Consider the following 100,295-nt stretch of genomic DNA (forward strand, 5'->3'; position numbering starts at 1 on the left):
ACATTTTGTCTTTATTTTTTGGAGTGGTACAGAACTTGTTAAAATATAGGCATAACACAAAGTGATGGAAGTGTACAAAAATATTGAGATTATATCAGATTTTGGAATATGCTTAAATAGGCTTTATTCTTCATGTAGAAAAAGGTTTATGAATCCGACATCTGAAATTTTCAATTCTTCGCATACAACCAACAAAGTGTTCAAAATAGATTTTTCAAGTTGTAACAATAAAACAAGATAAAGCCATGACATTCGTAAAATTAAATCCATTTGTAAGACCATCAGTAGCAAACAGAGCATCATTCAACAACGAAATCAATAACCTTTTTAAACAATTTGATACCATGATACCTAAAGCACAATTCAACAACGCATTTTATAACAATATTCCAGCAGTAAATGTCAAAGAAACCGAAAACAGTTTTCAGATAGATGTGGCTGCTCCAGGTTTGAAAAAAGAAGATTTTAAAGTAAGTCTTCACGAAAACCGCTTGACGATTTCGGCCAATCAAACACAAAATACCGAAGAAAAAACAGAAAAATATACTCGTCAAGAGTTCAATTATGCGGGCTTCCAGCGCACCTTTACATTACCCAAAAATGTAGATGGTGAAAAAATCGAAGCTTCTTATATCGACGGTATCCTTCAAATTGGCTTACCCAAAAAAGAAGAGCTTAAACCAGCCGTGAAAGAGATAGCAGTATTGTAAGCTGGTTTGCGTGTATTTAGGGAATATAGCTCCGATTTTCAAAAAACTTGAAAATTGAGCTATATTCCCTAATTGCTTGAAAAAAGATATATCTAAAGTATTGGCATAGAAAGATTTGAAAGTATTTAATTCTTAAAATTTGTTAAAAAGCAGTAGGTTTATGCACCTCAAAAGTGGATTTTGCGTTAAATTAGCATAGTGAAAGAAAATTAATCACTAAACAAAAATTGTAAACAATCCATTAAAATTTAAGGGTACATTTATCAGGAATAGAAAGCTTGAAAAATGTAAAACCACTCCATTCACATTAAATATTTTTAACAATGGAAATGAAAAATAATTTAAAATCACTAGCAATCGTCGGAGCTTTGAGTAGTGCGACTACGCTCGGAGCATATAAGCTATTCTTAGAAAAGTCATCGTCCGATGCCGTTTTTTCAGATACCCCATCGGCCTTTACACGAATGGTGTCTGACCGCAGTGGTGCTCCTGCTGGTTCATTGAGTGAATTTACCTTTGCAGCTGAAAAAGCTACGCCAGCTGTAGTTCATATCAAAACCAAAATGACACGCCAAGTTAGTCGTCAGATGATAGACCCTTTTGAAGATTTCTTTGGAGGTTTTGGCGATTTTGGTGGCGGTGGTCGCCGTCGTCAGCCAGAAGCACAAGAAGCGTCGGGTTCGGGTGTAATTATTAGTGCCGATGGCTATATCGTAACCAACAACCACGTAGTACAAGATGCCGATGAGGTTTCGGTAATTTTGAACGACAAACGTGAATTGAAGGCAAAGGTTATCAGTACCGACCCTTCTACCGATATTGCTGTAATTCAGGTAAAAGCCAGTGGTTTACCATTTTTAACTTTTGGTGACTCCGATGCACTTCGTGTAGGCGAGTGGGTTTTGGCTGTAGGTAACCCATTCAACCTAGAATCAACAGTGACGGCTGGTATTGTTTCGGCAAAAGGTCGTCAAAATATTATTGACCGTGACAAAGAAGGCGTAAGCCCGCTCGAATCATTTATTCAAACAGATGCAGCCGTAAACCCAGGTAATTCGGGTGGTGCTTTGGTTAATCTCAAAGGTGAGTTGATTGGTATTAATACTGCTATTTATAGCCGTACAGGTCAATTTGCAGGGTATTCGTTTGCTGTACCAGTAAGTATTGTGAAAAAAGTATCGGCCGATTTGATTAAATATGGTAATGTACAAAGAGGGTATTTGGGTGTAAGCATCATTGATGTTTCGGCTAAGGTAGCAGAAGAAAAAGACTTAAAAGTAAATGAAGGTGTTTATGTAAGTGGTTTTGCAGGAAGTAGTTCGGCTCAAGCTGCGGGCTTAAAAGTAAACGACGTAATTGTTAAAGTAGATGGTGTCGAAACCAAATCTTCATCTAAATTGATGGAATTGGTAGGTCGTAAACGTCCAGGCGAAACAGTAGTTGTAACTGTGAACCGTGACGGAACATTGAAAGATTTCAATGTTGTTTTGAAAAATAAAGACGGAAATACCAATATCGTAAAAGGAGAAGCTACTGCTGCAGTAATCACAAGCGAATACCTAGGAGCTACAATTGCTAATTTAACAGAAGCCGAGAAGTCTAAATTAAAATTGACAGGTGGTGTAAAGCTAACAGAAGTAAATCCTGAAGGCCGTTTGGGTTATCAGGGTATCGAAAAAGGCTTAATTATCTCTAAAATAGATGATAAAGCTGTAAAAGATGCTAAAGAAGCCAACGATTTGCTCCAAAACCGCAAAGGACGTGTCAAAATTGAAGGCCTTGATTTAAGCGGTACTCGCTATTTCTATGTAGTAGTACTTTAATAGAATTAACTGATTGATTTATACAGCCCTACTTGCTTTTAGCGAGTAGGGCTTTTTTATTGAATGCTTGTTTTTTACAAAAAATATAAAAAAGTTTGAGTTGTTAATAATCATATAGTATATTTGTACTGTAATAAAAATAGTTACAGATTGAATAGTGCAAAATTTTCCATATCACTTCATATTCTTACCTTGTTAGCTAGTTCAGGGGGTGAATTATTAACTTCCGAGTTTTTGGCTAGTGGGATTAATATCAATCCTGTATTGGTAAGAAAAGAATTAGCCAATCTAAGAAAATTTGGCTTTATCGAAAGTAAGGAAGGTAAAAATGGAGGAAGTTATCTGGCCAAGCCTGCTACCCAAATTCAGCTTTCGGAAGTATATAAAGCGGTGCGTCAATCGTCGTTATTAGGTCAGCTCAATAATCAACCTAATCCTAATTGCCCTATTGGTAGACAAATCAATCAGCACCTCAATGATTTATTTGATGAAGCCGAATTGGCAATGCTAAGCAGATTGGGCGAAATTACACTGGCTGATTTCTTAAATAAGTTCAATTAATTTTTTTGTACCAATCTGTAATGTTTTTTGTTACAGATTTAAAATAAAAACCAAAAATATGAAAGTAGCAGTAATTGGAGCCTCAGGATTTGTTGGCTCGGCCGTATTAAAAGAGGCACTAAGCCGTGGTTATGAAGTATTGGCAATTGTTCGCCATCCAGAAAAAATTACTACCGAAGCCCCCAATTTAACCATTGTCAAAGGTGATGTCAATCACACAGAATCGTTTGTTGAACTAATTAAAGGTGTAGATGCTGTATTGTCGGCATATAACCCAGGCTGGGAAAACCCCAATATCTATGACGAATCGCTTAAAGGTTTTCAGGCAATTCAGGCAGGCGTAAAAGCCGCAGGAGTAAAGCGTTTGTTGGTAATTGGTGGAGCTGGTAGCTTAGAGGTTGCTCCGGGGGTACAATTGGTAGATACCCCAGAGTTTCCTGAAGCGTGGAAAGCTGGAGCATTAGGAGCACGTGATTATTTGACGATTATTCGCCAAGAAACAGAATTAGATTGGACATTTTTGAGTCCTGCTATTATGCTTGTTCCGGGTGAGCGTACAGGAACTTTTAGACTTGGCGGCGACCAATTATTCTTTAACGAAAAAGGAGAAAGTACTATTTCAGTTGAAGATTTGGCTGTGGCTTTTGTAGATGAATTAGAAAAAGGACAGTTTATCCGTCAACGTTTTACTGTAGCGTACTAATAGCTTATTAGCGAAAACATGGTCATTACCAATTATGGGATAATTTAAAATAGAGATCTCCTATTTGTGCTTGTCGGGATTCATCAGGTCGTTAAGAGAACATTGAAGAGGCTTACCAATTGCTCAAATGATAGAAATTTAGGGGCTATTCATGCCAAAGGCGTTCGAAAAACTAATTTCGAACGCCTTTGGCATATTTAATTTCAAAGCATTGTATCTCTACGAGTGAAAATCATATTCAAAAATAATCACTCATTCGCTCCATCACCATTCACTCAATTTGGGATGGCTCATGTTTAATGTCATATTAGTTAAGGTAAATCGTGTGTTACTGTACAGTCATAGGTTGGGCTTGTCGTGCATCCGACTGTGCAAATATTTGATAACCAATGATTTCAAGGTTTTCTTTGCCAGGAAAACTCGATAAGTCATATTGATTTAAGATCATATTGAAAGTTTGGTCGAAAGAATTAAGCGTAAAATAATTGAATGAGTAGGCTTGTTCGGCACTAAACAAAAGAATAATAGGCATTACCTTATTTTGGGCTTGAGCAGCCTTTCCTATCCATTTTAGGCGGTCTTTCATGTAGCTCAAAGAAGGAATTGTTTGGTAGGCATGTACCATAATTCTATCAGAGTTTTCTACCAAACCTGCCGCTTGTGTTGAGTCCTGATTGTTGGGATTTTTGAACCAGCCCATATATTCTTCTGTAGGAATACGTGGGTTTTGGCTATCGCCCCAGGCTTTTATGCCCTGTAATTGCTTGATATAATTTTTGAAAGTACTGGCTTTATTCCACCATTCAAGCTCAAGGTTGGAATAATTAAATTTTTCGATAGGGTCGGTTCTACTAGCGTTATAATTATTGACAAGTCCTGTAAAAGCTCCAGCCGAGGCCATACAAGCCGTAATAGTTTCGATACCGTATTGAGTGCGAGCTTTTCTGATAAAGGCTGCCATTTTAGAATACCCCGACGAATAGGCCAACAGTGTATAAAGGTCGTAGCAAGTGAGTGTTTTAAAATTATTGTATTGGCACCAAGCCAGCATATTATTTTCTAATTGTTCATTTCCAACAATATACTTTAAACTATCTAAATACACACCTCGATATAGATTGTCGGATGAAACTCTAAAGTTTTCAACATGCGACTTAGGAGTTACTGCTTCCATGAGTTTGTCTTCACTACATTGCATAAATAAGAAAGCAAAAGAAAACAAAAAAATAAAGTATAAGTTCGATTTCATATTTGAGATGTGTTTATTATATAATAGCCTGCTTACAAGAGAAACAGAAATGGAAAAGCCCCTTTTCGTTTTCTCTTATTCTAAAATAGTAGATAAAAACCAATAAAACAATACATTATTGAATAAAAAAAGGTATGATTGTTTAAAAAACGTTATGAATTTTTTGCACTTTTCTCATAACCCCATGAAAGTGAAATACATAGCTTTTCAGGCTAAAAGATGTAAATTGTGAAGAATGCACGAAAAATAATGATAAGCGAAGTTTATAGGTGAGATAAATAAAAGAGTGAAATATAAAAAAACAAAAAAAAAGCCCAACATTTTATTGTTGGGCTTTTTACGAAAAAAAAAGATTAGTTTTTGTAAAGTACGGCTTTTACAGCTTCAACTGTACGCTGTACACTTGGCAAAATAGCATCGATAAGGGTTGGAGCATAAGGTAATGGAAGGTCTTTCGAGTTAACACGAATAACCGGAGCATCCAAATAATCAAATGCCCAACGCTGAACATTGTAGGCAATTTCAGAAGAAAGTGCAGCAATTGGATTTGCTTCTTCTACTACCACACAACGGTTGGTTCTTTTTACTGAAGCTAATACTGTTTCGTAGTCGATAGGACGTACTGTTCTAAGGTCAATTACTTCGGCATTGATACCTAGTTTAGTTAATTCTGCTACTGCAGGCATTACTACACGAGAAAGCATTTTTCCAAAAGTAACAATCGTAACATCAGTTCCTTCTTTAACAATACTAGCTTTGCCAATAGGAGTAAGGTATTCGCCATCTGGCACAAGCCCTTTGTCTCCGTACATCAATTCAGATTCCATGAAGATAACTGGGTCATTATCACGGATAGAGGCTTTCAACAAACCTTTTGCATCGGCAGGGTTTGATGGAACTACTACTTTCAAACCTGGCGTGTTAGCAAACCAGTTTTCAAAGTTTGAAGAGTGTTGTGATGATAATTGACCAGCATTTCCTGTTGGGCCACGGAAAACGATTGGACAAGAATACTGACCACCAGACATTGACATCATTTTGGCAGCAGAGTTGATCACTTGGTCAATTGCTACTAATGAGAAGTTGAAAGTCATGAATTCTACGATAGGACGAAGGCCATTGGCTGCCGCACCTACTGCAATACCCGCAAATCCCAATTCGGCGATTGGTGTGTCAATTACACGGTCTGGACCAAATTCGTCCAACATACCTTGCGATACTTTGTAAGCACCATTGTATTCGGCTACTTCTTCACCCAATAAAAATACCGATTGGTCACGACGCATTTCTTCGTTCATGGCTTCACGAAGAGCCTCTCTGAATTGTATTTCTCTCATTTGTTTAAGATAATTCTAGGATATTTAGGACGCTATGCGTTAAAAGTTAGATATTTAATATCTCATTATAAATTGAGTGTAAAATTAGGCAAGAATATTTGAACTGACAACATAGTTTTTCAACTAAACCCACAACATTGATCAAGTTTGTGTAAATAGCCGAAATTTGCCTGTTTATTTTTCAAGGTTTGGCTTACTTTTTGTGATGTAGTACCTTTTTTTAGTTACAATAAGCTCTTTATGACTTTCTGCGACAATGAAGATAAACAAATTAAGTATTTTTGAAAAAAATATATGTTTATTATGCAAGACCTGTCTGTCACTCTAATTCAATCCGCATTATACTGGGAAAACCCTACGGCTAATTTGGCCATGTTCGAGGAAAAAATCGCTCAGATTACAACTCCTACCGATTTGATTGTTTTGCCCGAAATGTTTAGTACGGGATTTACGATGAATACACAAGTGGCCGAGCCTATGAATTTTACTACATTCAAATGGATGAAACAGCAGGCCAAACAAACAAAGGCTGTGGTGTTGGGAAGTGTTATGATTCATGAAAATGGTAAAAACTTCAACCGCCTTATTTGGATGCAACCCGATGGTAATTACCAGTATTACGACAAACGACACTTGTTTAGGATGGGGGAAGAGCATCTGTATTTTACAGAAGGAAATAGCCGATTGATTACTGAACTGAAAGGCTGGAAAATCTGTCCTTTGATTTGTTATGACTTGCGTTTTCCTGTGTGGGCTCGCAATGTTAACCAGGCTTACGATGTGTTGATATATGTAGCTAACTGGCCAGCGGCACGCTCGCACCCTTGGAACACCCTTTTGCTAGCACGTGCTATCGAAAATCAGAGTTATACAATAGGGGTAAATCGTGTAGGGACGGATGGCAAGGATTATGCGTTTTCGGGCGATTCGGCTGCGATTAATTATAAAGGAGAGTACCTGTATTACCAGAAAGACCAAGAGGAGGTGCATACTGTTGTTTTGTCGAAGCAAGATTTAGTGAATTTCAGAATACAATTTCCAGCCTATTTAGATGCCGATTCCTTTGTGATACAATAACGAAGAACCCTGCCAATGGCTAACATTGGCAGGGTTCAAAAAATATTATTATTACTTACTAAATAAAGCTACGTCTGCTTGCATCATATCGTCGACAAGGGCATTGAGGTCATATTTAGGTTTCCAGCCCAGTTTTGTTTGTGATTTGGTGGGGTCTCCAATCAACAATTCTACCTCGGTTGGACGGAAATAACGGGGGTCTACAGCCACTACTTCCTTACCTATTTCGATTTGGTAGGCAGGATTATTACAAGCCTTTACCACACCGATTTCGTCGACACCTTCGCCTTTAAATTCAATTTCAATTCCTACAAACGCAAAAGCCATTCTCACAAATTCTCTGACACGTGTAGTTACACCAGTAGCTATTACATAGTCTTCGGGTTTGTCTTGTTGCAAAATCAACCACATAGCTTCTACGTAATCTTTGGCATGCCCCCAGTCACGCTGAGCGTCGAGATTCCCCAAATAAAGCTTTTCTTGTTGTTGGAGGGCAATTTGAGCCACAGCTCTTGTTATTTTACGAGTTACGAAAGTTTCACCTCTTAAAGGCGACTCGTGGTTAAACAAGATACCATTTACGGCAAACATATTGTATGCTTCACGGTAATTAACGGTAATCCAGTAACCATACAATTTAGCGACAGCATACGGCGAGCGAGGGTAAAAAGGGGTTGTTTCCGATTGTGGAACTTCCTGTACCAAGCCATAAAGCTCGGATGTAGAAGCTTGGTATATTTTGGTTTTTTCGGTTAAACCAAGCAATCGAACAGCTTCTAAGATTCTTAGTGTACCGATACCATCAACCTGAGCCGTATATTCGGGTTCGTCGAAAGAAACCTTCACGTGCGACATCGCCCCGAGGTTATAAATTTCGTCGGGTTGTACTTCTTGAATAATACGAATGATATTGGTAGAATCACTTAAATCTCCATAGTGTAGAATAAACTTTACACCGCTTTCGTGTAAATCTTCGTAAAGATGGTCTATTCTTTGGGTATTGATTAATGAACTACGGCGTTTGATACCATGTACTTCGTAACCTTTTGATAGGAGTAGCTCCGCCAAATAGGCTCCATCTTGTCCTGTTATACCAGTTATAAGGGCTTTTTTCATTTATAAATTGTAAAATCGTAATATTAAAGGTCGTATTTGTCATTGATACATTTGACAAAATTAAGAAATCTCCAACCTAAACTCAAATATATCTATTGCTTCTATTGAATCATTTTACCAACATCCCCTTTTTGATTTCTACTTTGTCGGGCAGAATCATTGCTGCAGGATATACATCTTTGATACTCGTAAAATACCTTTCCGCATCCATTCTATTGAGAAAATCGCCTATTTTGACTTTGTACATAGGTTGCTGGTATATCAAGTAGGGGTATATTTCGGGAAACGATTGATAAGTGTACACTTTAGCATCGTCGGCGGCTTTTCGGTCATTGCCTACATAAATTTGTATCCTAAAACCATTGACAAATTTGATATTGCGGTTTCGCATAGCAATAGTATCCAAAATGGGATCGAGTTTTTTATTAATATGCAAAGGAATATCTCGGCTATCAAAATTAACCTTTTGATGGTTTTTAGTAGTTGTAGCAATTTCTTCGGTATCGTTAAATTTAGGTCGATAATGAGCTAATTTTTCGTCTAAGTAAGGCTCTACATGCTGGGTATTTTCATTTATTTTGTCTTTGGTACTGCTAGTTTTGGTGCTAGTATTACTGGTTAGCTGTGGCGAACAAGCCGACACCACCAGCATCAACAAAAAGATATATGAAGTTACGTGCAACTGTTTCATGATATTGTTCTAAAAAATTTCATGTCTTCAATATAAAGACAAGCACTCGCCAAAGATACAATTTTTACAAAATAATTGAAAAGCCCTTTACTCATTGTACCTTTGTTGACGGTTTAAATAGCATTTTTAGTACTATCAACTTTTCATCAGTCAAAGCTTTTCAATGGAGATTCAAGAAAACATTTCTTTACAACCTTATAATACTTTTGGTTTACAGGCTACTGCAAGGTATTTTGTTGAAGTGAATACACTCGAACAATTGGTTACAGTTCTCAAAGATAATACATTCCAAAATTTACCACGACTGTTTTTGGGTGGAGGAAGTAATATTTTATTGACCAAAGATTTTGAGGGAATTGTCATCAAAATCAATTTGCAAGGTATTGAAAAACAGCAAGAAAACGAGTTGCATGTATGGTTGAAAGCTGGTGCTGGAGTTGTTTGGCATAATTTTGTGCTACATTGTATTGCTCAAAATTGGGCTGGGGTCGAAAACCTCTCTTTGATTCCGGGTACAGTAGGGGCGGCTCCTATGCAAAATATCGGGGCGTATGGTGTCGAAATAAAAGATGTATTTGACGAGCTAGAAGCCTTGAATTTAAGTACTTTACAAATAGAAAAGTTTGCTCTCGATGATTGCCAATTTGGTTATCGTGAAAGTGTATTTAAGCATATCTATAAAAACCAATATGTTATTCTTTCGGTAACATTTCGCTTGAACAAAACGCCTAATTTTCATATTGAATATGGTGCTATCAAAGATACCATTGCCGAAATGGGAGTTCAGCAACTCAGTATCAAAGCTATTAGCGATGCGGTAATTCATATTCGCCAAAGTAAATTGCCGAATCCTGCCGAAATTGGTAATTCGGGAAGTTTCTTTAAAAATCCTGAAATACCTATTGCTCAGTTTCAAGCTCTCAAAGAACGTTTTCCTGCTATGGTATCGTTTCCTAGTATAACCCCCGCTCTTATCAAAGTACCAGCAGGCTGGCTGATAGAACAAGCTGGTTGGAAGGGCTTCAAAGATGGCCACATTGGGGTTCATGCCAAGCAGGCTTTAGTACTAGTAAACTATGGTGGAGGTAAGGGCAATGACATCAAGGCTCTTTCCGAAAAAATTCAAGCCTCGGTATTTGAAAAATTTGGTATTTTACTTCACCCCGAAGTGAATTTTATTTAGCCTTTTTGGATTGATAATATATAAGCAAAACATAAGACTCATTGATAATGAATATTCCCAAGTTAAAAAACTTAGACAAAAACAATTTCTTTTTAATGGCTGGTAGCTGTGCTATCGAAAACCGTGACTTAGCTTTTGAAATTGCAGAAAAAGTAAAAACTATTACCGACCAATTTGGTATTCCTTATATTTTCAAAGGTTCGTACCGTAAGGCCAATCGTACCAAACTCAATTCGTTTACTGGTATTGGCGATATTCCTGCTTTGGAAATATTGAAAGAAGTAGGCGAATATTATGATTTACCAACAGTAACGGACATCCACGAGTCGGACGAGGCCGCTATGGCTGCCAAATATGTAGATGTATTACAAATTCCTGCATTTTTATGCCGCCAAACCGATTTGTTAGCGGCAGCAGCCCAAACAGGAAAAGCCGTAAATATCAAAAAAGGACAGTTTATGTCGGGGCCGTCGATGGCTTTTGCTGTCGAGAAAATTCTTTTTGAAAACCCTGAAGCTACTGTATTTTTAACAGATAGAGGTAACTCTTTTGGGTATGGCGATTTGGTAGTGGATTACCGTAACATTCCAGAAATGCAAGCAATAGGCGTACCTGTGGTAATGGACTGTACGCATTCGCTGCAACAACCTAATCAAGGATCGGGTGTTACAGGTGGAAAGCCTCAGTTGATAGAAACGATTGCTAAAGCGGCAATTGCAGTAGGTGCAAATGGTCTGTTTATCGAAACTCACCCTAATCCATCTATTGCCAAGTCGGACGGAGCAAATATGCTTCCATTAGACAAACTGGAAGGTTTATTGGAAAAATTGGTTAAAATCAGACAAGCTATTGTTTAGTCATATTAGCAATGATGAAGCCTGTACGGATTGCTTAAAAACAGAATCCGAATAAATCTTTATGTTTTCCTATTAGCTAGGGAGGCAATTTGCCAGCTAATAGGAAAATATTTATGGGTAAAACTGATGTATATTCAACAGTTGTGGTTTTGGGTAGCGTTATATTTAATAAACCTAAGCCTCAATCGCTTCATAAGCACAATATTTTCTTTCCTAGAAAATAGTATTCCTAAAATTGTACCCTTAGCTGCACCTTTATTTCTGACCTGTGTGGGGCATTAATTTCGTCTAGGCCACTTCCAAATGACGTTGCATTGGTCAAATCTGTTCTAGCCCACCTTATCCAAGCCGTCAAATTCTTATTGATTTGGTATGAAATCAAAGCATAATGCCGCCAGCCAACACCATTATAGGCAGGTAGCGAAAAGGCATACATCATGTCTTGTTCGTACATATATTGGCGATTGTCATAGTCTTGGGTATTGAAATAGGCTATTCTCAGAGCCAAGGCCAATTTCCCAAAATCCCATTTGGCATCTTGGCTTAGTGCTATACCATGGGTTGAATTAAGCCCTTCAAACTGATATGTACTCATAGATATTCTTGATTGAAGTGACAAATGATAATTTATTTTATGGCTCAAATAGGTGCTGAATATTGCCCTAGTACGATGACGTACTTCTGTAATATTCTTGGTTTTTATTTTTCCTTTTTCTTCGTATTGCTGTTGAATATTTACATTTTCCTCTTTGTTTTCTAACCTCAATTGTGCTGTTATTTTTGTAGTTTTTTGGGGTTGATAAGCTGCTCGAATTAAATACTCAAACCCATTCGTTTGAGGTTTGTCAACCAAATATTTGTACCAAGGAAAATAAAAATAGTCGAAATAACTGCTCAGTTGCCATTGGCGGTTAAAGGTATATTTTAGGCCATAATAAAGCCCCGTTTCGTTGATACTGCGACTATTTTCGGCAAAAGAATTGCTATAAAAACTATGAAAATTTGGATCATATTTTCTGAAAAGCAACGACATATCTAACCTAGCGTTTAGGCTTGAGATAATCCCAGCTACCATACCAATGCCACCGCTCGAAGAACGGGCTATTTCACCAAAAAAATGATTGTTTTTGAATGCAAAAGCATAATTTAGGCTGAGTAAAAGGTTATCGTTGCCCGAAAACTCATATTGATTATATAACTTATCGGCTTTTAGCAAAGGCAATTGGTAGTGTGTATGTAGCCCAAATACTCCTATTTTAATTTTCTTTTCTGCCCAATAATAAGCCATACCGTAGCCAATATTCTGTTCGCCTTGGCTATGCTTATCGGCTATTTCAGAGGTGGTACGGTGTAGCCCCGAAGTTTGTAATGAGCTTACCCAAGACGAGGACTCGGAGGTAGAACTAACCACATTGGCATCACGTAGTGTCGATGAAAAAAAGCCAGTGGCTTGGAGTTTTCCCCACTGAAAAGACGATGCTATTCCTCTAAAAAAGTTCATTTCAAGGCTTGAGGTATGGGCTCTAATTCCTAAATCACTTCTTCTTGTAAATAGCACAGATTCGGAGCTTTTCCCCAAATAAAACCCTGCTCCCGATACAAGCCCTTGTCCAACTTGTAAAGTAAAATCGCCAAGGGTAAGATTTTTTAGAATACCTTTATTTTGAATTTGAATATGAAACGACTGAAAATCAGTGATATATTGCTCGCCTTCATCTTTTTCAAGGGTAAATCCTACTTGAAGGTTTTTGGTATGATACCATTTGTACCGTAGCAAAGTTCTGAAAGGAGTGCCCTCATAGCGTACTTTCGATCTGGTGTCGGGCGGGGTAAATCCCTTTTTTTGCTCTATATATTGCCCATAGCGAAGAATAAGCCAATGTTTGGCTTGCTGTATATCTTGCCCAAGCGATGAGGCTTTATTGGGCAAATATACAAAAGGTAGCAATCTGTAAATAGTAGGTAGATCAAAATCTGGAATAACTTGCAACTCGTAGATTGACTCAAAACTGCCAATAAGACTACGGTAGGAGAAAAAAGCATTAAGTTGTCGTTCAGATAAAATACCCAATAAGGTTAGTTGCTCAAAGGTAAGGGTATTTAAGTCGAGCGGATTTTGGTAATTCTGTAATAAACTTTCGTACATATCCTCGGATATGGCCTCGGTAGGTACTCCGAGAATATCTTCTAATGAGCCAATTTGTGCATTACTCGACTCAATAGCGATTAATAGTAAAATAGTTGTAGCTAGATTTTTCATTCTTTTTAGTGTAGTAATTACTGCTAATATACTTACATAGAATGATTTATGACAAAAAAAGCGGAAGATTTTTCTTCCGCTTCTCATGTAATATGATTTTTTGACTAAACGTGGTGCTGAAATTTGCGTCCTACGATTTCCAGAAAGTCGTTGGCTTCTTCGGCGGCCGAAATCCAATTGAATTTAGGAGCTAAAACCTTATTCATCAGGTTTTTGGCATCGGCATAGCTTTTACATGAATCTATTTCATCCAAAGCTCTGTTGTAGGCATTGATATCACCTTCAAATAATTTGCCAATAAAAATAAATTTTTGGTTGAGACTAATAGCATCAGCAACACTTTTGATTTGACGATTAAATGCCATATCAGACAACGCTGCACCTTGTCCGATTACCTCTTTTTTCAATAAGTCATTTACCGTTGGTAGTTCATCGGTAAAGGTATCTTTTAATTTTCCTATGGTAGAAGTAGGCAACTTAATGTCTGCTGGCGTTCCCTCTTTGTCTATTTTAGCCTGAATTGCTGCTACAGTAGGCAGTGGTTCATCTTCTTCTACTTCTGGTTCTTCATCGGCTTCGGGGTCGGTATCAAAAAATGATTGTGATAAGCGAGGGCCTTGTCCTGTAGTGGTATCAATCGGTATTGTTGCTTTGGTTCTCTTGATAAAACTATCTTTTTCAAAAGCTACAGTAGCTCTGAGCATTTCGAGGTATTTATCGGGATTTTCAAAATCGGTATTTATGGCAATGTCGTTGAGCCACCCCAAAGCGGTAGTCACAAATACTTTTTGTTCGTCTCCTAGTTTTTCTCTTAAACCTTTAGCAAAAACGCTATTGATTTTTGTGTATTTGGCCAGCTTATCGATACGTTCGCGAGTTAAGGTAAAGTCGGGAGAATCTCTGACAAAATCATCGAAATACTTACTAGGGTCGAGCAATAGGCAAATCGTATTTTTGACAGATTGTTCTAGGATTGGTTCAAAATGGGTGCGGTCAACCGAAATATGGTGAGAAACCGTATTCATATATGACTGAAGAGCCTGTTTTACCTCTTCGTTCTCAAAGTTGAAATAAGGGCTTTTGAACGATTCGGTGGTTGATTTCCAACTTTCATATAAGTCGCTGATTACAAAAGTATTAACCTGAGCAACATTGCTCAATTTCATAATCTGTTGACCGGAAATAGTAGTATTTCTATTAAAAAAATCATCACAAACTTTGGCAGCATACTGTTTTGCGTAGCGTTCGATTGCCTGAAAGTCTAACTTCATGCTATAATGGTTTGGTTTGATACTAGCCGATTAGCCCCAATACGGGGTAAAATATAATAGAGAAAAATATTGTAAATTTATCAATTAGAACGCAAATATTGCACCAAAGATTATGAAGACTTTGGAATAATACGAATTAATTATCGAAAGCCCCCCAAAGCCCTGTAATCTATGAGATAAACCGCCGAGATGGCTATCAAAAAAAAGACCCAAGCAGGATTGTCGAGCTTAGGTCTTTTTTTTGATAGATAAATCTATTAACTAATATCAAGTTTTTCGCAGGCTTTCATTGCGGCAGTTTGCTCGGCTTTCTTTTTTGAATACCCTTGTCCAACAGCAAAAGAGTCGTCATCAACATAAATAGTAGCAGTAAATTCTTTATTATGCTTAGCACCTTCTTCGGCAATATCGAATCTAATCTGTTTACCTTCACGTTGAGCCCATTCAATCACCAATGATTTGAAGTTAGGATTGTTTGAAACCACCAAATCAATATCAAAGTGTTGGGTTAGAATCGACTTAATGATAAACTTACGGGTAAATCTAAAACCTTTGTCGAGATAAATAGCTCCAATCAGAGCTTCAAGGGCATCGCCATACATAGATGTTCTAGCCAAAACGGTACGTCGATTGCCATCGTATTCAACGAGTTTATCGATACCAATTTTGCGAGCTACCACATTGAGCGATTCACGGCTTACCATTCTGGAGCGGATTTCTGTTAAAAAGCCCTCATCTTTAAATGGAAATTTTTTGAATAAATATTCCGCTGTTATCATTCCCAAAACCGAGTCTCCCAAAAATTCAAGGCGTTCATTTGATTCTTTGTATCCTTTTGCAACCGTTTCTTTTGAAACAGAAGAGTGCATAAAAGCCAGTCTGTAAAGCATCAGATTAGAAGGTTTTTGGCCTATAATATGTTCTACAGCTTTTTTAAGCTTTTTATCTTTGGGGTCGCTAGAAAAGAAATCTAAAATGGGTGATAACATATATTAGAAATAAGAGCAATCTGAAAAAAACACTATTAGGCAAACGAACATCAGTAAAGCCGAATCAATTATACCAGCGATATAGCAAGGACTATTATAATGAATAATAGTCCTTGAGTCATTTACTCAATAAGTATGATTCACAGACCAGTCTTGATAATTATATTTTTCTAAAAATAACTGTGGCATTGTGTCCACCAAAACCAAATCCATTACTTAATACAACATCAATTTTACGTTCCTGAGCCACGTTCAAAGTCAAGTTCAGACGATTATCAACGGCAGGGTCTTCGGTAAAATGGTTAATCGTTGGAGGTACAATTTGGTGTTGCATTGCCAAGATAGAAGCCACCGCTTCTACAGCACCAGCACCACCCAAAAGGTGTCCTGTCATTGATTTTGTTGAACTAATATTAAGTTTGTAAGCATGCTCACCAAACAATTCTACGATTGCTTTGAGCTCTTGAGGGTCGCCAAGTGGCGTTGATGTACCATGAGTATTGATATAATCAATTTCTTCAGGCTTGATATTGGCATCATCCAACGCATCTTGCATAGAAAGCAACGCACCTAATCCTTCTGGGTGCGGAGCTGTAATATGGTAAGCATCAGAAGAGAAACCTCCACCAATCATCTCTGCATAGATTTTTGCTCCTCTGGCTACAGCGTGTTCATATTCTTCAAGGATCAAAGCCCCCGAGCCTTCACCTACCACAAAGCCATCACGGTCTTTGTCATAAGGGCGAGAAGCCGTTTTAGGGTCATCGTTGCGTTCAGACATAGCACGCAAAGCCGTAAAGCCACCCACACTAGCAATAGTTACGGGAGCTTCCGAGCCACCAGTTACACAAGCCTTCAAGCGTCCTAAACGGATATAATTGAAAGCATCGATAATGGCATTGTTGGCCGAAGAACACGCCGAAACCGTAACGTAGTTGACACCACGGAATCCATGACGAATTGAAATTACCCCCGATGCCGAGTCAGCAATCATTTTGGGAATGAAGAAAGGATTAAATTTAGGTGTACCATCACCTTTCGCAAAGTTGAAGCACTCATCTTCAAATGTACGAAGCCCTCCGATACCAGAGCCCCAAATTACGCCAATCTTGTTTTTATCGACTTTTTCCAAGTCTAAACCCGAATCTTTGATAGCTTCGTCCGATGCAATAATAGCATATTGGGCGAAAGCATCCATTTTACGAGCCTCCTGACGAGGGATAAAGTTGTTTACATCAAAATTTTTTATCTCGCAAGCAAAGCGAGTACGAAACTTTTCCGCATCAAATTTAGTGATATAATCACTACCACTCACACCATTTTTGAGACCTTCCCAGTACTCAGGTGCTGTATTTCCGATAGGAGTCAATGCTCCTATACCAGTAACTACTACTCGTTTAAAGCTCATGTGGCGAAGTTGAGTTTCAAGTTCTATTCCAAAGTGGAGACAACAAGGGATGGACATTGAAGTTATGGACTTCCCATAAACGTAAAGATTCGCTTGTTAATAATCTTTTACTTCCACCATTACCCACTTGAATTTCAAATATAGATGATTTTGTAAATCTAATGAAGAAATATATTAATTAAGTGATAAAAAATCTATATTCAAGGTATATTTTCGAGAACATAGCGTAAGTATCCTTAATTGAAAACATCAAAAAAATGTGCTAACCCGAACAATGATTTTAAGCCTAAAAGGCTACTACCATGCTCAAATTAGCACACTACGAAAATTCAATTACTTGACATTTTCTTCGAGATATGAGATAGCCTGACCAACAGTTTGAATGTTCTCAGCTTGGTCGTCTGGAATAGATACATTGAATTCTTTTTCGAATTCCATAATCAATTCAACTGTGTCCAATGAGTCTGCACCCAAATCGTTTGTGAATGAAGCCTCTGGAGTTACTTCTGCTGCGTCAACGCCCAATTTCTCGACGATAATGCTTTTTACTTTTTCTGCAATTTCTGCCATTTTTAGAACGATTTTTGGTTAGAAAAACGGTGCAAAGATGATGATTTAAAATTAGATTATCAAACTATTTTTCAGTTCACCAATGCTATATTTAGTTTTTTTAGACTTTTCAAAGAAACTTCTAAACTATTCTAATTTATACTTCCAATTTTTCTTTCCGATTAATTATTAAATTAGAGTTTATGCCTAAAATTTACCTTTTAAGGGCATTTATAAGGCGAATTTATGTAATAAAAGTCAAATTAGAAACATAAAGATGCTGCTCCTAACAAACCAGCGTCATTACCCAAGGTTGCACGCTTGATTGTTAGCCCATTTACATGGTACTTGGTAAGCCATTGATTAAGCTTGCGTTTCATGGCTGGCAAGATATAGTCGAATGAAGCTGAAAGCCCTCCGCCAATCAATACCAAGTTGATGTCTAGGATAGCAATTAAGTGGCAAAGGTTTTCGCCTAATAATTCGCCAACTCTGTCAAATACAAGTAATGCTAGTTTGTCGTTATCTGCGGCGGCGGCTACCAATCCTGTTGTAGTGATAGTACCGTCGTCGGGAAGTTGTGTTTCGCCTTCGTATTCTTTACGCATTGTATTGGCCAAATCCAACAATTCATTTTTGCCAATATTACGTTCTAGTACTTTACCATTGGCCGATGGGGTATGGCCTGGCTCCATAGCATTGCCACGGCCTCCTGTAAATACCTTTTTGTTGATAATAGCAGCACCGCCTACTCCTGTACCTAAAGTAATGAATATATAACTTTCGTCGATTCTTTCTTCACCAAAATAAAACTCGCCCAATGCCGCAGCATTAGCATCGTTTTCAAGGTAGAAATTAACGCCTGGAAATCTTTTTTCTAATACTTCAACCAATGGCACCCAGTCCAATTCTGGAATAGCTGTGATTTCGACTGGCGTTCTGCGGGTCGAGTCTATCATGCCGGGCAAACCAATACCTACTCTTTTGATATGCTTGTGGTCGTGAAGTTGGAGTGCAATAGCCTCAGCCAAACGGTCTTCAAAATGACCTGATTTACGCCAGCTTACGCTATCATGACTGTAAAAATTTGAAATGTGACCAGTTTCGGAGTTCACGATGCCCATTTTTACATTCGTTCCACCGATGTCAATACCTAAATACTCAACTGCAGCCATTTATTAAGTTTGTGAGTTTGAAAGTTAAATTTATGATTAGTTAATTGGGATGCTTTTGTAAAATTGTGCCCAAAAATACATCAAAAGTTTGGAGTTTGGAACGCTAACGGCTCGTATCTGATCGATAACTGTCCAATTTATCTATTTTTTCAAGAAAAAAACTTATAATCAGTAAAATAATACAGGTTGGTTCTTTTTTTAACCTATTATTTTGGTCTTTTTTAATCGTTCTACTATTTCAAAAACGGCTGGACATACTTTTGTATTAGCCAGTGTTAGCTTCATAATACCTGCCATATTCTTGCGGTCGGTGTGTGGGTACTCACGGCAGGCTTTGGGGCGAATTTCATAAATAGAACAATAGTTGTCGGCTCCCAAAAAAGTACATGGCGAAGAATTAAGAACATAATCTTTGTCTTCGTCTAAATGTAAGTACTTTTCAATAAGTTGTACAGGACGCATTTTCAAGTGTTTGGCAATACGCTCTATATCGGTATCTGTAAATACTGGACTTGTGGTTTTACAGCAATTGGCACAGGCTAGGCAGTCTACTTCCTCAAACACTTCATCGTGTAATTGATGAAATGGGTCGTCTAAATTTTTGACTTTTTTAGCTTTTATTTTATCAAAAAACTTTTTGTTCTCTGGATACTTATTCAGTGTTGCTTCCCTGAACTCGTTGATGTTGTCTTGCGTATATGGCATGAAAATGAATATTGAATAGCAAATTTACAAATATTCTAATAATTCATGGCATTCTTGTTATTTATGTAGTCCTGAAGCATTTCCAAATTATTGGACAATCGCTATTTTGCTTACTAGGGTTTCGTTGCCTTGGGTATTGCTACTAAAAACCAAATAGATACCTGTGCTTGCTCGACTGCCCGAAAGTGTTTTGGCATTCCAAACGGCCGTTCCGCCATTGGCTCTGGTTTCATAAATGAGTCTGCCAGCGGCATCTGTAATTTTTACAAAGGCATTTTCTACGAGTCCTTCTATACTTACCAAACCCTCAAAGTCGGGCTTAACAGGGTTGGGAAATACCTTTACGTTGTTTCTTTGGGTAGTTTCGGCATCGGTGGCTGTGCCTCTGTACGATACCATTCCTTTGTTGGTACGAATAAAAACTTCTCCCGACTGCCCACTGACGGTAATATATTGAATCTGATTGCTAGGCAATGGCGAATTTTTTTCTGTAAAATTATTCACTAAACTCGTGCCATCGTCCGAAAACAAGAATAAGCCGTTGTTGGTACCAATCCATTTTCTATTGCCTCCGTCTACGGCTATTGCGGTAACGGTTTCGTTGCTGAGGAGTCGTCTTTTTTCAAAAATGGGTGTATAAGCGTCAAAATTTCTGCCTGAAAAAACAGCAGAAGGGTTGTCAAAAACAGCAACTCCAGCCGTTGTACCAGCCCATATTTGCCCGATTTTATCTGTAGCCATACTTACTACTGTACTACTTGGCAGATTCCCCAAGCCTTGCCCCGAATAAATATATATTTGTTGTTTTTGGGCGTTTTCGACCAAAATGCCTCTAAATGCTCCTAATCGCGTCCAGCGATTTCCTTCTGTATCGATAATAATAGAATCTTTACGGGTTCGATACAGGGTATCTAAGCTTGTAGGGCTGTACGACTTGAATACACCAGTATAATTACTAATAAGGCCGTTGGTATTATCGGCAATCCAGTATTTTTTTTGTGCATCTAAAACGGCATTTTGAGGCGATTGAATCAGTTTTTCGCTGAGTGTTCGTACCGAATTGTCACTTAAATCAAACTGTCGGATAATTTTATTGGCCAAAATAAGAAAAGACTGTTCGCCAAGAGGAATCAGCTTGTCGATAGCTGAAGTTAGCTTCAATAGTGTAGTAAATTGTCCGTTGTTGTATGTGAGTATATCGCCATTATTAGTGCCAAACAATAGTTTGTTACCTATAAAAGAGCTCACTCCTTGAAGTGGTGTAAGTGTACGCCAATTACCAAAGTATTGTAAATTAATGTCCGAACGCAGCGATGCCGCTCTGATACCTTGGCTTGTATTAACAAAAATGCTGTCGTTGAGAACGGCAGTTTGTAATACCCCCAACGGAGTACCACCTTCGCCCAAATACAGATAGGTTTCTTGAATATCTTTTTTGACTAAGTCGAGTACCACTAAGCCAAAGCTATAGGCCAGATAGGCTCTTGTGTTATTAAAAACAATATCGGTTACTTTTTTGGAACTCTGAATGGTATTGTTTTCTTTAATAAAGTCGATGGTAGTGATACTTGATGGCTCGTGCTGGGTATTGAGGCTCACCAAGTCGATACCGCCCGACTGGTAGCCAATTACTAACAATTGTAAAGTGGCTTGGTATTCTATGACAGCAATTTGATTTTCTGATAAACCATCGATTTTTGTTAGTTTGGTAGCTTCTTCGGCCGATTGGTCGTAGTAGAAAAGACCTTCTTGAGTGGCACAGTAAACAATATTGGAAGCAATAGCTACATCGACAGCCCGAGTGTAATTAAAATGGGTTTGCCATGTACCAACAGGAATAGGGTTTTGTGCGTTGATAAAAAAGCTAAGTCCTATTTGGGCAATAGCAGATAAACCCAGTTTTCTGGAAAAAACTTGATGAAAAAGTTTTTCCAGAAAACATAGAAGAGGATATATTTTTAAAGATGAAAGCATTTTCGACATCTGGCTTCGTAGCTATCTGTTTCGCCCAAAACAACTTGGTCTTGAACAGCAATTTTACGGTAAGAATAATTGGCGACATCGCCACATACTACACATACAGCATGAACCTTGGTAATGTATTCGGCCACAGCCATAAGGTTGGGCATTGGGCCAAAAGGATTTCCTAGAAAATCCATATCCAGCCCAGCAATAATAACTCTTTTGCCAGATTCGGCCAATTTGTTGGCTATATCAACGACGGTATTATCAAAAAACTGAGCCTCGTCGATACCTACAACATCGCAGTTGCCTACAAGTGCTAGCATGTCGCTTGGGTGCTGAATTGGGACAGAACCTACCGACGAGGCATTGTGCGACACAATGTCTTCGGCATGATAGCGGGTGTCAACAGTGGGTTTAAATATCTTTACTTCTTGTTTGGCAATACGAGCCCTGTTTAATCGTCGGATAAGTTCTTCTGTTTTGCCCGAAAACATAGAGCCACAGATTACTTCAATCCAGCCTGTACGCTTTTCTTTTTGTTGATGTTGATTATGATATGGTTCGATGAACACGATAAAAAAAGGATAAGTGATATAATTACTTGAGAAAACCTAGATTTAGGCCATAATAGCTTTATGGATTTCATAAAAGCTAATAGATGAATTTACGAAGATACAAGATTTTGTGTTTTGTATCCAGAAATAGCCTTGCACTTATCGTTTTTACTTTTTTTTTGCTATATTCGTAGTACAAGGAACTATTAGCCTTATTCATCATCAACAAACAATACCCCTAAATCCTAAAAATTGACAGAGGAAATGACGCTTTGGTCGTTTCGTCGTTAGGTTGTTGACAGTATTTAAGTTAATATTTTCCAGCATTTCTAGTACATATCTTTCTCAAAAACAATCATCTCAACGCTGAATTGCAACGCACACTGGCAATATTATTGCTCAGGATGTGGTACTTGGCGAGCAAATTTTTATAACTATTTTGATAAGTACTATTACTTATTGGATAAAAATGTAATTTTGTATTTCCAAACCATAAAATCACTAACAAAATATGAAAACAATTTACCAGTGGCTGTCAGAGTACGGAGAAAGTCATCAGAATACAACCAACAAAACTGTACACTGGATATGTGTACCACTTATTTTTTTTAGTATTGTAGGCTTCTTTTTTAGTATCAAGCTTTCCTTTTTTAGTATTTTGGGTTTAGAAGGAAACGTAGCATTATTGTTACTGGCACTCACAACGATTTATTATTTTGTACTTTCAAAAGCCTTATCAATAGGCATGTTTATATTTTCGTTTACTTGTATATTATTATGTACTATTATCGAATCGTCGGGGATAGCTCCTTTGTGGCAATTTTGTCTGACGATTTTTATTTTGGCATGGATTGGACAATTTTGGGGGCATAAAATCGAGGGGAAGAAACCTTCCTTTTTCAAAGACCTTCAATATTTAATGATTGGCCCGGCATGGCTATTGAGTTTTATTTATCAGCGGTTAGGTATTCAGTATTAAGACTTAAATAAGCCTGTAACAGCTAGCCTATTCAGGTTGCCTTTTGTCATAAATAAGTATAACGCAGCACCAAATCTTGTTATTTGGTGCTGTTTTTATTTATGGACAAACCATCATTAAATTTAACCTTAACCAATTAAAGCCATGTTTTTGATTATCATTGGATTGCTATTACTAGTGGTAGGTTTTGTTATTAATAATCCTGCCCTTATGATTGCTCGTTATGCCCGTCCAACCCAACTGCTTGGAGGAGTAGTGTTATTAATAGGTTTGGTTACGGCTTCGGTTCGGCAAATAGACACTGGCGAGGTAGGTGTGCCATCGTTGTTTGGAAAAGTAAAAGACGAAACCTTGAACAGCGGACTAAATTTTATTAATCCGTTGTCGGAAGTAACGATGTTTGACATTAAGACACAAAACTACACGATGTCGGCATTGCATGATGAAGGCGATAAAGAAGGCGACGACGCTATTAGGGTGTTGACTGCCGATGGGCTAGAAGTGATTATAGACCTGACTATTCTTTACAAAATTGTGCCAAGCGAATCTCCCAAAATTCTAAAGGAAATAGGAGGTAATTATAAAGATAAGATTATTAGACCCGTAACTCGCACCAAAATCCGTGATAATGCAGTGTATTACGATGCGGTGTCGTTGTATTCTATCAAAAGGGATGAGTTTCAAAACAGGATTTTTAATGATATTGAAAAAAACTTGAAGATTAGAGGTATTATGCTTGAACAATTGTTGATTAGAAATATCAATTTACCAACGTCTGTCAAAAAAACAATTGAGTCAAAAATCAATGCTGAACAAGAGGCTCAGAAAATGCAGTTTGTTTTGCAAAAAGAAAAACAAGAAGCCGAACGCAAACGTGTTGAAGCTCAGGGAATTGCCGATTACCAGAAAATCCTATCGACAGGGCTAAGCGATAAACAGCTTCAATACGAGGCTATTATTGCCCAAAAAGCCTTGGCTCTTTCACCCAATGCCAAGGTTATTGTGATGGGTGTAAAAGGTAATACGCCTATTATTTTGGGGGATAAATAATGACATAATTTAATAGTACAGGTTTGGGATTATTATGAATCTATGGTTTATTTCTGTAAGGAATAAGCCTGTAGAGAATTGTAATATTCAATAATCTGCCCCATGTCGTAAGGGGCGGCAATATTCAAAGATTTATGAGCGATAAAGGCCGCTATTTGTTCGTGATAGGAGGGTAGTAGCTCAAATAAGCTTTTTTTAGTGCCTTTATATTTTCGGATTTCGTCGTTGGCATTTTTTATAAAAAGCTCATAATCCAAAAAGAAAAGCGTTTTGGTGTTTAACAAGCCCTGATTGTTATGGTAGGTTTTATAATAAAGCGATATATTTTCAGTATTGTCGACAATCACCCCAAAAAAGCTAGCAACCCAATAGTCATTTTTAATACGAGCAGGAATGGTACTAAAAAGACGTTTTACCTTATAAAAGGTATCGTAGTAAGAAAAATGTTTGACCTGCTGTGCCGAAAAAGTTTTAATTCTATTATCATCTGTTCTGAGTTTTAGGATACTGTGTTGTAATTCTACTTGCATGGTTCCGTAAAGAGTATCACCTTCTTGCAAAATAATTCTGCCATAATACCACTCATCTGAGGGGTTTTGAGAGAACAAGCTACTAGATAGCATTAGTGAAATATGAAGTACAAACATGATATTTCTCATAGTAGTGCAAGGTTAAAGTAGTGAAAAAGACAAGCACTACTCAAATAAGAGGACATAAAAAAAGGAGAAATGAAAATATCATTTCTCCTTTTAAAATTATAACTTTTTTTATCCTTTCAAAATATTATGACCCATTTTATCTCGTTTGGTCTGTAAATATTTTTCGTTGTGTTGGTTAGGTTCTATTTCGATAGGTACTGTTTCGACAATTTCGAGACCGTAACCAAACAATGCTGCTCTCTTTTTAGGATTATTAGAAATCAATTTAATTTTGCTAAGCCCCAAGTCACGCAAAATTTGAGCTCCAACACCATAATCTCGTTCGTCCATTTTGAAGCCCAGCTCAAGGTTAGCTTCTACGGTATCACGTCCCATTTCTTGAAGTTTGTAGGCTTTAAGTTTGTTGATTAACCCAATACCCCTACCTTCTTGGAACATATATAGAACCACTCCTTTTCCAGCTTTTTCAACCATCTCCATAGCACGGTGAAGCTGTCCACCACAGTCGCAACGACAAGACCCAAAAATATCGCCCGTAACACAAGAGCTGTGCACACGTACCAACACGGGTTCATCTTTGCTCCAAGTTCCTTTTGACAAAGCCAAATGAGTTTCACCAGTTTGTTTTTGACGGAATGCCGTAAGCTCAAAATGTCCCCATTCTGTAGGCATATCAACTGCAATTTCACGTTCGATCAAAGATTCTTTTTTCAGGCGATATTCTACCAAGTCTTTGATGGTCACCAATTTGAGGTTAAACTTATCGGCAATTCTGCGTAAATCGGGCAAGCGAGCCATAGTACCGTCCTCGTTAAGCACCTCAATTAATACGCCCGAAGGTTTGAAGCCTGCCAATTTGGCAAAATCCATCGCAGCTTCGGTATGTCCAGTTCTTCTGAGAACACCCTCTTTTCGAGCCTTTAGCGGGAAAATATGGCCAGGTTTACCTAAATCTTCGGGTTTGGTATTTTCATCAACCAACGCCTGAATAGTTTTGGCACGGTCTTGAGCCGAAATCCCTGTAGTACAGCCATGTCCAAGCAAATCTACCGATACCGTAAATGGTGTTTCGTGGGTTGCGGTATTGTGCCCTACCATCATTTCCAAGCCTAATTCGGCACAACGTTCTTCTGTCAAAGAAACACACATCAATCCACGCCCCTCACGAATCATAAAATTAGACATCTCGGCAGTCATGGCCTCCGATGCACAAATCATATCTCCTTCATTCTCACGGTCTTCATCGTCGGCAACAATGATTATTTCTCCATTTCTTATTGCCTCGATGGCCTCTTCTATACTATCAAGTTTTATAGCTGACATTGTTGGTATCTGTTGGGTCTATTTAGCTTTAGGCAAAAGCATTTTTAGCTCCAAAAATTGGGTTGTGTGAATGAGATTGCTTAAAGGAAAAAAAGACTAAATCTGTTTTTATTTATAAAACTCCAAAGGTACAGCTTTTTGTTCCTTGTATTCAATACAAGGTGCTATAAAGGCATATTTTTTGTATATTTATCCATTAATATCATAAAAATCTTTTCCTTTCGTTATACACTCAAAGAAATAGACACTTACGTCGCAACCTCCACTTGTCTCCCTATAAGGTTTTTTTATGATAAAATACTAGCATAGTTATTGCTAGTGGTATAGGACAAGAGCATATCCCTAAGTTGATTTTTTGACATTTAATCATTATGAATAATTTGTTACGACCGCGTACTTACTTCCTTTTTTTTGCTATATTTTGTACATTATTCTCTTTACCAACAAGGCTGATAGGGCAAAAATGCCCTGATAGGCCTTCATTTGATAATGGTGATTTTGTTATCAATGGGGGTACTGTTATTACAGGCGATGGTGATGGAGACCCTGCTAGGCAAAATAACATGCCTATAATAGTGTGTCCGGGCCAACCCATCGACTTACAAGTTCAGAATAATGCTCCTCAAAGTTCTCGATTTATTGTAGTACCCAAAAGTGAAACAAATCACCTTCGGATTACTTCGGGGTTATCGGGTACTGCTACCAATACCGATGCTTCGGGGTATCTTCAGCTAGCTGTTCCTACTACTCCTGATTATTATTATTTAGTGAGTGTGGGGAGTTCAAATGGTACAGGCTATTATGCGTGTCAGGTTATTCAAGTAGTGAATCTTCAAACACCCGATATTGCGGTTCAGGTTTGTAGTGGTAATGAAGTAAATATAACTTGGCTTAATACTCCCAACAATGAAAATTATGAGAATTATATCATAGATGCCACTGGCATAGGTACTCAGTTTAGGCCAATAGCCTCAGCTGTAGCAACATATCCAACTGCTAGAAAAATTGATTTGGTAAACTCTGGAAGTCATGATGTGGTTATAACAGGCGATACCAAAATAAAGGGGTGTCCAAGTGTGTATAGAACAACCGTTGTAACGTCGGGTACTACTTTGTTTACACCTACGGTTAAAAATTTAGAATATAATACCACAGCCAGCGGATACGAACTGATAGTATCGGGGCAGCCCAATACTAAACGGAATATTTATATTCGTGAACCTAACGTACCTTTTAATTATTCGCTACCGCCTTATCAGGTGTTTACTTCTGTGAGTACGAGTACCTCCGAAAAAATTCCAATTACGTTGCCCAATCCGAGTAAACAATACTGCTTTAGGGTAGTGGTAGAAGATGCCTGTAGTGTTCCTAATACTGTACCTAATGCGGCTCTTATTTCAAACCAAGAAATCTGTTCGACACCTTTTAGTGTAGTGCCAAACAATGGAAAAAATACACTGATTTGGGGACAAGCTCAGACTGGTCTTTCGGGGAATAATGTTTTTAATGATTACGAAATAACCCGTACCGACCAATTCGGCAATGTCGACGTAATACCTATTACTAATATTAATACTACTCAAATCGACGACAATAATAACTTAGTTTGTGGCGTAAAATATACCTACAGTATCAGAACACGCTATAATTATAGTGCCTTTGCTGCTCCAATCGAAGTTACGGCGATGTCTAATGTAAAGCCTCCAAGTGTCGATAATATCTTTACATCGGTGCTTACCAATAATGGCGTAAGTAAAATCAGGGTGACTAGTTCTTTTAATACCATTCAACCTGTTGGTATTTCGGGGTACAACTTTTATCGTGCCGATTCATTTACGGGTACCTATAGCAAGATTACTCAGCAAAATACCGACTATTACGACGACCCAACTGCCAACCCCAGCGATGCTCAATATTGTTATTATATCACTTGGCAAGGTACTTGTGGCGAGTCTGAGCCTTCTAATAAAGTTTGTACTGTATTTACACAGGTACGTAATGCTCAACTTTACTGGACAAAAGAAATGCCTTTTTCGGGTGCAATTAACTCCTATTCTGTATATCGAATAGACCCTACAACGGGTTCGCCGATTGTAACGGCAGGGTCGGGGTTGCCATTCACTACTAGCAATACTAATTTGGATTTACAAAGCTTGAATATTCCAGAGGCCGACGGACAAGATATTTATTTGGTCATTGAAGCTTTCCCAACAACGAGTACATTGCCAAGTAGTTTGTCCAACTATGTGCTATACCAGCGGCCGTCGTTGGTGGTGTCGGCACAGGCTTTTTCACCCAATGGCGATGGTATCAATGATACTTTTTATATACAAGGTAGATTTATTAAAGAAATAAAAATGAAGATTTATGACCGTTGGGGTAATATTGTTTTTTATACCGAAACCAACGATTATCAGAGTAACCCCAAGATTGGTTGGGATGGAACCAAAGAAAACGGCCAAAAAGTAGGAGTGGGGGCTTATCCTTATCAAATAGAAGTAGAAGATATTTCGGGGAATAAAATTCATAAAGAAGGAACAATTACTGTAATTTACTAAAACTAAACATTGACAGAAGCACCCTCATTATTTTGTGTAAAGGGGCTATCTGTTGTAAATTGCAGAAAATATTTTAGTAAAAAACACAGCCATATATCAACCTTGTAGATAGGGGTTGGATAGACTGCTAAAAATCAATATAATAACTATGTTTGACATGATGGGAATGCTTGGCAAGGTCAAAGACCTTCAAGCAAAAATGAAAGAAGCACAAGAAACGCTCGGAACGATTATTGAAACAGGCGAATCGGGCGGAGGCATGGTCAAGGTAACTATCAATGGCAAAAAACAATTGCTAAAAGTTGAAATAGACGAAGATTTATTGAAGCCATCCGACCAAGAAGTGGTACAAGATTTGGTTGTGGCGGCTACCAATATTGCGATGAACAATATTGAAGGAAAAATCAAAGAACACCTTCAAAAAGCTACCAACGGCTTATTGCCAAATATCCCAGGTTTAGATTTGGGAGGAATGTTTTCCTAAACTGTATCTTGCTGATGTCTCTCAAAATTCAAAATCTCACAAAAGTATATGGCCAACAAAAGGCGGTAAATGATATATCTTTTGACGTACAAAAAGGCGAAATTGTTGGTTTTCTGGGCCCCAATGGTGCAGGTAAGTCTACAACTATGAAAATTGCAACCTGTTATATTCCTGCTACTTCGGGTAGTGTAGAGGTTTGTGGCTTTGATGTCCGGCAATCACCTAACGATGTACGTCGTAATATTGGTTATTTGCCCGAACATAATCCACTTTATTTGGATATGTATGTCAAAGAGTTTCTTGAATTTGTGGGTGGTATCTATAAAATCAAGGGAAATACCTTAAAGCAGCGTATTGAAGAAGTAATTGAATTGGTAGGCTTACAGGTTGAGCAGAAAAAGAAAATAGGGCAACTCTCAAAAGGCTATCGCCAAAGGGTAGGGCTAGCACAAGCTCTAATTCATGACCCTCAGGTATTGATTTTGGACGAACCTACTACTGGCCTCGACCCCAACCAGTTGGTCGAAATTAGAAGTGTGATTAAGCAAATTGGTCGAGAAAAAACCGTTATTTTTTCCACTCATATTATGCAAGAAGTAGAGGCCATTTGCGACCGTGTCGTTATTATTAATAAAGGGCAAGTTATGGAAAATCAACCGCTCGACAAACTTGTGCAGTCAGGCAAAAACCTAGAACAGATATTCAGAGATTTGACGACAAGGTAATAAAATAACCAAGCATAAAAAACATGAGCTAGCCCTAATTTAGTGATTATTTTTGAAGATGCTTTTCATCAGTAGTGATTTAATGCTTTGCGGCTAAAAATGTATCATGCTGACATTTAACATTCAAAAGGTGTTCGAAACTAGTTTTTCGAACGCCTTTTGAATGAATAGCCCCAGATTTGCTATCGTTTGAGCAATTGATAATTCCCTTCAAAATTCACTTGATGACCTACCTTATGAATCCCAACAAACACAAATAGGAGATTTCTTTAAATATTACTTAAAATTCGGGATGACTCATGTTTATGCTTTTTATTTTCTTAAATCTTGCAAAAGCTTACTCGAAAACAAAAATTCATTGAGTTCGGGTACCGTATTTTGTAGAATATTGGTATTGTCGCCTTCCCAAAGCTTCTGACCTTTGTACAAAAACATAATACGCTCGCCAATACCCATCACCGAACTCATATCGTGTGTAATAACGATAGTTGTGATATTGAACTCGTCGGTAATTTCTTTGATTAAATCATCAATTTTGACAGATGTGAGTGGGTCGAGGCCAGAGTTGGGTTCGTCACAAAAAAGGTATTTAGGGTTCATTACGATTGCTCGTGCAATACCTACCCTTTTTTTCATACCGCCCGATATTTCGGAAGGTGTTCGTTGACCAGCATTTTCCAATCCTACCCTTTGCAAGCAAAATTCGGCACGGTCAATCTTTTCCTTTTCCGACATATTGGTAAGCATATCCAACGGGAATTTTACATTTTCGAGTACCGTTTTTGAGTCGAATAAAGCTCCTCCCTGAAACAAAACGCCCATTTCTCTGCGAATTTCTTTTTGTACTTCCTCTTCAGAATTATGGAAATCTCGGCCATCGTACAAAATATGTCCTGTTTCAGGCTTAATAATACCAATCATACATTTGAGTAGTACACTTTTACCAGTGCCACTTCCCCCAATAATCAAAGAGGTGTCGCCAGGCTTAAATTGCCCGCTAATGCCAAGTAATATATCTCGACCGTTAAAGGATTTACAAACGTTGTTAATTTCTATCATTTGTTCTCATTAGAGGAGTGGAATTTTTACCCGAGAGCCACACCCAATATTTATATTATAGTCCAACAAATTTAACGAAACTTATAGACATTCAGTATTTTTGGTTTAGAATTCCATTGGTTTCAGTATTTACACCTGCCAAGATATGCTTGTTGCTATTGTATAAAAATAGCAAAATACTACCTTAGTACAGATACGCCCACTTATTGGCCAAATATCAGACACTTTTCTTATAGTGTTTCTATATTTTCTAAGTAAAAATCGGCTTGTTTGAGTAGCTCTTGTTTCGTGCTATCAGACATTTTATGGAGGCTCATATACGCCATACCAATACGTGGATTTTTTTCTAGTAAAGCTCTATTTCGGTCAAAAAAGTGCCAATAAAAGCTATTAAAAGGACAGGCTTTATCGCCAGTTTTTTTGTTTTTATCATAAAAACATGTGCCGCAATAATGGCTCATTTTATCAATATAGTTGGCCGAAGCAACGTATGGTTTTGAACCTACAATTCCTCCGTCGGCATACTGGCTCATACCCCTAGTATTCGTGATTTCGACCCACTGAATAGCATCAATATAAATCCCCAAATACCAAGTATCTACTTCGTCGGGATGAATGCCTGTGAGTAGCATAAAATTGCCTGTCAACATTAGCCTTTGAATATGATGTGCGTAAGCATACTCCAAACTTTGCCCAATACTGTGGCGAAGGCAAGCCATTTTGGTTTGGCCAGTCCAAAACCACGAAGGAAGCTTTCTGTTGTGTCCAAAGAAATTCATGCTAGCAAACTCAGGCATTTTTGCCCAATAAATACCACGCATATATTCTCGCCAGCCTAATATTTGTCTAATAAATCCTTCAATTTGAGCAATCGAAATAGTGTTCTGGTTTTGCTCCCAATAGTGAACACTTTTCTGAATGACTTCTAGTGGATGTAACAATTTGAGATTAAGTGAAAACGATAGCCTAGAATGATAAATAGACCAATAGGCGGGGTGCATCGCGTCTTCATAAGTACCAAAATAAGCAAGGCAGTGTTGAATAAAATAGTCTAACAAAGCCAAGCTTTCGGTACGGCTCACAGGCCAACTAAAGTGATTGACTTGGATGTTACCTATTGTTGGGATAGCAAACCGATGAATTAACCCAACGATATGCTCTACATTCTTTTCAAAAACTAAAGGTTGAATAGGCTGATGTTCTTTGGGAAGCTTTTTACGATTATCGGCATCGTAGTTCCATTGGCCAGAAATAGGCTGACCTTCGTCCATCAGTATATTATATTTTTTACGCATCATTCTATAAAAGCTTTCCATCAGGTACGTTTTTTTACCCTTAAAAAATGATGCTAAGTCATCTCTTTTGCTCAAAAAATGTTCAGAATCGACAGCTTTCGATGGAATATGGATAGATTGACAAAAAAGTTGTAATTGATGGTCGAGGCGATATTCATCGGGGAGCTGATATTCAAATAACTGTATGTCTAGTTCTTGAATAAGCCAAAGCAGATTATTGGTTAACGACTGTGTATTTATTTCATCATCTAGCATAATGTAATTTATGCGATGCCCTTGCTCGTGCAATTCTTGGGAAAACTGCCTCATAGCCATAAAAAAACCAACTACTTTTTGGATATGGTGAGTTACATAGTCTGTTTCTTGACGTATTTCCATCATCACATACAAAATAGAGTTGTCAACGCTATCAAACCACGAATGTTTGTGATTGAGTTGGTCGCCCAAAATAAGGCGTAAAGTTGTAATTTTCATGAAGAGAAAACCACATTATACAGCTAATTGTTTGGGTAACAAAAAGCCTCTTACTGAAATAAGTTCAATAAGAGGCTTTTGTAATAGAAAGAAGTACGAAAGTACTATTTAGAAGACAATACAGCACTAAAGTACTCACGGTTCATACGAGCGATATTTTCCAAAGAAATTTCTTTTGGACATTCAGCTTCGCAAGCACCTGTGTTGGTACAAGCACCAAAGCCCTCTGCATCCATTTGTGCAACCATTTTTTCGGCACGCATAGTACGCTCAGCTTGTCCTTGTGGCAACAACGACAATTGAGATATTTTAGCAGAAGTAAATAACATAGCCGAAGCATTTTTGCAGGCAGCTACACAAGCACCACAACCAATACAAGCTGCTGCTGCGAAGGCCTCATCAGCATTTTCTTTTGGAATAGGTAAAGCGTTGGCATCTTGAGCATTACCAGTATTAACAGACACGAAACCACCTGCCGAAATAATACGGTCGAAAGCAGAACGGTTTACGGCTAAGTCTTTAATTACAGGGAATGCTGCAGCTCTCCAAGGCTCAACGGTAATTGTTTCACCTGATTGGAAAGAACGCATGTGCAACTGGCAAGTAGTAACGCCGCGGTTAGGGCCATGAGGGCTACCATTGATATACATCGAACACATACCGCAAATACCTTCACGGCAGTCGTGGTCGAAAGCGATTGGCTCTTGGCCTTCGTTGATTAATCTTTCATTAAGAACGTCAAACATTTCGAGGAATGACATATCCTCAGAAATACCAGTAACGTCGTAAGTCTCGAATCTACCCTCCGAGTTGGCATTTTTTTGACGCCAGATTTTGAGCGTCAAGTTCATATTTCCTTCCATTTTGTTGGCTGTTTGAAGATTTGAAAATTTGAAGATTTGAAAATGAAGGAAATAAAATGCTATTATTTCAGCTTCATTTTAGAACTGTGATTATTCAGGAGTGTCTCCTAATAATTACAGTTAATTCTTCAAGGATTATGTTTTCTGCTTTTGGGTAAAGCTCGGTCAAAGCCAATACTTAGTGTTATTGGGTTGAGCCTCCCATAATTTACATCAATAGTAGTATTGCCTTACTATTGATTTCTAATACTACATAATTTGATGATTTGTAGAGAAAATGAAAGTATTTGATTGGTTTTGGGAATATTTCTCTTAAAAGGCTATTTTAACTAGAAACCTACCACAAGTTTTATCATTCTACTTTCATTTTCAAATCAGCAAATTTTCAAATTATTTATAGCTACGTTGAGCAATTTTAATATTTTCGTACACCAATTCTTCTTTGTGTAGTTCGTATTGAGAATCACCTTTGTATTCCCATGCTGCAACGTAAGCATAATTTTCGTCGTCACGTTTTGCTTCACCTTCTTCTGTTTGGTATTCTTCACGGAAGTGGCCACCACAAGACTCGTTACGATTCAAAGCATCGATACACATCAATTCGCCCAATTCTAAGAAGTCAGCCACACGAGTAGCTTTTTCTAATTCAGGGTTAAATTCATCAGCATCGCCAGGAATACGAACCTCTGACCAGAATTCTTTACGAAGAGCTTTGATTTCTTCGATAGCTTCTTTCAAGCCAGCTTCGTTACGAGCCATACCACACTTATCCCACATGATTTTACCTAATTTTTTGTGGAAATAATCAACAGATTTAGAGCCTTTGATAGTCATCAATTTGTTGATAGTATCTTGTACAGCTTTTTCGGCTGCCACAAACTCAGGGGCATCGGTAGGAATAGCTTTTGTACGGATATCGCCAGAAAGATATGAACCAATTGTATATGGAATTACGAAATAACCATCGGCCAAACCTTGCATCAAAGCTGACGCTCCTAAACGGTTGGCACCGTGGTCAGAGAAGTTAGCTTCGCCCAAAGCATAAAGCCCCGGTACTGTAGTCATCAAGTTGTAATCAACCCAAAGGCCACCCATTGTATAGTGTACCGCTGGATAAATACGCATAGGAACTTCGTAAGGGTTTTCGCCAGTAATTTGTTTGTACATATCAAACAAGTTACCATATTTTTCTTTCACAACTTCTTTACCCATGGCTTTCAATTCTTCTTCCGAAGCATTATGAATACCTCTTTTGTTGGCTTCGCCACGGCCATAACGCAAGATTGCCGCAGCGTAGTCAAGGTAAACAGCCATTTTAGAAGCACCAACACCATAGCCAGCATCGCAACGCTCTTTGGCAGCACGAGAGGCAATATCACGAGGTACAAGGTTACCAAAAGCAGGGTAACGACGCTCCAAGTAATAATCACGTTCGTCTTCAGGAATTTGGTTGGCAGGGCGAGTATCATTAGGTTTTTTAGGAACCCAAATACGACCATCGTTACGCAACGATTCAGACATCAATGTCAATTTTGATTGATGGTCGCCAGATACAGGAATACAAGTAGGGTGAATTTGAGTATAACAAGGGTTACCAAAGAATGCCCCTTTTTTGTGAGCTTTCCATGCCGCTGTAACGTTAGAACCCATTGCATTGGTAGACAAATAGAACACGTTGCCATACCCCCCCGAGCACAACAATACAGCATGTCCGAAGTGGCGTTCTAATTTACCTGAAATAAGGTCACGAGCAATAATACCACGGGCTTTGCCTTCAACCATTACAACATCCATCATTTCGTGGCGAGTAAATAATTCTACATTACCCAAACCAACCTGACGTTGTAAAGCCGAATATGCCCCCAATAGTAACTGTTGACCTGTTTGGCCAGCAGCATAAAAAGTACGTTGTACTTGTGTACCACCAAAAGAACGGTTAGATAATAATCCACCATATTCACGAGCAAAAGGTACACCTTGAGCTACGCATTGGTCGATAATACTACCCGATACCTCTGCCAAACGGTGAACGTTAGCTTCTCTGGCACGGTAGTCACCACCTTTGATAGTATCATAGAAAAGACGATAAACAGAGTCACCATCGTTTTGGTAGTTTTTGGCAGCATTAACACCCCCTTGAGCTGCAATTGAGTGAGCACGGCGAGGAGAGTCTTGGAAGCAAAAAGCCTTAACTTTATACCCCATTTCAGCCAAAGAAGCTGCCGCAGATGCACCAGCCAAGCCAGTACCTACTACGATAATTTCAATATTCCGCTTGTTTGCGGGGTTTACCAATGGCACGGTCGAACGGTACTTTGTCCATTTTTCCGACAGTTGTCCATCAGGAATTTTAGCATCTAATCGAGTTGACATAATTATTAATTACAAATTTTAATTATGAAATGAATGAAAATTCAGTGCTTGCGTAAAGGTTTAACTCAAACGCTCAACACTTATTTAATAATACCTAAATACATAGCAACTGGCATAGCTGCAAACACTAATGGTACTATAATGGCAAATGCAACACCAACCGACTTCACAAACGGTGTGTATTTTGGATGATTCCAGCCCAATGATTGGAAGGCACTCTGAAAACCATGCAACAAGTGATACGCCAATGAAATACAACCAGCTACATACACCAATACTACTGGTAATAATTCAAACGTTTCTTTCATTTCTTGGAACAATGTTTCTTCTCCGCTCGTAATGTGATCTGTAAAACGACTTACAACCCAGAAATGCTTTAAGTGCAAGACCAAAAAGATTAATAACAAGGTGCCTAATAATCCCATAGAACGAGAGTACCAAGTACTGTTATCCTTTGAAGTAACGGCATACTTAACTGGACGCTTCTTGCTATTTGCCGACCACAACATAAGGCCGTCTACAATGTGTGCAATCAGACCCACAAATAGACCAATTTCAGCGGTACGGATAAAAAAGTTACTACCCATAAATTCTGCCGCAGCATTGAAGGTTTCGCCACCGTCATTCAAAAAAATGCAAGCATTAATACCACAATGGACGAGAAGGAAGGCTACCAATGATAGGCCTGTTATCGCCATGATGAGCTTTCTGCCCAGTGAACTTGATAAATTTTTTGTTACCCAAGACATTTTTTTATAAGTTATTGGTTATTAATTAGTTAACAATTAATAGTGCAAAATTAAGGACAATAAAGAGCTAACCCCCTATTGATTAATTGCTATTAACTATTAATTAGTTGAAAAATTGAACTCAAAACTACAATCGAAACGTCTGCCAATCAAATAATCTATAAGATTTTAGCAATTATTTATAATATTTCTACGTTTTTTTACTGTATTCTGGCATTTAGTGAAATATTATTCCGAATAACTTACTGCCAACAATTACTAGAATTAAGCGTTGTATCGTTGTAGCAATGATGCGGTACCTTCATCATTCAAGCTCAATTCTGAATAACCAACTTCGTGTTTGATTTTTTTGTTTTGTTAGTTCAGAAAAAATTTATTCTCTAACTTGTAGCTGTAAAGTGTGTAGGAAAGGAAATGAAAGTCACCAACGGGCTTTCTTGAGCCGTTTATCCTCAAAACTTTTTATTAATCTTACTTATGAGACCAAACTTTATCTACATTCTCATTTTGGGCTTTTTCATGAGCCTTTTTACATTTCATTCCGCCAAGGCTACCCACATGAAAGGGGGCGAAATTACCGTAAGACGTATTTCTAATACTGCCTTGACCTATGAATTTACGCTGACCATTTATTGCGAATATAACCCTGCTTGGCAACAACAACGTGAGGTATTATTTTGCTTTGGCGATGGCCTTGGCTCAAAGGTTTCGCCTCGTTCTAATGGCGGAGGCTTGGGTGAGGACATCGGAAATGGTACTTGGAAAGGGATCTATAAAGCGACCTATACTTATGCCGCCCCCAGTAATTACAAAGTAAATATTGGTATCCAAAACAGGAATGCGAACGTAAGAAATATACCGAACTCTGACCAAATCAGCTTTTATGTTGAAACTATTTTTAAAATAGACCCAGGATTGGGACTCAACTCAACCCCCTTGCTACTTAACCCTGCGGTGGATTTAACTGCTATTGTTGGCCAAAAGTTTATTCATAACCCCAATGCTGTTGACCCAGAGGGCGATAGCTTGGCGTATCGTTTGATTGATTGCCGATTGGGCGAGCAACAAACTTGCGTTGGCCGTGGGGCTGCTATTCCGGGTTTTCGTCAGCCCAACTTAGTAGCAGCTTCTCCTTCTAGCTTTACAATTAATGCTAGAACTGGTGATTTGATCTGGAATACTCCCCAAGAAGTAGGTTTATATAACTGTGCTTTTGTGATTGAAGAATGGCGAAATGGAGTGAAAATCTCGGAGACTGTCCGAGATATGCAGATTGAAGTAAAGGATGCCGACAATAAAGCTCCTGTCATAAAAGTACCAGACGATATATGCGTCGAGGCTGGAACACTGATTCAAGAAACCATTTCTGCCGATGACACGCCTGCCAGTGCAGGGCGAAAAGACCCCCTCAATTTATTCTCGACAGGCTCTGTATATCGTTCTACCGACCCTAATGTGGTTTTTGCTCAGCCTTATGCCACTTTTACGGCTGCCGCTCGCCAAAATCCAATTGCAACAGGTGTGTTTAGATGGCAGACAAGTTGTGCTCATATCAAGGAACAACCTTATGATGTACTATTTAAGGTAGAAGATTTACCACCAGGCTACGATCGTAACCCTCCTTTGATTCCGAAACTGGTTGATAGCAAAATTTGGAGAATTAAGGTGGTTGCTCCGCGTGTCAAAAACCTCAAGGCTGTTCCTGACGCGGGTAATCGTAGTATTACTTTAACATGGGATTCGTATACTTGCCAAAATGCTGGAGCTGAGTTGATTATCTACCGAAAAGTAGGTTGCGATAATTTTGTGCCAGATAAGTGTCAAACGGGTATTCCTGCTGGTTTAGGATACGTAGAAGTAGCTAGAGTACCTATTTCTGCTACAACTTATATCGACAAAAATTTGAAAAGAAATACAGATTATAGTTATCGATTAGTGGCTTCGTTTGCAGCTCCGTTAGGTGGAAAAAGTGTAGCTTCCGACCAAATTTGTGCTCGTTTAGAATCGCAAATGCCTGTTATTACCAATGTCACAGTCGATAAAACATCTACAACCGATGGTGAAATTACGGTGAAATGGACTCGTCCAATCGACTTTAATCCTGCTCTGTTCAAAGGGCCATATCAATACCGTTTGTTTAAGGCTACAGGGGTCAATAGCAATACATTTACGCAGGTTTCGGGAAATGTTGATGCCGATTTGTCGGGTACAAAAGCCGATACAGTTTTTGTAGATACCAAACTCAACACTCAAGACAATGTGTATCGCTATCGCCTTTTGTTTTATTATACCAGTGATACTGGCCTAACGTTGCTCGACAGTACCGAAGCTTCAAATAGTGTTCGCCTCACAACAACAGCCGATGTACGTAAAGTAACTTTGTCTTGGCAGGCTAATGTGGCATGGTCAAACGAAAATCAGACACACAGAATCTATAGAGAAACTCGCCCAGGTTCAGGCGTATTTACTCGTATTGCCGACGTAGCTGTACAAGGGGCCTCAACTTTTACTTTTTCCGATGATGGACAAGACCGAATTGCTTCGGATGGTACATTCAATGTAAAAATGTCGCCAGACTCATCGTACTGTTATAAGGTCGAAACTGTTGGCTCGTATAATGCTCCAAAGGTAAAACCTAATTTGTTGTATAATTTCTCGCAGATTAGTTGTGCAACACCCAAAAGCGACATCGTACCGTGTCCGCCAGTCCTGAATATCGATTTACTCGATTGTGATGCCTATACAAAAGATGATGCTAATTGTGAGGTGTCTACCTTCAAAAATATACTGACTTGGACTTCGCCAGACAAGCAAGCCAATGGTAGCGACTGTGATAAAGACATTGTGAAATATACATTGTATTATGCCTCAAGTGCTGATGGAACATTCACAAAACTAGCCGATATTACAAGCCCAACGCCACCAGCTACAACTTATACACATCTGAAAAACGATTCGTTTATTGGTTGTTATTATGTAACTTCTACCAATAAATATGGAACAGAAAGTGCCAAAAGCAATACGGTTTGCAAAGACAACTGTCCGAGTTTCTCATTGCCAAATGTATTTACGCCAAATGGCGATGGTAAAAACGATACTTTCCAAGCCTTAAAATGCCCTCGATTTGTACAAACACTAACATTTGTGGTATATAATCGTAATGGTCAAAAAGTATATGAATATACAGGGCCAAAATTGGAATGGGATGGTAAAGACAGCTCAGGAAAAGATGCCCCAGCAGGTACGTATTTCTATAATTGCAATGTGTCGTTCCAAACCCTAGAACCAAGCAAGGCTTCGTTGTCGTTGAAAGGATATATTGAATTGTTGAGATAAGTAAGGATTACTTCTGTCAAAGAACAGAAAGCTCATCTTTTATCAACCAATTAGATAAGCCTTAAATTTTGTAAGCCTATTTTACAAAATTTAAGGCTTATTGCTTAAAAAATATATTATGATGAAAACACAAGAAATAGCTTCTGACGGAATTATCCTTTTTGATGGAGTTTGTAATTTTTGTAATGCTTCTATTAATTTTGTCATAGACCACGACCCTCATCAGCATTTCAAATTTGCCTCGCTTCAATCAGCTTTTGGACAAGCTGTTTTAGCAAAGTATCAAAGAAGTACGGCTGATTTTGATTCTGTTATATTGTTGAAAAACAATAAGTTGTATCAAAAGTCATCAGCGGCTATCGAAATAGTCAAAAGCCTCTCAGGAGGCTGGCAATACCTTGCTATATTTAGGGTATTACCAGAATTTATCAGAGATTTTGTCTATGATTTAGTGGCTCAAAACAGATATAAGATTTTTGGTCGAACAGAAGCTTGCCGTATGCCAAGTCCAGCCTTAAAAGAAAGGTTTTTATCATAGAATTATGATGAATGAATACCGAATATGTATTTTTGTAGACTAGAATTCAAGCATATAGGGTTTCTATGGGCTAATTCATTCATTTAACCAATTCATTCTTCAAAGCATGAAAGCATACGTTTTCCCTGGTCAAGGCTCACAATTTATAGGAATGGGCAAAGACCTTTATGACAAATCAGAAACAGCTAAGGCATTATTTGAGAAAGCCAATGAAATATTGGGTTTCCGTATTACAGATATTATGTTTAACGGAACCGACGAAGAGTTAAAACAAACAAAAGTAACACAACCAGCTATTTTCTTGCACTCAGTAATTTTAGCAAAAGAAACCCCCGACTTTAAGCCAGAAATGGTAGCAGGCCACTCTTTAGGTGAGTTTTCGGCTTTGGTTGCAGCAGGAGCATTGAGTTTTGAAGACGGTTTGGTATTGGTATCGAAAAGAGCTTTAGCCATGCAAAAAGCCTGCGAAGCCAATCCATCAACAATGGCCGCAGTATTAAATCTGGCCGACAATGTGATTGAAGATATTTGTGCTTCTATCGACGACGTTGTGGTTGCTGCTAATTACAACTGCCCAGGTCAGGTCGTAATTTCGGGAACAAACGAAGGTGTAGCTTTGGCAGGCGAAAAGCTTAAAGACGCAGGAGCAAAACGAGTTTTACTATTGCCAGTAGGAGGGGCGTTTCACTCGCCACTTATGGAATCAGCCAGAGAAGAACTAGCTGCAGCTATTGAAGCTACGGCGTTGAATGCACCCGTGTGTCCAATTTACCAAAATGTAAATGCACAGGCTTCTACCGATGTAGCTACTATCAAAGCTAATTTGATTTCGCAATTAACAGGTGCTGTACGCTGGACACAGTCGGTACAAAATATGGTTGCCGATGGTGCTACCTCGTTTGTAGAGTGTGGCCCAGGAAAGGTATTACAAGGTTTGGTAAAGAAAATCGCTCCAACCGTCGAAACAAACGGTATAGTACTTTCTTAGGCTGTTCTAAATAAAAAAATATTGATTTTTTTTACTGCGGTAAACTTCAAATAGTCAATAACTTAGATAGGGCGATGATTTTTTTAGGAGATTTTTTTTTAAAATGACTTGACAAAGCAAATTAATCGCCCTAATTTTGCACCACAATTCAGTTGTACTGACCGATGGTGTAACGGTAACACTACGGTTTTTGGTACCGTCATTCATGGTTCGAATCCATGTCGGTTAACAAAACCTCTCTTTTCTTCCCGATTGGGGAGGTTTTATTTTCAAGTGTCAGCAACAACAACGAATTAGATTGACCGATGGTGTAACGGTAACACTACGGTTTTTGGTACCGTCATTCATGGTTCGAATCCATGTCGGTTAACCATAAAATTAGGGAATCTACTATTAGATTCAGCGTTCAGCTAAAAGCTAACAGGTATTAATTTTAAAGTGTGTAAATGACCCATGGTGTAAGGGTAGCACATCAGATTTTGGTTCTGCTAGTCTAGGTTCGAATCCTAGTGGGTTAACAAAGAAGCCTCTCAAGTCTTTAGATTTGAGAGGCTTCTTTTATTTAGAAAAAGATTGTGCTTATAGATTCAATAGAGAATTATTCAATAAAAAGCATTACCTTAGAATAATCGCGATACAAGTTTTATTAGTACTGAAGGTTTATTACGTTTGAACATAAAAATCTTCATTTCATCACCCAAAATGGCCTAGTTGTTGATAAAATACTTAATTTTGTAACTTATATTAATAGACCATTAAACCTCCCGAAGCTAACGTGACATTAATCAAATCTATATCAGGAATTAGAGGAACTATTGGAGGAAAGGCAGGTGAGGCTCTCACTCCTTTAGACGTAGTTAAATTTACCGCCGCTTATGGCACATGGTTGAAACGCAAAAGTATAGGTAACCACAAAATTGTGGTAGGACGAGACGCTCGTTTATCTGGCGACATGGTGTCTAAGCTGGTTGTGGCAACTTTACAAGGTTTAGGTTTTGATGTAGTAGACCTCGGACTCTCAACAACGCCTACAGTAGAAGTGGCTGTGCCATTTGAAAAAGCTGCTGGAGGGATTATCCTTACGGCAAGTCACAATCCGATTCAGTGGAATGCCCTCAAATTACTCAACGAAGCAGGTGAATTTATTTCGGGTGCCGATGGTGAAGAATTATTGGCCATTGCCGATTCAGAGGGTTTTGATTTTGTCGAAGTAAAAAAATTAGGCTCTTACACCCAAGATGACACTTGGTTACAAAAGCATATCGACATGATTTTGGCTTTGCCATTGGTCGATAAAGAGGCTATTGCCGCTAAAAATTTTAAAGTAATTATTGATGCTGTTAATTCAACAGGTGGTATTGCTGTACCAATGTTGCTTGAAGCATTAGGTGTTACTCAAATTACCAAATTACATTGCGAGCCAACGGGTAATTTTGCACACAACCCCGAACCGCTTCCCGAAAACCTTACCGATATAATCAAGGCTATCGAGAAAACTAAATACGATTTAGGTATTGTGGTTGACCCAGACGTAGACCGTCTGTGTTTTATTAACGAAGATGCTGCCCCTTTTGGTGAAGAGTACACATTAGTAGCAGTGGCCGATTATATTTTGCAAAATCAGAAAGGAAATACCGTTTCTAATTTGTCTTCTACTCGTGCTTTACGTGATGTAACCGAAAAAAATGGAGGGAAATATTATGCTTCGGCTGTAGGTGAGGTCAATGTGGTAACGCTCATGAAATCGGCAAAAGCTGTAATTGGTGGCGAAGGTAATGGAGGTATCATTTATCCTGAATTACATTATGGCCGTGATGCCTTGGTGGGAATTGCTTTGTTTTTAACTCACTTGGCAAAGTCGGGCAAGAAAATGTCGGTACTAAGAAAAAGCTATCCAGAATATTATATTTCTAAAAATAAAATTGAACTAACACCCGACATCAATGTAGATGATGTGTTGGAAGCAGTAAAAAAGAAATATGCCAAAAATCCAATCAATGCTATTGATGGAGTAAAAATCGACTTTGAACGTGAATGGGTTCACCTTCGCAAATCAAATACCGAACCTATTATTCGGATTTACTCAGAGTCAGATTCAATGACCAAGGCCGAAAACTTAGCCAAAAAATTAATTAGCGATATAAAGGAAGTCGTTACAGCGAATATCTAAAAATCATATCTATTACGTTAATTTTTTTGTGAAAATTTTTGTTATCAAAATGTCAGAAGCTACCCTTCTGGCATTTTGTGTTTAGGGGATTGTCAAGTTAACATACAGAAGTACTAGAGTTAATATATTTTGTCATAAATAGGGTTGAATTACCAATAATACAGCCCCAACCAAATTAATTAATATCATGCAACAACGAGTTTATTTGGACAACGCTGCCACCACACCACTCGACAGAGCGGTGATTGAAGCAATGTTGCCGATGATGGAAAAGAATTTCGGTAATCCATCATCTATTCATGCACACGGAAGAGAAGTTCGTAATGCTATTGAACGTGCTAGAAAAACGGTAGCAGGCTTGCTAAATACTTCTCCAGCAGAGATATTTTTTACTTCAGGTGGTACCGAAGCCGATAATACTGCTATTGCTTGTTCGATTGAAGAATATGGTATCAAACACGCTATTACATCGGCGGTAGAGCACCATGCCGTTTTACATACCCTTGAGCATCTTGCCAAAACAGGAAAAATCAAATTAAGCCTTGTCCAGTTAGATGCCAAAGGACACGTTGATTTGAATAATTTAGAGGAATTACTGAAAAACAATCCCAACTCGTTGGTATCGTTGATGCACGGCAATAACGAAATTGGTAATTTGTTGAATTTGGAAAAAGTAGGAGAGATGTGTAAAGAGTACGGGGCAACTTTTCATTCAGATACCGTACAAACGATGGGTCACTACAAACACGATTTACAAAAAATCAATATCGACTTTATTGTAGGGGCTGGACACAAATTTCATGGCCCCAAAGGTGCTGGATTTTTGTATATCAATGCCGATAAAAAAATACATCCGTTTATTCATGGAGGTTCGCAAGAACGTAATATGCGTGGAGGTACCGAAAATGTGTATGGTATTATTGGGCTTGCTAAGGCTTTAGAAATAGCCTATACTGGTATGGACGACCACCGCAAGCATATTGAAGCGGTAAAGAGCTACATGATTGAAAAACTGAAAAGTAACTTTGATGGTATTTCATTTAATGGCGATTCTGATAATCTCGAAAGAAGTTTGTATACAGTACTCAACGTCAATTTCCCTCCATCCGACGAATCGGATATGTTTTTGTTTAATTTAGACATTAACAAAATTTCGGCTTCGGGGGGTAGTGCTTGTACAAGTGGTTCAAATATTGGCTCGCACGTGTTAACAGCCATTGGTGGCGACCCTAACAGACCATCGGTGCGATTCTCGTTCTCAAAAAATAATACTATTGAAGAGATAGACTACGTGGTAGAAAAATTAGGGCAAATTTTGAAAGTAGAGGCTTAATTTATTAAAAGTATGTTTTAAGTTTAATAGTTTAAAGTTAAATTTGGGTAAAACCCTATAAAATAGGTTTCATTTTAAAGGTGTTTTTGTAAAATTTGTTTTTTGAAATATTCCCAATAGTATTCTATTTTGTTTCAAAAAAGTAGCAGATACCCCAAACTATAAACTATTAAACTTAATCATAATGTTAGAACCGTCTGAAGGGTCACGTCGTCCCGAACTAAAAAGGGTTATCAATACAGTTCAGCTTTGGAGTATTGCAGTTGGGTTAGTGATTTCTGGAGAATATTTTGGCTGGAATTATGGTTGGCAAACTTCAGGAACAATAGGTTTTTTGTTTTCTACGCTATTGGTTACGGCAATGTACGTAACATTTATCTTTTCATACACCGAACTTACCGCTTCGATTCCACATGCTGGTGGTGCATTTGCGTATGCACGTCGGGCTTTAGGCGTTACTGGAGCCTATATTGCAGGTTTTGCCACACTTGTTGATTTTTTGTTAGCTCCGCCTGCTATTGCCTATGCTTTGGGTAGTTATGCCCATTTTCTCAACAATGCCATTCCTGTAGTACCTGCTGCTATGAGTATGTATTTTATCTTTATTGGTATCAATATCTTTGGTATCAAAGAATCTGCTCGTTTTTCGTTGGTTGTTACCATATTATCAGTTCTTGAATTGGTGGTTTTTTTAGGGGTTATTACTCCTTATTTTAAAACTGGAAACTTTGTAGCTCATAATCCAGAACATGTGTCGGTAAGTGGCATTTTTGCAGGAATTCCTTTTGCTATTTGGTTTTTTGTGGCTATCGAGGGAGTAGCAATGGTGGCCGAAGAAGTTAAAAATCCACAGGCTACTATTCCTAAAGGGTATATATCAAGTATTATAACATTGGTGGTGTTGGCTTTAGGAGTGATGATTTTGAGTGCGGGTGTTGGCGACTGGCGAAAACTCATGAGTCTCGACCACCCAATTCCAGAGGTTTTGGCAATGGCCTTGGGCGAAAACAGCCAGCTATCCAAGATTTTTGCTAGCTTGGGTTTATTTGGGCTTATCGCTTCTTTTCACTGCAATACCATTAGTTATTCTCGGCAGATATACGCTTTGGCACGTGAAGGATATTTGCCTAAATTTTTATCAGCTCTCAACCAACGTTATCAAACACCACACTGGGCTTTGATTGCTGGCGGTTTGGTGGGTTTTTTGGCCATATTTTCAGGCACAACCGACAAGATTATCATTATGTCGGGCTTGGGGGCTGTAGTCATGTATGCTATGAGTATGTTAAGTTTGCTGGTATTGCGGGTAAAAGAGCCCGCCCTCGACCGTCCTTTCAAAGCTCCTCTTTACCCTTGGTTTCCTATAATAGCTTTGGTGTTATCGCTGGTATGTATGGTTGCTATTATGTACTATAACCAGCTATTGAGTGTTATATTTTTTGCTTCGTTATTTGTGTCATGGGCTTTTTTTATTGTTACACAAAAAAAAGGGAAGTGACAGAGGCATTGTGAATGGGTAATTTGTGAAAAGTGCTAATAAACCTAAACTCAAATATCCGATAGCACAGCTTTTCAATCCTTTGTATGCTCTATTCGCTTATTGATAACGCTAGCCCTATGTGTATCTAAATTCACCACTCTTCAAGTTTTTATTGGTAGAATAATGTTTTTTTCCCAAATTCGGTATTAAGTATTCATTAAGCCAGGGGATAGATATGTCAATATTAGACAACATAAAAAGAATATTTCGCTTTAAAGCTACCCAAAATCAAGACGAAGGGTTGGTTCATGACACTGTTGTACAGGAAGTTGAATCGGTAGAAGCTGTGCAAGTACCCAGTGTTCGTTTGGTAGAAGAACCTACAACTATCTTGAAAAATCAGCCAGATTGGTTAATCAATGAAGATATATTAAGAGACGAAGGAGTAATATTTGGTCTTTCGGGGTCGAATCCTGAAGAAAAAATCTCTATTATTCGTAATTATTTTACCCAACAAACTGCCGATACAGAAAAGTTGATAGAATATCGTGAAGAAAAGATAGGTGAACTTAATTATTGGATTAACGAAAAAGAGGATTTGGTAAAAGATGCAGAGCGGAAAATTGTAGAATTGAAGAATAAGGAATTTGACGAACAACATCATTTACCCAGAACAATTATCGGTATTACGCTAGCAATAGGTATTGCAGTTGGGAATTATTTTCTTATTGAAGAGTCGTTAAGAGGTCATTTTGAACAAAATAAATTGATTGCCTTGGGGGTTTTTGGGGCGGGTATGTTCAATTTATTTGGTCGTATTTCTTTTTTACACGACGATGCTCGCCAAAGTACTTGGCGTAAAGTGCTAGAAGAAATAGGAATGCCTTTGGCTGCTGCTTTTTTTGTATTTGCTCAGATTTATCAAACCCAACCACCTCTCAATGCTTGGGCTTTGTTGGTATTTATCTTCTTCTTATTTATGTTTTCTGGAAAACTCCTTCTGGGGAATCTCACCATTTTGAAAGATGATTTAAGTATTTTTCAAAAAAGAAATCAGTTGGAAAAAGATAAAATCAAAAAAGTGGCCGAGTGGGAAACCGAAATCGCTAATCATAAAAGCGAAACTGAAAAATTCCGTTCAGAAAAACAGGCTGTTTTGCTTGAACTAAGTAAATATATTGCCGAACGAACTCGCTTTCATGCACAAAGAGATATGCTTATCAAGGTTTTTGAAAGTGAATATCATTTGGCACTAAACTACAGAAGTAAAGCTTCGGCCAAAGATATTAGTCGTATTTTGGGCGAAGAGCCTTCTTCTCAATTATAATTCTTTTCTGTGTTATCATCTCAACTTTCTTTGATTTTTCATTATGGAAGAAAATAAATCCCATACCGAGAATTACGATTTTCAACATGGATATAGCAGTGGCTTAGAGTCGGTTGATAAAAATACCTACGAAGGTTATTTGTCGAGTCAGGTGAATTTTGAATGGCTCAACCGTCAATTACACGAAAAAAAACAAGAGTTGTTGGCTATTGACCAAGCTATTGAACAGGCCAAAATACGTTTTAAGACAGCTTTTGATGCTTTACAAGAGCGGATTTTGAAAGTAAGCCTAGCTGGCAAAAACAAAGAAAGGCTAGAAACAGAGCTTTTCGAGATAGAAGAATCGCAACATGCTTTACAAAAAAGAAGGCTTGGCTCTGCTCATAAATACTCATTATTGGCGGGTATTGTTTATTTGGTGGCGGGTATTTCGTTTGTGGCAGGCGATTTGATTATTTCGCATGAAATTGTGGCTTATGCTCTCAATATCCATAATACCTTCGAGGCATGGGCTTTTGCGGTAGGGCTAGCAATGGTTTCTATCTTGCTAAAACCAGCCTATGAACGCTTGATTGAATCGCCATACGCCGAGGAAAAAGACAATAAAGCCAAAGTGATATATACTTGGTTTAAGGGTATTACTGTAGTATTTTCAGTAGCAACTTTGTTTGTGTTGGGTTGGTTTAGGTACGAGGCTTACAAAACCGATAAAATGAAGGAGGGAATCAATAAGGCTATCAAAAACCTCAATAACCAAGTATTTGACCCTTTGAACCCTACAGCACCACCACCGCCCGAGGTGCGTCAGCAAATAGAACAGAAAATGCAAAGTTTTGATTTACTCAATCAAAATTTGGTGAATAGTGGCTGGGCATTGGCCTCTTTTGTGCTATCGGGTGTACTTTTTGCCTTGGCAGGGGCTATTTGTTTGGGTATTGCCTTTCCTGTATTACAATGTTATTGGTATCGTTGGGTACAAATCGACCCGCAATTGAAGCGTTTGACCAAAGCCCGAAAAGCGATTATTCCACAGATTCAGCAGTTTGATAATGAGTTGGCTGAGCATATAATTCAAAAGAATATTCTGGAAAATGACTTGACGTTGGTAGATAGCACCGAAAAACTGGAAGCAGCAAGAACAGAAATGATAGCAGAAATTAAATATATCCAAGAGCAAATTCGTTTATCAGAAACAGATGCCCGAATCGCTTCGTATAATGATGGATTTGGTAAAGGCTCGATGGTGCGTGAGGCTATTAATGAAGATGAACTTCATCAGTTTGTTCGGGAAAGTTATTTTACAACCGCCAATTTAGCGTCAAAAGCCAAGTCGTCGTCTCCTGAAAAAGCCCTATTTAGTAAACGACCAACCCTTCGGCCTCATCAACAGCTAAGAAAGCTAATTTCGGAAGATTTTGACGGAACCGCTGAAAGCTAATGAGATAGGCCTAGTTTTCAAAGAAATAATATATTTAAACCTTCTAATAAATATCAACAATGGGATTATTTGATGCTATAATGGGTAATGCTTCTGAAGTTTCGTCAGACAAAGTTGCTGTTGAGTTTGCCCCAATTTTAGTAGATGGCGAAGCCGTAGTGAAGTCATTTAAACTAATTCGAGATATGTTTGTTTTTACCAATAAACGCTTGATTTTAGTAGATAAACAGGGTTTGACGGGTTCAAAGGTAGATTTCCATACAATACCATACAAAAGTATTAATCACTTTACCAAGCGTAGCAATGGCTTGTTGGACCTCGATGCCGAATTATTGATTTGGGTAAAAGGAAATGAACACCCAATTGTAAAGGAGTTTAGAAAAGGGGAGAATATCAACGATGTGTATCGGGTACTGAGTACTTATGTGCTATAGATAGTTGTTAGTAAGTTATCTGTTAGGGTTTACAGGATTAGCCAAAATAATGAAATGGAAAATCCTGTAAAGCCTTCAATACTATAATGCCTGATACTCAACAGTAAGATAATAAGCAATCCTGTACCTCTTTAATCCTCTAACTCTTACTTACTAGCTATTTTGTAAATTCTTCTATACGAACCTACCGCTTCACTAAAGAATAACACTACTTAATGAATAATGCTTGGTATAGCAAAACGAGGAGCTATAAAAGTAATATCCCATACGATTGGTGGTATAACGTCGCCAAACGTGTACAAGCGGGCTACCAACTGGTATTTGTAAAAATTGGGCTTCTTGTGCTGTTGCCAAAGTAGCTGATATTTCTTGTTCAACCCCTGAGGCTTCTACATGATACGAAATTCGTAACGACTCCATGATTGATTCTTTGACAAAAGGAGTCATAATAAAACCTGGTAAGTTGATATTAGGCAAATAATAATATTCCAACATAAGGGGCGAAGTATCAATGCTGTGGAGGTTTATGGCCATAATACAGCCTGCTTGTTTTTCTTGTTCTGAGATAGGAAAAAAAAAGGGAGTATCCCATGATTGAATAGAAGGTTTTCCCAGTATTTTGGACTGAAGCAATAATTCATTGCCTACTAAACCCGTTTGAGGGTCTCTAAAAGCCAACATTCCTACCGTTTTGCGACGTAAATTGACAAAACTCCCTTTTCCTTTTTGCTTTCTGATATAACCATCTTTCACCAGCTCGTTCAAGGCTTGTCTTACAGTCATACGGGTAATTTGGTGCAAGTCGGCCAGTTGATTTTCGGAAGGTAATAAATCATCTTGTTGATAAATGCCTGCAATAATTTGGTGACGAAGGCTCTCGTATAGTTGTCGGTATTGTGGTATTTGCATAGTGCTTGTGATATAATCAGCAAGTTAATAATGGATAGATTTATTGCCCAATGTATTGGATTGTGCTATCAAATAATTTTGTAATCAGTAAGATTAAAATTCCAGAATTACCTCCCCAAGTAAAGCTTATTGCCGTATTAAAGAAAGTTAAGAATATATTTGCCAAAATAATACTAACCTACTCACTGTCAGTATTTTGTATTGCTTGAGTAGTGCTTGTGGTTTTGTAATTTTATTTAATAAGGGTAAAATTACAAGAATATCGGTATTTGGATAGAGTTATGAGGTATAAAAACTATAGAACCCTATAAGTAGCAATCGGCTTGTTTGTACTTTTAACAAGTAGAAGGTAATATAAAATACCTGATAGGTTATTTGTTCAAAAACTTAAATATGAATGTACTAAACTATTTAAACATGAAAAAAATACTTATAACTACACTTTGTTTGGTAGGTAGCCTGACTGTTTTGGCTCAAAGAAAGCCGCAAACTGCCGATTGGAAATCACTTTTCAACGGCAAAGATTTAAGTGGTTGGGATATTAAAATTGCTGGTCAGCCACTCAATGACAATTATAAAAATACCTTTGTCGTAGAAAATGGTATACTCAGAATCAAGTATGACGAATACCAAAATTTTGATGGCAAATTTGGACACCTTTATTATAAAAAACCTTATTCTTATTACAAACTTCGTTTTCAGTACCGTTTTGTAGGTAAGCAGACACCAGGCGGAGCTGTCTGGAACGAACGAAACAGCGGGGTAATGTTACACTCGCAATCGGCTCAAAGCCTATCTTTTGGGCAGGACTTCCCTGTCTCGTTAGAATTACAGCTACTAGGGGGGCTCAATAAAGGTGAAAGGCATACAGGCAATTTGTGTACTCCAGGCACACAAGTATATCAAAAAGGGGGCTTGCTGCTCGACCACTGCAACGATTCTAATTCAAAAACCTATCATGGCGATCAGTGGGTTCAGGCCGAAGCCATTGTATTAGGCGATTCTATTATTCATCATGTAATTGAAGGCGATACTGTACTTACTTATGAGCATCCAGAAATAGGAGGAGGTTTTGTAAGTAAAGACTATGATTTTAAGGCGGCTCATATTGATAACGGCGATGAATGGCTGAAAAAAGATAAAACACCGCTAAAATCGGGATATATTGCATTACAAGCCGAAAGTCATCCAATCGACTTTAGGAATATTGAAATCTTGGATTTGGAAGGTTGTATGAATCCGAAAGCACTAAACTATCGCCCTTATTTTATCAAAAACAATCCTGAGAAATGTATTTTCAAAAAAGTGAAAAAAGCAACTAACTAAATAGCGTGTAGGCAAAGGGTATACAGTGGCGTTCCTACCTGCTCAATGGTTTTTTCTATAATATCCCAAAATGTTGTTTTTGCCATTAATAATGTGTGGGTTGTGTAGTTGCTTGATATTTAATGAAGCGTATGTTGTAACAAACTTGCTAGACTTGCTACAACATACGTTTTGATTTATCTTATTGTTGTTTTTTACTGGTCAAGGCCATTACCAGAAACAGCAGGTATGCTACCGAACAAATCCATAAGCCACAAGCTTCACGAGCCAACTCTTGGTTGATGGTTTTCATACTAATACCCTCACCGTCGGTAAAGAAACCTTCCCAAGCCGACATTTGAAGCCAAGTGTTGAGTCCCGCACAAATCGAGACCAGCAACAGAATAACCAATAATTCAATATTATTTTGTTTGAAAAATGCCTTTAGGGCTGTATAAGCAGGTACTAAATAAATAGGAATCCAAAGCACAGGGTCGGGGTCATTGTACTGCCAGCCTGCAAAAAGTAAAAAAATAGGAACGAATAAAAGAGCGATATATCTCATAGAAATAGTGGATTTGGTGAGTAAATAATAAAACTATAGTTCAGTAAAGAGATAAGAAAGCATACTATATATTGGTATTAGTTATGAGAAGATTTTACTCATAGCAAGTCTAAATATTTGCGATGAGTAAAATATCATCGTACAAACCAAGCTATTATTTACAATAAGCTTCAATGGCTGTTTTGGCATCGGCATATCCCAAGCGATTAGCCATTTTAAGATTCATACAACTTTCGTCAGCTTTGCCTAGTTTTTGTTGGGCTATTCCCATTCCATAAAAAGCCTTAGCAAATTGTGGGTCGATACGCACAGCGGCCGCAAAGTCGGCAATAGCTTCTTCCAACTCGGCACTTTGGTATTTGATATTGCCACGATTGTATAAGGCGTTTGTTTCGTTAGGGTCTAGTGCAATAGCCTTGTCAAAGTCGCTAAGAGCCTCTTCGGGTTTTTGTAGAGCCGCCAAGATAATACCACGTTTTACATACAACTCAGCGGTATCGGGCTGAATCGCAATAGCCTTACTACAGTCTTCAAAAGCCCCTTGCCAGTTGGATTGCTCCATTTTGATAGAAGCCCGATTAAAGAAGGGTTTATAATTGTTGGGGTCAAGCTTAATAGCCTGTTCATAGTCGAGCAAAGCATTGGTATAATCTTTTAATTCAAAATAGGCAGCACCACGCATATTGAAGGCAGCTGCACTTTTGGCATCTTTACCAATCGCCTGATTAAGGTATTCGATAGCCTCTTTGGGTTTATTTTTTTGTAAAGCGGTTTTAGCTTTTTCTAAAAATGCGTCTGCCGAACCCGTACAAGCTGCTACAAAACCTACCAAAACAGGGAAAAACATCGACAAAGCGATTTTTTTAAGAATTTTTTTTTTCATGATAATGCTCTTGTTAATAAACTGTAAATCAAATATTAATGGCAACTTTAGCTATAATTTTATAAAATGTGTCGAGAAATATTTATCAAATTTGGCACTAAGGTTTTGAAAAAACAACAAAACATGCCATCTTTGCACTGGCAAATTACCAGCTCCCTCCGAATCCCCCAGGTCTTGATCGAAGCAAGGGTAGGTTGGTTGAGCGGTGAATTTGCCATTTTTTTTTGACCATACTCCACTAAAATGGCTCAATCTAGCCAACTGTTCTATACTGTTATAGAACTTTTAAATAAATCGTTTGTTTCTCGATAGTATTTTATAATTTTGTATTCAGAATATTTCTGTCCCCCAAATACCTTAGGTAACTGTGCAATATCAGATTTGAGTTTTATGGAATAACCTCAAAACGGCATTTTTACTTACATTGGGTATTATAATAAATCATAATCAAAAAACAGCTATGAAGTTTTTTATTGACACAGCCAATCTCAAAGAAATCCAAGAAGCTCAAGATTTGGGCGTTTTAGATGGCGTAACTACAAACCCTTCGTTAATGGCAAAAGAAGGCATCAGTGGTAAAAACAATGTATTGAAGCATTACAAAGCAATTTGCGAAATTGTAGAAGGCGATGTTTCTGCAGAAGTAATTGCAACTGACTTTGAAGGAATGATTCGTGAAGGGGAAGAATTAGCTGAGCTTGATGACAAAATTGTGGTGAAAATCCCGATGATTAAAGATGGCGTAAAGGCTCTTCGTTATTTCTCTGAAAAAGGTATCAAAACCAACTGTACGTTGATTTTTTCGGCAGGTCAGGCTTTGTTGGCAGCTAAGGCAGGAGCATCGTATGTATCGCCTTTTATTGGTCGTTTAGATGATATTTCATTTGATGGAATCGACCTAATCGAGCAAATTCGTACAATTTATGACAACTACGGTTTCGATACAGAAATCCTTGCGGCTTCGGTTCGTCACCCTATTCATATTATCAAGTGTGCCGAAATCGGTGCTGATGTAATGACGGGCCCATTGTCGGCAATCACAGCATTGTTGAAACACCCATTAACAGACAGTGGACTAGAGAAGTTTTTGGCTGACCATGCTAAAGCTAATTCATAATAGCTAGCATATTCGTAATATTGATAGGTAGGGCAGGAGGTTTTCCTGCCCTATTTGTTTTTTATAGCCCTTGTACTTTGTGTACAATGAGCCTTTTTGTATATTTGAGCCAAAACCTGTAACGCAAATTATCTTAGAATGTTCAACGCTGAGCCCGTAGTATCCTTACAAGAAGCCTTCATTTTCCAAAATGAGCGGATTGTTTTGAATGACGTTAACTTTACCATTAACAAAGGTGAGTTCGTTTTCCTGATTGGTCGTACAGGAAGTGGTAAAAGTTCCTTGCTGAAAACATTGTATGCCGACCTCTGGCTACAACAGGGTACGGCAAAGGTAGCTGGGTATCATATTGAAAAAATGAAGCTCTCAGAACGCCCATTCCTGAGGCGGAAGATTGGGGTGGTTTTTCAAGATTTTCAGCTATTTATGGACAGAAATGTTAACGAAAATTTGATGTGGGTACTCGAAGCTACAGGCTGGACAGACCGTGCCAAAATGAAAACTCGTATTGCTGAGGTATTGATGTTGGTAGGATTGGCTTCGTCGATTGATAAAATGCCACACCAATTATCGGGTGGCGAGCAGCAGCGGGTTGTGATTGCTAGGGCTTTGCTCAATGAACCCCAAATCTTGTTTGCCGATGAACCTACAGGCAACCTCGACCCCGAAGTGTCGGCTCAAATCCTCAAATTGTTTTTGGATATTAACAAAGCTGGAACGGCTATTTTGATGGCTACTCACGATTTTGATATGATTCGCCAGTTTCCTGCTCGTATCCTGAAATGTGAAAATGGATATGTTACCGAACAAAAATCGTCATAAATATGATTTTATCAGAAACAGGAGGCTTCTCTAATATTTAGAACAAACAAGGCGGTCGAAATTAGTTGTTCGACCGCCTTGTTTGATTAATAGGCAATAAATGATTTGTGTGCTTTATATTAAATATCAGAATAACACATCTTTAGCTGCAAAGTATATTCAAAAATAATCATCATTCTCTAAGCTTGGGATAACTCATGTTTTTGTTATTTGTTTTGCAAATGTCTGGTAATCAAAAGGTATTTTGATTTAAAGCCTATTTTATAGGCCATGCAGTTTTTCTATTTTGCCGTTAAATACACAAATGGAATGATACATTCCTCCAATGAAACACCTCCGTGCTGGAAGGTATTTCTGTAATGGCCTACATAATGGTTGTAGTTGTTGGGATAAGCAAAGAAATAATCTTCCATCGTAAATACGTATGTAGTCGATACATTGATTTTGGGTAGAAAGAAACGCTCAGGTTTACGACAAATCAATACGTGGTCGTCGGAATCCCAATTGAGGTTTTTACCTTGTTTGTATCTTAAATTGGTATTTACCGAACGGTCGCCAACAATTTTTACAGGATTTTGTACCCGAATCATACCGTGGTCGGTTGTAATAATCAAACGGCCTTTTTTTTCAGAAATCTTCTTGACTAAATCAAATAAAGGCGAGTGAGTAAACCAGCTTGCCGTAATACTGCGGTAGCCAGATTCGTCAGGGGCTAGTTCCTTAATCATGGCCATATCGGTACGGGCATGAGAAAGCATATCTACAAAGTTGTAAACAATAACATTAAGCTGATTTTGTAAAAGCTTGTTGAAATTATCTACTAAAGATTTCCCTTGGTTGTTATGAATAATCTTATTGTAAGAAACCTTGAAACTTAGGCGACTTTTACGGATTTGTTCCTGTAAAAAGTATTCTTCATTTTGGTTAAATCCTTCTTCATCTTCACTATCGCCAATATCCTGAACCCAATGTTTAGGGTATTGCTTTTCGATTTCGGAAGGCATCATCCCTGCAAAAATAGCATTACGAGCATAAGCCGTGGTGGTTGGCAAAATAGAATAATACGACGATTCTTCTTCAACCGTAAAGTAGTCTTGGATAAGTCCTTCCAAAATTTTCCACTGGTCATAACGGAGGTTGTCAATCAATAAGAAGAAAAGAGGCGAACTTTCGTTTACCAAAGGGAATACCTTTTTACGCATTAATTGGTGTGACATCAGTGGTTTGTCGGCACGAGGGTCGTTGAGCCAATCTTCGTAGTTTTCTTCAATGAATCTCGAAAAGTTAGAATTTGCTTCTGATTTTTGCATATTCAACACTTCGGCCATCGACTTATTTTCGGTACGGTCAATTTCTAATTCCCAGAAAAGAAGTTTTTTATAAATTTCAGCCCATTCTTCATGATTAATACGGTCTTGGTACTGCATGGCTAGCTGACGAAACTCTTGCTGATAAGAGATATTGGTTTTCTCTTCTTCAAGGCGTTTTTTATCTAGTATTTTTTTGACTGAAAGCAGTATCTGGTTGGGATTCAGTGGTTTGATAAGGTAATCGGCAATTTTAGAGCCAATAGCCTCTTCCATGATATGTTCTTCTTCCGACTTCGTAATCATAATTACGGGAAGATTCGGTTTCATTTGTTTAATCTGAGGTAATACTTCTAAACCCGTCATGCCAGGCATATTTTCATCTAAAAATACTACATCAAATTTGCCTTTTTCAACTTCTTCAAGGGCATCAGCCCCTGAATTAACGGGTGTAACATCATAGCCCTTTGCTTCTAAAAACATGATGTAGGGCTTTAATAAGTCTATTTCATCATCGGCCCAAAGTATTTGGTATTGCATATTCTTGTGTTTCTATAGTTTCGTATAAAGATAGTAACGGCAAGTAAAAGAATTTTGTTGCAAGGCCATAAATGTTGAGGGCATAATTAACTTTTTTTAACGTAATTCTAATATCTGTATGCAGAATTGCTTCATTATGACAACTTTACATACAGATATATCCCCAAAGTTAGTAGTTGTACTTATTTACTTTTGAGGGTATCCCACCATCGGTTGTTGGGCAAAGGCTGATTTAATACCACTTTTTGGCCGATTTGTGGGGTTGTATAAATAATGCCAAGCTTTTGAGCGGCCGTAGTAACACGGTCGATAGGTTCGTACCAAGGGTGTAATGCCAACGAAAACTTGCTCCAATGCACAGGCATCAACACTTTGGCGTTGAGTTCTTGGGCTGCCAAAGCTACCTCTTCGGGCATCATGTGTATGTATTTCCAAAAATAATTATATTGACCACATTCCAACAAAACGAAGTCAAAACTGCCAAATTTAGCTCCTATTTCTTTAAAATGGCTATCATAGCCCGAGTCGCCTCCTATGTAAATTTGTTCGCTGGCTGTTTTTAGTACAAAAGACGACCAAAATGCTTGATTGCGTTTAAATCCTCTTCCCGAAAAATGTCGGGCTGGTGTTGCTGTAATCGAAATACTGTCTAGTAGAGTTGTTTGCTCCCACCATTCTAGTTCTGTGATTTGATTGGCAGCGTATCCCCAATATTCTAAGTGCTCGCCAACGCCCAGCGACGTAACTACTTTATGAACCTTTGGCAATAGCTTTTTGATAGTGGGGTAGTCTAAATGGTCATAATGATCGTGGGTAATAATAAGAATATCAATATTGGGTAAATCGTCTACTGAATACTGATTTGAGCCTTCATAGTTTTTGCCAAAAAACGAAACTGGAGAAGCATTACCACTAAATACAGGGTCTACTAAAATATTTTTACCAGCAGTATGTAATAAGTATGATGAATGCCCAAACCAAACAATACTCGTAGAGTCGTTGGGAAGTGATTTGAGGTCGGTTTTAACGAATGGAATAGCTTGATTGGGTTCTTTATCGACTACCTTAGGGAAATACGCCTTTATTAAGTCCCAGTAAGTAATACCTTCGGCCAAATCAGGTGTAAATGATTGGTTGTGAAAAGCACCGTTTTGGTAATGCGACGACTTTTGGATACGTTCTAGTCGCTTGCCAGTTGGGAGTTTTCCAAATTGGGCTTGTTGCATAAACAGATAAACCCCTAGTGCCAAAACTAGGATAATACTAACTAAATAAATCATAACAAGTTTGATTTTATGTATCATGTAAAAGAAAAATAGTTGAAGATAGAATCACTAATATATCTGGGTATTCTGTCGATTTTGGTACTATATTTTGATTGACAAAAATCAACTTTAATCAGTTCCTATAAAATGAAAATATTTTCATTTTAGCGATAGGTGGTTGGTATTATGGATGAACGGATAAAAATAAACATAATTCATCCCGAATTTTATGAATGGTGATTTAGTAAATGAGTGATTATTTTTGAATATGCTTTTCTCCAGTAAAGACGCAATGCATTGCGGCTAAATATGTGCAATGATATTTAACATGCAAAAGGCGTTCGAAATTAGTTTTTCGAACGCCTTTTGCATGAATAGCCCCTACTTTTCTAGCATTTGAGCAACTGATAAGTCTCTTCAATGTTCACTTGACGACCTTATGAATCCCAACAAATACAAATAGGTGGTTTCTTTTAATATTACCCAAAATTCGGGATAACTTATGTTTAAAAATGTACTAAAAGGCCAATACGTGTATGTATCTGCTATTAGCTTTTTATTTTATGCGTCGTAATTGAGGGCAGGAGCGAGCCATCTTTCGGCATCTTCCAACGACATCCCTTTTCTTTGAGCATAATCAACAACTTGGTCTTTGGCAATTTTGCCCAAGCCAAAGTATTTAGCCTGTGGATGAGAAAAATACCATCCCGACACCGAACTTGCAGGGTACATAGCAAAACTTTCGGTAAGCTCTATACCAATTCTTTCGGCTTGTAATAAATCGAACAAAGCTCGTTTTTCGGTATGGTCGGGGCAAGCTGGATACCCTGGAGCAGGACGAATACCTTGATATTCTTCCGAAATCAACTGCTCGTTGGTTAGGGTTTCGTCGTTGGCATATCCCCAATATTCCTTTCTAACTTTTTCGTGCATAAGTTCGGCAAATGCCTCGGCCAAACGGTCGGCAATAGCCTTGAGCATGATAGAGTTATAATCGTCGTGGTCTTTTTCGTATTCTTCCAGTAGTGTTTCGATTCCCAAACCTGCAGTTACGGCAAAAGCTCCAATATAATCTTCTTTACCACTAGCCTCTGGAGCAATAAAGTCGGAAAGACAGATATTGGGCAAATTAGAAGCCTTTTGTCCTTGCTGACGCAAATGGTGTAATACCGTTGGCTTATGATTAATATTGACTAACTCGCCGTTGTCGGCTACGGCAGTATTACCTATTACTCTATAACCTTTTCCTTTCAAAGCACCTTGCCCTGCGGCATTGTATTCATATTCTTCAAAATTGTGAAGAATAATATCATCTTCCTGAGAATTGGCAGGGTAAAAGCCTATTACAGCACGAGCTTTCAAGCTTTTTTCGTTGATAACCTTGGTAAGCATAGCTTGTGCGTCGTTGAATAGCTTACGAGCTTCAGCACCAACTACCTCGTTATCAAATATTTTAGGATATTTCCCTGAAAGTTGCCAAGTAGAAAAGAACGGAGTCCAGTCGATATACTTGGCAATTTCGGCAATATCATAATCTTCAAATACTTTAGTGCCTAAGAATTTAGGCTTTGTAGCATGAAAATCGGCCCAGTCGATTTTACTTTTATTGTCACGAGCTTTTTCGATTGGCACATAGTTTTTATCTCTTTGTCGGCCAGCATGTTCTACTCGTAAGCGAGCATATTCAGTTTTTATTTCTTGAAAAACCTCTTCATGTGTTTGGTCATTTTGCATCAAGCGACCCGCCACAGGTACAGAGCGAGAGGCATCGAGTACGTGAATTACAGGCCCTTTATAGTGCGGGTCAATTTTTACGGCCGTATGAATCCGTGAAGTAGTGGCTCCACCAATGAGCAAAGGCACAGAAAAGCCTTGTCGTTCCATTTCTTTGGCAACACCCACCATTTCGTCGAGCGAAGGCGTAATCAATCCCGAAAGGCCAATAATATCAACATTATGTTCTTTGGCAGCTGCCAAAATTTTATCAGTTGGTACCATTACCCCAAGGTCGATAATTTCGTAGTTATTACAACCCAAAACAACCCCTACAATATTTTTACCAATATCATGAACGTCCCCTTTTACTGTAGCTAACAAAATTTTACCTGCACTAGAGCTTTCACCACCTTCTTTTTCGGCTTCAATATAAGGTAATAAATAAGCAACGGCTTTTTTCATGACACGAGCAGATTTTACTACCTGTGGCAAGAACATTTTACCTTCGCCAAACAAATCACCAACTACATTCATACCGTCCATAAGTGGGCCTTCGATAACATGAAGGGGTTTGGCCGCTTGTTGACGAGCCTCCTCAACATCTTGGTCGATAAATTCAGTAAGTCCTTTAATAAGAGCATGTTCCAGACGCTTATTCACGGGGAGTTCTCGCCAAGCATTATCAATAACTTGTTCTTTACCTTTAGATTTTACGGTTTCGGCAAAAGTTACCAAACGCTCAGTAGCATCTGGGCGACGATTGAGCAATACATCTTCGCAAAGCTCTAGCATGTCTTTTGGAATATCGTCATAAACGCCCAATTGGCTAGCATTTACGATACCCATATCCATACCAGCTTTGATAGCATAGTACAAAAATACCGTGTGCATGGCCTCACGAACAGGTTCGTTGCCACGGAAAGAGAACGAAATATTAGATACCCCACCCGATACCTTGGCATACGGCAGGTTTTCTTTAATCCAACGAGTTGCATTAATAAAATCAACGGCATAATTATTATGCTCTTCAATTCCTGTGGCAACTGTTAAGATATTGGGGTCAAAAATGATGTCTTGTGGAGGGAAGTTAACTTCATTGACCAAAATATTGTAAGCACGCTGGCAAATTTCGATTCTTCTTTCATACGAATCGGCCTGTCCTTGTTCGTCAAATGCCATTACTACGGCTGCTGCACCGTAGCGTTTTACTTTCTCGGCCGATTCTTTAAATTTGGCTTCACCCTCTTTCAAAGAAATAGAGTTAACAATAGATTTACCCTGAACACACTTGAGTCCTGCTTCGATAACCTCCCATTTGGACGAGTCGATCATGATAGGCAAACGGGCAATATCAGGCTCGGCCATCAGTAGGTTCAAGAAGGTTGTCATAGCCTGAACGCCATCAATCATACCTTCGTCCATATTTACATCTATTACTTGAGCCCCTCCGTCTACTTGTTCACGGGCTACAGCAATGGCTGCGTCATAATCGCCTTCACGTACCAAGCGGGCAAATTTCTTTGAGCCTGTTACGTTACAGCGTTCACCTACGTTGACAAAGTTGGTTTCTTTGGTAATTTTAAGAGGCTCTAATCCCGAAAGTTTTTGAATAGGCTCAAGGGTAGGAATAACCCTAGGCTTGTATTTAGCGGCCACTTCGGCAATAGCCTTGATATGGGCAGGAGTGGTACCACAACACCCACCAATAATATTCATAAAACCATTGGTAAGAAAATCCTCGACAATAACGGCCATTTCTTCGGGCGACTGGTCATATTCTCCCATTTCGTTTGGCAAACCAGCATTGGGGTGAGCCGACACAAGGAATGGAGCCTCTTGAGCCAAGGTTTGTACATAAGGACGCATCAAATCGGCACCCAAAGCACAGTTTAGGCCAATTGACAACAATGGCATGTGCGACATTGATGTTAGGAATGCCTCGGTGGTTTGTCCAGAAAGCGTACGGCCCGAAGCATCGGTAATTGTACCCGACACCATCACAGGTAGATATTCTTTTTCAGGATGATTTTTGAAAAACAAATCAATAGCAAATAAGGCTGCTTTGGCATTGAGGGTATCAAAAATAGTTTCTACCAAAAGAGCATCTGCTCCGCCATCAACCAATCCTCTGATTTGTTCGGTATAAGCTTCTACCAGTTCGTCGAAAGTTACAGCACGATACCCAGGATCGTTTACGTCGGGCGAAAGTGATAGTGTTCTGTTGGTAGGGCCAATAGAACCCGTTACATAACGAGGTTTATCTGGATTTTTAGCGGTAAATTCGTCGGCAACTTCCCGAGCAATTTTGGCCGAATAATAATTCAAATCATAAACATATTCTTCCATGTGATAATCGGCCATAGCAATAGACGTTGCCGAGAAGGTATTCGTTTCGGCAATGTCGGCTCCAGCTTCAAAATACTTGGCATGGATTTCTTTAATTACATCGGGACGAGTCAACGATAGCATATCATTGTTTCCCTTTACTTCATAAGGAAAATCTTTGAACTGTTCGCCACGGTAATCTGCATCAGTCAGTTTATATTGCTGTATCAAAGAACCCATTGCACCATCTAGTACAAGGATTCTGCTCTTCAAAATTTCACGGATGTTTGGACGCATCAGTTATTTGGTTATTATGTTTTTCTTGGTATTACCCTTCAATAAAATACAAAAATACATCCATTTTTCAGGATAGGCATACAAATTTACATCCAAAAGATAATATATATATGCTATGCTTAGTAAAATAGATGTATTATCTTGAATATACAATAGAATAGATTATTTATCTAATAATTATTACCTTTGGCTATTAAAACCGAAAAATTAGCTGATATGAAATTAGATACAATTGATAAATCTATTTTACGCAATCTTCAAGAAGACGCTCATTTAACTACCAAAGAACTTTCTAACCGCCTTAATTTGTCGCCAACTCCTGTTTATGAGCGAGTAAGAAGGCTTGAAAAAGAAGGAGTTATTAAGGGCTATGTAGCCTTGGTTGACCGTGAGAAAATCGAAAAAGACCTTATGGTTTTTTGTAATATTCGTTTGAAAGAACACGCCCAAGAAGCAGGGGCAAAGTTTGTAAGAGATATTGTAAAATTAGAGGAGGTAATGGAGTGTTATAATATTTCGGGCGAGTATGATTTTATGCTCAAAATTGTTGTAAAAGATATGCGTGAATACCAGAGTTTTTTGATGAATAAATTGGCATCGCTAGAAAATATCGGGAGTACCCATAGTACGTTTGTGATGAGCGAAATTAAATCTAAAACCGCTTTAGAGATTTGAGTGCTATAGGATAGTGCCGCCTTACCCATATCTAGGATTTTTACAGCCTTTCGTACTGCTCAACTTATCAATGCGAAGTGTTGGGGTGTAAAAGAAAGACACAAAGTGAATAAAGCTTTTGGGCCTCTTCACTTTGTGTCTACTAGGGTATTCTAACGTTTTTTTAGTCGTTTTACCTCTTTTTGTAGTTTCTCGATTTTGTTTTGTTGCTCAATCATATAAAGCGTTAGCTCTTCTATTTTTCTTAACAGAGTAGCCTGATTTTCGGCAATATCTATCCCATTTTTATTGATTTCATCTGCCGATGGAACATCGGGCAAATGGCTATTTTGTTTGATATAGCTATTTACCTCTTTGAGTGAACGAAGTTTGTAATCGGGCGAAAATACATAATCAGCCCAGTTATTGCCACTTTTAGCTGCTACTCTTACTTTTTCGCAAAGAATACCATCGGCTACATATAGTTTGTATCCTGTTGGGGTATTTAATGCTCCTGGCGACGACCCTACGACAATTCCCGATGGAAAAAATACAGGTGAATTATTTTGAGCCTGAGATACAGTGTGAATACTCAATATGAAAAGCAATGCTAATAATAAATTTTTCATGATCATTTGAATAGTTATAGATTGTAAAAAATGTTATGGAAAAATATGTCTATTTGTCGGAATTCTGAACATTTGCTGTTGGGCATCCTCCGATTTGTGCTTTAAAGTCTTGAACACTAGAAAACCCATCCCGAAGTTCAATATATTGGCTACCAGTAAATTGAATGTCGGTGTTTACAGTTGAAATACCTTTGTTTGAAACAACATTATTTCCTCTAAAAGTTTGCTTTTGGTTGTTTGGTAAAGCGGTAGTAAGCGAAACATTGGTATTATTCATCAAAATATTTTGAACACTCGAAACCGTTGAAGAACAGCCATCGGCTGATTCTCGGCAAATTGCCGTAAACGATAAAGCTTGTTGAGCTGTAACAATTCGGCCAGCACCTGCAAGGCCATCCGACCACGTCACTAAGCCTGAAGCACAATTGGTAGCTAACAACAAGATGCTCTCGCCAGGACAAACCGTAATAGGATTTACTAATGGAGGGCGATCAGATATATAGATTTCGGTTGTATTATTGCTGATAAAATATTTTCCTTCTTTAATAATTAACCCAACTCTAATATCTTTCTTTTGTTCGTTTTCAATAGAAGTAGCCTGAGTAAGCGATACTGGAAATGCCACCAAAGTAGGGGCTGGAATATTACTAGTACCAATCGTAAATGACACTGGTATACGTGGGCTACTACAAGCACCCATTACGGTAGCAGTAACATAGTATTTGTAAACACCCGAAGCCGAAACGGTAGGAATATACTCTCGTCCTTGTGCCAAAACTGTAGTAGTAGTTGAATCGGCAAACCAAGTAATAGTAGGTAGCTGACGAATACCCGTTTTGATGGTAATCGAAAAGCCCGAAACACAGAGAGGGTCTGCCCCCACAATATCAGCGGGAAGCAATGTCCAAGTACCTTGTGCATTTTGACCATTGAAAGTACTTAACAACTGTTCGGGTTTGAACGAACCACTTCGAGGTTGATCGCCATTCCGAATGGCAGAGCTATCATCATCAAAAACGGTTGTTATCACGCCAGCATAGCCACCGCCATATCGCCCAGAAGGTACAAGTGTAATAACAGTACCATTTGGAGAACGAAGCTTAAATTGAGCTTCGCTATTGAAAGGCGTGCCGCCACCGTGCGAAAGTCCACACGTATTTTGGTTTCCTTGGTCTTTCTTTTCCCAAGTAACAGATATGGTAATTTTACTAATAACAGTTCCATCAGTTACATTTACAGAAGGGTCATTTCCTGATTTTGCATTATCATCATAACCTATGGTAGGCCCATTGTAAGTAAATGTTCGGAGTAAATCTCCAACGGCAGAATCGCCTTCAGCAATTAATCCTTGTCCGGGGGCAATAGTTTGTCCAAAACAAATTCTTCTTGATGTTACACGTGGGGCTGGGGTACTGTAAGCTACAACATCTACATATATGTTATTTGAGCTAACACTACAATTGCCTTTTGTACCAATAACCTTATAGCTGCCCGAGGTTCTAGTAACATACCTTGCCGAAGAGTTTACGATAGACGATGCCCCTTTGAACCACTGATAGCTCACACCTGTTGTAGATGATGTTACATTCAAAATCACTGAATCACCCGAACAAATGGTAGTTTGCGGCGAAATGGCAGCTAGAGTAACCGTAAAACTAGAAACATTGATCGACAAAGCAGCCGAGGTAATACTACCACACGAGCTTGTAGCCGTAAGTGTATAGCTACCAGTTTCTTTGGCTACCAATCTACTAGCGTTTATCCCGATATTTTGTCCATTCTTTTTCCATTGATAGGTAACTCCCACAATATTAGGAACACTCAAAACCGTAGAATCGCCATTACAAAAGCTTATTCCATTGCTTGATGTAATACTAATAGTACTAGGAAAAACATCAATAACTGTATAATTGGCCGCAAAAGAACAAGTACCTTTAGTACCTAATACTGAATAATTACCTTTAGACGTAGGATTGTAGGTAGCTTGTGTTGCTCCTGGAATATTAACATCATTTTTTTGCCATTGATAATTTACGCCTGTTGTTGTGGCACTAGCAGCTAGTTGTAAGCTTTGCCCAGAGCATATTATTTGGTTGCCAGTAGGTGAAATACTTACGGTAAAATTACCTTCGGGGCATTCAATAGCTCTTTTGGCATTGATTCTACCTGCACCGAGCTTCCCTATTTTACTTGGGTTTTGAGCATCAATATTATCGGCCGAACTTTTCAAGCGAGCTTCTACTTGTGCAGGTGTTAGCAAGGGGTTGTTAGACCAAATGTAAGCTACCAAACTCGCTGTAAGAGGCGATGCCATAGATGTACCACTATAATACTCATAAGTATCGAAAGGAATTGTACTATAAATACTACTTCCCGGTGCCGAAATATCTACCCATGAACCATAGTTTGAAAAGTAGCTTAGTTCTTCGGTACTGGTAGTACTGGCTACTGCAATAACATTATCATAAGCCGACGGGTAGTGTAGGCTTTCTACAGAGTCATTACCTGCCGCTGCTACAAGAATACAACCTCGGGCTGCGGCTTCGTTGATAACCTGCTGTTCGGTCAACGAATAGCCACCACCACCCCAAGACATATTGATAACTTTGGCACCATTGGCAGCAGCCCATGCAATACCCTCATAACCGTAATAAATACCGTTATAGAATTGGTTATCGCCTGTCACTTTTACAGGCATTATCTTGATATGGTTAACTCCCAACGACGCAATTCCTTTGCTGTTGTTGGTGACAGCCCCCACAATCCCCGCAACGTGTGTACCATGACTAAAATTGGTATTAATAGGATTGGTGTTATCATCATTGTCGGCGATGTCTCGGCCTTGTACCATATTGTCAGCTAGGTCGATATGGTTGGTCTGAATAGCATTGTCTACTACAGCTACAACAATATCTACACCACCTCTCGACAAATCCCATGCCTCATAAGCCTTAATAGTATTTAAGTGCCACTGAGAGCTATTAAGAGGGTCGTTGGGAGTATAAATTATTTGATTGTAGGAAACTTTTTCGCAATATTCTACATCCGATGATTTAGCAATTTCTTGCATATAGCTATTGAGCTGAGTAGGATCACCGATTTTTATTCGATATACATTCTGTAAGCTTGATGTCCTATTGTAGTAAAAAGGCCTTATTGCTTCGATATTGACATTATTTGTAACAATCTTACTAAGAAAAGGTAGTTCAGAGGCAACATTTACCGCAGAACTGGTGGCATTTTGAACAAATTTGGCACTGGTGGATTTAATTTTGACATAGACCTCTCCGTCAAGATACTTAGGATTCACTTTCTGGCCGATAGATGTTTGTAACTGTAAAAAAAACATTAGTACAAAACAGAAAGAAATTCTAGGATGTAAAAGTTTAGACATGCTGGAAGTATGATTATTTTAGATGAGGATATAAAGCTAAAATTTATGTTGTTGTAAAACAAATTGTCTGGATAATTTCCAGACAATTTATTCTTCTAAAAAGTCTAAATCTTTTCCATGAGTTTCAGGAATAGTAAGGATTGAGTAGAATGCCAAGATAAAGCAAATAAAACCAACTACCGAGGCTGCATTAAACACATCGAGCGAAGGCTTGAGGCTAGTGTACAATGAAGTCATCCCTATTACCGTACCACGTACCATATTAGGAATAGTGGTTGCCGCTGTAGCACGCAAATTCGTACCAAATTGCTCTGCCCCAATAGTGACAAACATAGCCCAATAACCCACCGAAAAGCCCGATAAAATACAAACGGTATATAGGCCCGAAGCAGTTTGGATACCAGCATACAAAAATACAAGACTACAAATAAGGGTTAGTACCAACAAAATAGTAACGGCTTTTTTCCTAGAATGTAGCCATTGTGAAATAAATCCACTCGAAAGGTCGCCAACCGCCAAACCAATATAACAAAACATAATAGCTTTGCCAGGTTTAATTTCTTCAGGAATACCTAATTTTTCACCAAATTCGTTGGCAAATGTGGCCAAAATACCAATCACAAACCATGTTGGCATACCAATGGCAATACATTTCAAATACCTAGAAAGTCGTTCAGCATTGGTAAATAGGGCAAAAAAGTTACCTTTTTCAACACCTGTTTTGTGCTTGATATTCTCAAACATACCCGACTCAAATACGCTGATTCTTAATAATAAAAGCACAAAGCCTAACCCCCCACCTACAAAGTAGGCATATCGCCAGCTTCCAAAAAGCTCGACAGTAAAATAAGCAACTACTGCTCCAAAAAGACCAATACCTGCAACCAACGACGAACCTACAGCACGGAGTTCTTTAGGCAATACCTCCGACACAAGCGTAATACCAGCACCCAATTCGCCAGCCAAACCAACGCCAGCAATAAAGCGTAAAATAGCATAAGTGGTAGTGTCTTGTACAAATCCACAACCAATATTGGCAATCGAATAGGTTAATATAGAGCCAAATAAAACAGATAAACGTCCTTTTTTGTCACCTAAAACACCCCAAAGAATACCTCCAAGCAGTAGGCCTCCCATTTGCCAGTTCAGAATGTCTTTGCCAATGACACCAATCTGTTCTTTTGAAAGCCCTAAATCTTGTAAACTGGGTACTCGAACAATACCAAATAATAATAAATCATAAATATCAACAAAGTACCCCAATGCCGCTACAATGACAGGAATACTAAAAAGATGTTGGAGGGTGGTTTTAGAAGAAAGATCTTTGTTCATAGTGAGGTATTGTTAAGGGTTACATAAATTGGTTACGAGCTTCATTTTTAATCAATAACAAGGCTGTTTCGGTAGCATTAATTTGAGATTGAATGAGTATTTCAAAAACTTTTTTGGAAAGCTCAATCGACGAAGCTTGCCCATCAAGCTCACGAGCAGCAAGGTTGATTAATGAAATGGTTTCGTTAATAGCATTTTTTACAGTAAGCCATGCTTCGTCGCTCATGTACACTTGTTGTGAAAAGTTATGAGCAAATTCGGCTCGAATTTCGCTAATAAGTAATTGTTGAAAACTAACCACATTCAGGCTGGTGTCGGAAAGGCGTACCAATAAATGGCTAGGATTGACACGCTCAAGCAGCAAACAAATACGCTCGTATGCTTCAAGGCGTATTGGTATTACAGTTTTGTCTAATTGTAGTTTGGTATCGAGGGCTTTTTGGTCAAAATCTTTTTTGATAAAAGAGCTAATAGTGAGATACATAGCCCCAAGAACAAGGCTGGCAGGTATTAATACTTTTACTAAATCGGCAACTATTTCCATAAAGTTGGGGTTTAATTAAATAATTCTCTCCAATCAGAACGATATTGCGAAAATATCAGGCACAAAATATACGCTTACCATGTAATTTGTATTCATTTGTGGAAAATCTTTCAAAAATAGCTATTTTCGCCCTGAACTGTATAAGTTTATGAATAGTACAAAAATAATTCCAATTACTATTACCCAAAACGCCAAGCAAGAAATTCAAAAAGCGTTAGAAATCAAAGGGATTCCTGCAGACTATTTTTTAAGGGTTGGCCTTCGTGGAAGTGCTTGTAGTGCTACCTACATTATTGGGTTCGATAAAAAAGAAGAACACGACGAACTTTATGAAATAGATGGAATTTCGCTCATTATCAATAAGCACCACCTGATGTACCTGATAGGTGTACAGTTAGATTTTGAAGAAGAGGGTAATGGATTCACTTTTATTAAATAAGCCAGATTGTGGAACAACATACACAGTCGAAATAATGAACACATGAAAATTGCTGCCATTGACATCGGCTCTAATGCCGCCAGAATGCAAATATCGAGGGTTCTCGAAAATGATGGTAAAATAAGTTTTAAAAAGGTAGAATACGTACGGTTTGCATTAAGACTTGGTCATGACGTTTTTAATGACGGAGAAATTAGCCCAGAATCGGAAGTAAGAATCTTTAAATTACTCAATGCCTATAAACTATTGATGGATTTGCACGAAGTAAAAGATTATTTGATCTGTGCAACTTCTGCCATGCGCGAGGCAGGCAATGCCAATGCTATAGTAACACGTATCCAAAATATTTTGGATATGAAAATTCATATTATCGACGGCTCAAAGGAAGCCGAGCTTATCAACGATGTGGTGGTGCAGGCTCTCGATGATAGCAATTATTTGCATATCGACGTAGGGGGAGGCTCTACCGAGCTTAATATTTATTCGGGGCGTAAAAAAGTGGCTTCTCGTTCGTTCAAAATCGGTTCTGTACGTTTGTTGGAACACAAAGAAAGAGAAGGCGACTGGGAGAAAATGAAGAAATGGATAGAAATGCATATCGATCCCGAAAAATCAGAAATTACAGCCGTAGGTACTGGTGGAAACATCAATAAGCTGTTTAACTTATCGGTTAATCATGAAAAAGATACTTCTATCTCTATCAAAGAACTTACTCGTCTGAAAGATTATGTAGCAGGGTTTACTTACGAAGAACGTATCAATAAACTACGCCTCAATGCCGACCGTGCCGACGTAATTGTGCCTGCGGCCGAAATCTACCTGAATGCCATGAAATGGGCTGGTGCCAAGTATATCTTAGTACCCGACCTTGGGCTTAAAGATGGGATTATCAAGATGGTGTACGAAAAAATTCAAAATCGTAAAAAAGGGGCTTAAATACCCCTTTTTTTATGATAAATAAACCCCACATCGAACCGAATAAGTATTTTGAGGAGCTATAACACGTAAGTTTTCAGTAGAGTTTAGGGCGTTGGTTGGGGCAGTCATAGGCTCAATAGCAATACTGTTGCCTGTATCGGGCGTATACACAACTGTATAATTAAACTGCTGTTGGGCTGCCTCTTGCCAAACATGAATATTTAACGCTTGTTTTTTAGAAGAAAGAACCGCTTCTACAATTGGGTGTTGCTCTACTGCAAATACGGCATCAATCGTTTGTCCATCTAAATCAAAGCCATTTTTATAGCTTTTTTCTAGTCTATCTACAGGACACATCTGAGCATCGAGGAGGTACTCATGCGTAGAGAGAAATTTTACCTGCCAGTCATTTTTAGTTTCACCCTCAATACTAAAATAAGGATGCCAGCCCAAGCTAATCGGCAAATTGCTATCGCCAATATTGGTAATCTGATAATGGAGTTCTAAGCCTTTCGACGAAAGAGTATGTTGGATATTGAGCTGAAAAGGAAAAGGATACCCAACATAGCCTCCTTTGTACACATACTGAATGGTTAAGCTTGCTTTTTGGGCATCGGTATTTGTTTCTATTACTTGAAAAGCAGAAAAATACACAAAGCCATGAAGAGCATTTTGTAATAATACTTCATTCAGTGGTAATTGATATTCTTTTCCTTCAAACGAATATTTGCCACTTTTTACCCGATTAGCCCAAGGAAAAAGATGGGTAGATGGGTACGACAGTAGGCTTGCCAAAAGTTCTTCTTGGGTATTTCCACAATTAATCACCTTATGAACACCAGTGGTATTGTGAAGGCTTAATTGATGAATGATACCTCCTAACTCGGGTAGGATTTGTACTTTTTCGTTAGTCAAAGGGTTTTCGAGAACATACTCTTTAAAACGGCCGAAGGTTTGTTGCGTAATTTTCATGATAGTTTTATATAGTAATTGAGTATTTTCTGCCGAATCACTTACATTTCTTTTTCAACACCTAGGCCAAACAACGCAAAATCGTATTTTACAGGATCTGTTGGGTCTAGTGATTTTAGGTTTTCGGTCAATTCCAGAGCTGTAAGCCAATCGGTTTTTGGGCGTTGAATCAAGCCAAGCTTACGAGCTACTCGGTCGACATGTACGTCGCAAGGACAAACCAACTGGGAAGGTTTGATTTGTTGCCAAATACCAAAGTCTACGCCCATGGTATCCTGGCGAACCATCCATCTCAAAAACATATTAATGCGTTTACATGACGATTTTCGTGCAGGCGTTGCAATATGCTTTTGGGTGCGTTGGGGGTAGTCGTCCAAGCTAAAAAAAAGCTGATGAAAGCCCAAAAGAGCTTTTTCGATATTAGTATCGTTAGGTTGCAAAAATCTACTAAAAGCCGATTCTAGCGAATCGTTACTTAGGTAAAAGTTTTTGAACCATTCTATAAAATAGAGGGTATCAGTAGCGTTGAAAGTACGATGCTTAAAAGCCAAGAAACGTTTTAAATCGGAAGATTGGTGTTGAGTAATAAACTGATAAGGAGCTCCATCCATCAATAATACCAATTCATTGCATTTATTGATAATGGTTTTGCGTTGTCCCCATGCCAGAATTGAAGCCCAAAAGCCCATTATTTCAATATCTTGTTTAAGGGAAAACCTGTGAGGAATACAGATAGGGTCGTTTGGAATAAAGTTGGGTCTATTAAACTCATGGAACTTTTCGTCCAGAAGTTGGGCAACGTAAGAATTCATCGGGTGTGGTTTCACTTGAAAAATACACAAACTAGGCAACAGCCCATGGTATCATTTCTTAATTTTAGAAGCAAAAAAAGCAATTACTTTGGAAGGGATAGAAAATATCCAAACCAAAACGGTATAAAGAAATGCAAATGTTGCAATAGCAGGAAAAGCTAAAGTATAAAGGATATTAAAGATTATCCCACCAGTAGTCAAAGGACGTTTTTCTTTTGGCATAATTTGGGGTAATACAAGGGGATATAGGGTAATATCCCCTTGTACTTTATGGAGTCATGTAATTAATTTCTGTTTTAATTCTTTTATCGACAGGGTTGAGTTTTTCAAAAGCCCTTGGCGACAACTTGATTACTACTTTGTCAGAGCCAATGTCGGGAAGTCTTCCAATCACCTTCACCCAAATACTCTGTCCATTAGCAACATTTTTTACATTTACTAAAGTTCCCACAGGAGCCGAGCGGTGAAGTGCCAAATACTTACCCGATTTGTCTTCTACGTCAATCAACTCTGCTAGGCCAGTCTCGATTGTCTTTTTATAACCAGATAACGAGCGACTTGTTTCGATAGTGGGTTTACTATCTATTTCCGAAGGCGTTGTTGAGGCCAAAGGAGGTGCCATAGTAGCCTGTGTGCTTGTAGGAGTTGGGTAACTTGGTGGGTCTACTCGCAATATATCGTTACGCCCAACGGTACTAGTAGTATTGGCTCTTTTGGCATATTCAGCCGCATCTATAATCAATACTTGGCCTACCTCAAGGTTGTCCGACGACAAACTGTTCCATCTACGAATATCACCAATCGAAATTCTATATTTGGCTGCAATACCGTATAACCCTTGTCCAGGTTCCACAACGTGAGTTACTGTTTTGGGTAAACTAGCAGATGCTGGAGAGCTGGTTGTTGACGAAGGCATAGGAACTCGCTGAGCAACTACAGCGGCATCTTGCCGAGGAGGATACGCATTGCTTGGAGGCGTACTAGCCACCAACCCTTTATATGGAATACGGATTAATTGCCCAATTTTTACAGTTTCAGAAGCTCCAGGGTTGGCGTTTTTGAACTCAGAAATAGAGCTACCGTATTTTTTTACGATAGAATACAAAGTTTGTTTAGGTTGTACTTTATATATGACAAAAGTTTTGCCACCCTCTTTGCTTAAACCAACCGAATCTTTTACAATTCCTTCAGCTAAAGAGGTAAGAGACGTTCCTGCAACAACCATACAGGTTAGTAAAAGTTCATAAGCGGATTTTTGATTATAGCTCATAACCGTGCAATTGGCATTTGTTTTTAACATATAACAGAATTTCGGGTTTTATAGTAAAGGTGCTTATACCCAAACCTTCGGACTCAGCAATTAGCTCATGAAGCAGAATTTCACGTTTTCGATTTACGACAAGTAGGTAATTACAGAGTTTATTTTCACAGTAAAGATAATAAGAAATAATAATCTTGTCCTTATATTCGAGATAATCTACACCTTTTTGGATGTCAATACTTAGTAAACGATACAAAAATTTGAATATTGCTGGAAAAAACTCATTATCGTCTGTATAATGCAAAGGATGTAAAGCCAAAACGGTGTTTTTTCCCTCAAAACCCAAAATTTTACTACTTTGTTCTACACGATTGCCCGATTGGAGTTCAATGTAGTAATTATCAATTACTTCGGGCTTAGAATCGGCCGAAAACTCAACAATATTGGCATACCCTTGCTGTACTTCTACCAAACTTTGCCACCATGTTTTGTTGGGGCTAGGCTGTTGCCATAATAATTCGCCTGAGTGTAAATCTATTGTTGCAAAATACACCTTTCGGGTAATATCATCTCTTAATTCTGTCACAAGAAACTGGTCATCAAACTTGATATTCCATATTTTTGCGGGAAAAGAATGTTCAAATAATTGTCTCACGCTATTACCTGCTGTTAGTTAGTCATAATTTTGCTGAAAACACAAAAATACTAGAATACTTTTAAAGAATTTTACTAATCAATATAGTCTGGCTATATTTAAGACCTATATTCATCATAAATTTAACCAACTCTTTATTGAGTATGATGTTACCTTTTGTTGATGGTTGCTTCATTTATTATTTCATAAATATCCATTACTGTGATTAAAATTTTAGGAATTATCCCGGCTCGATACGCCTCTACTCGTTTTCCTGCCAAGCCCTTGGTAGATATTGCTGGCAAATCCATGATTCAACGGGTGTATGAGCAAGCCCAACAAGCCCAAGTTTTGTCGAAGGTAGTTGTTGCTACCGACGATAAGCGAATTTATGACCATGTTTTGTCTTTTGGTGGAAATGTTGTGATGACCTCTACCGAGCACCCTAGTGGCACTGATAGATGCTTTGAAGCTTATACTCGTGTTTGGGAAGAAGAACAGTTGGCTGCAAAAGATACCTTAGTGCCTTACAACTATGTTATCAATATTCAGGGCGATGAGCCTTTTATTCAGCCTGAACAAATTAGTATTTTGGCCGATAGCTTAGATGGCACAACCGAATTGGCTACTTTAATCAAACAGATTGAAGATGAAACAACGCTTTTTAACCCCAACACCCCCAAGGTTATTTTCGACAATCATTATCAGGCTATTTACTTTAGCCGTCAGACTATCCCGTATTTGCGGGGTGTCGAAAAAGGGCAATGGCTGGGTTTGTATAAGTATTATAAACATATTGGTATCTATGCGTATCGTACCGATATTTTGGCTCAAATAACCCAACTTCCTATGGCATTGCTCGAACAGGCTGAGTCGCTGGAGCAACTCCGTTGGTTGGCCAATGGGTTCAAAATTAAGGTAGCGATTACTCCATACGATAGCTTTGGAATAGATGCCCCCGACGACCTGCAAGAGGCTTTGAGGCGACTGTCGTAATACTATAAAGCAAGCTAAAACAATCTCTATATAGCATGAAAAACCAGAAAAAAATAGTACTTATCCTATTGATGCTATGCAGTGGCATATTGTGTATGGATGCACAATCACTTACGCAGCAGGTTTTTAGGGGAACAATCAATGGTAAGATTGGCGTAAGTTTACAGCTTGTAGTCCAGAATGATGTAGTATATGGAACGGCCTCGTACACCCAAAAGGGTATTCCTATTGATGTGATAGGTTCGCTGAATCAAGGCCAAATAGTTGTACATGAGCTAATGCCCGATGGGAGTGTTACGGGTATTTATGCTGGGATTTTGAAAAATGGTGCTATCAATGGAATATGGGTTGCTGGCAATAAACGAACCGCTAAAGACCTAAAGTTATCTCTGAAAAAAGTAAGCGAAAGTACCACAACTGTTACTCCTAACAAAGATGTAACGGGTACTTATAGATATTCGTTTGGCGAAGAATTAGGTACAGGGGCGTTATTGGTGCAGCAAATAAGCCCAACCAAAATAGCTGTAGCATTTAATTGTTTTACGGCAGGGCCAGCGTTTAATATGGCTATATTGGACAAAACCGTATTATCTCTCAAAAACGGAGAAGCTATTTATAGTAGTAACGAGTGTGGAAAATGTAAGTTCAAAATATCGTTTCTTCCCAAAGGGGCTCAGGTAAGTTATATGGACGATGCCTACGATTGTGGCTTTGGCAATGCTGCTTCTACAGCAGGAAGCTACATAAAAACTAATTCGTCCAAACCAACATTTGCCAAGCTAGATGAATAAACGAAGGCTTGTAGAAATTTCAGTTGTTGGGTATTTGCTTTCTTAACAATTAAGGTTATTCTACTTTGTCAAGAGAAGAATATGCTTTTTTATCTAAAATTATCCAATAGTATCAACACTAATATTGAAGGGTCTTATTTACGTCTGTGCAGAATATCTATTTTAACCACTTACTCAATTAGCCTATTTAGTTGTATTAATTTGATGTACTTTTATCGTTTGAGTCATAGAGTTATATATTACTTTGTATAATATTTTAGTAAACAAATTCCATAGAAGTATGAAAATTAAACTATTATTTTCCGCCATTTTGTTTGTTGGGTTATTTAGCTTTGTGCACCAGTCGCAGGCACAATTGTACAAGTCGGCATTGGGGTTGAGGTTGGGTGCTGCCAATGGTATTACTTACAAAACATTTGTTAGTAACAATGCTGCATTTGAGGCAATTGGTACATTCAGATACAAAGGCTTTGGCCTTACGGGGTTGTATGAAGTACATGGGCGGGCTTTTGACTCAAGAGATTTCAATTGGTTTATTGGTGGTGGTGGTCACGTTTATTTCTGGGGCGACAATCACCCAGGTTTTATCAACAACGATAACCGAACAGTGGCCGGTTTGGACGGTATTTTGGGTTTGGAAGGTAAAGTAAGAACAATTCCTTTGGCCATCAGTTTAGACTGGAAACCAACGATCAATATTATTAATTATTCTAGTTTTTGGGGCGATGAGTTTGCTTTGTCATTTAGATATACTTTCTAAAATGTCGACAAATCATTGAATGATAAGGATTCTTGATTTTTGTATAGAATAACATACTAAAAAAACGTAGGTCTCAAATTTTACAACTGTTATGTAGAATTTGAGACCTACGTTTTTGTGGAAAAGCAAAAGGCTTTTTAACACATTATAGTGTCATGAAGCTGAGGTAATAATTGTATCGTAAATTAAAACGACTTCAATTATTGAATTACAGATGTAGCATATTGCTTGTTTATTTGAGCAGGTATCGTCCGTTGTTGTCAATTTGAATATTGGGGAGTTTTTGACTATTTTCAAAATAGCTAAAGCCAGCCTGTAAGCCTGTCCAGAAGTTAATCAAATCGTCTTTTCCTTGATTAGCTTGTTGAAGAGCTTGCAAATTAGTGTCGGTAAGCTTGGTAGGAAAAATATGAACAGGAATTTGTTGTCCATTTGATTTGGCACGTATAGCCAATATATAGAGTTCTTTTATCATTTCGTCGCCAACAGGAATACAGCCAATTGTCAGGCATGAGCCATGAATAAAGATATTGTCGCCAGGATTGACAGGGTCGGCAAATTTGAGGTCGGAGGCATTAGGGTAGCTTACCCGAAACGAAAGATAATATTCGCTTTGTGGGTTAAAGGCATCTATATGATAAAAACCTTCAGGCATTTGGCGGTCGCCAGAGCGGCGTTTGGGGCCTAAATTGCCAGTTGTAGCACAAAAACTATAGGTTTTTAATAGAGTGAATTTTTCAGAGCTTTTGTTTTTTGCCCAAACCTCAATGATTTGTTCTTTTTTGAAAGCCCTAAAGAACACCTCAAAATTTGTTGTACTTATCCCTTTGGTACTTAATAAATCATCAATAACTTTACCTTTGGTTCTGACGGCCTCACGTACTTTTGGAAAGCTCATTTGGCTTTGATAAAATGATTTTGGAGGGTCAACAAAGCTCGATAATGATATAGTAATAGATACTAACAGTAAGATGTTCTTCATAATCGTAATTATTTATGGGTTAAATCAATAACTGTAAAGTTATTATGTTTATCTCTATTTTTTTTAAAAAACTCCTGCATTTTTACCGCCTAAGTATTCATAAAACAAAGTATGTCTTGTAGCGTATTTGTCTTAATAGAGGGATAGGTGCGGTTAAGCAAATTCGTCCTAACTTTATGTGTATATCAAAAAAACATTATTCATTATGATTACTCTCGAAAACTTCAAAATCACTCTTTCCGATGCTGAACCGCCCTTACACTGGAATGTATTATTACAAGCTTTGTGGTACGATGCCAAGGGCGATTGGGATGCCGCACACGATATTGCTCAGTCGCAAGAAGGCACACAATTATATGATAGATTACACGCCTATCTGCATCGTAAAGAAGGCGATAACTGGAATGCCAATTACTGGTATACCCGTGCCAAAGCAAAGATGCCCTCGGTATCGCTAGAAAAAGAATGGGAAAGTTTGGTGATAGCTTTTCAAAACAACTGAGCAGATGAAAAATATTCAAACCATAGATGACGTTTTGCATGCTTTAGATGCCATAATTGTACAATGTCATAAAGACCGCTCGGCAATAGGATATTTTGCGTGCCTGTATCGAAAAATGACACTGGCTGTCAAGAAAGGAATAGACGATGGTATATTTGCCGATGCCACTCGGATGACTCGCCTAGATGTGATATTTGCCAAAAGGTACTTGAAGGCTCATGAGTTATATATACAAAAAAAACAGCCTACTCGCTCATGGAAAGTTGCTTTTGATGCCTGCCAAAAAAATGAAATTACCGTAATTCAACATCTTCTTTTGGGCATAAATGCTCATATTAATCTGGATTTGGGAATTGCTGCGGCACAAACAAGCCTCGACAAGAGTATTGATACCTTGGAAGGCGACTTTAACAAAATCAACGATATAATTTCGTCGCTGGTAGGTGAGGTACAAAACGAACTGACCGAAATTTGGTTTCCAATGCGTTTTTTAGATAAAATTTCAGAAAATTGGAATGCCGCTGTAATAAATTTTAGTATAGGTATTGCCCGACAAAAAGCATGGGACGTAGCCACCAGCTTGGCTCATTTGCCAAGTGTTCAGCACGATGTATTCATTGAGCATCTGGACTTAAAAATAGAAGCATTAGCCCTAAAAATTCGTAACCCAAGTATATTGAAGCGTATGTATCTGACAATGCTAAAATGGACAGAATTAAGCGACGTGAGGCAAATTATTGATATACTCAAATAAGCAACCTGATTTTTGGTGTATCTTTGAACTCCTAATTCCGCACTCCAACTTATTACCACAAAATGACAAAAATTACACAGTACATTGAGGAGGCCAAAGGTAAAACCCTCTTTTCGATCGAAATTATTCCGCCTGTAAAAGGAGAAAGTATTCAAACCTTGATGGGTAATATTGAGCCTCTGATGGAGTTCAAACCTCCTTTTATTGAAGTAACCTACCACCGTGAAGAGTTTATTGAAAAGATTATCAATGGCCGAATAGAGCGTATTCCAACCCGAAAACGCCCCGGTACAGTGGGTATTTGTGCTTCTATTATTAATCGTTTCAAAGTAGATGCAGTGCCACACGTAATTTGCGGAGGTTTTACCAAAGAAGAAACCGAAGATTTTTTATTTGATTTACATTATTTGGGTATCGACAACGTGCTGGTACTACGTGGCGACCCCGTAAAAGGCAACGCCGCTTTTGTGCCTGAAAAGGGTGGACATGCTTATGCAAGCGATTTGCTTCAGCAGGTTGTAAAAATGAATCAAGGGGTATTGCTACACGAAGAAACCGAAATCAGTCCTACTAATTTTTGTATTGGTGTGGCGGGTTATCCCGAAAAGCACTTTGAAGCACCCAATATTGATGTCGATTTTGAATACCTTCGCCAAAAAGTGGCTTTGGGGGCTGACTATGTTGTGACACAAATGTTTTTTGATAATAAAAAATATTTTGACTTTGTCCAAAAATGCCGTTCTGAGGGTATCAATGTACCTATTATTCCAGGATTAAAACCATTAGCTACCAAAAAACAATTAACGGTTTTGCCAAGAATTTTCCACCTCGATATACCTCAAGATTTGGTAAAAGCGGTTAATGAATGCAAATCTGATAAAGACGTAAAGCAAGTAGGAATTGATTGGTGTATACAGCAATGTAAAGAACTTATTGATTTTGGAGCTCCAATTTTACATTTTTATACCATGAGCAAATCTGAAAGTACCAAAAAGATTGCTGAAGCTATTTTTTAGGTCATTATTCAGGTTTTGGGGCGAGTAATATTCAGGATATATAGCACTAAAGTATAATAAGTACTGCATTTTTGAAGCAGAAAATGCAGTACAAAGCCCTCCTAAAATTGTAGATGTGGGTTGAGTAAAACTCTTTTGAGGTATATTTTGTAAAACACCCAACTACTTGGTATTGGGGTGAACTATACCTCAAACAAGAGTCATTCTGTCTTTTTTGATTAATAGTCGAGAAATACCTATTATTTGTGTGCTTTTTTTCCAATAGGGCGAGACCTAAGCCGCACACTATTGGGAAAAAAAGGACGATGGTCTACCTCATAAATCCCAACCAACACCCATAGGAGGTTTCTTTTAATATTACCTAAAATTCGAGATGACTCATGTTTGAAACTACATTTTATTGAATATGAGAATATTATATTACTTTTGAGAAATATTACAGGAAACTATACAATACCGTAATCTGTACGGAAATAGGCTTGGAAAACTGTAAAAAACAGATATTTTGCCTTTAAATAATACAATCTGCCAGTTAATAATCCTTATGACATCAACTTATCAATCCTTTCTTCGGCTTATTTTTAGTAAAAGTAAAGTATTTCTTATACTTGCTATACTAACATTTAGTTTAGCATTTTTTATGTATTTTTTTACGGAAAAAGGCCCAATCAGTGCTACCGAAGACAAGTATCTTTACGACGTACAAATCAAAGCTCAGGAGGAAGTAAAAGTTTGTAGCGAAGATGCTAAACGTATCTATGCAGTTATTCAGCAATTACCTGCCAATCCGCAGTTTTCGCATTTTAGCCTAACTACACAGCACCCTTATTTTGTTTTTAAGAACCAACAATTGGTGTATTGGTCAGACGATAGGTTTGTGCCAGATTATGCCATGATTCGAGGAAACTATGCTATCAAATCGTTGGATTTGAGTGGGAGTAAGTTTTTGATAAACCATTTTATCGAACGAGGTTTTGAGGTTTTTTCGCTGATAGAACTTTATCATTTATACGAGTCAGAAACCAACCATTTAAAATCCAATTATAATCCTGCCATTTTTTCGATTGACCCCCAACGGCTTGATATTTCACGAGCACCCGCTACGCATTTGAATGTTTTTTCGGAAGAACAAGCCTTTTTGTTTTCGGTAGTACCTCCCAAAGTTGATAACCTCAAAAACCAGTCGATTCCTGTCAATGTTATTCTTTTAGGTATTTTGGGTTTATTTTTTCTGACAGTATTTATCTTGGCGTGTATCTGGAATTACAATCACAAGCACAAATTTGAGAAAGCATTTATCCTTTTAGCAGTTTATTTGCTGACTATACGAGGTGTTATGTTATTTTACTCGTTGCCATTTATTTTTTACGAATCCCATCTATTTAACCCCAAATATTATGCTTCATCGGCCATTATTCCATCGTTGGGCGATTTAATACTCAACTCGATCGCCTTTTTTATCCTGTTGCTTTATCTGGTCAATTATTATTACAAGATGAAGTTTTATTTTTGGATGATGCACCTTTCCGAAACCTCCAAAAAGGTATTGGCAGGGGTTTTGATTGTATGGAGTTTTTATGTGTTCAATATTTTGTACCATGTATTGGTCAATATTTATACTCATTCGCAATATCGCCTCGACTTGTCGCTTAGTATTGATTTTTGGGAAAGGCCACTCAAAGTGTCTTGTATCGAAGTATTTATATTAGTCAGTATCATTTACTTTTTATCTATTCATCTGTTAAGTAATCTGTTTATTAAATTACTTCGTCGTGCCAAGCTTTTATTTGTGGTGGGTTTGATTGTGGTTGTTGGCTTGGCAGTAATGGCTTTTTATGTATTTACAGAGCAAATGAGTGTGTTTGTACTGAGCTTACATTGGGTGTATTTTTTGTTGGTATATTTGCTTCGTTTTCCCAAATACCTTTATACTTTTCGTTATCAAACTTCCATTTACTTTTTCACGGTATCGATTATATGTGCGGCTTTGGCTACGTTTGTAATATATAATCAGGCTATTAGACGAGACACCGTACAGAAGCAACAGTTTGGCAAAAAATACCTTGCCGAGAATGACGAAATAGGCGAGTTTTTACTGAGCAAAATTAATACCCAAGTACGAACAGATTCAACCTTACAAAGTTTGACTCGCTCGGCGGTATTACCTCGTGAACAAATTCAGAATTATATCAAAAAATACCTTTTAGATAGTTATTTTGACTATTATGATGTCGAGATTTCGGTGTTTGATTTACAGGGTAATTCGCTTGATAATTCGTCGGGAGCATTAAATTATAATGATTATATAGCTCGTTATGGCAGTCCCAAATACCGAACAAACTATACTGGTTTGTATTTTGTCAATGAACCCCATAATGGCTTTTTGAAGCAATATGTCGAGTTTATTCCAGTAGCAACAACTAGCGAGAGTCAGGTTGGTTTTGTGATATTAGATTTACGAGAAAGAGACGGTATTACCCGTGATGGCGTTGCCGAATTTGCATTGAGTGGCGAATCTCAGCCCGAAGTAAGCAATTTTAGCTATGCTGTTTATGAAAATAACCGTATTGTTAATATTGGAGGCAAAGACTACAATTACGAGCGAAAAATGCCCAAAGATATTTTGGAAAACCCCGCTCTTTATACCGAAGGCGTAACTTACAGTGGCTATAAGCATTTGGCCATAAATGGTAAAAACCATCGTAAAATTATCGTTTCGTCGGAAGTACTCAGTCCATCTACGATTTATTCTAACTTTTCTTTTTTGTTTTTGATATTGGTTGTAACCATTATTTGTGTGATGCTGATGTACAGTACACGATATGGGTTTATGAAAATGAATGTAAATTTGGCTACCAAAATTCAGATTTATTTGAATATAGCCTTTTTGCTTCCATTGATATTGGTTGTCGGTATTACGCTCAGTATTATTGGTACAAAGCTTGGCGAAAGTCAGGCACAAGCGTATTTGAGTCAAACCGAAAATGCCAGTATTAGTATTTGGCCTGCCGTCGAAAAATATGTACAAGGTAAAATGAGTAAACCCTTTTTGTCAGATACGCTCATCAAAATTGCAGCCAATAGCAAAAAATACGTAAGCGTTTTTGATACAACAGGGCGTTTGTTGGCTACCAACAAACAATTACCTTACGAAACGGGCATGGTGTCGCCTTTTCTGAATCCCAAGGCTTATATCAAACTTATTGAAGAAAAAGAACGAAAAGTGAGCTTAACCGACCAGCTAGGCAATTTGTCGTTTATGAGTGCTTTTGTAGGAATTCGCTCAAACGATGGGCGTTTGTTGGGCGTTGTGAGTGTACCCTTCTATGACTCGAAAGTACTGTACGAAAAAGAAGTAATAGCCGTAATAGGCTCGTTGCTCAATACTTTTACTACCATATTTTTGGTATTACTATTGCTATCTTATTTTGCCTCGAATGCCCTTACTGTGCCTTTGAGAATGATTACCAATAAGCTGAAAAAAATAGATTTGAACAAGCCCAACGAACCCTTATCATGGCGTTCGGACGACGAAATAGGCGTTTTAATCAAAGCCTATAACGAAATGTTGGTAAAGCTAGAGGAATCTAAAATGGCCTTGGCCGACTCCAACAAACAATCGGCATGGCAGCAAATGGCCAAGCAGGTAGCTCATGAAATTAAAAACCCATTAACTCCCATGAAGCTTTCTTTGCAGCTTTTACAACACAAGTTGTCTCGTGGGGCAGTTATTGACACTGTACAAATCAAAGACCAAATAGAGTCGCTGACAGGGCAAATAGATAACTTATCGTATATTGCTAATTCATTTTCTGACTTTGCTCGAATGCCTATTCCTAAAAAAGAAGTATTTGATTTTGTGTCGGAAGCAACCAAAGTTATCAATCTATTTTTGGAAGATAAAAAGATCAAACTCATCAAAGATATTCCCAATTCGTCTATTTATGTAGTCGGCGATAGGCATTTGACAGGCAATATTATCAAAAACCTGATTGTTAATGCTATTCAGTCGGTACCGCCTTATCGTCATCCTACCATTTTGATAAAGCTAACAGTAGGTATCGAAGCAATAACCTTTAGTGTAACCGACAATGGCATTGGTATTCCTGAAGACGACAGAAGCAAGATATTTATGCTAGATTTTAGTACCAAAGAAGAAGGCTCAGGCGTGGGGTTGGCTTTGGCCAAATGGGTAGTTGACAATGCCAAAGGAAGTATCTGGTTTGAAACCAGTAATAATGGAGGCTCAACGTTCTATTTTACGCTACCACTAGGCTAAAATCCTACAAAAGCAAGGTAGTGAGAATAAACAAATGATTCTTGCATATTACCCAAAAAAAGCTAGCTGATAGAAGAGGCATGAAACCACCTCTATCAGCTAGCTTTTTACTTTTCGTCATCCAATTTTACATGGCCCCAGTTTTCGCCAGAACGAATTCGATTGAGTTGGGTGTGTGTAATGCCAAACTGTTTGGCAATCATTTTCAGACGGTTTTTGTCAGAACGCAACATCTTTTTAATCATCAAGACTTTACTTTCTGTTAGTTTGTAATTTTTGGTTCTTCTCGGAATAACCTTATCTCTAACAGCGGGATTGTCGCGGTTATGGATGGTCATTTCATCACGAGTTACCCATTTGAGATTTTCCCAGTGATTATTGAGCTTGTCGTGGTCGAGATGAATAACAAATTTCTTTTCCTCAGAGTCTTTTTTGAGGAAAAATTCAGCTACCAGTTTATGTACGTACCGGTTGAGTGACTTGTTGCCTTTAGCTCTGATATTGAGGGATTTGTATCCTTGTATTTTAGAGCCAGCAATAACATCGCCATTTACTGGGTCATTTTGAAAACTTTTCAAACGGCCATAATTTGATACCTGATAACGTGGTGGGACTTCGACTTCAGTGAACGGAATATCCACCCATTTCTCGTTCCAGAAACTACTGATTTTGTTGATTTTCAACGCCGATTTCTTTTCAGGCATGGGTGTAATGTTTAAAAATTAAAATGGAATTGATTATATTGATTAAACTGATTATTTTGTGCGTTTGTTTACAATAAATTCAACATTTTAGTACATACTCTTGGTAGTATCATTGATACAGTATTTACTTTTAATGGCAACAAATCATACCTGAATTTGTTTTGGTTCAGGGTTATTGGCACAATATTTATCTAATAAGTAAACCTATAACGGATGTCTGGCTAATTCATGAGCATACTAAAAAAAGATAATATCATTGCATTTCCTCAATAGGTCTGCATAAATATAATGGTGAAAATAAGCACTTTAAGGTGTTTCTATACTACTTAGTATTGGAAGAGAAACATTCGTTCTGCTATGTCTGAAGTAGCTAATGCTTATTTATGTGGCGGTTTTGTCAAGGTAAATTAAATAAAAAATATGACTATTCCGCAGCTTTAAGCTTAAAAATCTTACATTCTCCTGCCAGTAGCTTATCCAGAACAAAGATGTTGCTTTGTTGGGTTAGATCAATTAATGGCTCTTGTATTGTTGAAAAAATGTTAGACAAAACCCGAGATTGCTCTATACCTCCAAGGTTTACCTCTTGAACATCGTGTTCAATATCGGTATTTACGATAAAAACATACTTAGGGTTTGTTGCTTGAGTCCAAGCTATCACTTTTTTTATGCCTAATGTATCTGGAGCGATAAGCCACTGTATGGGAGAGGTGGCCAATGTAGGCAAGATAGTGTCTGCAATCTGTCTTAAAAACGTTAAATTCCTAAAAAGTGTTGCATTCTTTCCCCAAATATAAGGCCCATTCGTGGCTTTTTCACCTTCTGAAAGATGGAATACATATAATTTTGTATAATGTTCGTTAGGGGCAGGGCTTGTATGAGGGTCTCGTTGTTCATAACCGAGTGCCATATAGGATGGCATATCTGTTAGAAACAAAGCCATAAAAAGTCGAAGCTCGTTGCCTTTTACATAAAATTCGTCAAAACGTGGGTCGTCTTTGTCGGCAGTCATGATGGTAAAATTTGGAGCAAAACGCCGAGTTTGAGCCAATTGATGATACCTAGCAAATTCTGCTACAAATCGAGGACTACCCACTACCATCGACTGTAAATCGCCAAGGGTAGAGTCTGTATCGGAGCCTTCCAAATGAGCTTCTTCTACTCCGTAAGCCATAAGGTTGGGTGGTGCCAAAAAACTTTCGGCAAAATACCCAAAAGAAGGTTTTGTTTGGCGGATATAATTTTTGATGTATTTGTGTATATCATAATATAGGCTTGGCTCGTCTGGAGTACCATTGGGCATCATTTGTACATGCGACATATCGCCGCGCATAAAGTCGAAGTTATATTGGTGTGAAAAGTACTCATATTTTTGTGCCACATATTGCCAAACTTCACTACGAGGGGCATCGAAATTGATTTCCCATTGTGCATTATTGTCGATGGGCTCGTACAACTTAAACCTACTCAATGGCCCAAATACCCTCGACATGGCCTGTGGTTTTGTAATAATGTAATCTCGCCAAATACGGCCATCTTCATCAACTGTTTTGGCTTCTTCTCGGTGGTCTACTGCCAAGCCCCGATACGGTGGAGCCATGGTGGCAGGAACAGTTTCATAGCCTTCAGCAAACAAATAACTGATCAGTTCATTGCGGCGTTTGTTTCTAGCCCCAAGGTCTTTTTTTATACCAAATAATACTTCAATGCGTTCTGCTTCTGTAAATAGTTGATTATTGAAAAAATCCAGAGCGTTATTGGGATACACTTTGTTTGTGGCACTTCCTTCGACTTGTAAAAAAGCAAAAATTCTTTCTTGAACTTTTTCGTGCAAATTGGCTTCGTGATTGATAATATCAAACTCTTTTCTTTGAAGCCACTCATAATAACAAGGATTGGCAAGTGCAATTTCTGAATAACGGTCTGTATGAGGAATTACATCCATGCCAACTGTTTTGCCCAAAGCATGTAAAATATTGACAACTACTTTCAGTTGTTTTTCTACGGTATCGAGGTGTGGATAGGTACGGGCTAGCTCTTGGTCAAAAAATTCGGGGTTAATATTCCAGCTAGCCATGCCATAAAGACTTGCCACTACGCCACATTCCCAGATAGGCAATAAATGAACCGACGATTGGGAGGCGGGTAGGGTAAGGGCGTATTTTACTACATTCCAGAAGCTTTGAATAGTACGTACATTGATACCAACCATATTGACGGTTTTGAGCCACTGTCCGTCTTGTTGCGAAGCAACAGGGCTTTCAATCGTATTTTGTGGGTTGATGGCCTGATAAAAGCTATGTTGTCCTAGTTTTTTTTCCAGAATATAAGCTACTTGCTGGGTTGGCATTTGTACGGCCAATTCTGGCAGAAGATTAGGAATAAAATGATATTGGCCATTAATAAAAGACATAATGGCTTGTTGTTGATTATTTGTCCAAAACCGACAAAAATCATCATGAGAGTTTGGGATGTTCATATATTAATATAAAAATGGTAATGGACTTTAACAATATTTTGGGATTGTACCGAAACTAATACTTTAATAAAAATTGTTTAAAAGTAAACAAAATCTTGAAATTTACATATTATTCAACTGGCTCAAACCTGAAGAAGAGCCGCTGTTTATGCCGAAACTCTAACAAAGGTAATAGCCAAAAGTGATAATAACTGATAGATGAAATAGTAAGTAGATAAACAAAATGAAAACATCTCAAACGGGTATTGTACTTTATTGGCTAATAACAAGTTGTGGTGTTTTGGGTAGTTCAATAATTAGCTCAATAACGGACATTGTCTGGCTATTACAGCGTATGCTTTAGATTTTAATTAAAATGATAATGAACAAAAAAACATTAGTATTAGGAGCAACCACTAACAGTAATAGGTATGCCTATTTGGCAAGCAATATGCTGGTACAACATGGTCACGAAATAGAATTGTTAGGTATCAAAACAGGCGAGGTGGCAGGAGCTACCATACAAAAAGGCTTTCCTGAATTAGAAAATATTGATACAGTGACGATGTATATTGGGCCTCAACATCAAGATACGTATTTTGATTATTTGATGAAACTCAAGCCCAGACGAATTGTATTTAATCCCGGAACCGAAAATCCTGTATTAGAACAATTGGCTCATAACAACGGTATTGAGGTTGAAGAAGCCTGTACGTTGGTGTTACTTTCTACAGGGCAGTATTAGTTATTGTACAAGCTCATCAATATAGTGTTGGTGAGCTTGTACACCTACACTACCAGCGAATAAGAGCCGACCCCCACGTAAATCCACTGCCAAAGGCTGCTAAACAAATCAAGTTGCCATCTTTTACCCTACCCGATTCCCATGCTTCGCTTAAAGCAATAGGTATTGAAGCTGCTGTAGTATTACCATATTTCTGGATATTGTTCATTACCTTTTCTTCTGGAAGCCCCATTTGTTGACGAACATATTCCGAAATTCTTAGATTAGCTTGGTGTGGCACCAGCAAGTCAATGTCTTGGGGTGTTAATTGGTTGGCTGTCAGAGCCTCTTTTATCACCTCAGGAAAACGTACTATAGCGTGTTTAAATACCATATTACCATTCATAATAACCTCGCCTGTACTTTTGTCGGCAATCAAATCATCAAAGAATCTTTTTTCACGGGTACTTCCTGGGTCTTTTACGTACAAATCTTCAGCAAAATTTCCATCGGCATGTAAGTGAGTCGACAAGATACGATGGTTTTTGTCGGTGGTAGCTTGCAAAACTGCCGCTCCAGCTCCATCGCCAAAAATAACAGCCACACCTCGGCCTTCGGTCGAATGGTTCAAAAAGGTAGATTGCACTTCAGCCCCAATCACCAGTATATTTTTGTACATACCCGAACGGATAAACTGGTCGGCTGTAGCGATAGCATATACAAAGCCCGAACATTGGTCACGAATATCTAATACACCAACATTTTGGATACCAAGGTTGCGTTGAAGTACAAAACCAGGCCCAGGAAAATAATAATCGGGTGTTATAGTAGCATACACAATAAAATCTATATCCTGCGGAGTAATACCTGCCCTCTCAATCGCTATTTGGGCTGCCTCTGTGGCCATTGAAGCATTGGTGTCTTTGCCATAGGTAAAGTATCGTCGTTCTTTAATCCCTGTACGTTCGGTAATCCAAGCGTCGGTAGTATCCATAATACTTTCGAGATACTGGTTGGTAATAATATTGTCAGGAACATAATGCCCAACACCTATAATTTTAGAATAAATCATATACAAAGTGAATACTGGTTTGTGAAGACAAAGTTGAATTTATGGATAAATATAGGATAATATATATAAATAGTAGTATAAAAATAATGAAAAGATTGGGTTTATTACCTATCAAAGGTATAGGCAATCCTGTCATGTATTCACCTCTTGAAATAAAAGAATCCCCCCAATATTTTCCTTGAGGGGATTATGATATGCTCGAAATATATAAAAAAATACCTTTCAGTAGCAGTGTTTAATTACAAATGCGGAGTTTTGAGATTAAATACTTGATAATCAACTTTTAAGATTCAAAACATTAAGCTAAAACTATACGGAAACACCAGAAGACGTATTAGCTTTGTTGTTTTTATATAAATTAACGCTACCCTAAATAATGCCTAAGCTTTCGTATATTTCTAACACCTAACTCAGTCCTCTTACTTATGCTTCGCTTGGTTGTTTTTTAATAAAATTATCAATGATTGAAATCAAGATATAAATAAAGATAATAAGAGGCACAGCCACAAATTTGAGTAAGAACAATAAGATAGCCGATAAAATCAAAAAGATATATTTTACCTGATTGGTTTTCCAATCAAAACTCTTGAATTTCAGAGCAAAAAGGGGTAACTCGGCCACCAACAAATACGACATTACTACCGAATATACAATAAGTGTATTGTAGTTGAGTACATAGTCACGAAATTCGGGGTTATACACCAAAATAAGAGGCAACGATGCCACCACCATACCATTGGCAGGTGTTGGTACACCAATAAACGAATGACTTTGGCGGGTATCTACATTAAATTTGGCTAGCCGAAGTGCCGAAAATATAGCCAAAGCAAAAGCAATATAAGGCTTATAAAAACCAAAAAGCCCAACCGTACAAGTACCCGAAGTACAACTACCTTCAATGAGTTTGAGCATAATAAAAGCAGGTAGTACCCCAAAGGTAACCATATCGGCTAGTGAGTCAAGTTCTTTACCAATAGGCGAAGAAACATGTAACATACGAGCTATAAATCCATCAAGCCAATCACAAACTAATGCCAAGCCTATCAATAACGAAGGTAAAAGCATTGCCTCTGGTTGATTAACGAAATCTTCGGTTGTGAAAAGAACATTTAAACCTAATATACCACAGAGTAGATTTCCACAGGTAAGTGCATTAGGAATGTGTGATTTTATGGTCATAATGGAATAAGAAGTTTGTCAAAGACAATTATAATTTTACAAAAGGGTTATTTTTTTTCTCAAAACCGATAGTAGTACTAGGCCCATGACCCGGATATACCGTAGTGGTGTCGGGCAAAGTATATAATTTTGTTTTGATACTTTTTTCTAAATCTGCAAAGCTACACAAAGGCAAATCTGTACGCCCAACGCTTCCCCTAAAAAGTACATCGCCTCCAATCACAAGCTGCTGACCTTTATGATAAAAAACCACATGGCCTGGTGCATGCCCTGGCGTAAATAATACCTCAAGCGTTGTATTTCCGAAAGTAATATCTGTCCCTTCTTCCAAAAAAGTATCTACCTCTGTATGCTCATAAGCAGGAAACCCCCAATAAGCTGCACGACTTGGGGCCGATTCCAGCACAGGAATATCCTTTGCGTGTAAATGTAAGCCAATCGAATAGGTTCGTTTGATAAAAGCATTTCCCAGAATGTGATCGATATGAGCGTGGGTATTGAGTAATTTGACAGGTTTAAGCTGTTTGCTGGTAATAAAATCGGTCAAAATCTTTCGTTCTTCATAAACATGGCACCCTGGGTCGATAATAACGCATTCCAAGGTTTTATCCCATAGTACGTATGTATTTTCTTGGAAAGGATTAAATGTAAAAATTTCGAGTTGTATCATTTTTGTATTTTGCTATGCTATACCCCAGATACCAAAAATTGGGGTAAGCTATTATCTGCTAAGACAAAGATAATGGCTTATATCAACGAAACAAAAGGGTGTTTCAAATTGGAGAATACATCATTGGGTATTGCCCTATGCCTAAATACTTAACAAAAACATGGTAGGTTTTTTGTGTAAATCAGGTTTTTGTTTTTGCCATTGAGCGATACTCTTTGTTTGAATAAATTCGTCAGACCCACTAACATTACAAGCAATACACAATTGCATAGTAGGGTTACAGATTTGGAGAATATCTTCCAGAAAAGTATTATTTCTGAAAGGAGTTTCCATAAAAATCTGGGTTTGTTGTTTTTGGGCATCTTTTTCCAAAGCTCGTAATGCTTTGTGCCGTTCTACTTTTTCAATGGGTAAATAGCCATGAAAAACAAAAGATTGTCCTGAAAAGCCTGAAGCCATTAATCCCAATAAAATAGACGAAGGCCCCACCAAAGGCCGTACCTGAATCCCCAACTGATGAGCCACCTTTACAGCCACTGCTCCGGGGTCGGCAATACCTGGACACCCCGCTTCTGACATTACACCGATAGCTTCGCCTTTCGGAACGGTTTTGAAATATGCCCGAACTTGTTCGATAGACGTATCCTTGGTTAGCTCGTAGAAATGCAATTCGTCAATTACCTTTCCTAATTTTAGTTCGCTAATAAAGCGGCGAGCCGTACGGATATTTTCCACAAAAAAATGGTTGGTGACACCAATCACCTCTTTGATTTGTGGTGCAAGTACCTGATTGGCCGTATCCGGGGCAAGCGTAGTAGGTATTAAAAAAAGAGACATATTTGGAAAAAATTACTGGTTGACAAACTGATTCACGGTTTCAATAAATGCTTGAGGTTGATCAGCTTGTACCCAGTGGCCAGCACCTACAATGCTTACTAATTCATAATTGGGGAATAATTCCCAGATTTTACGCTCATCTTCGGGCTGAATATAGTGCGAGTTTTCGCCACGGATAAACAAAACGGGTTGTTGAATGGCCTTTTCATTGGCAAGCTCGTGCCCAACCACATCAATATTTTTAGCAATGACAGGTACATTGATTCGCCAATCAAACTGATTTCCTTTTTCGGGATTACGCCAAAGGTTTTTGAGGAGAAACTGTCGAACACCCTCCTGTTCTTCAAATCTTTTCAGAATTTCGTTGGCTTCGGTACGGCTTGCCAAATTGGGTAGGTCGATAGCCGCTAATCCTTGTAAAATCATGCTATGGTGTACAGGGTAATATTTAGGAGCAATATCTACTACAATCATTTTAGCAAAAGCATCGGGGTAGTTCATAGCAAATTGCATCACGGTTTTGCCACCCATCGAATGTCCAACAATAATAGGGTTTTTGAGCTGATGTTCGTCGATAAACTCTTTAAGGTCGTCAGCCATTACTTCGTAATTGAACACATCGCTTCGTGGCGACTGCCCATGATTACGTTGGTCAACCATATATATACGATTTTTTTCACCCAAAACTTTGCCAATGGTAAGCCAGTTGTCTGAAGAGCCAAATATACCATGTAAAATAATGATAGGCTGACCACTTTCACCTACTTGTCTAAAATATAATTTCATGATGTTGTTAGTTTTTCTTTTTTGCAAAGATACGATTTACCTCAACAGGGTAATCAGTAATTATATGTAGTTTCATTTCATTTTTTTATTTTGATATGCTAAGTATGCAACAAAATATCTGAGATATTATAGATAAAAAAAAATATATTATACCTTATCACGGTTTGATACAGTAGAAAATTAAATCGTAAATTAATGATTTTGAATCATGGGATAATTCTCATTTTAAGCAGAGAGTCACATATTAAAGTTGCAAATTGATTTGTAAAATATCGATACACAATAAACCGTGATAATGTCTATTAGACTTTATCACGGTTTGTAACAAGTAGGTTTAATTAATGATAATGCTTACAGACAACTCAGTCTATTTTTGATAAGTAAAAACCGTAAATTAGCGAAATTTAAGGCATTTATATATCCTTAGAAAATCAATGCAGATTATGCTCTTATCCTATAATAAATAAACCGTGATAAAGTCTATTAAATTTTATAAAATTATATGTATAATACTTTGTATTGTATATATTTATGTTGAAATCAAGTCCTTGTAACTTAAATTCTTCACTAAAATGAAAAAGATGTTCTATGTTTTAATGTTATTATTCACCGTTACGCTGAGTGGATATAAACAAAGTTTAGTTTTTTCTTCAAAACAAGCTCCTATTACTCATATAAGTTCTCTTTCAGATGAGCAACTGGCTGTTCTTAATGGAAAAGGTTGCTCTTTTGGTCAATGGTTAGCTACGATTGGAGCCTGGGTAGGTTGTGCTTCAGTTTCAGGTGGGGTAGTTCCAGTGCTTGCTGCTTGTTTGGGTGCAGTTGGTGGAACAATTGATTGTATTGATATAAGTGGAAATGTGTCAAATGCCCCTCCTTGTACAGATCCTTGTCCAAATGGTGGATATGAAGAGGAGTATTCTACTTGTCAACAAATAGGAGGACAGATTCTTGGTCAATCGCAGTGTAGTTCTAATCCAAATAGAATTTGCTGTCAAGATTAGATTATAAATTGGAGGCTATCTTATCAATAGTATGTTGAATCATTCTTTTTTAGTTACTATTTCATTTTATAAAACTCTTTGCATTTGTTTTATTTAGGGATTTGATTTTGAAAGCAATGAGTTTTTGTAATAGTAAGCAGTTGTTAAGATAGCTTCCTAATTGATATTAAGGTAATGAGATATATTTAAAAATTTAAATGGTATTAAGAAATGATAAAATACTCATTTTTACAAACCAATATCTTGATGATATTCTTTCTAGTAAATAGTATATGGCCTGATCTATTTAGGAATTTAGCTTATCAAACAGTATTTTCTGTTTTTGTTGTAATTGCTACCTTACTACTTTACTTTTTTAGCTTGGGATTTCAATTAACATATAAACAATTACTGCTTAAAGGAGCTCAAATTGGTTTGATAACGGGCTTTTTTTTAGGGTTATTTTTTTATCTATATACTACTTATATAGATAAGCTTTATTTTGAACATTTAGCAGAAAAAATGGTGTCAGAATACTCATCGAAGGGATATGATGATTTTACTATTAGAAAAATGATTGTCTATCTAGGTACAACAAGAAAATATCATATAAATGAGATAAGCACTTTTATCTCAAGTATATTTAAAAACATCTCTATAGCACTTATAATAGCACCGTTTTTTACAAGAAAAGAAAATGTAACTATTGGATAATCAAATGAAAACTTTAAATAAAACAGCACAGATAATAGGTGGTGCAGTAGGGCTTTTTATTCTTGTTGCTACACTTTACTTTAGCAGAATAGATATTCAGGCCATTCCCCCTGCAAATAATATAGACAAACTGGTTATTGGGCAATCTATTTCAAGCTCGAATTGGTTGTTACTAAACCCATCTAGCAAGCTTCAAGCTGATAGTTTGGAAAGAATCTATGTTGTTGTTTCTCCTTCATGTCCTCATTGTAGACATATTTTATCTATATTGAATTCAGATAAATCCTATCTGAATAAGAAAATACCTATTTTCCCTGTTTTTAGAAAAAAGGCTAATATGACAGAGATAAATAAATTGATAGAGCTTGATAAAATTAATTACCCCATTTTTAAGATTAGAGAAAAATCTGTTTTGGATTCGATCAAATTAGTACCTTCATTTATTTATACCAAAAATGGTAATGTACAGAATATTGTAATAGGTGGTGTTGCTGATAAAGAAGAGTTTAATTTACTCGTTAATTCAATTGTGAAAACCAAATGGAAACCAAACATAAAATCGCAGCAGGAGTCAGCTTGCTTACACTAATATGTGCATCCTATATACCTTTTCTTCCTAAGAAGCAATTTTCTTTTAAAAATGTATTTGTACAGACAGATAGTTATTCTTGTGGGTATTGTTGTTTAAGGATGATTTTTGAGTATTATGATATTAAAAAAATAGATTACACTAAAATGCGGAGTCAATTAGCCAGTAATAGGAAAGGGACTTCAATGCTGAATTTAAAGAGATATTCAAATACTGCAGGGCTAAAAGCTAAGGGATTAAATGTTCCCAATTTAGAGCAGTTAGATTCTTATACTCCTTGTATTATAAGAATTAATAGCAATCATTTTGTTGTAGTAGATAGTATGAAGAATGGGTTTATTTATGTTCGAGATCCTTTGGAAGGTAATGTTATGTTTAAAAAACATGAATTGCCATCAAAATGGGATAATGTTGTATTAGTATTCCAAAAATAGATACACAGATAAAAAATATTGCTATAATTTGTCATAGTATTTATTGTTGTTTAAAGTTTATAACAATCTTTTTCGCAGTTTATAAGGAAATAATTTAAGTAATTATGATATTTAGATGATAAGAGCAGTTCATCGTAATAAAGGATTGCTCTTCCTTTTCGACATTGTTTTCAGAAGCAGTAGTGTATGGTTGTGTAGGGTTGCCTTCTCATTATGTCTGAGGTATTTATATCTGTAGTTAATACTTTCAAGCAATTCTTTTTGATGTTTTTGTTGAATGACGGACTTGATTTTTACTTAAATCAAGAATAGGCTTTCTTCCTTGGCTTAGTTGTCTAAAACAAGTTGCACCATAATCAGACTCATCGTGTTTTTTCTAGCCATTAATCTTATGTTGTCTTTTGATAACAACTAATATATTCTGTTGGTATAACAGATAATTTCAAAAACATCATTTGGCAACATAGACGGAATGGTCTTTATTTATTATGTACCTATATTCTAATATTAAATATACTTTGCTATTTAAAATATTTTCAATGTACTGAATTTTAAAATTAATCATATCTATTTATTTATCGCCTCATACTTATTTAGATAATAAATTGTATTATTCTAATGGTTTGTTTTTGTATAATCTGAATTACTGTATGTTACATTTAATACTTTTACATTATGTTAATTTTTGTTTTTTGGGGATACTAAAATTTTGTTGTTATTTTGCGTGTAAATTCATCCATTCAGTTTCTAACTAAATTCCAAATTCACTATCATGAAAAAAATCTTTACCACTAAAGTAGTCATGAGTTTGCTTTTTTTACTTACGGCGACGATTTCAAGTGTACGGGTTTTTGCACAGGTAACCACTTCTTCAATTTCAGGTATAGTAACCGATACTAAGGGAGAAGCATTACCAGGTGCAAGTGTGATTGCTATTCACACACCATCAGGTACACGTTATGGTATTTCTACGAATGCATCTGGGCGTTATGCCTTATCAGGTGTTCGTGTAGGTGGCCCTTTTACTATTAAAGTAACATTTGTTGGTTTCAGAGAACAGGTAAAAGAAAGTGTTTACACTACCCTTGCTTCTACTACTGTTCTTGATTTCAAATTAAGTGACGAAGGTACAGTACTAAACGAAGTGAAAGTTACATCTACTATAAGTAATGTAATGAGTGAAAACAGGCTAGGTGCTATCACTAATATCGGTAGAGAACAAATCTCATCTCTCCCTTCAATCAGTCGAAATATTAACGATTTGACACGCCTTACTCCACAAGCTAATGGTACATCAATTGGAGGTGGTAACTATCGTCAAAATAATATTACGGTAGATGGTGCAGACTTTAACAATAACTTTGGTATTGGAGGAAATTTACCTGGAGGTAATGCTTCCCCCATTTCATTAGATGCACTTGAGCAAATCTCAGTAAACGTTACTCCGTATGATGTTCGTCAATCAGGTTTTATTGGTAGTGCTATTAATGCTGTAACGCGTTCAGGTACAAATCAGGTTTCTGGTTCTGCTTACACATATTTCAGAAATGAAGGCATGCAAGGGAATAAAATTGGAGATCAAACATTCATAAAACAAGATCTTCAGTACAAGCAATATGGTTTTAGATTAGGAGGACCACTGATTAAAAATAAATTGTTTTACTTTGTAAACGGAGAATTTGAAAGACAGACAACTCCAGGGCCTTCTCAAATTGCTGCTACTGCTGCACTTCCATTCTCGCAAGCGAATCCACAAGTATCTCGTCCAACTGTTGATGAAATGAATACTATTAGTCAGTACCTTGCAGACAAGTATGGATATGTAACGGGACCATATCAGGGATATTCATCTAAAAGTTTTAGTAATAAGTTTTTAGCTAGATTAGACTGGAATATTTCTCAGAAACACAAATTAAATGTTCGTTACAGTTTTTTAGAAAGTGAGTCTTCAAGAATTCAACCTAGTACATCAACATCTCCATTTGTTAACCTTTACCCTCAAAATCGTCAAAGTACTCAAGCCCTACAATATGAGAACTCAGGATATTTCCAGGCTGCCAATTTTTACTCATTTGCAGCTGAATTAAACTCATTCTTAGGTAAAGCATCTAATACTTTGCGTGTAACTTATACACGTCAAAACGACCCACGAACAACTAAAGGAGGGCAATTCCCTTTTGTTGATATTTTAAAAGATGGAAACCCTTTGACTTCGTTTGGGACAGAGTTGTTCTCTTATGGAAACCTAAGAGATGTTAAAACTTGGTCTATTGTTGATAATGTTGAAATGACAATTGGTAAAAATAATTTAACATTTGGGGTTCAGGCTGATTTTAATGAAACTAAAAACGGATTCCAACGTTTTGGTACAGGCTATTATGTATTTAATACTTGGGATGATTTTGTCACAGGAAAACTTCCTACTGCTTATGGTTTAACATACTCATTGGCTCCAGGTTTTGCTCAAGTATTTCCATCATTTAAGTTTGCTCAGTATTCTGCTTATGCTCAAGATGAAATTAACGTAAATAGAAAATTGAAATTGACTGGTGGTATTCGTTTGGACTATGCAACATTCCCTAATAGTCAACAAGACCATCCACTTATATCTCAATTGACATTTGAAAGTGGACAAAAAGTAAACACAGGGCAGTTCCCTGATTCTCGATTGATGTTTTCTCCAAGATTTGGATTTAATTATGATGTAAAAGGTGACCGTTCTATTCAAGTAAGAGGTGGGTCTGGTATTTTTACTGGTCGAGTTCCTTTTGTATGGATCGTTTCTCAAGTGGGTGATGCGGGTATGTTACAGGTTACGCAAACTTGGCAAGGCTCAAATGTTCCTGGCCCATTCCGTATAGAACCGTATTACCCAACTACAGTTCCTCAAGCTGGTGTAAGTATTCCTACAGGTGGTACTACTACTATTTCACCTAATTTCAAAATGCCACAAACTTGGAAAAGTAGTTTAGCTGTAGATGTTCAACTACCACTAGGCATTGTAGGTTCAGTAGAAGCAATTTATAACAAAGATATCAATACCGCTTATTTCAGAAATATTAACTTGAACGCTCCTCAAGCGTTGAATGTGAGTGGTTATCCTGATAGTCGTTTAATTTATGGAGCAACTAATACTGCTAAATATATAAATCCTCTTACCTCTGCTGGTCAGTATAGTGCAACAGGAACTACAGCATATAACGTTACACAGTTAGGTAATTCAAATCAAGGATATTATTTCTCTTTCAATGCTAAATTAGAGAAACAATTTTCAAATGGATTATCTGCTATGCTTTCTTATGTAAAAAATGATTCAAAGAATTTATTTGATGGCAGTGGCGACCAACCAGCATCTGCATGGCAAGGTACTGCAACTGTGAATGGATCTAATAGCCCCGTATTAAGCTATGCTAATTATGTAGTTCCTACTCGTATTATTGGGGCTGTAACCTATAGAAAAGAGTATTTGAAGCATTTAGCAACAAGTGTTTCGTTAGTCTATGAAGGTTCTTCGATTGGTCGTTTTTCTTATACTTATAGTGCTGATATTAACAGAGATGGTGCTAACGCAGATTTGATTTATATTCCTAAAGACCCGAGTGAAATTACTTTTGTTTCTCAGACTATCGGTTCTGGTGCTAGTGCTGTAACTTATACTGCTCAACAGCAGAGTGATGCCTTTTTTAAATATATTGAGCAAGATGATTATCTACGTTCTAGAAAAGGACAATATGCTGAAAGAAATGGTGTTGTAATGCCTTGGAGAAGCCAATTTGATGTTAAAATTTTACAAGACTTATTTACAAAAATTGATGGTAAGCGTAATACACTACAGTTAAGTATTGATATCTTCAATGTTGGTAATTTACTTAACAATCAATGGGGAGTACAAAAAATTGTTAATAACTCTAATATTCTTGTACCAACAAACCAAGCAAGTTTGGTTGCAGGAGGAACTACCAAGCCAACATTCAGACTTGCTCAGGATAGAGGAGCTCTTATTCAAGATACATACAGAACAAATATTGGATTTAGCTCAACATATTATTTCCAAGTAGGTCTACGTTACATCTTCAACTAGTTTTAGGTGTTAACCATATAAAAATCCCCGTTCAGCACTGCCTGAACGGGGATTTTGTTTTATAAACCCAATCGAATGACTTTTATGCCAAATGAAAAGGGCTGATACATATTATGTGTATCAGCCCTTTTTAACTTTTCTTTTTCAATTATTTTTTTTCAAAATCTCTATGATTTGCCATTTTGAATAGCTCTTCCTTGGGTAATGATTTAAAATACTCGTAAGTAATCTTTAAACCTTCGGCTCTGCTTACTTTTGGTTCCCATCCCAAAATCTCTCTTGCTTTGGTAATATCTGGACGACGTTGTTTGGGGTCGTCGGTTGGCAAAGGTAACGAAATCAGTTTTTGGTTTGTACCTGTCAGTTTGATGATTTCTTCGCCAAATTCTTGATGGTGATTTCATCTGGATTACCAATGTTGACTGGATAGGCGTAGTCGCTCAACAACAAACGATAAATCCCTTCTACCTAGTCGTCTACCTATCAGAATGAACGTGTCTGCGAACCATCGCCAAACATCGTTAGG

The 100,295-nt window shown here is 37.8% G+C and carries 83 protein-coding genes, 3 tRNA genes and 1 pseudogene; 43 read left to right on the forward strand and 44 right to left on the reverse strand.

Annotated elements, in window-relative coordinates; genetic code table 11:
• Nucleotides 1–245 precede the first annotated feature (245 nt).
• From FLEMA_RS74795 to FLEMA_RS74805, 4 genes are all read left to right on the forward strand, one after another.
• Nucleotides 246–710 (forward strand): Hsp20/alpha crystallin family protein, encoded by a 465-nt coding sequence (locus FLEMA_RS74795; protein ID WP_081681395.1) that lies wholly within the window; start codon nucleotides 246–248, stop codon nucleotides 708–710.
• 329 nt (nucleotides 711–1,039) lie between these two features.
• Nucleotides 1,040–2,533: a Do family serine endopeptidase gene (locus tag FLEMA_RS74800; RefSeq protein ID WP_044175279.1), complete on the forward strand. Its 1,494-nt coding sequence runs from the start codon at nucleotides 1,040–1,042 to the stop codon at nucleotides 2,531–2,533.
• A gap of 150 nt (nucleotides 2,534–2,683) precedes the next feature.
• Nucleotides 2,684–3,094, forward strand: coding sequence for an Rrf2 family transcriptional regulator (locus FLEMA_RS0158795; protein WP_026997418.1), 411 nt, complete (start codon nucleotides 2,684–2,686; stop codon nucleotides 3,092–3,094).
• A gap of 58 nt (nucleotides 3,095–3,152) precedes the next feature.
• Nucleotides 3,153–3,797, forward strand: a complete 645-nt coding sequence (locus FLEMA_RS74805; protein WP_044173832.1) for an NAD(P)-dependent oxidoreductase — start codon at nucleotides 3,153–3,155, stop codon at nucleotides 3,795–3,797.
• Between the two features lie 328 nt (nucleotides 3,798–4,125).
• Here the strand turns inward: FLEMA_RS74805 and FLEMA_RS0158830 are convergent, their stop codons facing one another.
• Nucleotides 4,126–5,046 (reverse strand): hypothetical protein, encoded by a 921-nt coding sequence (locus FLEMA_RS0158830; RefSeq protein WP_026997419.1) that lies wholly within the window; start codon nucleotides 5,044–5,046, stop codon nucleotides 4,126–4,128.
• A 353-nt stretch (nucleotides 5,047–5,399) separates the two neighbouring features.
• Nucleotides 5,400–6,383 carry a pyruvate dehydrogenase complex E1 component subunit beta gene (locus tag FLEMA_RS0158845; RefSeq protein ID WP_026998004.1) on the reverse strand — a complete coding sequence of 328 codons (984 nt, stop codon included), beginning with the start codon at nucleotides 6,381–6,383 and terminating at the stop codon, nucleotides 5,400–5,402.
• A gap of 303 nt (nucleotides 6,384–6,686) precedes the next feature.
• On the opposite strand from FLEMA_RS0158845, the gene FLEMA_RS74810 reads away from it, so the two are divergent.
• Nucleotides 6,687–7,460: an amidohydrolase gene (locus FLEMA_RS74810; RefSeq protein ID WP_044175282.1), complete on the forward strand. Its 774-nt coding sequence runs from the start codon at nucleotides 6,687–6,689 to the stop codon at nucleotides 7,458–7,460.
• A gap of 51 nt (nucleotides 7,461–7,511) precedes the next feature.
• Here FLEMA_RS74810 and gmd read toward each other — a convergent pair whose 3' ends face one another.
• Both gmd and FLEMA_RS74815 read right to left on the reverse strand, forming a co-directional pair.
• Entirely contained in the window at nucleotides 7,512–8,576 is a 1,065-nt protein-coding gene (gene gmd / locus FLEMA_RS0158875) for a GDP-mannose 4,6-dehydratase (RefSeq protein WP_026998005.1), read from the reverse strand.
• 109 nt (nucleotides 8,577–8,685) lie between these two features.
• Nucleotides 8,686–9,267, reverse strand: a complete 582-nt coding sequence (locus FLEMA_RS74815; RefSeq protein WP_052354313.1) for an SPOR domain-containing protein — start codon at nucleotides 9,265–9,267, stop codon at nucleotides 8,686–8,688.
• A gap of 163 nt (nucleotides 9,268–9,430) precedes the next feature.
• Here FLEMA_RS74815 and murB point away from each other — a divergent pair, with 163 nt between their 5' ends.
• Nucleotides 9,431–10,450, forward strand: coding sequence for a UDP-N-acetylmuramate dehydrogenase (gene murB, locus FLEMA_RS74820; RefSeq protein ID WP_044173834.1), 1,020 nt, complete (start codon nucleotides 9,431–9,433; stop codon nucleotides 10,448–10,450).
• A 47-nt stretch (nucleotides 10,451–10,497) separates the two neighbouring features.
• Nucleotides 10,498–11,307 carry a 3-deoxy-8-phosphooctulonate synthase gene (gene kdsA / locus FLEMA_RS74825; protein ID WP_044173836.1) on the forward strand — a complete coding sequence of 270 codons (810 nt, stop codon included), beginning with the start codon at nucleotides 10,498–10,500 and terminating at the stop codon, nucleotides 11,305–11,307.
• A gap of 229 nt (nucleotides 11,308–11,536) precedes the next feature.
• Here the strand turns inward: kdsA and FLEMA_RS74830 are convergent, their stop codons facing one another.
• From FLEMA_RS74830 to FLEMA_RS0159045, 9 genes are all read right to left on the reverse strand, one after another.
• Nucleotides 11,537–13,567, reverse strand: a complete 2,031-nt coding sequence (locus FLEMA_RS74830) for a ComEA family DNA-binding protein (RefSeq protein WP_044173838.1) — start codon at nucleotides 13,565–13,567, stop codon at nucleotides 11,537–11,539.
• Nucleotides 13,568–13,671: 104 nt separating this feature from the next.
• Complete coding sequence (locus FLEMA_RS0158950) at nucleotides 13,672–14,838, reverse strand: DUF8457 domain-containing protein (protein WP_026997423.1); 1,167 nt, start codon at nucleotides 14,836–14,838, stop codon at nucleotides 13,672–13,674.
• A 257-nt stretch (nucleotides 14,839–15,095) separates the two neighbouring features.
• Nucleotides 15,096–15,827 (reverse strand): ribonuclease III, encoded by a 732-nt coding sequence (gene rnc, locus FLEMA_RS0158960; RefSeq protein ID WP_026998006.1) that lies wholly within the window; start codon nucleotides 15,825–15,827, stop codon nucleotides 15,096–15,098.
• Nucleotides 15,828–15,987: 160 nt separating this feature from the next.
• Nucleotides 15,988–17,235 (reverse strand): beta-ketoacyl-ACP synthase II, encoded by a 1,248-nt coding sequence (fabF, locus tag FLEMA_RS0158975; RefSeq protein WP_026998007.1) that lies wholly within the window; start codon nucleotides 17,233–17,235, stop codon nucleotides 15,988–15,990.
• A gap of 333 nt (nucleotides 17,236–17,568) precedes the next feature.
• Nucleotides 17,569–17,805 (reverse strand): acyl carrier protein, encoded by a 237-nt coding sequence (locus tag FLEMA_RS0158995; protein ID WP_026998008.1) that lies wholly within the window; start codon nucleotides 17,803–17,805, stop codon nucleotides 17,569–17,571.
• A gap of 242 nt (nucleotides 17,806–18,047) precedes the next feature.
• Complete coding sequence (locus FLEMA_RS0159010; protein WP_026998009.1) at nucleotides 18,048–18,959, reverse strand: ROK family protein; 912 nt, start codon at nucleotides 18,957–18,959, stop codon at nucleotides 18,048–18,050.
• Nucleotides 18,960–19,157: 198 nt separating this feature from the next.
• Nucleotides 19,158–19,664: a YkgJ family cysteine cluster protein gene (locus tag FLEMA_RS0159025; RefSeq protein ID WP_044173840.1), complete on the reverse strand. Its 507-nt coding sequence runs from the start codon at nucleotides 19,662–19,664 to the stop codon at nucleotides 19,158–19,160.
• 87 nt (nucleotides 19,665–19,751) lie between these two features.
• Entirely contained in the window at nucleotides 19,752–21,647 is a 1,896-nt protein-coding gene (gene porZ, locus FLEMA_RS76380) for a type IX secretion system anionic LPS delivery protein PorZ (RefSeq protein WP_052354314.1), read from the reverse strand.
• A complete protein-coding gene (locus FLEMA_RS0159045; protein ID WP_026998011.1) occupies nucleotides 21,623–22,201 on the reverse strand; it encodes a thymidine kinase in 579 nt (192 codons plus the stop codon). Before FLEMA_RS0159045 ends, porZ begins: the two co-directional genes overlap by 25 nt.
• A gap of 493 nt (nucleotides 22,202–22,694) precedes the next feature.
• Between FLEMA_RS0159045 and FLEMA_RS74840 the strand changes: the two genes are divergently transcribed.
• Together FLEMA_RS74840 and FLEMA_RS74845 are read left to right on the forward strand one after the other, a co-directional pair.
• Nucleotides 22,695–23,162: an Mpo1 family 2-hydroxy fatty acid dioxygenase gene (locus FLEMA_RS74840; RefSeq protein ID WP_044173842.1), complete on the forward strand. Its 468-nt coding sequence runs from the start codon at nucleotides 22,695–22,697 to the stop codon at nucleotides 23,160–23,162.
• Nucleotides 23,163–23,306: 144 nt separating this feature from the next.
• The gene (locus tag FLEMA_RS74845) at nucleotides 23,307–24,212 is read left to right on the forward strand and encodes a prohibitin family protein (protein ID WP_044173844.1); all 906 of its coding nucleotides are present in this window, start codon (nucleotides 23,307–23,309) and stop codon (nucleotides 24,210–24,212) included.
• Nucleotides 24,213–24,259: 47 nt separating this feature from the next.
• Here the strand turns inward: FLEMA_RS74845 and FLEMA_RS0159110 are convergent, their stop codons facing one another.
• The gene (locus FLEMA_RS0159110) at nucleotides 24,260–24,871 is read right to left on the reverse strand and encodes a hypothetical protein (RefSeq protein ID WP_026997426.1); all 612 of its coding nucleotides are present in this window, start codon (nucleotides 24,869–24,871) and stop codon (nucleotides 24,260–24,262) included.
• Between the two features lie 108 nt (nucleotides 24,872–24,979).
• Complete coding sequence (locus FLEMA_RS0159120) at nucleotides 24,980–26,194, reverse strand: bifunctional 3,4-dihydroxy-2-butanone-4-phosphate synthase/GTP cyclohydrolase II (protein WP_044173847.1); 1,215 nt, start codon at nucleotides 26,192–26,194, stop codon at nucleotides 24,980–24,982.
• Between the two features lie 371 nt (nucleotides 26,195–26,565).
• Between FLEMA_RS0159120 and FLEMA_RS74850 the strand changes: the two genes are divergently transcribed.
• The 3 genes from FLEMA_RS74850 to gldA all read left to right on the forward strand — a co-directional run bounded on the left by FLEMA_RS74850 (nucleotide 26,566) and on the right by gldA (nucleotide 29,961).
• A complete protein-coding gene (locus FLEMA_RS74850) occupies nucleotides 26,566–28,752 on the forward strand; it encodes a T9SS C-terminal target domain-containing protein (protein WP_044173851.1) in 2,187 nt (728 codons plus the stop codon).
• Nucleotides 28,753–28,900: 148 nt separating this feature from the next.
• On the forward strand, nucleotides 28,901–29,236 hold the full coding sequence (locus FLEMA_RS74855) for a YbaB/EbfC family nucleoid-associated protein (protein WP_044173854.1): 336 nt from the start codon (nucleotides 28,901–28,903) through the stop codon (nucleotides 29,234–29,236).
• Between the two features lie 14 nt (nucleotides 29,237–29,250).
• On the forward strand, nucleotides 29,251–29,961 hold the full coding sequence (gldA, locus tag FLEMA_RS74860; RefSeq protein ID WP_044173855.1) for a gliding motility-associated ABC transporter ATP-binding subunit GldA: 711 nt from the start codon (nucleotides 29,251–29,253) through the stop codon (nucleotides 29,959–29,961).
• A gap of 312 nt (nucleotides 29,962–30,273) precedes the next feature.
• Here gldA and FLEMA_RS0159230 read toward each other — a convergent pair whose 3' ends face one another.
• The 5 genes from FLEMA_RS0159230 to FLEMA_RS0159270 all read right to left on the reverse strand — a co-directional run bounded on the left by FLEMA_RS0159230 (nucleotide 30,274) and on the right by FLEMA_RS0159270 (nucleotide 36,774).
• Nucleotides 30,274–31,020, reverse strand: a complete 747-nt coding sequence (locus tag FLEMA_RS0159230; RefSeq protein ID WP_026998013.1) for an ABC transporter ATP-binding protein — start codon at nucleotides 31,018–31,020, stop codon at nucleotides 30,274–30,276.
• A gap of 230 nt (nucleotides 31,021–31,250) precedes the next feature.
• Complete coding sequence (locus FLEMA_RS0159245; protein ID WP_026998014.1) at nucleotides 31,251–32,789, reverse strand: cryptochrome/photolyase family protein; 1,539 nt, start codon at nucleotides 32,787–32,789, stop codon at nucleotides 31,251–31,253.
• Nucleotides 32,790–32,893: 104 nt separating this feature from the next.
• Complete coding sequence (locus FLEMA_RS0159255) at nucleotides 32,894–33,640, reverse strand: succinate dehydrogenase/fumarate reductase iron-sulfur subunit (protein WP_218918577.1); 747 nt, start codon at nucleotides 33,638–33,640, stop codon at nucleotides 32,894–32,896.
• Nucleotides 33,641–34,042: 402 nt separating this feature from the next.
• Nucleotides 34,043–36,025, reverse strand: a complete 1,983-nt coding sequence (locus FLEMA_RS0159265) for a fumarate reductase/succinate dehydrogenase flavoprotein subunit (protein WP_026998015.1) — start codon at nucleotides 36,023–36,025, stop codon at nucleotides 34,043–34,045.
• A gap of 80 nt (nucleotides 36,026–36,105) precedes the next feature.
• A complete protein-coding gene (locus FLEMA_RS0159270; protein WP_026998016.1) occupies nucleotides 36,106–36,774 on the reverse strand; it encodes a succinate dehydrogenase cytochrome b subunit in 669 nt (222 codons plus the stop codon).
• 477 nt (nucleotides 36,775–37,251) lie between these two features.
• Between FLEMA_RS0159270 and FLEMA_RS74865 the strand changes: the two genes are divergently transcribed.
• The 12 genes from FLEMA_RS74865 to FLEMA_RS74905 all read left to right on the forward strand — a co-directional run bounded on the left by FLEMA_RS74865 (nucleotide 37,252) and on the right by FLEMA_RS74905 (nucleotide 49,818).
• Nucleotides 37,252–40,110, forward strand: a complete 2,859-nt coding sequence (locus FLEMA_RS74865; protein WP_044173857.1) for a T9SS type B sorting domain-containing protein — start codon at nucleotides 37,252–37,254, stop codon at nucleotides 40,108–40,110.
• 118 nt (nucleotides 40,111–40,228) lie between these two features.
• Nucleotides 40,229–40,648 carry a thiol-disulfide oxidoreductase DCC family protein gene (locus FLEMA_RS74870; RefSeq protein WP_310587238.1) on the forward strand — a complete coding sequence of 140 codons (420 nt, stop codon included), beginning with the start codon at nucleotides 40,229–40,231 and terminating at the stop codon, nucleotides 40,646–40,648.
• 106 nt (nucleotides 40,649–40,754) lie between these two features.
• Nucleotides 40,755–41,636 carry an ACP S-malonyltransferase gene (gene fabD / locus FLEMA_RS74875; RefSeq protein ID WP_044173860.1) on the forward strand — a complete coding sequence of 294 codons (882 nt, stop codon included), beginning with the start codon at nucleotides 40,755–40,757 and terminating at the stop codon, nucleotides 41,634–41,636.
• Nucleotides 41,637–41,794: 158 nt separating this feature from the next.
• Nucleotides 41,795–41,865, forward strand: a tRNA-Gln gene (locus tag FLEMA_RS0159395).
• A gap of 70 nt (nucleotides 41,866–41,935) precedes the next feature.
• A tRNA-Gln gene (locus FLEMA_RS0159405) sits at nucleotides 41,936–42,009 on the forward strand.
• Nucleotides 42,010–42,083: 74 nt separating this feature from the next.
• Nucleotides 42,084–42,154: transfer RNA gene (locus FLEMA_RS0159410), tRNA-Gln, on the forward strand.
• A 257-nt stretch (nucleotides 42,155–42,411) separates the two neighbouring features.
• Entirely contained in the window at nucleotides 42,412–43,806 is a 1,395-nt protein-coding gene (gene glmM, locus FLEMA_RS74880) for a phosphoglucosamine mutase (RefSeq protein WP_044173862.1), read from the forward strand.
• Between the two features lie 187 nt (nucleotides 43,807–43,993).
• On the forward strand, nucleotides 43,994–45,139 hold the full coding sequence (locus FLEMA_RS74885) for a cysteine desulfurase family protein (protein WP_044173865.1): 1,146 nt from the start codon (nucleotides 43,994–43,996) through the stop codon (nucleotides 45,137–45,139).
• 184 nt (nucleotides 45,140–45,323) lie between these two features.
• A complete protein-coding gene (gene eat, locus FLEMA_RS74890; protein WP_044173867.1) occupies nucleotides 45,324–46,637 on the forward strand; it encodes an ethanolamine permease in 1,314 nt (437 codons plus the stop codon).
• Between the two features lie 217 nt (nucleotides 46,638–46,854).
• Complete coding sequence (locus tag FLEMA_RS74895) at nucleotides 46,855–47,946, forward strand: MFS transporter (protein WP_044173870.1); 1,092 nt, start codon at nucleotides 46,855–46,857, stop codon at nucleotides 47,944–47,946.
• 43 nt (nucleotides 47,947–47,989) lie between these two features.
• Nucleotides 47,990–49,384 (forward strand): hypothetical protein, encoded by a 1,395-nt coding sequence (locus FLEMA_RS74900; protein WP_044173873.1) that lies wholly within the window; start codon nucleotides 47,990–47,992, stop codon nucleotides 49,382–49,384.
• Nucleotides 49,385–49,443: 59 nt separating this feature from the next.
• Nucleotides 49,444–49,818, forward strand: a complete 375-nt coding sequence (locus FLEMA_RS74905) for a PH domain-containing protein (RefSeq protein WP_044173875.1) — start codon at nucleotides 49,444–49,446, stop codon at nucleotides 49,816–49,818.
• 195 nt (nucleotides 49,819–50,013) lie between these two features.
• Here the strand turns inward: FLEMA_RS74905 and FLEMA_RS0159595 are convergent, their stop codons facing one another.
• Nucleotides 50,014–50,727 carry a GntR family transcriptional regulator gene (locus tag FLEMA_RS0159595; RefSeq protein WP_044173877.1) on the reverse strand — a complete coding sequence of 238 codons (714 nt, stop codon included), beginning with the start codon at nucleotides 50,725–50,727 and terminating at the stop codon, nucleotides 50,014–50,016.
• A 417-nt stretch (nucleotides 50,728–51,144) separates the two neighbouring features.
• Here FLEMA_RS0159595 and FLEMA_RS74910 point away from each other — a divergent pair, with 417 nt between their 5' ends.
• Nucleotides 51,145–52,053, forward strand: coding sequence for a 3-keto-disaccharide hydrolase (locus FLEMA_RS74910; protein ID WP_044175291.1), 909 nt, complete (start codon nucleotides 51,145–51,147; stop codon nucleotides 52,051–52,053).
• 181 nt (nucleotides 52,054–52,234) lie between these two features.
• Here FLEMA_RS74910 and FLEMA_RS74915 read toward each other — a convergent pair whose 3' ends face one another.
• Together FLEMA_RS74915 and FLEMA_RS0159655 are read right to left on the reverse strand one after the other, a co-directional pair.
• The gene (locus tag FLEMA_RS74915; RefSeq protein ID WP_044173880.1) at nucleotides 52,235–52,597 is read right to left on the reverse strand and encodes a transmembrane 220 family protein; all 363 of its coding nucleotides are present in this window, start codon (nucleotides 52,595–52,597) and stop codon (nucleotides 52,235–52,237) included.
• A 154-nt stretch (nucleotides 52,598–52,751) separates the two neighbouring features.
• Nucleotides 52,752–53,480, reverse strand: coding sequence for a tetratricopeptide repeat protein (locus FLEMA_RS0159655; protein WP_229359527.1), 729 nt, complete (start codon nucleotides 53,478–53,480; stop codon nucleotides 52,752–52,754).
• A gap of 460 nt (nucleotides 53,481–53,940) precedes the next feature.
• Between FLEMA_RS0159655 and fsa the strand changes: the two genes are divergently transcribed.
• Together fsa and FLEMA_RS74925 are read left to right on the forward strand one after the other, a co-directional pair.
• Nucleotides 53,941–54,597 (forward strand): fructose-6-phosphate aldolase, encoded by a 657-nt coding sequence (fsa, locus tag FLEMA_RS74920; protein WP_044175296.1) that lies wholly within the window; start codon nucleotides 53,941–53,943, stop codon nucleotides 54,595–54,597.
• A 138-nt stretch (nucleotides 54,598–54,735) separates the two neighbouring features.
• On the forward strand, nucleotides 54,736–55,419 hold the full coding sequence (locus FLEMA_RS74925; RefSeq protein WP_044173882.1) for a cell division ATP-binding protein FtsE: 684 nt from the start codon (nucleotides 54,736–54,738) through the stop codon (nucleotides 55,417–55,419).
• 281 nt (nucleotides 55,420–55,700) lie between these two features.
• Here FLEMA_RS74925 and porX read toward each other — a convergent pair whose 3' ends face one another.
• The 3 genes from porX to metH form a co-directional block, all read right to left on the reverse strand.
• On the reverse strand, nucleotides 55,701–57,266 hold the full coding sequence (gene porX / locus FLEMA_RS0159715; protein ID WP_026997448.1) for a T9SS response regulator signal transducer PorX: 1,566 nt from the start codon (nucleotides 57,264–57,266) through the stop codon (nucleotides 55,701–55,703).
• Between the two features lie 182 nt (nucleotides 57,267–57,448).
• Entirely contained in the window at nucleotides 57,449–58,546 is a 1,098-nt protein-coding gene (locus tag FLEMA_RS0159725; RefSeq protein ID WP_218918551.1) for an MBL fold metallo-hydrolase, read from the reverse strand.
• Between the two features lie 546 nt (nucleotides 58,547–59,092).
• Complete coding sequence (metH, locus tag FLEMA_RS0159740; protein ID WP_044173885.1) at nucleotides 59,093–62,869, reverse strand: methionine synthase; 3,777 nt, start codon at nucleotides 62,867–62,869, stop codon at nucleotides 59,093–59,095.
• 216 nt (nucleotides 62,870–63,085) lie between these two features.
• Between metH and FLEMA_RS74930 the strand changes: the two genes are divergently transcribed.
• Entirely contained in the window at nucleotides 63,086–63,544 is a 459-nt protein-coding gene (locus tag FLEMA_RS74930) for an Lrp/AsnC family transcriptional regulator (RefSeq protein ID WP_044175298.1), read from the forward strand.
• A gap of 152 nt (nucleotides 63,545–63,696) precedes the next feature.
• On the opposite strand, the gene FLEMA_RS74935 is transcribed toward FLEMA_RS74930, so the two are convergent.
• From FLEMA_RS74935 to FLEMA_RS0159790, 4 genes are all read right to left on the reverse strand, one after another.
• Entirely contained in the window at nucleotides 63,697–64,152 is a 456-nt protein-coding gene (locus FLEMA_RS74935) for a hypothetical protein (RefSeq protein WP_052354316.1), read from the reverse strand.
• A 49-nt stretch (nucleotides 64,153–64,201) separates the two neighbouring features.
• Entirely contained in the window at nucleotides 64,202–67,546 is a 3,345-nt protein-coding gene (locus tag FLEMA_RS76385) for a S8 family serine peptidase (RefSeq protein WP_081681397.1), read from the reverse strand.
• Between the two features lie 87 nt (nucleotides 67,547–67,633).
• The gene (locus FLEMA_RS0159785) at nucleotides 67,634–68,878 is read right to left on the reverse strand and encodes an MFS transporter (RefSeq protein WP_026997450.1); all 1,245 of its coding nucleotides are present in this window, start codon (nucleotides 68,876–68,878) and stop codon (nucleotides 67,634–67,636) included.
• Between the two features lie 19 nt (nucleotides 68,879–68,897).
• Nucleotides 68,898–69,422 (reverse strand): DUF7935 family protein, encoded by a 525-nt coding sequence (locus FLEMA_RS0159790; protein WP_026998019.1) that lies wholly within the window; start codon nucleotides 69,420–69,422, stop codon nucleotides 68,898–68,900.
• Nucleotides 69,423–69,570: 148 nt separating this feature from the next.
• On the opposite strand from FLEMA_RS0159790, the gene FLEMA_RS74945 reads away from it, so the two are divergent.
• Together FLEMA_RS74945 and FLEMA_RS74950 are read left to right on the forward strand one after the other, a co-directional pair.
• Complete coding sequence (locus FLEMA_RS74945; RefSeq protein WP_044173887.1) at nucleotides 69,571–69,861, forward strand: HesB/IscA family protein; 291 nt, start codon at nucleotides 69,571–69,573, stop codon at nucleotides 69,859–69,861.
• 42 nt (nucleotides 69,862–69,903) lie between these two features.
• Nucleotides 69,904–70,797 (forward strand): Ppx/GppA phosphatase family protein, encoded by an 894-nt coding sequence (locus tag FLEMA_RS74950; RefSeq protein WP_044173889.1) that lies wholly within the window; start codon nucleotides 69,904–69,906, stop codon nucleotides 70,795–70,797.
• Nucleotides 70,798–70,809: 12 nt separating this feature from the next.
• On the opposite strand, the gene FLEMA_RS74955 is transcribed toward FLEMA_RS74950, so the two are convergent.
• Genes FLEMA_RS74955 through FLEMA_RS0159870 form a run of 5 tightly spaced genes read right to left on the reverse strand, consistent with a single transcriptional unit; the run spans nucleotide 70,810 to nucleotide 74,479 of the window.
• Complete coding sequence (locus FLEMA_RS74955; RefSeq protein WP_044173891.1) at nucleotides 70,810–71,751, reverse strand: aldose 1-epimerase; 942 nt, start codon at nucleotides 71,749–71,751, stop codon at nucleotides 70,810–70,812.
• 41 nt (nucleotides 71,752–71,792) lie between these two features.
• Nucleotides 71,793–72,563, reverse strand: coding sequence for a TIGR02757 family protein (locus FLEMA_RS0159850; protein ID WP_026997453.1), 771 nt, complete (start codon nucleotides 72,561–72,563; stop codon nucleotides 71,793–71,795).
• A 51-nt stretch (nucleotides 72,564–72,614) separates the two neighbouring features.
• Complete coding sequence (locus tag FLEMA_RS77010; RefSeq protein WP_159102737.1) at nucleotides 72,615–72,785, reverse strand: hypothetical protein; 171 nt, start codon at nucleotides 72,783–72,785, stop codon at nucleotides 72,615–72,617.
• Between the two features lie 46 nt (nucleotides 72,786–72,831).
• Nucleotides 72,832–73,863: a septal ring lytic transglycosylase RlpA family protein gene (locus FLEMA_RS0159860; RefSeq protein ID WP_044173893.1), complete on the reverse strand. Its 1,032-nt coding sequence runs from the start codon at nucleotides 73,861–73,863 to the stop codon at nucleotides 72,832–72,834.
• Nucleotides 73,823–74,479: a DUF4905 domain-containing protein gene (locus FLEMA_RS0159870; protein WP_044173895.1), complete on the reverse strand. Its 657-nt coding sequence runs from the start codon at nucleotides 74,477–74,479 to the stop codon at nucleotides 73,823–73,825. Before FLEMA_RS0159870 ends, FLEMA_RS0159860 begins: the two co-directional genes overlap by 41 nt.
• A gap of 204 nt (nucleotides 74,480–74,683) precedes the next feature.
• On the opposite strand from FLEMA_RS0159870, the gene kdsB reads away from it, so the two are divergent.
• The 3 genes from kdsB to FLEMA_RS74970 all read left to right on the forward strand — a co-directional run bounded on the left by kdsB (nucleotide 74,684) and on the right by FLEMA_RS74970 (nucleotide 77,005).
• The gene (gene kdsB / locus FLEMA_RS74960) at nucleotides 74,684–75,454 is read left to right on the forward strand and encodes a 3-deoxy-manno-octulosonate cytidylyltransferase (protein ID WP_044175306.1); all 771 of its coding nucleotides are present in this window, start codon (nucleotides 74,684–74,686) and stop codon (nucleotides 75,452–75,454) included.
• Nucleotides 75,455–75,489: 35 nt separating this feature from the next.
• Nucleotides 75,490–76,245 carry a hypothetical protein gene (locus FLEMA_RS74965; protein ID WP_144080167.1) on the forward strand — a complete coding sequence of 252 codons (756 nt, stop codon included), beginning with the start codon at nucleotides 75,490–75,492 and terminating at the stop codon, nucleotides 76,243–76,245.
• A gap of 280 nt (nucleotides 76,246–76,525) precedes the next feature.
• Nucleotides 76,526–77,005 carry a hypothetical protein gene (locus FLEMA_RS74970; protein WP_044173900.1) on the forward strand — a complete coding sequence of 160 codons (480 nt, stop codon included), beginning with the start codon at nucleotides 76,526–76,528 and terminating at the stop codon, nucleotides 77,003–77,005.
• A gap of 232 nt (nucleotides 77,006–77,237) precedes the next feature.
• Here FLEMA_RS74970 and FLEMA_RS0159950 read toward each other — a convergent pair whose 3' ends face one another.
• Nucleotides 77,238–77,987: a L,D-transpeptidase family protein gene (locus FLEMA_RS0159950; protein WP_026997460.1), complete on the reverse strand. Its 750-nt coding sequence runs from the start codon at nucleotides 77,985–77,987 to the stop codon at nucleotides 77,238–77,240.
• A gap of 208 nt (nucleotides 77,988–78,195) precedes the next feature.
• Here FLEMA_RS0159950 and FLEMA_RS74975 point away from each other — a divergent pair, with 208 nt between their 5' ends.
• The 4 genes from FLEMA_RS74975 (at nucleotide 78,196) to FLEMA_RS74990 (ending at nucleotide 84,538) form a co-directional block, all read left to right on the forward strand.
• Nucleotides 78,196–78,489 carry a hypothetical protein gene (locus FLEMA_RS74975; protein ID WP_044175308.1) on the forward strand — a complete coding sequence of 98 codons (294 nt, stop codon included), beginning with the start codon at nucleotides 78,196–78,198 and terminating at the stop codon, nucleotides 78,487–78,489.
• A 4-nt stretch (nucleotides 78,490–78,493) separates the two neighbouring features.
• Nucleotides 78,494–79,243 carry a DUF5995 family protein gene (locus FLEMA_RS74980; protein WP_044173904.1) on the forward strand — a complete coding sequence of 250 codons (750 nt, stop codon included), beginning with the start codon at nucleotides 78,494–78,496 and terminating at the stop codon, nucleotides 79,241–79,243.
• A gap of 62 nt (nucleotides 79,244–79,305) precedes the next feature.
• On the forward strand, nucleotides 79,306–80,259 hold the full coding sequence (gene metF, locus FLEMA_RS74985; protein WP_044173906.1) for a methylenetetrahydrofolate reductase [NAD(P)H]: 954 nt from the start codon (nucleotides 79,306–79,308) through the stop codon (nucleotides 80,257–80,259).
• A 640-nt stretch (nucleotides 80,260–80,899) separates the two neighbouring features.
• The gene (locus FLEMA_RS74990) at nucleotides 80,900–84,538 is read left to right on the forward strand and encodes a sensor histidine kinase (protein ID WP_159102738.1); all 3,639 of its coding nucleotides are present in this window, start codon (nucleotides 80,900–80,902) and stop codon (nucleotides 84,536–84,538) included.
• A gap of 107 nt (nucleotides 84,539–84,645) precedes the next feature.
• Here FLEMA_RS74990 and FLEMA_RS0160125 read toward each other — a convergent pair whose 3' ends face one another.
• Together FLEMA_RS0160125 and FLEMA_RS0160145 are read right to left on the reverse strand one after the other, a co-directional pair.
• The gene (locus FLEMA_RS0160125; protein ID WP_044173912.1) at nucleotides 84,646–85,242 is read right to left on the reverse strand and encodes an HNH endonuclease; all 597 of its coding nucleotides are present in this window, start codon (nucleotides 85,240–85,242) and stop codon (nucleotides 84,646–84,648) included.
• 424 nt (nucleotides 85,243–85,666) lie between these two features.
• Nucleotides 85,667–87,721, reverse strand: coding sequence for a hypothetical protein (locus FLEMA_RS0160145; RefSeq protein WP_026998021.1), 2,055 nt, complete (start codon nucleotides 87,719–87,721; stop codon nucleotides 85,667–85,669).
• A gap of 361 nt (nucleotides 87,722–88,082) precedes the next feature.
• Between FLEMA_RS0160145 and FLEMA_RS0160165 the strand changes: the two genes are divergently transcribed.
• On the forward strand, nucleotides 88,083–88,445 hold the full coding sequence (locus tag FLEMA_RS0160165; protein WP_044173915.1) for a CoA-binding protein: 363 nt from the start codon (nucleotides 88,083–88,085) through the stop codon (nucleotides 88,443–88,445).
• 49 nt (nucleotides 88,446–88,494) lie between these two features.
• Here the strand turns inward: FLEMA_RS0160165 and FLEMA_RS0160175 are convergent, their stop codons facing one another.
• The 5 genes from FLEMA_RS0160175 to FLEMA_RS0160230 form a co-directional block, all read right to left on the reverse strand.
• Nucleotides 88,495–89,496 (reverse strand): beta-ketoacyl-ACP synthase III, encoded by a 1,002-nt coding sequence (locus FLEMA_RS0160175; protein WP_026998022.1) that lies wholly within the window; start codon nucleotides 89,494–89,496, stop codon nucleotides 88,495–88,497.
• Nucleotides 89,497–89,919: 423 nt separating this feature from the next.
• Complete coding sequence (locus FLEMA_RS74995) at nucleotides 89,920–90,675, reverse strand: CDP-alcohol phosphatidyltransferase family protein (protein ID WP_044173918.1); 756 nt, start codon at nucleotides 90,673–90,675, stop codon at nucleotides 89,920–89,922.
• A 28-nt stretch (nucleotides 90,676–90,703) separates the two neighbouring features.
• Nucleotides 90,704–91,345 carry an MBL fold metallo-hydrolase gene (locus FLEMA_RS0160220; protein ID WP_026997467.1) on the reverse strand — a complete coding sequence of 214 codons (642 nt, stop codon included), beginning with the start codon at nucleotides 91,343–91,345 and terminating at the stop codon, nucleotides 90,704–90,706.
• A gap of 141 nt (nucleotides 91,346–91,486) precedes the next feature.
• A complete protein-coding gene (locus tag FLEMA_RS0160225) occupies nucleotides 91,487–92,182 on the reverse strand; it encodes an SAM-dependent methyltransferase (protein ID WP_026997468.1) in 696 nt (231 codons plus the stop codon).
• 12 nt (nucleotides 92,183–92,194) lie between these two features.
• Nucleotides 92,195–92,968 (reverse strand): alpha/beta fold hydrolase, encoded by a 774-nt coding sequence (locus tag FLEMA_RS0160230; RefSeq protein ID WP_026997469.1) that lies wholly within the window; start codon nucleotides 92,966–92,968, stop codon nucleotides 92,195–92,197.
• 572 nt (nucleotides 92,969–93,540) lie between these two features.
• Here FLEMA_RS0160230 and FLEMA_RS75000 point away from each other — a divergent pair.
• The 5 genes from FLEMA_RS75000 to FLEMA_RS75020 all read left to right on the forward strand — a co-directional run bounded on the left by FLEMA_RS75000 (nucleotide 93,541) and on the right by FLEMA_RS75020 (nucleotide 99,769).
• On the forward strand, nucleotides 93,541–93,972 hold the full coding sequence (locus FLEMA_RS75000) for a hypothetical protein (RefSeq protein ID WP_044173923.1): 432 nt from the start codon (nucleotides 93,541–93,543) through the stop codon (nucleotides 93,970–93,972).
• A gap of 210 nt (nucleotides 93,973–94,182) precedes the next feature.
• Nucleotides 94,183–94,665: a DUF4199 family protein gene (locus FLEMA_RS75005; protein WP_144080169.1), complete on the forward strand. Its 483-nt coding sequence runs from the start codon at nucleotides 94,183–94,185 to the stop codon at nucleotides 94,663–94,665.
• A 4-nt stretch (nucleotides 94,666–94,669) separates the two neighbouring features.
• On the forward strand, nucleotides 94,670–95,254 hold the full coding sequence (locus FLEMA_RS75010) for a thioredoxin family protein (RefSeq protein WP_044173929.1): 585 nt from the start codon (nucleotides 94,670–94,672) through the stop codon (nucleotides 95,252–95,254).
• The gene (locus FLEMA_RS75015; protein WP_081681398.1) at nucleotides 95,206–95,688 is read left to right on the forward strand and encodes a cysteine peptidase family C39 domain-containing protein; all 483 of its coding nucleotides are present in this window, start codon (nucleotides 95,206–95,208) and stop codon (nucleotides 95,686–95,688) included. The genes FLEMA_RS75010 and FLEMA_RS75015 overlap by 49 nt, the downstream gene beginning before the upstream one ends.
• Nucleotides 95,689–96,460: 772 nt before the next feature.
• Nucleotides 96,461–99,769 carry a TonB-dependent receptor gene (locus FLEMA_RS75020; protein ID WP_044173934.1) on the forward strand — a complete coding sequence of 1,103 codons (3,309 nt, stop codon included), beginning with the start codon at nucleotides 96,461–96,463 and terminating at the stop codon, nucleotides 99,767–99,769.
• A gap of 148 nt (nucleotides 99,770–99,917) precedes the next feature.
• Here the strand turns inward: FLEMA_RS75020 and FLEMA_RS75025 are convergent.
• Nucleotides 99,918–100,295, reverse strand: a pseudogene (locus tag FLEMA_RS75025) (SDR family NAD-dependent epimerase/dehydratase); the annotation flags it as partial.

It is taken from the genome of Flectobacillus major DSM 103, from assembly GCF_000427405.1.
Lineage (GTDB): Bacteria > Bacteroidota > Bacteroidia > Cytophagales > Spirosomataceae > Flectobacillus > Flectobacillus major.

Coding starts and splice junctions, on each gene's coding strand:
- FLEMA_RS74830 (WP_044173838.1), bottom strand. CDS start 13,567: ATGAAAAATCTAGCTACAACTATTTTACTATTAATCGCTATTGAGTCG.
- FLEMA_RS0159790 (WP_026998019.1), bottom strand. CDS start 69,422: ATGGAAATAGTTGCCGATTTAGTAAAAGTATTAATACCTGCCAGCCTT.
- FLEMA_RS0159255 (WP_218918577.1), bottom strand. CDS start 33,640: ATGAACTTGACGCTCAAAATCTGGCGTCAAAAAAATGCCAACTCGGAG.
- FLEMA_RS0158995 (WP_026998008.1), bottom strand. CDS start 17,805: ATGGCAGAAATTGCAGAAAAAGTAAAAAGCATTATCGTCGAGAAATTG.
- FLEMA_RS0159010 (WP_026998009.1), bottom strand. CDS start 18,959: ATGGCTGCAGTTGAGTATTTAGGTATTGACATCGGTGGAACGAATGTA.
- fabF (WP_026998007.1), bottom strand. CDS start 17,235: ATGAGCTTTAAACGAGTAGTAGTTACTGGTATAGGAGCATTGACTCCT.
- FLEMA_RS74855 (WP_044173854.1), top strand. CDS start 28,901: ATGTTTGACATGATGGGAATGCTTGGCAAGGTCAAAGACCTTCAAGCA.
- FLEMA_RS74800 (WP_044175279.1), top strand. CDS start 1,040: ATGAAAAATAATTTAAAATCACTAGCAATCGTCGGAGCTTTGAGTAGT.
- FLEMA_RS74850 (WP_044173851.1), top strand. CDS start 26,566: ATGAATAATTTGTTACGACCGCGTACTTACTTCCTTTTTTTTGCTATA.
- FLEMA_RS75020 (WP_044173934.1), top strand. CDS start 96,461: ATGAAAAAAATCTTTACCACTAAAGTAGTCATGAGTTTGCTTTTTTTA.
- FLEMA_RS74995 (WP_044173918.1), bottom strand. CDS start 90,675: ATGACCATAAAATCACACATTCCTAATGCACTTACCTGTGGAAATCTA.
- FLEMA_RS77010 (WP_159102737.1), bottom strand. CDS start 72,785: ATGCCAAAAGAAAAACGTCCTTTGACTACTGGTGGGATAATCTTTAAT.
- FLEMA_RS0160165 (WP_044173915.1), top strand. CDS start 88,083: ATGAACAAAAAAACATTAGTATTAGGAGCAACCACTAACAGTAATAGG.
- gmd (WP_026998005.1), bottom strand. CDS start 8,576: ATGAAAAAAGCCCTTATAACTGGTATAACAGGACAAGATGGAGCCTAT.
- FLEMA_RS74990 (WP_159102738.1), top strand. CDS start 80,900: ATGTATTTTTTTACGGAAAAAGGCCCAATCAGTGCTACCGAAGACAAG.
- fsa (WP_044175296.1), top strand. CDS start 53,941: ATGAAGTTTTTTATTGACACAGCCAATCTCAAAGAAATCCAAGAAGCT.
- FLEMA_RS0159655 (WP_229359527.1), bottom strand. CDS start 53,480: ATGAAAAAAAAAATTCTTAAAAAAATCGCTTTGTCGATGTTTTTCCCT.
- metF (WP_044173906.1), top strand. CDS start 79,306: ATGACAAAAATTACACAGTACATTGAGGAGGCCAAAGGTAAAACCCTC.
- FLEMA_RS75010 (WP_044173929.1), top strand. CDS start 94,670: ATGAAAACTTTAAATAAAACAGCACAGATAATAGGTGGTGCAGTAGGG.
- FLEMA_RS0159120 (WP_044173847.1), bottom strand. CDS start 26,194: ATGTCAGCTATAAAACTTGATAGTATAGAAGAGGCCATCGAGGCAATA.
- FLEMA_RS0158830 (WP_026997419.1), bottom strand. CDS start 5,046: ATGAAATCGAACTTATACTTTATTTTTTTGTTTTCTTTTGCTTTCTTA.
- FLEMA_RS74840 (WP_044173842.1), top strand. CDS start 22,695: ATGAAAACAATTTACCAGTGGCTGTCAGAGTACGGAGAAAGTCATCAG.
- FLEMA_RS74935 (WP_052354316.1), bottom strand. CDS start 64,152: ATGAAAAATTTATTATTAGCATTGCTTTTCATATTGAGTATTCACACT.
- FLEMA_RS74900 (WP_044173873.1), top strand. CDS start 47,990: ATGGAAGAAAATAAATCCCATACCGAGAATTACGATTTTCAACATGGA.
- FLEMA_RS74810 (WP_044175282.1), top strand. CDS start 6,687: ATGCAAGACCTGTCTGTCACTCTAATTCAATCCGCATTATACTGGGAA.
- FLEMA_RS76385 (WP_081681397.1), bottom strand. CDS start 67,546: ATGTCTAAACTTTTACATCCTAGAATTTCTTTCTGTTTTGTACTAATG.
- FLEMA_RS0160175 (WP_026998022.1), bottom strand. CDS start 89,496: ATGATTTATTCTAAAATTATAGGTGTTGGGCATTATGTTCCTGACAAT.
- FLEMA_RS0159785 (WP_026997450.1), bottom strand. CDS start 68,878: ATGAACAAAGATCTTTCTTCTAAAACCACCCTCCAACATCTTTTTAGT.
- FLEMA_RS74910 (WP_044175291.1), top strand. CDS start 51,145: ATGAAAAAAATACTTATAACTACACTTTGTTTGGTAGGTAGCCTGACT.
- FLEMA_RS74865 (WP_044173857.1), top strand. CDS start 37,252: ATGAGACCAAACTTTATCTACATTCTCATTTTGGGCTTTTTCATGAGC.
- FLEMA_RS0158845 (WP_026998004.1), bottom strand. CDS start 6,383: ATGAGAGAAATACAATTCAGAGAGGCTCTTCGTGAAGCCATGAACGAA.
- FLEMA_RS0159025 (WP_044173840.1), bottom strand. CDS start 19,664: ATGCCATATACGCAAGACAACATCAACGAGTTCAGGGAAGCAACACTG.
- FLEMA_RS0160125 (WP_044173912.1), bottom strand. CDS start 85,242: ATGCCTGAAAAGAAATCGGCGTTGAAAATCAACAAAATCAGTAGTTTC.
- fabD (WP_044173860.1), top strand. CDS start 40,755: ATGAAAGCATACGTTTTCCCTGGTCAAGGCTCACAATTTATAGGAATG.
- FLEMA_RS75015 (WP_081681398.1), top strand. CDS start 95,206: ATGGAAACCAAACATAAAATCGCAGCAGGAGTCAGCTTGCTTACACTA.
- FLEMA_RS74970 (WP_044173900.1), top strand. CDS start 76,526: ATGAAAATTAAACTATTATTTTCCGCCATTTTGTTTGTTGGGTTATTT.
- FLEMA_RS74925 (WP_044173882.1), top strand. CDS start 54,736: ATGTTCAACGCTGAGCCCGTAGTATCCTTACAAGAAGCCTTCATTTTC.
- FLEMA_RS74915 (WP_044173880.1), bottom strand. CDS start 52,597: ATGAGATATATCGCTCTTTTATTCGTTCCTATTTTTTTACTTTTTGCA.
- FLEMA_RS74815 (WP_052354313.1), bottom strand. CDS start 9,267: ATGAAACAGTTGCACGTAACTTCATATATCTTTTTGTTGATGCTGGTG.
- FLEMA_RS0160145 (WP_026998021.1), bottom strand. CDS start 87,721: ATGAACATCCCAAACTCTCATGATGATTTTTGTCGGTTTTGGACAAAT.
- FLEMA_RS0159725 (WP_218918551.1), bottom strand. CDS start 58,546: ATGATTTATTTAGTTAGTATTATCCTAGTTTTGGCACTAGGGGTTTAT.
- FLEMA_RS74795 (WP_081681395.1), top strand. CDS start 246: ATGACATTCGTAAAATTAAATCCATTTGTAAGACCATCAGTAGCAAAC.
- FLEMA_RS74930 (WP_044175298.1), top strand. CDS start 63,086: ATGAAATTAGATACAATTGATAAATCTATTTTACGCAATCTTCAAGAA.
- FLEMA_RS75000 (WP_044173923.1), top strand. CDS start 93,541: ATGAAAAAGATGTTCTATGTTTTAATGTTATTATTCACCGTTACGCTG.
- FLEMA_RS74885 (WP_044173865.1), top strand. CDS start 43,994: ATGCAACAACGAGTTTATTTGGACAACGCTGCCACCACACCACTCGAC.
- eat (WP_044173867.1), top strand. CDS start 45,324: ATGTTAGAACCGTCTGAAGGGTCACGTCGTCCCGAACTAAAAAGGGTT.
- FLEMA_RS74870 (WP_310587238.1), top strand. CDS start 40,229: ATGATGAAAACACAAGAAATAGCTTCTGACGGAATTATCCTTTTTGAT.
- FLEMA_RS74845 (WP_044173844.1), top strand. CDS start 23,307: ATGTTTTTGATTATCATTGGATTGCTATTACTAGTGGTAGGTTTTGTT.
- FLEMA_RS0160225 (WP_026997468.1), bottom strand. CDS start 92,182: ATGTCTCTTTTTTTAATACCTACTACGCTTGCCCCGGATACGGCCAAT.
- FLEMA_RS74955 (WP_044173891.1), bottom strand. CDS start 71,751: ATGAAAATTACGCAACAAACCTTCGGCCGTTTTAAAGAGTATGTTCTC.
- FLEMA_RS0159265 (WP_026998015.1), bottom strand. CDS start 36,025: ATGTCAACTCGATTAGATGCTAAAATTCCTGATGGACAACTGTCGGAA.
- FLEMA_RS75005 (WP_144080169.1), top strand. CDS start 94,183: ATGATAAAATACTCATTTTTACAAACCAATATCTTGATGATATTCTTT.
- rnc (WP_026998006.1), bottom strand. CDS start 15,827: ATGTTATCACCCATTTTAGATTTCTTTTCTAGCGACCCCAAAGATAAA.
- gldA (WP_044173855.1), top strand. CDS start 29,251: ATGTCTCTCAAAATTCAAAATCTCACAAAAGTATATGGCCAACAAAAG.
- FLEMA_RS74945 (WP_044173887.1), top strand. CDS start 69,571: ATGAATAGTACAAAAATAATTCCAATTACTATTACCCAAAACGCCAAG.
- FLEMA_RS0159860 (WP_044173893.1), bottom strand. CDS start 73,863: ATGTTAAAAACAAATGCCAATTGCACGGTTATGAGCTATAATCAAAAA.
- FLEMA_RS74805 (WP_044173832.1), top strand. CDS start 3,153: ATGAAAGTAGCAGTAATTGGAGCCTCAGGATTTGTTGGCTCGGCCGTA.
- porX (WP_026997448.1), bottom strand. CDS start 57,266: ATGCAATACCAAATACTTTGGGCCGATGATGAAATAGACTTATTAAAG.
- FLEMA_RS74905 (WP_044173875.1), top strand. CDS start 49,444: ATGGGATTATTTGATGCTATAATGGGTAATGCTTCTGAAGTTTCGTCA.
- FLEMA_RS0159950 (WP_026997460.1), bottom strand. CDS start 77,987: ATGAAGAACATCTTACTGTTAGTATCTATTACTATATCATTATCGAGC.
- kdsA (WP_044173836.1), top strand. CDS start 10,498: ATGAATATTCCCAAGTTAAAAAACTTAGACAAAAACAATTTCTTTTTA.
- FLEMA_RS74950 (WP_044173889.1), top strand. CDS start 69,904: ATGAAAATTGCTGCCATTGACATCGGCTCTAATGCCGCCAGAATGCAA.
- metH (WP_044173885.1), bottom strand. CDS start 62,869: ATGCGTCCAAACATCCGTGAAATTTTGAAGAGCAGAATCCTTGTACTA.
- FLEMA_RS0159230 (WP_026998013.1), bottom strand. CDS start 31,020: ATGATAGAAATTAACAACGTTTGTAAATCCTTTAACGGTCGAGATATA.
- FLEMA_RS74980 (WP_044173904.1), top strand. CDS start 78,494: ATGAAAAATATTCAAACCATAGATGACGTTTTGCATGCTTTAGATGCC.
- FLEMA_RS74895 (WP_044173870.1), top strand. CDS start 46,855: ATGTCAATATTAGACAACATAAAAAGAATATTTCGCTTTAAAGCTACC.
- FLEMA_RS0160220 (WP_026997467.1), bottom strand. CDS start 91,345: ATGATACAACTCGAAATTTTTACATTTAATCCTTTCCAAGAAAATACA.
- FLEMA_RS0159270 (WP_026998016.1), bottom strand. CDS start 36,774: ATGTCTTGGGTAACAAAAAATTTATCAAGTTCACTGGGCAGAAAGCTC.
- FLEMA_RS0159245 (WP_026998014.1), bottom strand. CDS start 32,789: ATGAAAATTACAACTTTACGCCTTATTTTGGGCGACCAACTCAATCAC.
- murB (WP_044173834.1), top strand. CDS start 9,431: ATGGAGATTCAAGAAAACATTTCTTTACAACCTTATAATACTTTTGGT.
- porZ (WP_052354314.1), bottom strand. CDS start 21,647: ATGTCGAAAATGCTTTCATCTTTAAAAATATATCCTCTTCTATGTTTT.
- FLEMA_RS0159595 (WP_044173877.1), bottom strand. CDS start 50,727: ATGCAAATACCACAATACCGACAACTATACGAGAGCCTTCGTCACCAA.
- FLEMA_RS0159110 (WP_026997426.1), bottom strand. CDS start 24,871: ATGAGAAATATCATGTTTGTACTTCATATTTCACTAATGCTATCTAGT.
- FLEMA_RS0159850 (WP_026997453.1), bottom strand. CDS start 72,563: ATGAATTCTTACGTTGCCCAACTTCTGGACGAAAAGTTCCATGAGTTT.
- FLEMA_RS74965 (WP_144080167.1), top strand. CDS start 75,490: ATGAAAAACCAGAAAAAAATAGTACTTATCCTATTGATGCTATGCAGT.
- FLEMA_RS0158950 (WP_026997423.1), bottom strand. CDS start 14,838: ATGAAGTTAGACTTTCAGGCAATCGAACGCTACGCAAAACAGTATGCT.
- FLEMA_RS0160230 (WP_026997469.1), bottom strand. CDS start 92,968: ATGAAATTATATTTTAGACAAGTAGGTGAAAGTGGTCAGCCTATCATT.